Origin of the sequence: Paenibacillus sp. USHLN196, assembly GCF_037144955.1 — a bacterium.
GTDB lineage: Bacteria > Bacillota > Bacilli > Paenibacillales > Paenibacillaceae > Paenibacillus > Paenibacillus xylanexedens_C.
In genome coordinates this window covers 1-115,343 of the sequence record NZ_JBBCYH010000007.1, presented here as the reverse complement: position 1 = coordinate 115,343, position 115,343 = coordinate 1, and the positions used below count along the sequence as shown (strand labels likewise).

93 protein-coding genes and 5 pseudogenes (1 of these 98 running past the window's edge) are annotated in these 115,343 nt (G+C 48.0%); 63 read left to right on the top strand and 35 right to left on the bottom strand.

Features of this window, described 5'->3' with window-relative positions; all coding sequences use genetic code 11:
• The 7 genes and pseudogenes from WFI24_RS18325 to WFI24_RS18295 form a co-directional block, all read left to right on the top strand.
• Positions 1–618, top strand: partial view of a 2,3-dihydro-2,3-dihydroxybenzoate dehydrogenase gene (locus tag WFI24_RS18325; RefSeq protein ID WP_336763070.1) — the 3' portion only. The gene continues 168 nt to the left of window position 1, outside the view; 618 of the gene's 786 nt are visible here — the last part of the coding sequence; the start codon falls outside the window, past its left edge; it ends in the stop codon at positions 616–618.
• A 26-nt stretch (positions 619–644) separates the two neighbouring features.
• Positions 645–1,985 (top strand): isochorismate synthase DhbC, encoded by a 1,341-nt coding sequence (gene dhbC, locus WFI24_RS18320; protein ID WP_336763068.1) that lies wholly within the window; start codon positions 645–647, stop codon positions 1,983–1,985.
• Between the two features lie 3 nt (positions 1,986–1,988).
• On the top strand, positions 1,989–3,605 hold the full coding sequence (locus WFI24_RS18315; protein ID WP_336763067.1) for a (2,3-dihydroxybenzoyl)adenylate synthase: 1,617 nt from the start codon (positions 1,989–1,991) through the stop codon (positions 3,603–3,605).
• A gap of 37 nt (positions 3,606–3,642) precedes the next feature.
• Entirely contained in the window at positions 3,643–4,641 is a 999-nt protein-coding gene (locus tag WFI24_RS18310; protein WP_336763065.1) for an isochorismatase family protein, read from the top strand.
• A gap of 14 nt (positions 4,642–4,655) precedes the next feature.
• Positions 4,656–11,879 (top strand): amino acid adenylation domain-containing protein, encoded by a 7,224-nt coding sequence (locus tag WFI24_RS18305; protein ID WP_336763443.1) that lies wholly within the window; start codon positions 4,656–4,658, stop codon positions 11,877–11,879.
• Between the two features lie 16 nt (positions 11,880–11,895).
• Entirely contained in the window at positions 11,896–12,132 is a 237-nt protein-coding gene (locus tag WFI24_RS18300; RefSeq protein ID WP_282435675.1) for an MbtH family protein, read from the top strand.
• Positions 12,129–13,479: pseudogene (locus tag WFI24_RS18295) on the top strand (MDR family MFS transporter); the annotation flags it as partial. The gene WFI24_RS18300 and the pseudogene WFI24_RS18295, both read left to right, overlap by 4 nt.
• A 139-nt stretch (positions 13,480–13,618) precedes the next feature.
• Here WFI24_RS18295 and WFI24_RS18290 read toward each other — a convergent pair.
• The 3 genes from WFI24_RS18290 to WFI24_RS18280 form a co-directional block, all read right to left on the bottom strand.
• Positions 13,619–13,933, bottom strand: coding sequence for a DUF2628 domain-containing protein (locus WFI24_RS18290; protein ID WP_336763062.1), 315 nt, complete (start codon positions 13,931–13,933; stop codon positions 13,619–13,621).
• Between the two features lie 240 nt (positions 13,934–14,173).
• On the bottom strand, positions 14,174–14,857 hold the full coding sequence (locus WFI24_RS18285; protein ID WP_336763060.1) for a 4'-phosphopantetheinyl transferase family protein: 684 nt from the start codon (positions 14,855–14,857) through the stop codon (positions 14,174–14,176).
• Between the two features lie 143 nt (positions 14,858–15,000).
• Positions 15,001–15,873 (bottom strand): arylamine N-acetyltransferase family protein, encoded by an 873-nt coding sequence (locus WFI24_RS18280; protein ID WP_336763059.1) that lies wholly within the window; start codon positions 15,871–15,873, stop codon positions 15,001–15,003.
• 287 nt (positions 15,874–16,160) lie between these two features.
• On the opposite strand from WFI24_RS18280, the gene greA reads away from it, so the two are divergent.
• The 3 genes from greA (at position 16,161) to rlmN (ending at position 19,547) form a co-directional block, all read left to right on the top strand.
• Positions 16,161–16,637, top strand: a complete 477-nt coding sequence (greA, locus tag WFI24_RS18275) for a transcription elongation factor GreA (RefSeq protein WP_062836673.1) — start codon at positions 16,161–16,163, stop codon at positions 16,635–16,637.
• A gap of 282 nt (positions 16,638–16,919) precedes the next feature.
• The gene (locus WFI24_RS18270; RefSeq protein WP_336763056.1) at positions 16,920–18,275 is read left to right on the top strand and encodes a sodium-dependent transporter; all 1,356 of its coding nucleotides are present in this window, start codon (positions 16,920–16,922) and stop codon (positions 18,273–18,275) included.
• A 177-nt stretch (positions 18,276–18,452) separates the two neighbouring features.
• The gene (rlmN, locus tag WFI24_RS18265) at positions 18,453–19,547 is read left to right on the top strand and encodes a 23S rRNA (adenine(2503)-C(2))-methyltransferase RlmN (protein WP_336763054.1); all 1,095 of its coding nucleotides are present in this window, start codon (positions 18,453–18,455) and stop codon (positions 19,545–19,547) included.
• Between the two features lie 162 nt (positions 19,548–19,709).
• Here rlmN and WFI24_RS18260 read toward each other — a convergent pair whose 3' ends face one another.
• Entirely contained in the window at positions 19,710–20,150 is a 441-nt protein-coding gene (locus WFI24_RS18260; RefSeq protein WP_145324836.1) for a GNAT family N-acetyltransferase, read from the bottom strand.
• A gap of 222 nt (positions 20,151–20,372) precedes the next feature.
• On the opposite strand from WFI24_RS18260, the gene WFI24_RS18255 reads away from it, so the two are divergent.
• From WFI24_RS18255 to WFI24_RS18235, 5 genes are all read left to right on the top strand, one after another.
• Entirely contained in the window at positions 20,373–20,813 is a 441-nt protein-coding gene (locus WFI24_RS18255; protein WP_336763441.1) for a MarR family winged helix-turn-helix transcriptional regulator, read from the top strand.
• 78 nt (positions 20,814–20,891) lie between these two features.
• Positions 20,892–22,019 carry a glycosyl hydrolase family 8 gene (locus WFI24_RS18250; RefSeq protein ID WP_336763052.1) on the top strand — a complete coding sequence of 376 codons (1,128 nt, stop codon included), beginning with the start codon at positions 20,892–20,894 and terminating at the stop codon, positions 22,017–22,019.
• A gap of 51 nt (positions 22,020–22,070) precedes the next feature.
• Complete coding sequence (locus WFI24_RS18245; RefSeq protein ID WP_336763050.1) at positions 22,071–22,946, top strand: diguanylate cyclase domain-containing protein; 876 nt, start codon at positions 22,071–22,073, stop codon at positions 22,944–22,946.
• 155 nt (positions 22,947–23,101) lie between these two features.
• Positions 23,102–24,397 (top strand): glycosyltransferase family 2 protein, encoded by a 1,296-nt coding sequence (locus WFI24_RS18240; RefSeq protein WP_336763048.1) that lies wholly within the window; start codon positions 23,102–23,104, stop codon positions 24,395–24,397.
• Positions 24,398–24,551: 154 nt separating this feature from the next.
• Positions 24,552–25,280 carry a class I SAM-dependent methyltransferase gene (locus WFI24_RS18235; RefSeq protein ID WP_336763047.1) on the top strand — a complete coding sequence of 243 codons (729 nt, stop codon included), beginning with the start codon at positions 24,552–24,554 and terminating at the stop codon, positions 25,278–25,280.
• A 198-nt stretch (positions 25,281–25,478) separates the two neighbouring features.
• On the opposite strand, the gene WFI24_RS18230 is transcribed toward WFI24_RS18235, so the two are convergent.
• Both WFI24_RS18230 and WFI24_RS18225 read right to left on the bottom strand, forming a co-directional pair.
• Positions 25,479–26,261: an ABC transporter ATP-binding protein gene (locus WFI24_RS18230; RefSeq protein WP_336763046.1), complete on the bottom strand. Its 783-nt coding sequence runs from the start codon at positions 26,259–26,261 to the stop codon at positions 25,479–25,481.
• A gap of 78 nt (positions 26,262–26,339) precedes the next feature.
• Positions 26,340–27,564, bottom strand: a pseudogene (locus tag WFI24_RS18225) (MFS transporter).
• A gap of 117 nt (positions 27,565–27,681) precedes the next feature.
• Here WFI24_RS18225 and WFI24_RS18220 point away from each other — a divergent pair.
• From WFI24_RS18220 to WFI24_RS18180, 10 genes are all read left to right on the top strand, one after another.
• Positions 27,682–28,326 carry a cupin domain-containing protein gene (locus WFI24_RS18220; protein ID WP_336763045.1) on the top strand — a complete coding sequence of 215 codons (645 nt, stop codon included), beginning with the start codon at positions 27,682–27,684 and terminating at the stop codon, positions 28,324–28,326.
• Positions 28,320–28,484, top strand: a complete 165-nt coding sequence (locus WFI24_RS34525; protein WP_442956239.1) for a helix-turn-helix domain-containing protein — start codon at positions 28,320–28,322, stop codon at positions 28,482–28,484. Before WFI24_RS18220 ends, WFI24_RS34525 begins: the two co-directional genes overlap by 7 nt.
• A gap of 342 nt (positions 28,485–28,826) precedes the next feature.
• Positions 28,827–29,732, top strand: a complete 906-nt coding sequence (locus tag WFI24_RS18215; protein WP_076332232.1) for an ABC transporter permease — start codon at positions 28,827–28,829, stop codon at positions 29,730–29,732.
• 30 nt (positions 29,733–29,762) lie between these two features.
• Positions 29,763–30,644: a carbohydrate ABC transporter permease gene (locus WFI24_RS18210; protein WP_062836682.1), complete on the top strand. Its 882-nt coding sequence runs from the start codon at positions 29,763–29,765 to the stop codon at positions 30,642–30,644.
• A gap of 70 nt (positions 30,645–30,714) precedes the next feature.
• A complete protein-coding gene (locus WFI24_RS18205; RefSeq protein ID WP_336763041.1) occupies positions 30,715–32,310 on the top strand; it encodes an extracellular solute-binding protein in 1,596 nt (531 codons plus the stop codon).
• A gap of 32 nt (positions 32,311–32,342) precedes the next feature.
• On the top strand, positions 32,343–33,308 hold the full coding sequence (locus tag WFI24_RS18200) for a LacI family DNA-binding transcriptional regulator (protein ID WP_336763040.1): 966 nt from the start codon (positions 32,343–32,345) through the stop codon (positions 33,306–33,308).
• A 70-nt stretch (positions 33,309–33,378) separates the two neighbouring features.
• Positions 33,379–34,491, top strand: a complete 1,113-nt coding sequence (locus tag WFI24_RS18195; protein ID WP_336763038.1) for a glycoside hydrolase family 88/105 protein — start codon at positions 33,379–33,381, stop codon at positions 34,489–34,491.
• Entirely contained in the window at positions 34,488–35,543 is a 1,056-nt protein-coding gene (locus WFI24_RS18190) for a pectinesterase family protein (protein ID WP_336763036.1), read from the top strand. The genes WFI24_RS18195 and WFI24_RS18190 overlap by 4 nt, the downstream gene beginning before the upstream one ends.
• A 380-nt stretch (positions 35,544–35,923) precedes the next feature.
• Complete coding sequence (locus WFI24_RS18185) at positions 35,924–37,501, top strand: chitinase (protein WP_442956238.1); 1,578 nt, start codon at positions 35,924–35,926, stop codon at positions 37,499–37,501.
• A complete protein-coding gene (locus WFI24_RS18180) occupies positions 37,502–39,601 on the top strand; it encodes a glycosyl hydrolase family 18 protein (protein ID WP_336763034.1) in 2,100 nt (699 codons plus the stop codon).
• Positions 39,602–39,733: 132 nt separating this feature from the next.
• Here the strand turns inward: WFI24_RS18180 and WFI24_RS18175 are convergent, their stop codons facing one another.
• Complete coding sequence (locus WFI24_RS18175) at positions 39,734–40,591, bottom strand: aldo/keto reductase (protein ID WP_336763032.1); 858 nt, start codon at positions 40,589–40,591, stop codon at positions 39,734–39,736.
• A gap of 194 nt (positions 40,592–40,785) precedes the next feature.
• On the bottom strand, positions 40,786–42,000 hold the full coding sequence (locus WFI24_RS18170) for an MFS transporter (RefSeq protein WP_336763030.1): 1,215 nt from the start codon (positions 41,998–42,000) through the stop codon (positions 40,786–40,788).
• Positions 42,001–42,164: 164 nt separating this feature from the next.
• On the opposite strand from WFI24_RS18170, the gene WFI24_RS18165 reads away from it, so the two are divergent.
• The 3 genes from WFI24_RS18165 (at position 42,165) to WFI24_RS18155 (ending at position 43,827) form a co-directional block, all read left to right on the top strand.
• Positions 42,165–42,560, top strand: coding sequence for a winged helix-turn-helix transcriptional regulator (locus tag WFI24_RS18165; RefSeq protein ID WP_062836690.1), 396 nt, complete (start codon positions 42,165–42,167; stop codon positions 42,558–42,560).
• On the top strand, positions 42,557–43,234 hold the full coding sequence (locus WFI24_RS18160; RefSeq protein ID WP_336763027.1) for a TIGR00266 family protein: 678 nt from the start codon (positions 42,557–42,559) through the stop codon (positions 43,232–43,234). Before WFI24_RS18165 ends, WFI24_RS18160 begins: the two co-directional genes overlap by 4 nt.
• A gap of 131 nt (positions 43,235–43,365) precedes the next feature.
• Positions 43,366–43,827 carry a MarR family winged helix-turn-helix transcriptional regulator gene (locus WFI24_RS18155; RefSeq protein ID WP_336763025.1) on the top strand — a complete coding sequence of 154 codons (462 nt, stop codon included), beginning with the start codon at positions 43,366–43,368 and terminating at the stop codon, positions 43,825–43,827.
• 147 nt (positions 43,828–43,974) lie between these two features.
• Here WFI24_RS18155 and WFI24_RS18150 read toward each other — a convergent pair whose 3' ends face one another.
• Positions 43,975–44,949 (bottom strand): aldo/keto reductase, encoded by a 975-nt coding sequence (locus WFI24_RS18150; protein WP_336763437.1) that lies wholly within the window; start codon positions 44,947–44,949, stop codon positions 43,975–43,977.
• A gap of 112 nt (positions 44,950–45,061) precedes the next feature.
• On the opposite strand from WFI24_RS18150, the gene WFI24_RS18145 reads away from it, so the two are divergent.
• Complete coding sequence (locus WFI24_RS18145; RefSeq protein ID WP_336763023.1) at positions 45,062–46,105, top strand: LCP family protein; 1,044 nt, start codon at positions 45,062–45,064, stop codon at positions 46,103–46,105.
• Between the two features lie 189 nt (positions 46,106–46,294).
• Positions 46,295–48,883 carry a DUF2339 domain-containing protein gene (locus WFI24_RS18140; protein WP_336763021.1) on the top strand — a complete coding sequence of 863 codons (2,589 nt, stop codon included), beginning with the start codon at positions 46,295–46,297 and terminating at the stop codon, positions 48,881–48,883.
• A 408-nt stretch (positions 48,884–49,291) separates the two neighbouring features.
• Here WFI24_RS18140 and WFI24_RS18135 read toward each other — a convergent pair whose 3' ends face one another.
• Positions 49,292–49,444 carry a hypothetical protein gene (locus WFI24_RS18135; protein ID WP_336763019.1) on the bottom strand — a complete coding sequence of 51 codons (153 nt, stop codon included), beginning with the start codon at positions 49,442–49,444 and terminating at the stop codon, positions 49,292–49,294.
• A gap of 414 nt (positions 49,445–49,858) precedes the next feature.
• Between WFI24_RS18135 and WFI24_RS18130 the strand changes: the two genes are divergently transcribed.
• Entirely contained in the window at positions 49,859–50,530 is a 672-nt protein-coding gene (locus WFI24_RS18130; RefSeq protein ID WP_145324818.1) for an FHA domain-containing protein, read from the top strand.
• Between the two features lie 26 nt (positions 50,531–50,556).
• Complete coding sequence (locus WFI24_RS18125; RefSeq protein WP_336763016.1) at positions 50,557–51,135, top strand: class I SAM-dependent methyltransferase; 579 nt, start codon at positions 50,557–50,559, stop codon at positions 51,133–51,135.
• Between the two features lie 159 nt (positions 51,136–51,294).
• Here the strand turns inward: WFI24_RS18125 and WFI24_RS18120 are convergent, their stop codons facing one another.
• Genes WFI24_RS18120 through WFI24_RS18110 form a run of 3 tightly spaced genes read right to left on the bottom strand, consistent with a single transcriptional unit; the run spans position 51,295 to position 55,129 of the window.
• Positions 51,295–53,610, bottom strand: coding sequence for a carbohydrate-binding domain-containing protein (locus WFI24_RS18120; RefSeq protein WP_336763014.1), 2,316 nt, complete (start codon positions 53,608–53,610; stop codon positions 51,295–51,297).
• Positions 53,611–53,637: 27 nt separating this feature from the next.
• Positions 53,638–54,318: a DUF4956 domain-containing protein gene (locus WFI24_RS18115; RefSeq protein WP_336763012.1), complete on the bottom strand. Its 681-nt coding sequence runs from the start codon at positions 54,316–54,318 to the stop codon at positions 53,638–53,640.
• Positions 54,311–55,129: a polyphosphate polymerase domain-containing protein gene (locus WFI24_RS18110; protein ID WP_100528190.1), complete on the bottom strand. Its 819-nt coding sequence runs from the start codon at positions 55,127–55,129 to the stop codon at positions 54,311–54,313. Before WFI24_RS18110 ends, WFI24_RS18115 begins: the two co-directional genes overlap by 8 nt.
• A gap of 254 nt (positions 55,130–55,383) precedes the next feature.
• On the opposite strand from WFI24_RS18110, the gene WFI24_RS18105 reads away from it, so the two are divergent.
• From WFI24_RS18105 to WFI24_RS18095, 3 genes are all read left to right on the top strand, one after another.
• On the top strand, positions 55,384–56,061 hold the full coding sequence (locus tag WFI24_RS18105) for a response regulator transcription factor (protein ID WP_336763435.1): 678 nt from the start codon (positions 55,384–55,386) through the stop codon (positions 56,059–56,061).
• The gene (locus WFI24_RS18100) at positions 56,061–57,374 is read left to right on the top strand and encodes a sensor histidine kinase (protein ID WP_336763010.1); all 1,314 of its coding nucleotides are present in this window, start codon (positions 56,061–56,063) and stop codon (positions 57,372–57,374) included. Before WFI24_RS18105 ends, WFI24_RS18100 begins: the two co-directional genes overlap by 1 nt.
• A 157-nt stretch (positions 57,375–57,531) precedes the next feature.
• Complete coding sequence (locus WFI24_RS18095) at positions 57,532–57,786, top strand: hypothetical protein (RefSeq protein ID WP_124116914.1); 255 nt, start codon at positions 57,532–57,534, stop codon at positions 57,784–57,786.
• A gap of 430 nt (positions 57,787–58,216) precedes the next feature.
• Here WFI24_RS18095 and WFI24_RS18090 read toward each other — a convergent pair whose 3' ends face one another.
• Positions 58,217–58,984, bottom strand: a complete 768-nt coding sequence (locus WFI24_RS18090; RefSeq protein WP_336763008.1) for an SDR family NAD(P)-dependent oxidoreductase — start codon at positions 58,982–58,984, stop codon at positions 58,217–58,219.
• Between the two features lie 194 nt (positions 58,985–59,178).
• Here WFI24_RS18090 and WFI24_RS18085 point away from each other — a divergent pair, with 194 nt between their 5' ends.
• Positions 59,179–59,817: a TetR/AcrR family transcriptional regulator gene (locus WFI24_RS18085; RefSeq protein ID WP_336763007.1), complete on the top strand. Its 639-nt coding sequence runs from the start codon at positions 59,179–59,181 to the stop codon at positions 59,815–59,817.
• Between the two features lie 6 nt (positions 59,818–59,823).
• Here WFI24_RS18085 and cobA read toward each other — a convergent pair whose 3' ends face one another.
• Genes cobA through nirB form a run of 4 tightly spaced genes read right to left on the bottom strand, consistent with a single transcriptional unit; the run spans position 59,824 to position 64,285 of the window.
• A complete protein-coding gene (cobA, locus tag WFI24_RS18080) occupies positions 59,824–60,594 on the bottom strand; it encodes a uroporphyrinogen-III C-methyltransferase (RefSeq protein ID WP_336763005.1) in 771 nt (256 codons plus the stop codon).
• The gene (locus WFI24_RS18075; protein WP_336763003.1) at positions 60,591–61,472 is read right to left on the bottom strand and encodes a formate/nitrite transporter family protein; all 882 of its coding nucleotides are present in this window, start codon (positions 61,470–61,472) and stop codon (positions 60,591–60,593) included. Before WFI24_RS18075 ends, cobA begins: the two co-directional genes overlap by 4 nt.
• A gap of 37 nt (positions 61,473–61,509) precedes the next feature.
• The gene (gene nirD, locus WFI24_RS18070; protein WP_074092734.1) at positions 61,510–61,827 is read right to left on the bottom strand and encodes a nitrite reductase small subunit NirD; all 318 of its coding nucleotides are present in this window, start codon (positions 61,825–61,827) and stop codon (positions 61,510–61,512) included.
• Between the two features lie 16 nt (positions 61,828–61,843).
• Entirely contained in the window at positions 61,844–64,285 is a 2,442-nt protein-coding gene (gene nirB / locus WFI24_RS18065; RefSeq protein ID WP_336763001.1) for a nitrite reductase large subunit NirB, read from the bottom strand.
• A 591-nt stretch (positions 64,286–64,876) separates the two neighbouring features.
• Here nirB and WFI24_RS18060 point away from each other — a divergent pair.
• Both WFI24_RS18060 and WFI24_RS18055 read left to right on the top strand, forming a co-directional pair.
• Complete coding sequence (locus WFI24_RS18060; RefSeq protein ID WP_336762998.1) at positions 64,877–65,470, top strand: ANTAR domain-containing response regulator; 594 nt, start codon at positions 64,877–64,879, stop codon at positions 65,468–65,470.
• Between the two features lie 18 nt (positions 65,471–65,488).
• Positions 65,489–66,565, top strand: coding sequence for an anthranilate phosphoribosyltransferase (locus WFI24_RS18055; RefSeq protein ID WP_336762997.1), 1,077 nt, complete (start codon positions 65,489–65,491; stop codon positions 66,563–66,565).
• A gap of 41 nt (positions 66,566–66,606) precedes the next feature.
• Here the strand turns inward: WFI24_RS18055 and WFI24_RS18050 are convergent, their stop codons facing one another.
• Both WFI24_RS18050 and WFI24_RS18045 read right to left on the bottom strand, forming a co-directional pair.
• Complete coding sequence (locus tag WFI24_RS18050; RefSeq protein ID WP_026081401.1) at positions 66,607–67,119, bottom strand: acyl-CoA thioesterase; 513 nt, start codon at positions 67,117–67,119, stop codon at positions 66,607–66,609.
• A gap of 205 nt (positions 67,120–67,324) precedes the next feature.
• Positions 67,325–67,948 (bottom strand): acetate uptake transporter, encoded by a 624-nt coding sequence (locus WFI24_RS18045; protein WP_336762995.1) that lies wholly within the window; start codon positions 67,946–67,948, stop codon positions 67,325–67,327.
• Positions 67,949–68,495: 547 nt separating this feature from the next.
• On the opposite strand from WFI24_RS18045, the gene WFI24_RS18040 reads away from it, so the two are divergent.
• Positions 68,496–68,672 carry an aspartyl-phosphate phosphatase Spo0E family protein gene (locus tag WFI24_RS18040; RefSeq protein WP_336762993.1) on the top strand — a complete coding sequence of 59 codons (177 nt, stop codon included), beginning with the start codon at positions 68,496–68,498 and terminating at the stop codon, positions 68,670–68,672.
• A 174-nt stretch (positions 68,673–68,846) separates the two neighbouring features.
• Here WFI24_RS18040 and WFI24_RS18035 read toward each other — a convergent pair whose 3' ends face one another.
• The gene (locus tag WFI24_RS18035; RefSeq protein ID WP_336762991.1) at positions 68,847–69,776 is read right to left on the bottom strand and encodes a response regulator; all 930 of its coding nucleotides are present in this window, start codon (positions 69,774–69,776) and stop codon (positions 68,847–68,849) included.
• 330 nt (positions 69,777–70,106) lie between these two features.
• Between WFI24_RS18035 and WFI24_RS18030 the strand changes: the two genes are divergently transcribed.
• Positions 70,107–71,543 carry an alanine/glycine:cation symporter family protein gene (locus WFI24_RS18030; RefSeq protein WP_336762989.1) on the top strand — a complete coding sequence of 479 codons (1,437 nt, stop codon included), beginning with the start codon at positions 70,107–70,109 and terminating at the stop codon, positions 71,541–71,543.
• A gap of 149 nt (positions 71,544–71,692) precedes the next feature.
• On the opposite strand, the gene WFI24_RS18025 is transcribed toward WFI24_RS18030, so the two are convergent.
• On the bottom strand, positions 71,693–72,532 hold the full coding sequence (locus tag WFI24_RS18025) for a methyl-accepting chemotaxis protein (protein WP_336762988.1): 840 nt from the start codon (positions 72,530–72,532) through the stop codon (positions 71,693–71,695).
• 281 nt (positions 72,533–72,813) lie between these two features.
• Here WFI24_RS18025 and WFI24_RS18020 point away from each other — a divergent pair, with 281 nt between their 5' ends.
• A complete protein-coding gene (locus WFI24_RS18020; RefSeq protein WP_336762986.1) occupies positions 72,814–73,506 on the top strand; it encodes a Crp/Fnr family transcriptional regulator in 693 nt (230 codons plus the stop codon).
• Between the two features lie 133 nt (positions 73,507–73,639).
• On the opposite strand, the gene pepT is transcribed toward WFI24_RS18020, so the two are convergent.
• Positions 73,640–74,878, bottom strand: a complete 1,239-nt coding sequence (gene pepT, locus WFI24_RS18015) for a peptidase T (RefSeq protein ID WP_336762984.1) — start codon at positions 74,876–74,878, stop codon at positions 73,640–73,642.
• Positions 74,879–75,101: 223 nt separating this feature from the next.
• Between pepT and WFI24_RS18010 the strand changes: the two genes are divergently transcribed.
• Entirely contained in the window at positions 75,102–75,293 is a 192-nt protein-coding gene (locus WFI24_RS18010) for a tautomerase family protein (RefSeq protein ID WP_336762983.1), read from the top strand.
• A 48-nt stretch (positions 75,294–75,341) separates the two neighbouring features.
• Positions 75,342–76,376, top strand: a complete 1,035-nt coding sequence (locus WFI24_RS18005) for an NADH:flavin oxidoreductase/NADH oxidase (protein ID WP_336762982.1) — start codon at positions 75,342–75,344, stop codon at positions 76,374–76,376.
• Between the two features lie 310 nt (positions 76,377–76,686).
• On the opposite strand, the pseudogene WFI24_RS18000 reads toward WFI24_RS18005, so the two are convergent.
• Positions 76,687–77,454: pseudogene (locus tag WFI24_RS18000) on the bottom strand (class I SAM-dependent methyltransferase).
• A 228-nt stretch (positions 77,455–77,682) separates the two neighbouring features.
• On the opposite strand from WFI24_RS18000, the gene WFI24_RS17995 reads away from it, so the two are divergent.
• The 8 genes and pseudogenes from WFI24_RS17995 (at position 77,683) to WFI24_RS17960 (ending at position 89,665) form a co-directional block, all read left to right on the top strand.
• Positions 77,683–78,102: an SRPBCC family protein gene (locus WFI24_RS17995; protein WP_336762980.1), complete on the top strand. Its 420-nt coding sequence runs from the start codon at positions 77,683–77,685 to the stop codon at positions 78,100–78,102.
• 258 nt (positions 78,103–78,360) lie between these two features.
• Positions 78,361–81,456: a hybrid sensor histidine kinase/response regulator gene (locus WFI24_RS17990; protein ID WP_336762978.1), complete on the top strand. Its 3,096-nt coding sequence runs from the start codon at positions 78,361–78,363 to the stop codon at positions 81,454–81,456.
• A gap of 101 nt (positions 81,457–81,557) precedes the next feature.
• A complete protein-coding gene (locus tag WFI24_RS17985) occupies positions 81,558–82,721 on the top strand; it encodes a response regulator (RefSeq protein WP_336762976.1) in 1,164 nt (387 codons plus the stop codon).
• A gap of 27 nt (positions 82,722–82,748) precedes the next feature.
• Positions 82,749–84,095, top strand: coding sequence for a cryptochrome/photolyase family protein (locus WFI24_RS17980; RefSeq protein WP_336762975.1), 1,347 nt, complete (start codon positions 82,749–82,751; stop codon positions 84,093–84,095).
• Between the two features lie 279 nt (positions 84,096–84,374).
• Positions 84,375–85,550 carry an acyltransferase gene (locus WFI24_RS17975; RefSeq protein WP_336762973.1) on the top strand — a complete coding sequence of 392 codons (1,176 nt, stop codon included), beginning with the start codon at positions 84,375–84,377 and terminating at the stop codon, positions 85,548–85,550.
• A 1,580-nt stretch (positions 85,551–87,130) separates the two neighbouring features.
• Positions 87,131–87,568, top strand: a pseudogene (locus tag WFI24_RS17970) (HNH endonuclease); the annotation flags it as partial.
• A gap of 271 nt (positions 87,569–87,839) precedes the next feature.
• Entirely contained in the window at positions 87,840–88,499 is a 660-nt protein-coding gene (locus WFI24_RS17965; protein ID WP_336762972.1) for a TVP38/TMEM64 family protein, read from the top strand.
• An 80-nt stretch (positions 88,500–88,579) separates the two neighbouring features.
• Positions 88,580–89,665 (top strand): DUF1835 domain-containing protein, encoded by a 1,086-nt coding sequence (locus tag WFI24_RS17960; RefSeq protein WP_336762969.1) that lies wholly within the window; start codon positions 88,580–88,582, stop codon positions 89,663–89,665.
• A 157-nt stretch (positions 89,666–89,822) separates the two neighbouring features.
• Here WFI24_RS17960 and WFI24_RS17955 read toward each other — a convergent pair whose 3' ends face one another.
• Both WFI24_RS17955 and WFI24_RS17950 read right to left on the bottom strand, forming a co-directional pair.
• Entirely contained in the window at positions 89,823–90,341 is a 519-nt protein-coding gene (locus WFI24_RS17955; protein WP_336762967.1) for a cupin domain-containing protein, read from the bottom strand.
• A gap of 320 nt (positions 90,342–90,661) precedes the next feature.
• Positions 90,662–90,835 carry a CsbD family protein gene (locus tag WFI24_RS17950; RefSeq protein WP_076332039.1) on the bottom strand — a complete coding sequence of 58 codons (174 nt, stop codon included), beginning with the start codon at positions 90,833–90,835 and terminating at the stop codon, positions 90,662–90,664.
• 685 nt (positions 90,836–91,520) lie between these two features.
• On the opposite strand from WFI24_RS17950, the gene WFI24_RS17945 reads away from it, so the two are divergent.
• The 8 genes from WFI24_RS17945 (at position 91,521) to WFI24_RS17910 (ending at position 100,202) form a co-directional block, all read left to right on the top strand.
• The gene (locus WFI24_RS17945) at positions 91,521–91,967 is read left to right on the top strand and encodes a DUF1641 domain-containing protein (protein WP_017691658.1); all 447 of its coding nucleotides are present in this window, start codon (positions 91,521–91,523) and stop codon (positions 91,965–91,967) included.
• A 24-nt stretch (positions 91,968–91,991) separates the two neighbouring features.
• Positions 91,992–93,173, top strand: a complete 1,182-nt coding sequence (locus tag WFI24_RS17940) for an NAD(P)/FAD-dependent oxidoreductase (protein ID WP_036606574.1) — start codon at positions 91,992–91,994, stop codon at positions 93,171–93,173.
• A 295-nt stretch (positions 93,174–93,468) separates the two neighbouring features.
• Complete coding sequence (locus WFI24_RS17935; protein ID WP_336762961.1) at positions 93,469–94,113, top strand: SDR family oxidoreductase; 645 nt, start codon at positions 93,469–93,471, stop codon at positions 94,111–94,113.
• A gap of 54 nt (positions 94,114–94,167) precedes the next feature.
• Positions 94,168–94,917 (top strand): response regulator transcription factor, encoded by a 750-nt coding sequence (locus WFI24_RS17930; RefSeq protein WP_336762960.1) that lies wholly within the window; start codon positions 94,168–94,170, stop codon positions 94,915–94,917.
• The gene (locus WFI24_RS17925; protein ID WP_336762958.1) at positions 94,914–96,290 is read left to right on the top strand and encodes a sensor histidine kinase; all 1,377 of its coding nucleotides are present in this window, start codon (positions 94,914–94,916) and stop codon (positions 96,288–96,290) included. The genes WFI24_RS17930 and WFI24_RS17925 overlap by 4 nt, the downstream gene beginning before the upstream one ends.
• A gap of 373 nt (positions 96,291–96,663) precedes the next feature.
• A complete protein-coding gene (locus WFI24_RS17920; RefSeq protein WP_336762957.1) occupies positions 96,664–97,464 on the top strand; it encodes a PepSY domain-containing protein in 801 nt (266 codons plus the stop codon).
• Positions 97,465–97,695: 231 nt separating this feature from the next.
• Positions 97,696–98,331, top strand: a complete 636-nt coding sequence (locus WFI24_RS17915; RefSeq protein WP_336762956.1) for a PepSY domain-containing protein — start codon at positions 97,696–97,698, stop codon at positions 98,329–98,331.
• A 362-nt stretch (positions 98,332–98,693) separates the two neighbouring features.
• On the top strand, positions 98,694–100,202 hold the full coding sequence (locus WFI24_RS17910; RefSeq protein ID WP_336762955.1) for an RICIN domain-containing protein: 1,509 nt from the start codon (positions 98,694–98,696) through the stop codon (positions 100,200–100,202).
• A gap of 94 nt (positions 100,203–100,296) precedes the next feature.
• Here WFI24_RS17910 and WFI24_RS17905 read toward each other — a convergent pair whose 3' ends face one another.
• Genes WFI24_RS17905 through WFI24_RS17885 form a run of 5 tightly spaced genes read right to left on the bottom strand, consistent with a single transcriptional unit; the run spans position 100,297 to position 104,978 of the window.
• Entirely contained in the window at positions 100,297–101,013 is a 717-nt protein-coding gene (locus WFI24_RS17905; protein ID WP_336762954.1) for a GntR family transcriptional regulator, read from the bottom strand.
• 46 nt (positions 101,014–101,059) lie between these two features.
• Entirely contained in the window at positions 101,060–101,977 is a 918-nt protein-coding gene (locus WFI24_RS17900) for a ComEC/Rec2 family competence protein (RefSeq protein ID WP_336762952.1), read from the bottom strand.
• Complete coding sequence (locus tag WFI24_RS17895; protein ID WP_336762950.1) at positions 101,974–102,840, bottom strand: carbohydrate ABC transporter permease; 867 nt, start codon at positions 102,838–102,840, stop codon at positions 101,974–101,976. Before WFI24_RS17895 ends, WFI24_RS17900 begins: the two co-directional genes overlap by 4 nt.
• A gap of 33 nt (positions 102,841–102,873) precedes the next feature.
• Positions 102,874–104,121 carry an extracellular solute-binding protein gene (locus WFI24_RS17890; RefSeq protein WP_336762948.1) on the bottom strand — a complete coding sequence of 416 codons (1,248 nt, stop codon included), beginning with the start codon at positions 104,119–104,121 and terminating at the stop codon, positions 102,874–102,876.
• Positions 104,122–104,138: 17 nt separating this feature from the next.
• Positions 104,139–104,978, bottom strand: a complete 840-nt coding sequence (locus WFI24_RS17885) for a carbohydrate ABC transporter permease (RefSeq protein WP_336762946.1) — start codon at positions 104,976–104,978, stop codon at positions 104,139–104,141.
• A 183-nt stretch (positions 104,979–105,161) separates the two neighbouring features.
• On the opposite strand from WFI24_RS17885, the gene WFI24_RS17880 reads away from it, so the two are divergent.
• Complete coding sequence (locus WFI24_RS17880; RefSeq protein ID WP_336762944.1) at positions 105,162–105,947, top strand: ABC transporter ATP-binding protein; 786 nt, start codon at positions 105,162–105,164, stop codon at positions 105,945–105,947.
• Position 105,948: 1 nt separating this feature from the next.
• Entirely contained in the window at positions 105,949–107,616 is a 1,668-nt protein-coding gene (locus tag WFI24_RS17875; RefSeq protein WP_336762942.1) for a hypothetical protein, read from the top strand.
• A gap of 627 nt (positions 107,617–108,243) precedes the next feature.
• On the opposite strand, the gene WFI24_RS17870 is transcribed toward WFI24_RS17875, so the two are convergent.
• On the bottom strand, positions 108,244–109,404 hold the full coding sequence (locus WFI24_RS17870; RefSeq protein WP_336762941.1) for a Leu/Phe/Val dehydrogenase: 1,161 nt from the start codon (positions 109,402–109,404) through the stop codon (positions 108,244–108,246).
• Positions 109,405–109,749: 345 nt separating this feature from the next.
• Between WFI24_RS17870 and WFI24_RS17865 the strand changes: the two genes are divergently transcribed.
• Positions 109,750–110,265: a DUF2179 domain-containing protein gene (locus tag WFI24_RS17865; protein ID WP_091012544.1), complete on the top strand. Its 516-nt coding sequence runs from the start codon at positions 109,750–109,752 to the stop codon at positions 110,263–110,265.
• A 290-nt stretch (positions 110,266–110,555) separates the two neighbouring features.
• Positions 110,556–111,983, top strand: a complete 1,428-nt coding sequence (locus WFI24_RS17860; RefSeq protein WP_336762938.1) for a pectate lyase family protein — start codon at positions 110,556–110,558, stop codon at positions 111,981–111,983.
• 392 nt (positions 111,984–112,375) lie between these two features.
• Here the strand turns inward: WFI24_RS17860 and WFI24_RS17855 are convergent, their stop codons facing one another.
• The 3 genes and pseudogenes from WFI24_RS17855 to WFI24_RS17845 form a co-directional block, all read right to left on the bottom strand.
• Positions 112,376–113,998: an ABC transporter ATP-binding protein gene (locus tag WFI24_RS17855; RefSeq protein ID WP_336762936.1), complete on the bottom strand. Its 1,623-nt coding sequence runs from the start codon at positions 113,996–113,998 to the stop codon at positions 112,376–112,378.
• On the bottom strand, positions 113,995–115,176 hold the full coding sequence (locus WFI24_RS17850) for an ABC transporter ATP-binding protein (RefSeq protein WP_336762935.1): 1,182 nt from the start codon (positions 115,174–115,176) through the stop codon (positions 113,995–113,997). Before WFI24_RS17850 ends, WFI24_RS17855 begins: the two co-directional genes overlap by 4 nt.
• A 67-nt stretch (positions 115,177–115,243) precedes the next feature.
• Positions 115,244–115,343 (bottom strand): annotated as a pseudogene (locus WFI24_RS17845) (IS30 family transposase); the annotation flags it as partial.

The following is a 115,343-nucleotide window of genomic DNA, read 5'->3' as shown; positions in this document are numbered from 1 at the left end:
CATCAGGCAACAGCCTGCGTTGCTGATATATCGGATCGTCAAGCTGTTGAGGATACTGTTCGACGGATTGAAGAGACCGTTGGCCCCATTGGCATTCTGGTGAATGCAGCGGGTGTGCTGCACACAGGGGCAGTGAGTGAGCTGACGGATGAAGAATGGACGAGGACGTTTGACGTGAATACACACGGTGTATTTTACATGTCGCGTGCGGTAGTGAGATATATGGCTGAACGCCAAACGGGCGCGGTAGTTACCGTGGGTTCGAATGCTGCGAGTGTTCCGCGAATGCACATGTCAGCCTACGCGGCCTCCAAAGCCGCCTCAACCATCTTCACCAAATGTCTGGCTCTTGAATACGCCGATCAGCATATTCGTTGCAACATTGTCTCTCCAGGCTCAACAGATACGCCAATGCAGCGCGCCATGTGGCAGGACGAGCATGGCGCACAGGCAGTTATTGCAGGCTCACCGCAAACCTTCCGTTTGGGCATACCGCTAAACAGGATGGCATTGCCAGAGGATATCGCGGACGCGGTGGTCTTTCTGGTATCGGATCAAGCCAGGCATATTACAATGCACAATCTGTGTGTAGATGGAGGCGCCACGCTCGGTGCCTGAATCAAGAGATAAGGAGATGATGAATCATGTCAAAAGCGGGTACGGTTACTGCAACTTCCGCCATACACCTTCTGGAGCAATATCGGGATGGGACGTCCTTTTTCTGGTCTTCACCGCAACATACCTTGCTCGCACAAGGAGAACGGATTCATTGGTCTCCGCTACATGCGGAGGACGCAATTCAATCAGATCCCAGCGATTATGCGGATGTTACTGAACATCAACATAAGGAACAGATACATCTATTCATCCAGCGAATTCAACAGCTTATGGACAAGGCCATACAAACGGGTCAACCGAACCCGATGGTGGTTGGTGCCATCCCGTTTGATCCGCTGGACGCTGCTGCAGAGCTATATGTACCAGAGACGGTGCAGTGGGCTGAACCGTTACCCTTGGAACCACGAGCATTGATTCAGAAGCTTCCAGCAGCCGTAGGCTGTGAAGTCGTTGAGGCTCCTGCAGGGGCAGTGTATGAGCAAAGTGTAGACAACGTATTGGTCGACCTGAACCAGGGTGATCTCCACAAAGTCGTGTTATCCCGTACACTTGAGGTAACTTCACAGACCAGCGTAGACACGCACCAATTGTTGCGTAATTTGTTCAGGGACAACACGCATGGATATACATTTGCTGTTCCAATGAGGAGTATAACTCAACCTAAAAGTACTCTAACAACGAATAAACAACATAAAATAAATCAACAATTTGAAAATAAAACGAGTCGTACCTTCATCGGGGCAAGCCCGGAACTGTTAGTTACCCGCAAAGGGTTAAAAGTACGCGCCAACCCACTGGCAGGCTCTGCTGCCCGGAGTGAAGATCCTGCGGAAGATCGCCGCCGCGCAGAGGCACTGCTGGCTTCAGCCAAGGATCTGCATGAACATGCCGTAGTCATTGAGGCAGTTGCGGAGGCATTGCGCCCGTTATGCCGCCATCTATCTGTTCCAGCAGAACCTTCGCTGGTTCAGACGCGCACGATGTGGCATTTGTCCACGGAAATACACGGGGAGCTGGCGGACGCGGCCACAACGTCACTGGAGCTGGCTTTGGCTCTTCATCCCACACCCGCCATTTGTGGAACGCCTGTACAGGCTGCCCGGGCAGCGATTAAGCAACAAGAGCCGTTCGACCGGGGATTGTTTACGGGAATGGTGGGTTGGTGCGACAGTGAGGGCGATGGCGAGTGGGCCGTAACGATCCGATGTGCCGAAGTGGAAGGTACAGCTGTGAAATTGTTCGCTGGAGCGGGCATTGTAGCAGGTTCTACGGCAGAAGCAGAGCTGGCAGAGACTGCTGCCAAGTTCAGAACGATGCTGCTCGCGATGGGTTTGGATTCGAATGTGTCCAGTAAGAAGGAGGAATGAGCAATGCTGTCAGGATATCAGGCTTGGCCTGAGGAAGTTGCAGAGCGTTATCGGCAGGAGGGTTGCTGGGAAGGGATTACGTTTGGAGAGATGCTCCGCCAGCGTGCAGATATATATGGCAATCGGATAGCCGTTATTAGCGGTGAACAACAGCTCACTTATGCAGAATTGGATGAGCGGGTAGATCGATTGGCTTCCGGTTTATATGCCAAAGGCATACGACAGCATGACCGGGTTATTATTCAGCTGCCTAATATTACGGCGTTTGTTGAAGCATGCTTTGCTTTATTCCGCATCGGTGCGCTGCCTGTATTCGCTCTTCCCTTGCATCGAAAGAGCGAAATCACCTATTTCGCTCGTTTCTCTGAGGCCGTAGCCTACCTGATTCCAGATCAGGATGGCGGATTTGATTATCGCAATCTGGCAGAGGAGGTACAGGCAGAGGTGCCGGGACTTCGGCATATTTTTGTGGCGGGAGAAGCCGGGCCCTTTACAGCGTTAGAAGATGTCTATGCAGAACCTATCACGCTGCCGAATGAACCGACGTCTTCTGATGTTGCTTTTCTACAGTTGTCGGGTGGAAGTACCGGGTTATCCAAGATGATCCCACGCACTCATGATGACTACATCTACAGCTTGCGAAGAAGTGTCGAGGTATGTGGCCTCAGTCCGGAGAGTGTTTATCTGGCTGCACTACCTGTGGCACATAACTATCCAATGAGCTCCCCCGGTATTCTGGGCACGTTGTACGCAGGTGGCACGATTGTGCTGTCACGAGGATCAAGCCCGGATGAAGCCTTTCCGCTGATTATGCGCCATCAGGTAACGATCACGGCTCTGGTGCCGCCACTGGCTCTCGTCTGGCTCAATGCAGCGGCTGCCCGAGGAACCAAGCTTCCGTCGCTCCAGGTGCTTCAAGTGGGAGGAGCGAAATTCAGTGCAGAGGTAGCGGTACGTGTCAAACCGGTTCTTGGCTGCACGCTGCAGCAAGTATTTGGCATGGCGGAAGGGCTGGTGAACTACACCCGTCTCGACGATTCCGAGTATATCATTACCCACACACAAGGGAAACCGATGTCTCCCTATGACGAGGTGCGGATTGTGGATGACGAAGACGTTGAGGTGGAGCAGGGACAAGCCGGACACCTGCTGACACGCGGGCCCTATACCATTCGTGGTTATTACAAAGCGGAGGAGCATAATGCCAAATCGTTTACTACGGACGGTTTCTATCGCACAGGCGATATTGCGAGTCTGACGGCTGACGGATATCTCGTTGTCGAAGGGCGGGCGAAGGACCAGATTAACCGTGGCGGGGATAAAGTATCTGCCGAGGAAGTGGAAAATCATCTGCTGGCCCATCCCGGTGTGCATGATGCAGCCTTGGTATCCATGCCGGATGAGTATCTGGGCGAACGATCTTGCGCCTATATCGTGCCAAGCGGCGAAGCTCTGGCGGTAGCGGAGATCAAATCTTTTCTGCGCAATCGGGGTCTGGCCAGTTATAAAATCCCGGACCGGATTGAGTTGGTGGACGCTTTTCCGAAGACACAAGTGGGCAAAGTTAGTAAAAAAGCATTACGGGAAATGTTGACTACCAAGCAACCTGTATCTAAATAGGAATTTTCGATAAATAAAGCTGAAAAGAGGGATATTCATGGCACTTCCAGTGATTCAACCATATGCAATGCCTATAGCGTCGGAGCTTCCGGTCAATAAGGTAGCCTGGACACCGGATGCGAAGCGTGCAGTACTCTTGATCCACGATATGCAGAACTATTTTATGAATGCATTTACGGCGGGAGCATCCCCGGTGGTGGAACTGATTGATCATATTGCAAAGCTTCGTTCAACGTGTCATGAGCTTGGGATTCCCGTCGTCTACTCGGCACAACCGGGTGGACAGACACCGGAACAGCGCGGATTACAACTGGACTTCTGGGGTGCGGGAATCGATGGCGGGCCTGTGCAAAAAGAAATTGTTGAATCGCTCTCACCCGCTCCACAGGACACCTTCATGACCAAGTGGCGCTACAGCGCCTTTCAGAAGACGGAACTGCTTGAATTAATGGAGCAGCAGGGCCGGGATCAATTGATTGTCTGCGGCATATATGCGCATATCGGATGCCTGATGACGTCAAGTGAGGCATTTATGCGAGACATTCAGGCGTTTTTGGTTGCCGATGCGGTTGCTGATTTTTCGGAGGAAAAACATCGCATGGCGCTGACGTACGCAGCAGAACGGTGCGCGGTAACACTGACGACCGAACGTTCGATTGCGTTGCTGAATGCGTCAGCCGCAGCCAGAACTGGAGGGGCAGTTACATCCGAGGCGCAGCAGCAAGCAGCATCCACCGAAGAGATTGGGAATGTCGTGGAAGGACGAGAAGACGTTGATCATGCAAGGCTGGGAGCATTGCGGGCTCAGATTGCCGAACTGTTGCAGGAGCAGCCTGAGTTGATCGGGGAGCATGATGATCTGATTCAGAACTGGGGAATGGATTCCATTCGCATGATGAGTCTGGCTGAGCGTTTTCGCGCGGAAGGAGCAGAGGTCACCTTTGTCGATCTGGCGGAACAGCCTACATTGGCAGCATGGGCAGGGCTCCTGGATAATGCCCAAACGAAAGTACTGCCGAACGGAGACTACTTTTGAGCGGGGCGATGCAGATGTCGCATAGTCGGAACACCGCTTGGCCTTTGTCTTCTGCACAGTCTGGCATCTGGTATGCCCAACAGTTGAATCCAGACAACCCGATGTACAACACGGCCGAGTATGTGGTTGTTGACGGTCAGATCCATACCGGACGATTCGAAGAAAGTGTACGCCAGACCGTGATGGAAGCCGAATCGCTCAATATGGTGTTTGGCGAAAATGAACAAGGTCCGTGGCAATCTCTGCGCACCAACATGAATGATTGGACATTCCATGTCATGGATGTACGGGATCAGGCTGATCCTCATGCGGCTGCACTGGACTGGATGAAGCAGGATCTGGCACGACCTGTTGATCTAATGATTGGACCACTCTTCACAGAGGCTCTGTTCCGGGTGAGTGAGGATCGGTATTACTGGTACCAACGCATTCATCATATTGCGATTGATGGGTACGGCGTATCCCTGATTACGCGCAGGGTCGCCAGCTTGTACTCTGCAAGCATTCAGGGAGAAGGGGCAGCACAGGCACAGGGTACGGCAGCGTTTGGATCACTGACTTCCGTTCTCGAAGAAGATGAAGCTTATTCATCCTCCACCAACCGAGCGCAGGATCAACAGTTCTGGGTCGACCGATTCGCGGATGCTCCGGATGTAGTCAGTCTGGGTGAACGGGCTCCGCGTACATCAACCGAGTTCCTGCGGCAGAGTATGGTGCTCACACCGTCACAGCGGGAGCAAATGCAAGCAGCAGCGGGAAGGTTCGGTGCGACTTGGCCGGATCTCTGTATTGCAGCAACAGCTATCTATGTACACCGAATGACAGGGTCAACTGATGTTGTACTGGCCTTGCCCGTGATGTGCCGATTGGGTTCAGCATCGCTGCGTGTTCCAGGCATGGTCATGAATGTGCTTCCGCTCCGCCTGTACCTGGACTCGCAGATGAATCTGTCTGATTTGATGGGACAGATCGTGAAGGAGATTCGGGCCGTACGCAAACACCAGCGATATCGCCATCAGGATCTGCGGCGTGATCTCAAGCTTCTGGGAGAAAATCGGCGTCTGTTTGGACCGATGATCAATGTGATGCCCTTCCATCATGAGTTGAATTTTGCGGGCGCACGCGGCATGATCCATAATCTGTCCACGGGTCCAGTGGATGATCTTTCGATTCATATTGTAGACCAGGGACATGGTCATGGACTGAGTATTGCTTTTGATGCGAACCCTTCGATCTATGTGGACTCGGAATTGCGTGATCATCAGCTTCGCTATGTACAGATTCTGCAATCCATGATGTCAGAAGGGACACAAGACATATCGGTTGGACAGATGGACATCCTGCTTCCTGCCGAACGGGAACAAGTGCTGGAAGGATGGAATCAGACGCAGCATGAAATCGCTGAGTGGAATTCGGCAGCGTTATTTGAACAGCAGGTTCGGCGCACACCGCTTGCAACCGCAGTAACATTTGAAGGAGAAGCATTAACCTATGCAGAGCTGAACGAACGTGCGAATCAACTGGCACATGAACTGATACAGACTTACGGGGCAGGACCGGAACAGGTGGTTGGCATTGCGATGCCTCGTTCACTGGAAGTGGTCATCGCGATCTTAGCTGTTCACAAAACAGGAGCAGCCTATCTGCCACTTGACCCGGACTATCCCGAAGAGCGCCTGATCTACATGTTGGAGGATGCCAAGCCTGCTTGTGTCGTGACGGTGATGAACAACTTCTCTCACATTCCGCAGACGTACAGTGTACCGGTTCTGGTCATGGATGAACCGGATAGGATACAGGCAGTGAGCTGTCAGTCTGGAAGCAACCCCGAAGGTGATGATCTGCCAGCCACGGCTTCTCTGCTGAATCCTGCATATCTGATCTATACTTCGGGTTCTACTGGTAAACCCAAGGGTGTAGCTGTAACCCATCTCGGATTAGCCAATCTGCTTGAAGATATGAAGACGAGACTGCAGGTCGGTCCGCAGGATCGCTGGCTGTCGGTGACCACGATTGCTTTTGACATCTCCGTACTGGAAATCTTCCTGCCACTGACGACTGGAGCCAGACTGGATATCGCGCAAAAGGAAACGATTCTTGATCCGGTAGCACTGGCTGGGAAGATGAGAGAGCAAGAGACGACGATCATGCAGGCTACGCCAACGTTATGGCAGTCTCTTGTGGCGAGCCGCCCGGGAAGGTTTGGTGGGCTAACGGTGATTACCGGAGGAGAGGCCTTGTCGGATGAACTGAAGCTCTCGCTGGAGGCGTTGGGCTGTCAGGTCAATAATCAGTACGGGCCAACCGAGACAACCATCTATTCTACGGCTGCTTCACTGGGGAATGGGCAGTCAGGCAAACCATCCATTGGTGGTCCGGTACGTAACACACAACTTTATGTGCTGGATCAGAGCATGCAACCTGTACCTCCAGGTGTAGCAGGGGAATTGTATATCGCAGGAGAGGGACTTGCACGGGGATATTTGGGCAGGCCTGATCTAACCGCAGAACGTTTTGTCGCGAGTCCCTTCGGACAGCCGGGCAGTCGAATGTACCGGACAGGAGATTTGGCCAAATGGTTGCCGGACGGTTCCATCGATTATTTGGGACGGGCAGATCATCAGATCAAAATTAGGGGCTTCCGTATTGAACTGGGGGAGATTGAGTCAGTGATCTCCAGATATCCGGGTGTAACACAGGTTACGGTTATGGCACGTGAAGACCAGCCTGGGAATCAGCGATTAGCGGCATATATCGTGGCTGATGCTGAAGAGCATCAAGCTGACATCAATCTGTCAGATATAAGAGCACACGTAGCTGATACGTTACCGGATTATATGGTGCCTTCTGCCTTCATGCTGCTGACCGAGATGCCGCTGACACCGAACAAAAAAATCGATCGTAAACAGCTTCCTGTGCCTGCATTGACATCTAATGCAAACGGGAGGGGGGCACGTACACCGCAGGAGGAGATTTTGTGTAGCCTGTTTGCCGAAATTCTGGGTGTGGCTCGGGTAGGCATTGATGATGATTTCTTCGACTTGGGTGGACATTCTTTGTTGGCCGGGCGAATTATAGCCAGAGTGCGTGATGTATTTGGTGCAGATCTGAACATCGGCAGTGTGTTTGAATCTCCGACAGCCGCAGGGCTTGCCCGGAAGCTGGATCAGGCGAAGTCCGTCAGACCCGTTATTCAGCCTGTTCCGCGTGCGGGGGAGATTCCGCTTTCCTTTGCCCAGCGACGGTTATGGTTCCTCTATTGCCTGGAGGGGGCTAATCCCACCTACAATATACCATTGGTTGCTCGATTGACCGGGAAGCTGGATGTGAATGCTCTCCGAAATGCCCTGCAGGATATTGTTGACCGTCATGAGACGCTTCGTACATTGTATCCGCCAGATCTGGGTTCGGCGAGCCAGCATATCCTCCGTGCATCAGAGGTGAAGGTGAATATGAGGTTCACCCGGGCTGCGACTGAGGAACTGCCCAACCTGCTGGCAGAAGCGTCACGTTACAGCTTCGAGCTTAGTACCGAGCCGGGCATACGTGCGGAATTGTTCCATACGGATGTGGATGAACATGCATTGCTGCTGCTGATTCATCACATTGCAGGGGATGGTTGGTCCTTGTCACGCCTCATCCGGGACTTGTCGGAGGCTTATGCGGCTCGTCTACGTGGAATTGCTCCAGCTTGGGAGCCGCTACACATTCAGTATGCAGACTATGCGGTATGGCAGGAGAGCCTGCTTGGGGATGAGAAGCGACAGGAAAGCCTGATCGCGAGGCAGTTGGCGTTCTGGACTGATCGGCTCGTAGGCTTGCCAGAACAAGTCACGTTCCCGGTAGACTATGCTCGTCCAGTTGTGTCCAGTTACCGAGGTGGGACGGTGCCATTTGCGATCAGTCAACGTCTGCATGAACAGCTGACGGCAGTTGCCCGTGAACATAAGGTCAGTCTGTTCATGCTTCTTCACTCAGCGTTATCGGTGTTGCTTACTCGAATGGGTGCAGGGACGGATATTGCGATAGGTACACCCATTGCCGGACGGAGTGACGATGCGCTGGATGATGTCGTGGGGATGTTCATCAATACGCTTGTCCTGCGTACAGACACTTCGGGGGATCCGACCTTCCGAGAGTTATTGGCCCGCGTGCGTGAAGCAGACCTCGCTGCTTATGAACATCAGGATTTACCGTTTGAACGGCTGGTCGAAGTGCTGAATCCGCCCCGATCTCGTTCTAAACATCCGCTCTTTCAGGTGATGCTGGTGCTGCAAAATACGCCGGATATTCGTCTTGAGCTGCCAGGTGTTGAAGCAGAGACTCGCATTCACGGTGTAGGTTCATCCAAATTCGACCTTACGCTTGAACTGACGGAGAAACGGGAGCAGAACGGACTTCCAGCCGGAATTGAAGGTGTACTGGAGTATAGTGCAGACCTCTACCGTGAATCGACTGCCGGAGAACTGGTCGTTCGGTTGATGCAGGTGCTTGAGGATGCTTTACAGCAGATGGATGAACCCATCAGCAGATTTGACCTGGTTACACCATTAGAACATGCTCAGTTTGAAAAGGAGTGGACTGCTACACAAGATGAAGGTACACAGCTGACCATAGCCGAGCGTTTTGAAGTGCAGGCAGCCGCTCACGCCAGTTCGGTAGCCCTCCATTGTGAGGATATCTGTATGACTTACAGGGAGCTGAATGCACGGGCTAATCGACTGGCGAGACTGTTGATCGCAGAAGGTGCTGGGCCGGAACAGATGGTGGCACTGGCCTTACCTCGTTCGGTAGAAATGGTTGTAGCCATTCTTGCTGTGCTCAAAACGGGTGCCGCCTATCTGCCACTGGATCCGAACTATCCGGCAGACCGTTTAACACATATGCTGACGGACGCATCACCGAAAGTGATGATTACAAGTACAGAGGTATATGCCCTGCTGCCGCAAATGGCGAACATTGAATGTATTAACATGGACGATCTGCACACCTTGCGGCAATTGGAATCCAAGGATGAGCGAAACCCGGCAGACCATGAACGGAACGGACGGGTAACTCCGCTGAGCCCGGCTTACATGATCTATACCTCAGGTTCAACAGGGAAACCCAAAGGTGTTGTGATTCCGCATGCGAATGTCATCCGGTTATTGGATGCAACGCAGCACTGGTTCCATTTTGACGAGAGCGATGTGTGGACGTTGTTCCATTCCTATGCGTTTGACTTCTCCGTGTGGGAGATCTGGGGCCCCCTGCTATATGGAGGAAGCTTGGTAGTTGTTCCCGTTGAGATTAGCCGATCACCTGGAGCATTCCTGCAACTGCTCGCCGAGCAAAAAGTAACCGTTTTGAACCAGACGCCATCTGCGTTCTACCAACTGATGCAGGCTGACAGGGAAAATCCGGTCTGGGGGCAACAGCTTGCACTCCGCTATGTGATCTTTGGAGGCGAGGCACTGGAGCTGGGACGTTTGGACGACTGGTATGAACGCCATGCGGATGACGCCCCAAGACTCATCAATATGTATGGTATTACGGAGACAACGGTCCATGTCAGCTACAAGGAACTTCACGCAGGCAGCTCGGCAGAAGGTGCAAGCAGCTGGATTGGATGCGCTATTCCAGACCTGCGCGTCTATGTACTGGATGATCATCTGAAGCCTGTGCCGACAGGAGTAACTGGAGAGATGTATGTGGCGGGGGCGGGTCTTGCACGTGGATATTGGGGACGGCCCGATCTCACGGCAGAGCGATTCGTCGCTGATCCATATGGTCCACCGGGTACACGTATGTACCGTACAGGAGATTTGGCTAAACGGCTGCATGATGGTTCACTCGATTATCTGGGACGAGCCGATCAACAGGTGAAAATCCGCGGGTTCCGCATTGAGCTTGGCGAGATTGAGGCTGTACTGGCCAAACATCCGGGCGTGGCTCAGGCTGCTGTTATCGTTCGTGAAGACCAGCCCGGCGATAAGCGTCTTGTGGCATACGTGGTTCCTGCACCGGATAGTGAAGAAGAACTGAAAACGGCTGCGTTACGCCGACATGCGGGATCGAGCCTTCCGGATTATATGGCACCATCTGCCGTTGTAGTGATGGAGATCCTGCCACTTACGCCGAATGGCAAGCTGGATCGCAAAGCATTGCCTGCACCGGAGATGCAATTATCGTCTGATGGCCGAGCTCCACGCAATCCGCAGGAGCAGATTCTCTGTGATCTTTTTGCCGAAGTATTGGGAGTGCGAAGTGTGAGTATCGATGACAGCTTCTTCGAACTGGGGGGTCATTCACTACTTGCGGTGCGCCTGATGAGTCGAATTCGTGAAGCGATGGGCAAGGAGCCGGGCATCGGCATTTTATTCGAAACCGCTACGGTGGCTGGGCTGGCAGAGCGATTGGAGATGGGCGCAGATTCGGGGAAAAGCTCGCTGCAAGTGTTGTTGCCGCTCCGGACGCATGGGCAGCATCTGCCTCTATTCTGTGTGCATCCGGCAGGAGGACTCAGTTGGTGTTACGCGGGGTTGATGAAACATCTGGGCATGGCGTATCCACTGTACGGATTGCAGGCAAGGGGGATTGCCGAGTATGAAGTGCTTCCACCGACACTGGAGGATATGACGGCGGATTACATCCGTCACATCCGGTCTGTGCAGCCTGAAGGTCCGTATCGTTTGCTCGGCTGGTCACTGGGCGGCAATGTGGCTCAGGCGATGGCCGTACAGCTTCAGTCCGAAGGAGAAGAAGTAGAGTTTCTTGCCATGCTGGACGCGTATCCGAGTCATTATCTGCCCATTCGCGGGGAACCGGATGAGGAAGAAGCGTTAACGGCATTGCTTGCACTCGGTGGATATGATCCGGACAGTATTGGGGATGGGCCGCTGGATATGGCGACAGCGATGCGCATCCTTCGTAGCGAAGGAAGTGCACTGGCAAGTTTGGATGAAGAGACGATTATGAAGCTGCGGAAAACCTATGAAAATTCCGTCCGAATCTTGGGGGCATACACGCCATCCCGATTCGAAGGTGACCTGATCTTCTTCCGATCCACCATTATTCCGGACTGGTTCGATCCAATCGAACCGGAGATGTGGAATGCATACATTGGAGGACAACTGGAACGTCATGATATTGCCTGTCGTCACAAAGACCTCTGTCAGCCGGGTCCATTGGAGGAAATCTGTCGTACCCTTTCCGTTCGGCTGGAGATGCTGAACAAGAAGCGTAACATTCAAACATAAATAGGAGGATAAGCTGATGAGCAACCCTTTTGAATATGAAGACAGCAATTATCTGGTGTTAATGAATGATGAAGGACAGTATTCGCTGTGGCCTGCATCCATTCCGGTACCGGCAGGTTGGACCCTGATGCTGGGGAAGGCCAAACGACGTGTATGTCTGGATTATATTGCCGAGCAATGGACGGACCTGAAGCCGCTGAGTCTCTGTGATGAAACGGGGATGCCGGGCATGATTCATGAGGTTGGCAGATGAGGTTTCGCCTGAATCCAAAGGCAATTGTGAGCATTGTCTATGTTCTGGCGATGTTTATGGTTGCCATGGATGCAACGGTCTTAAACGTGGCGCTGCGTACCATCAGTGAGGAACTTGGTATTCCTCCAGCTGCTGCGGGTACCTTGAATGTGGGTTATTTGGTGAGTTTGGCTGTATTTCTACCCGTTGCCGGGTGGCTTGGTGACCGATGGGGTACGAAACGGGTTTTCCTGTCGGCGCTGACCCTGTTTACAGTGTCCTCTGCGCTTTGTGCCACGGCTGATCAACTAGGCACGTTGACATTTTTCCGCATTTTGCAGGGAGCAGGGGGTGGTCTGCTTACACCTGTAGGGATGGCGATGTTATTTCGGACCTTTCCTTCGCAGGAACGGGCCAGGGTATCTCGCATGTTGGTGTTACCCATTGCCCTTGCTCCAGCCCTCGGGCCGATTGTGAGCGGATTGATTGTGGATCAGCTGTCGTGGCGATGGATCTTCTATGTGAATCTGCCCGTCGGGATTCCAGCGGTGATCTTCGGCATTATGTATCTGAAGGAGCATAAAGAGCAGGGAGCTGGTCGACTGGATCTACCGGGTTGGTTATTATCTGCGCCAGGACTCGCACTGACGATGTATGCGCTCAGTCAGGGACCACTGCGGGGCTGGACGTCACCGCTTATTATGGGAGCGGGCGTGGCGGGAATTCTGCTTCTGACGTTGCTCGTCGTGGTGGAACTGCGCGCGAAGCAGCCGTTGCTCGATCTGCATTTGCTGAAGCACCGACTGTTCCGTTATACAGGCTTGGTATCCGTATGTGGGGCAGCCGGGCTGCTGGGCATGTTGTATGTGTTTCACGTTAATGTATCAAAATGTGCTACAGGCTTCTGCCTTGGAAACCGGGTTAACTACATTCCCGGAAGCGTTGGGACTGATGATTGCTTCTCAGCTTGTCCCGTGGACTTATCCGCGGCTGGGCCCTCGAAAGCTGATCTCGATGGGTCTGATCTGTACGGCAGTTATTTTCATTACGCTTAGTCAGATCACAGTGGATACGAATCCATGGTTCATCCGTTCATTATTATTCGGCATAGGAATTTTCCTGGGACAGACGGTAGGGGCTGTGCAGATTGCTGCTTTTGCCCAGATTCCACCTGCATCCATGGGACGAGCTTCCACCTGGTTCACGGTGCAAAATCGCTTGGGATCAGCCATCGGCATGGCTTTACTCTCGGCTGTACTGGCAGGTGCGGGTACAACAACGGTGACGGGGGCAGGCACGATGGAGCCGAATATGCTGGCGTATCGGATGGCTTTACTAGGGGCAGCTGCATTTCTGCTCATAGGGTTGTGGTTAAAAACTCAAAAATCCCTGACGGATTCGTCAGGGATTTTTGGTGTTTATTTCAACATGATTGCTAGTTGGTAAATCTACAAGGTAAATCTAGAATCTTATAAATGGCTATGTTCATCCGTATATTGCTATGACTTTATGCTGCTCGAGCAATAATTTGATTGTTTTCCAGAACCGCTTGAGCTTCAGCATTTGAAGGGCGGTAGCCTTTTTCGAGCAACTCTTTAATGTAGATTTTGTTGTAAACGAAAGAGAATACGATCCCACTAATCCATGCTCCGAATCCTACAGTGAAAATACCAACGGCCACGGAGATTAAGAACATGATGGCAGCCCATTTCAAATCACCACGGAACAACGCAGGGAAAAATCCGAAAAATAATGTTGTCCAGCTGAAACCTACCTTCACGTTCTTGGTTACACCTGCACTGTTTTGCAAAAAGATATGCATCTGTCCACTTCCTTCTAAAGTAATGAATCGGAGAGAGAATCGAGTATTAACAAGTATGTAGTATAAAACTAGTCATAAATACCTGATCATTATTACCTATTCTTCTTCCTTTTGGTCCTATAGTACCATTATCTGGACAGGATGTTAATCTTTTTTTTTGAAAATTATGGTTTCCTATGAGATATATGCTCTTTTTGATAAAAAGCAAAAAATGAAGGAGGGTCAATGACCTCTCCTTCATCATAATGCCAGATACATATCTTCAACTGTGATTCGTTTGGGCTGGCTCGGCAGCTCTCCCCCAGCCGAACAGGCTGCCAGCATATGCCCATCGTCCAGTCGCTGACTGTGGAAGCGATATTCCACGGCCTGCTCGCAATGCCAATCTTTCCGCTCATTGGGAAGGATGGCGAAGGAATCCAGTGGTATGGACAGGCCCATACCGACTGCCTTGATATAGCTTTCCTTCAGCGTCCATAGACGGTAGAAGGTCTCCCGCTGCATTTCGGTAGGCTTCGCAGCGAGGAACTGGCTTTCGGATGCAGAGAAGAAACGCTCTGCAATCTGCATGTCAATCGGTGCTATTTTCTCCACATCCACGCCCAGTTCAACTGTACCGCCAGAGATCAGAGCAATCCAATCACCAGAATGAGAGACATTGAATTGCACATTGGAATGGTGGCTAAGCGAAGGTTTGCCATAGGAGTTACGGGCAAAAGAAAGCTCAGCAGGTCTCAAACCGGTTAACTTGCTTAGAGTCACACGAGTCAATATCTCCCCCAGCACGGAGCGATACGCGTCAGCCTGACGCACAAAACGCGAAGCCTGAGCACGTCGCTCGGCAGAGACTTGCGACAGAAAGTGGTTCCAGTACGCCTCGGGCAATACTTCTGGAACTTGGAGTACACGGATAGTTATCATCATTTATCACCTGAGGACATAATTCGGCGTGGATCAATAACTTTCCTTTATATGGAACGTTCTCTCAATAGATCTCTCTAATGAGGCTCCGATTAAGCTGGCTATCCCGTTTAGTATGTTAAGGTTTCAGGGTATCATCTGCATCTTCACGCCTCTTGCGCTTGCTTCCATTCCGTATGGGCAGCCTGTACGCGATTCCACATGTCTTGGCATTCCAGTTCACTGTAATTCACCAATGGCTCATGGAATAGTCCAGTTAACACTTCACGCCACTCTGTGTAGGTCTGAATCTCCTTTTTTCGAATCCCTTCCATATCATGTGTTCGGAGCATACATCCACGTAGTTCATGACTACAGTTCTCGTCCCGTTGACGAAGCAAAAATACATTATGCCAAGGTGATTCGGCCGCTCGACTGTAGAATTCATGCTTCGGAATGAACTCTTCCAGGCTGGTGATTGCTGTAGGAGCATAGTCCACACCCTTGCTTGGTCCATTCGGTTCATATTCGAGTCGCCACCCGCCAGCAACAACAGGTGATGGCATCAATTGATACGTGAATGGTGCCGAACCATAGGTTCCATAACGAAATGGCAGAGGTTCGAAGGGCATTCCGCCCAAGCCCACATCCACAATCCAGCGCTCAACTGTCGGGTCAGCATCCGGCATAAGGACAGATAGACCGAGATGGAACGAGTTCACTCGTGGTTGTTCTCCATGGGGCTGTACTCCGCCGCGATGCCAATCAACCTTGTAACCCAGAGAGCGGAGAAGAACACTAAATGCACCATTTAGATGAAAACAGTATCCGCTGCGCCCCTGCAATATAAGTTGGATCGACTCTGGAAGACTGATTCCCCCAGGACGACCCGCAAAAATATCGACCGTCTGCCAGGATAGATATTGCACATGTGCTCGTTGGAGTTCAAATAAGAATTCCAGTGTGGGTTTCTTTATATCATCCATGCCGATCCGTTTCAGATAGGCCCGTATTTCAGCTGCATTTAGTGTAACGTTCATCCAGATCACCTCATGTTATATAGTGGGCTGCAGGTCGAATTATAAACTTCTGCTGCCCTGAGTTCATTGTAAAAGTGAACGTTTGAAATATACACAATCAGTTGAGCAGATTGTAACGGTACAATTAATGAGTATTAGTCTTAAAAATGATCTCAAGAGATTAACATGTTTTGATGCAATCAAAATACAATATATGGATGGGCTATTTCTTTTTCTGGGGTATGTTAACCCTTTGGAGTGGATATAGGTTAGAATATAGATAGATAGCAGGATTAGGAGATGGAAAAATGGCTAATGATGAAGTGATTTTGACACAGGAAGGCTTGGAAAAGCTGGAGGACGAACTGAGGGATTTGAAGACGGTGAAGCGTAAGGAACTGGCTGAGCGTCTGAAACTCGCGATCAGTTACGGTGACCTGAAGGAAAATAGTGAGTATCATTCAGCCAAAGATGATCAGGCCTTTATGGAGACTCGGATTTTGATTCTGGAGAAGATGCTGACGAAAGCAAGAGTCATCTCTTCAGATAATATAGACTCCAACAAAGTGAGCATTGGATCGACGGTGCTGCTTAATGATATTGAGTTCGCCGAGAAGATTGAATATAAAGTGGTTGGCCCTGCCGAGGCTGACGTTGCGGATAATAAAATTTCGTACGAGAGCCCGTTGGGTAAAGAATTGATGGGCAAAGAAGTGGGCAGCGTCATTCATGTAAATGCTCCGATGGGCGTTATCAAATATGAGTTGCTTCAGATTAAAGTGTAATACGGGAACAAGGTGCTTCGCAGTCATGAACGTGGCTGAGGGGACACCTTTTTTTATTGTATTGAGCTTGGATGAAAGGGTGATTTACTTCATTTTAACTTCATATGGTTGGGCCGACAGACTTTATCACATACTGTTTCTAGGGAAACGAATGAGATGAAGATTTCCCTGTGTATTTATATGTAAAAAAATAACATTTCGACAAATTTCGAATTTCGAATGACCTGACAAGGTGAGTAGTATATAATTACGGGAAAACTTTAAAGTGATGGAGTAGATACGATGAATTTTAGTAAGCCTAATCTCGATCAAGACAACGCTGGCAAAGGTGAGCGCTTCTCACGTGCCGGATTCATTCTGGCAGCCATTGGTAGTTCGGTTGGTCTGGGTAACATGTGGAAATTCCCGTACATTACGGGTGAGAACGGAGGAGCTGCGTTTTTCCTGCTCTTCATCGTCTGTTTGCTGCTGATCGGTCTGCCCGTGCTACTGGCGGAACTTGCGATTGGTCGTAGCGGCAGAGGAAGTGCTGCAACTGCTTTTATCAAAGCAGGCGGTCATAAAGGCTGGCTCGCAGCCGGTTTGCTGCAAGTACTGACGCCTTTTATTATCCTTTCTTTTTATGTCATTATTGCAGGCTGGACCTTGCACTATGCAATTACGTCATTCAGTGGAACATTGTTTAACAATCCGGATTATGCGGGACAATTCAATTCCTTCGTAGGCGGTTATATGCCGATCGTGTGGCAACTGCTTTCGGTTCTGATTACAGGCTGGATTGTTGCTAAAGGAGTATCCAACGGAATCGAGAAGTTTAACAAGGTACTGATTCCTGCGATGTTGGTGCTGCTTATTATCCTGATGGTTCGGGCAGTTACGTTGCCGGGCGCAGGTGCGGGGGTTTCCTTCTTCCTGAATCCGGATTTCTCGCAGCTTACAACTGAATCCGCACTGGTAGCCCTTGGACATGCCTTCTTCTCCCTGTCACTCGGGATGGGTATTCTCGTAACCTATGGTTCGTATGTGGATAAAAATCAGTCCCTTGGTGGGGCTACCATCGCAGTCGGTGCGGGTGACCTGCTCTATGCATTCATTGCTGGTCTGATCATCTTCCCAACGACATTTTCGTTTGGTATTGCACCAGACCAAGGACCGTCATTGATCTTTATTGCACTTCCGGCGGCTTTCTCGGCGATGCCACTGGGCTTCTTGTTTGGCGGACTGTTCTTCATCTTGCTGGCTATTGCTGCTTTGACATCAGCAGTATCTTTGCTGGAAGTTCCGGTGAAATATTTCATGGAACGTCTGTCCTGGAGCCGGAATCGTGCGGTATGGGTGATATCACTTGCAGTTTTCATCGTAGGACTTCCTTCGGTATTGTCGCTCGGCTTGCTGCCTGAATGGACGATTGGATCGAAGAGTGTGTTCGACTGGATGGACTTTGTAGCGTCCAACATCCTGCTTCCTGTCGGTGGATTGCTTGTAACGATTTTTGCCGGATACTTTTGGAAAACGGCTGCGGAGGCTTCTGGCCTGCGTTCCGGATGGTTCCGGGTGTGGTTGTTCATGCTTCGTTATGTGGCACCGATCCTGGTTCTGCTGGTTCTACTGCACACATCCGGTATCATTCACTTCTAAATTGAAGACCAGATAGGCATAAATGTGGTCTGTTGTGCAGATTTGCCATAGATAAAACCTCTTGGAAGAAATGCGAAAGCCCTTGTTTTCCCGCTTCAATTTTGGGACAATACGGAGTAGAGGTTTTTTGGGTAGGACCGATAAGCCATAGCTTTTTTGCGAAAAGAGGATTATACAATGAACAAATCATCCATATATGGATTAACATTAGAGCAATTACGTTCCTGGCTGCCGGAGCATGGGCAGAAGAAATCCCGTGCATCCCGGATCTGGGAATGGTTATATCAAGAGCGTGTACATGATTTTCCCGCGATGACCGATGTACGTCAGGAGTGTCTGGATGTACTCTCTGAACATTTCACAATGAATTCGCTGAGCGAGCATGTGAAGCAGGAATCGGCAGATGGTACCGTGAAATTTTTGCTTCGGATGCAGGACGGCAACTTGATCGAGACGGTTCTGATGCGGCAAAAATACGGGCTTACCGTTTGTGTGACCACACAAGTCGGCTGTAATATTGGTTGTAGCTTCTGTGCGAGCGGCCTGATTAAGAAAAGCCGTGACCTGACCGCCGGAGAGATTGTGGAACAGATCATGCATGTACAGCGACATCTGGATGCAGCGGGTCAAGACGAGCGGGTAACGAACGTGGTTGTGATGGGTATTGGCGAACCGTTCGATAACTTCCAGCACATGAGTGATTTCATCGAAGTCATCAAAGATCGCAAAGGACTGGCGCTGGCCGCCAAACGGATTACTGTATCCACGAGTGGCCTTCCGGACAAGATCAAAGAATTTGCAGATAGCAGTCTGCAGGTTAATCTGGCGATCTCTCTGCATGCACCAAATAATGAACTGCGCACACACATCATGAAGATCAACCGGGCTTTCCCGATTGAGCAATTGATGGATGCGGTGGATTATTATCTGGCTAAGACGAACAAACGTATCATGTTTGAGTACATCCTGCTGCGTGATGTTAACGATCAGCGTGAGCATGCTGCGGAACTGGCTGAGCTGTTGTCCAGCCACAAGAGTATGGTCAGTGTGAATCTGATTCCTTACAACCCGGTAGATGAGCACAGTCAGTATCAACGGAGTACTGAAGAATCGATTCTGGGCTTCTATGATACACTCAAAAAGAACAACATCAACTCGACTGTACGTATGGAACACGGTACCGATATCGATGCCGCCTGCGGACAGTTGCGTAGTAAACAAATGAAGAACAACGCTGCTGAATCCGAGCCAGACCGTCTGGCAATGGGATAAGAATAAGACACAGCACGGAGCTGGCAGATAAGTCAGAATGTGTGGTTGCTATGATCCGTGCCCTTACGTGTCATAACCGTTCGATCACGAATGCGTTGCCTGAATACAAAACGCCTCTGTATATCACTGAGAAGTGATGACAGAGGCGTTTTTGGGGTGTCATTATTTCAGTTTTTTGGTCATCAGCAGATGGGGGATGCCATCTTCCATAAATACTTCCGACGCCGGTGCATATCCGAGACGTTCGTAGAACCCGGAAGCCTGTACCTGTGCGTGCAGTTTGGCTTTCTCAAGTCCTTCGGCAACAGCCATCTGCTCCAGCTTGTCGATCAGTACACGACCCAGGCCGTGTTTGCGGTAATCGAGCATGACGCAGATCCGTTCCAACTTGGCGACCTGTTCCACCACGCGCAGCCTGGAGGAAGCAGCAGGTACACCGTCTACGTAGAGCAGAATGTGGCGTGCCTCCGCGTCTAATGTATCATAAGCATCGAATTCATCCGCTGCGGGCACGCCTTGTTCTTCGACGAAAATAGCTGTGCGAATGGCGAAGCAGGCATCGAGCAATTCCTGATTATTAACTTCAACAATCGTTGTATTCATGAATGTTTCTCCTTTGGGTGATCGTAATGTTATCCTGACGTGATAAACTGGTACATAACAGGAAAGTAAACGAGTCTCGTTCTTTTACACGATTCAAGCGATATGCTTCAAATTGAAACCAATTCAACTGTAGTTATACCATCAATTATGTTGCGAATGCAACAATTTTATAGGGGCGTGAGTGTGTTGACTGAAAAAAAAGAAGTGCTGCGTGAAATTGGTATGATTGCCCGTTGTCTGGATTCAATCAGTAATGTCGAGTTTCAGCATTTGAACCTCTCCCGGGGGCAGTATCTGTATCTGTATCGAATCTGTGAGAATCCCGGGATTATCCCGAATCAGCTTGCCGAACTGATCAAAGTAGATCGCACGACTGCAGCAAGGGCTATTAGCAAACTCGAATCGGATGGATTCATTATTAAACAGCCAGCAATGGGTAATAGGAAGAATAAAGTGTTATATCCCACTGAAGCTGGGCTTGAAGCTTGGGAATTTATTCGTAAAGAGGGTGTGCATTCAGATCAGGTGACGCTGGACGGTCTAACGGAGGAAGAGATCGAGACAGCGATTCATCTTCTCAGGCGCATGCGTCATAACATTGAAGTGGACTGGAAATTTGTTAAAAAGGGTGGACGACGACCCTACATGGATAATCTCGAATAAGTGCGAACTTTAGATGTGCCGCACACATTGACCCGAAGGACTAGGGGTTCACAGCCGTATACATGCAGGAGGAATGGCGTGAAGATCATATTTCGAAAAAAACAAACATGGCTGGTCCTAATGCTGATCATTATTACTACAGCCAGTGTGATGTTGATGAGGGAGCGGTTCCTGATGAACGAAGAATCCCCAACGGTAGCTTTTATCAAGAATCATATGACCAACCCGAATGGAACACTGGCCACCTACTTACAGGATGCAGTTTCGGAGGAAGCAGATATCGTAGCGGGTAGAGGGGCTCTATCGGAGTCACTCGGTCTGTGGATGCAGTATGCGGTAGCGAGAGATGATCAGGCTTTGTTTGAGCAGAGCTACCAGCAATTGACGACCTACTTTCTCACGCCGCCAGACCCGTATATCGCCTGGAAGCTGGATTCCAAGGGTGAATCTCATGTAACGACAAATGCACTCGGTGATGATCTTCGTATTATTGGTGCCTTATTGCAGGCAGCAGATCAGTGGGAGCAAGGAAGAGAGGCCTATTTGGCGACCGCAGCAGCCATTTCCCGCGCCTTAACACAGTCGACTCAGCAGCATGGATACTTGGTGGATTTCCACGATTTTGCGGGTGGACATTCAACGGATACATTAAGTCTGGTCTATGTAGATCTGCCTGCACTGCAAGCGATGGAAAGGCATCAAATGGTGGAACCGGGAACCTATGCGAGGTACGAAGCGTTGCTGAAGAAAATGCCTGACGATGGCCTGTTCTATCCGAAGACCTTCAATGTGGTCCGTAAAGAATATACGTATGATGACACGGTGAATCTGATCGACCAGTTGATTGTGGCGAATCATCTTACGGTGACCGACCGCAAACCGGACAAGCTCATTGCTTTTTTGAAAAAGGAGTTCAACTCCCGGCACCAGCTGCCCGGACAGTATAAGCGAAAATCCCAGACACCTGCGGTATCTTATGAATCCTCATCGGTCTATGGACTCGCCATTTTGCTTGCTGTTCGTTCAGGTGATCCAAAATGGGCTAAACAGCTGTATAACCATATGATAACGTTGCGTAGTCAGGATGAGCGTTATCCAGGTGGATATGTATTTGACGGCAACACACATCTGTTTGATAATCTTTTTCCTTTATTAGGAGAGAATATTTTACAGAAAACATTAAAAAGTAATGGTTTTGTCATCTAATGAAAGATTCATTATGTTAGAGCTTTATCAATTCAACGGAGAGAAGGAACTATGAGAAATAAAGCACCTACCCGCCGTATTGCTTGGGGATATGGCCTTTTGATTGCACTTGCCGTGATTCAACTACTATTGATTTATCTTAAAATTCATATGAATCAGAGCTACACGACAGGGGATGTTATTTTAAGTATAGTTTCGCTGAGTGTATTGGTCTTTGGTCTTTTGCTGCCGGTTGGCGTATCTGTCGTCGTGGGATTTGTATATCTGGTCTCTTATTTTGTGTGGCTTGTTACATACGCTGATGCGAATGTGCTCGTGTTCTCCTGGTGGCTACTCATCCCGGCGAACCTTGCAGTGGCTGCGTTTATTAAGGCAAGCCTGCTGCGCAGTGCACGTGTAGTGGAGCGTCTGCAAGACATGCAGGATCGTAACCCGGAGATCGATCTGGATACAAACCTTGGTAATAAGGGAGCTCTGGCAGATACGTTAATCAAACATAGTAACCTTGCTCGTCGATATTCCGAAAAGTATGGATTCAGCATTGCCATGTTCAAGCTTGAATTTTTGCCATTGGTGATGGAATCTCTCGGTTCTGTCCGGTACGCACAGTTCCTGCTTGAAATCTCGGGTACGATTCAGAAGCAGATTCGATATGAGGATTATAAATTTTTCGTGGATCGGGGGCGATTTGTCATCTTATGTCCGATGGCGAATGTGGAATACCTTCCAGTTCTTACGCAAAGAATCAAAAAAGCTATAATGGATCTTCATATGATTGATAAAAAGGGAAATGAGCTGCAGACGGTGATCAGATCCGGCGCTTTGGTATTTCAGAAAGAGCAATTCAGCAAGTATGAAGATATAGACGCAGTAATTGCTGCCCTTGAACGAAACACAGAGACCGATCTCATCGGTGAGTATATATAACGGGAAGGAGAGAGGCACTGTGGACTATATGTCCTGGTTCATCCCGATCTGTATCGCCGTCAGTTGTTTATTCGCGGTATTTACGATTTGGTTAACGATTGCAACCCTTCGTTTTCGATCGAAAGTTATTCGCAAGTATGATCGGAGGAAGGTAAGTGGCTGATTTTATTTTAGTATTATCCATATTTAGTATCTGGATTGCCGTATTCGAATCGATTGTTATTATGGCGGGTGCGATTCGTTTTATTAATAAACAGGACAAAAAAGGGATTCAGATTCCTGAGAATATGGACCATTATCCGACAGTCACTGTCATGGTTCCTGCACACAACGAGGGTCTGGTCATTGTGGCGACGGTAGAGCACATCTTGCGCTTGAATTATCCGGAGGACAAAGTTCAGGTCATCGTGATCGCGGATAACTGCACAGATGATACAGCAGTGAAGCTGGATTCATTCCTTAGCCACACCAGTTACGCTCATCGGAATGTAACCGTCATGGAACGTAAAGGAACGGGCGGTAAGTCGGGTGCGTTAAATGATGGATTGGAGCTAGCGACGGGCGAATGGATCTGTATTTTCGATGCAGATGCCGCACCTGAGCGCAATTCACTCATGTTTTTGGCGCAAAAATCGCTTGAGAATCCTGAACAATACGGTGTTGTTTTTGGCAGAAACAAAGCACGCAACAGAGGTCAGAATTTCCTCTCCAAATGCATCAATCTGGAGATTATCACTTCACAACGCGTGTATCACACAGGCCTGTGGGAATTGTTCAAGCTCGGTTCCATTCCAGGAACGAATTATATTATCAAAACCGAGTTGATTCGGGAGATTGGTGGTTGGGATGTTACAGCCATCACGGAAGATACCGCGCTGTCATTCGAGATATTGAATCGCGGACAGTTTGTGGCGCTTGCACCGCAAGCGGAAGCCTATCAGCAGGAACCGGAACAGCTGAGTGTATACATGAAGCAGCGCGAACGCTGGGCCAAGGGGAACTATCAGGTGGTTTTGGATAACATTCATAACTTGTTTAACCGCTCCAGTTGGCGTAACAAGTTGCTGGTCATCTATTATGCGGTCAGTTATTTCTGGTTCATGCTTGCAATCATTGTGTCGGACATTATATTTCTCGTGAATCTGGTATATCGGGTCATTGCCATATTTAAACCGGAGGTAAGTTCACCATTCCAATTTGCCGGCGATGCATATGTGTTCCTCGTCATAGGTTGGGCACTCATGTACTTTATTTACGTGCTCCAGATTAATCTGGCGCTTGCCGCAGATATTGGACAGAGCAATACCCGTAATTTCATATATGCCTGCGTATCCTATTTCACGTATGCACAACTCTTTATTCTGATCTCGATCAAGGCATTCTACTCTTTGATTATGGACAAGATCCGGAAACGCGAGAGCAAGTGGTACAAGACGCAACGTTTTGGCTAAGCGACGAAGGTACAGGTGTAAGGCAGAAAGGCTGTTTGCTGGTTAACTCCAGAAAACAGCCTTTTTTGGTATAGCCAGGCACATCCACATTTTGTATACTCTTACAAGCTGTAAGTATGAAGCATGCTTATCCGAAATAATGGAGGGTCACGGAATGCAGGGCAGAGGATCAGACTTTTACGATAATGAGGCGAATTTCGAAAAGTACATGGAACGTCGCAAGTGGCAAGAGAACGCCAATGATACATTGGAGAAGCCGGTGATGCTGGAGTTGATCGGGGACGTTGCTGGCAAGAGTATTCTGGACCTTGGTTGTGGAGATGCAAGGTTCGCGGCAGAATTGCTGAGTATGGAGCGCGAAGGTACAACATATACGGGGATTGAAGGTTCTGTGAATATGATTCAGGCAGCCAACGAGTCGGTAAACGGATTGAATGCCCGGATTGAGCAAGCGTTCATGGAAGATTGGACCTACCCGGCCGGCGTGTACGATCTGGTTATATCGAGACTGGCTATTCACTATATTGAGGATGTGGACAGCCTGTTCCGCAACATATACGATACATTGAAAGAGAAGGGTACATTTGTATTCTCGGTAGAACATCCTGTGATCACGTCCACGCTGCAACCTTCAGGGACTCGAACCGATTGGGTGATTGATCAATATTTTGTGGAAGGATATCGTGAGCAGCAGTGGCTTGGCGGTTCTGTGAAAAAGATGCATCGGTCCATTGAATCGTACTATATGGCGTTGCAACGTGCAGGGTTCCATGTGGAGCATTTGCGCGAGTCAGCACCACAGCGTGCCCATTTTGTAAACGAGGAAACCTATCTGCGGAGGCAACGCATTCCGCTGTTTCTGTTTTTAGGTGCCCGGAAGTAGATAGTGATAAAGCGTATAGATAAATAGATGAAACCGTAAAGTTATACTCATAAAGTAGAAAGTTCTACACAGAAAACGGTGGATAACACTAGATATAGGAGTAAAAAGCCCAAAATCTATCCACATGTGGATAAGATATTGGGCTTTTACTGTTCTGTTTCTACACCTATGTTATGTTTGCTGTGCATAACCCCGCGATTATGAATCCGCCGCAGCTCTGACATAGACACGCTCCCCATGCCGATCGACTTCAACAGGTGCCTCGAAGAAGTTGCTCAGCACTTCCGTGTTCATCAGATCGCCGGTTAATCCGCTACGGACAACTTCACCTCGGCGCAGCAAAAGGCTGTGACTAAAGACGGGCAATATTTCCTCCGTGTGATGGGTGACATAGATGAGTGAAGGGGTATCCGGTCGCTGGGACAATTCACGGATACTCTCCAGCAGTCGTTCTCGTGAGAACAGATCCAGTCCATTGCAAGGCTCGTCCAGAATAAGTACGCGCGGATTGGCCATCAGTGCTCGGGCAATGAGCAGTTTCTGTTTTTCCCCTTGAGAACAGGTGCGATATTCGCGATCCCACAGGTGCTGACAGCCCAGCGTGTGCATCAATTCTTGTGCCTGATCCAGATCATCATCGGACAGCTTGTCATACAGGCCAATGGTGGCGTGTTTACCGCTGATCACCACATACTGCGTGCGGTCTGTACCGTGCAATTTCTCTTGCAGAGATGAACTGACCCAGCCGATGGATTTGCGAAGTTGTCTCAGATCCACATCACCATATTCATGGCCTAACACGGATATCTTGCCTTCGGTCGGCCAGAGATACCCGGTGATCATGTTCAGGAGTGTTGTTTTGCCGGAGCCATTCAGGCCAAGCAGCGCCCAGTGTTCACCGTCATTGACCTGCCAATTGACATCGTTCAGCAGGGTGTGAGGGCCCCTTTTCCAAGTGACATGCTGCACATCAATAATCATGCGTTATTCCTTCCTTCTGTTATCCTCAATTGTCCTAGGTGTATTGTAGTCACAAAACGAAAGAGGTTTCAACGGTCATCACGCTGTTCTTGGTCGATCCCTGCGCAGAAATACAGCACACACACCAAGCAGTGGCAAAAACGAACATAACTTGATAACAAACGCAATGCTGGTTACATCAATTAAAGAACCTAACACAACCGAGCCAAGTCCAGCCATGCCGAATGACAGGCCGAAAAATAATCCGGATACCGTTCCAATATGACGAGGAAGCAATTCCTGTGCATAGACAATGATAACGCTGAAGCCGGACATCAGGATGAGTCCAATCATTCCGCACAAGACCATGGATAAGACGGGTCCTGCATAAGGTAGCAAGAGTGAGAACGGTGCAGTGCCTGCTATGGAGAACCAGATCATCGGTTTGCGTCCATAACGGTCAGCGAGCGGGCCGCCGAGCAAGGTTCCGACCATGCCTGCAAATTGCAAAATAAACAGACAGATTTGTGCCTGGGAGAGAGGCAGGTCATATGCATCGGCATAATAGAAGGCGTAATACCCGGTCATGCCAGCAATATATACGAATTTGGAGAACAGCAGCAGGATGAGAATGCCCATTGTAAAAGCGATGAATCCCCTGCTCACAGGCTGAGCTGCCGGCTCTGCGCCGCTTGATTTTAGAGGCTGCTGCTGACGAATGCGAGTCTCGCTAAGCTTGTCTCTGTACCAACGACTGACCAAAGACTGAATGAAGATACCGATCAAGGCAAAGCCCATCAGCCATAGAAAACTACGCTGACCATGGGGTAGCAGGATAAAGGCAACCAGTAATGGAGCAAGTGCCTGCCCCGTGTTCCCCCCCTACTTGGAAGATCGACTGTGCCATTCCGCGTCCACGACCAGCTGCCATATGGGCCACGCGTGAGGATTCGGGATGGAGGATAGATGAGCCTATACCAATCAGTGCTGCCGAGACAAGCAGCATCCATAACTCGGAAGACAAGGCTAAGCCGAGAATACCGATTAGGGAGAATAACATGCCTCCGGGAAGCAGAATCGGCATTGGCTTGCGGTCTGACATATAACCCACCAGTGGCTGAAGAACGGATGCGGTAATATTCAGGGTGAAGGCAATCCAGCCCATCTGGGCGAAGCTGAGCTGCATGGTTTGCTGGAACAGCGGGAAGGCAGACGGAACAACCGTCTGCATCGCATCATTCAGCAGATGGGCGAAGCTGACTCCGGCGAGTGCCCAATTGGCAGAGGAGTTGATTTGCATTTTGCTTAAAGCGGCCTGAGCCATGGGAGATCACCTCGAATTATTTTTTTCAATGATAAAAGATGGGGGTAGATCATGTCTTTGTGAAAAGTGCTTGGAAAGTGAGCACGATTTGCTATAATGTCAGCAGGTGAGGAAACGATGGAATTAAACATGACGCTAAATGGGTTGGAATTATGGAAAGCTACCGGAGGATTCGCGAATGAGCCACATGTACATGACGACTGGTACCAGCTAACGTTGCCGGTCAGAGGTCAATGTCATCTGGTACAGGAACGGCACGCATACCCGCTAAAAGCAGGCATAGGCATTATTGCTCATCCCCAGACTGAGCATTATTTTGAAATAGGATCCGATTCGGCTGTCATTGTGATCAAGTTCCGCAAACCGCCATCAGGCAGTTTCGAAGATGTAGAGTCAAGTGGGGGACGAGCAGAGTTTCGGCCTACTCAGACTTTTGATCCGGCGGAGATCAGCAGTCTGTTTCGAGGCTGGAATTCCATTTTGTTAGATGACATGCCAGATTTGCTGCAAGTACAGGAAACAGAGCTGGCGGTCGAGACGTATCTAAGACGTATGTTGACGGGGCAGGAAAATGGAAAAGGAATTATAGATAACGGTACAGTTATTGATCCTCATCTCCGCCGAGTGCTGGAGTACATTCACAGTGCCTACACGAGCCCAATGGATATTGATTCAATGGCGATGGTTGCTCATCAGAGTCGGTATCATTTCATGCGTTCTTTCAAGGCTCTTACGGGATCACACCGTATCAATATATGCTGAGTTTGCGCGTAGAAGAGGCGTCCAGGAGGCTTCGTCTTACGACTGATTCAGTGACGACAATCAGTTATGAGCTGGGATTTTCCAGTGTCAGTCAGTTTTACAGGGCCTTTCAGCGAGTGTATGTGATGACCCCGATGGAATATCGGAATCACGTGTAGATTTCAATAGCCAGTCTCGCGTATGCGAGACTGCATTCAGAACATTACAGCGTGACACTGATTTTTTTGTTGCCAAACGATGGAGACTTTGCTAAGATGGGAAAAAGTTAATGTAAGCGTATACATTTAGGTTAAAATTACAACGTTGTAATTAAGATTAACCATCAGAATACTTGAAGCAGTTTTAGCACGGTTGATGATAAAATAGCAATTCATCAATGGTAATAGAATTGATATACGGATAACTATAATCCATATACCAATTATGAATAATATGATCGTCTAAAAATTCAAACGTTGTAATTATGAAACGAAGGGAAGCGATTTAAGGTGAAGAGACGTATGTCCACGTTGTTTAGCTTGATCAGACGGGATAAATATTTGCTGCTGATGTTCTCGCCAATCTTTCTGTATTATCTCATTTTTATGTACCTTCCGATGCCTGGCGTGTTACTCGCATTTCGTAATTTCTTGCCGGGGCAGGGTATGTTCAGTGGGGAATGGGTAGGCCTACGCTGGTTTGAGCAGTTCGTGAACTCCATCTATTTTTGGCGGCTGCTGCGCAATACGTTTTTGCTTGCCTTTCTGCCGCTCCTGTTTGGCTTCTCCATCCCCATTCTGTTCGCGGTCTGCATCGTAGAGATCAAGAACCGGACATTCAAGCGATTTGCCCAGACCGTTACGTATCTTCCCCACTTCATCTCCACCGTCGTTGTAGCCGGCATGATAATCAACTTCCTGTCACCAACAGACGGTATCGTGAACACGCTAATCGCCAAGCTCGGCATGGACAAAGTGAACTTCATGATGGAGGCTGGCTGGTTCCGGACCATCTTCACCAGTTCAGACATCTGGCAGAGTTTCGGCTTCAGCTCCATCATCTACATTGCAGCCATTATGGGCATTGATCCCGAGATGTACGATTCCGGCAAAATTGACGGGGTCAACAAGTTTCAGGAGCTCTGGCACCTGACCCTTCCCAGCATCAAACCAACGATCGTCATCCTCCTGCTCCTGTCGCTTGGCGGCATTATGAGCGTAGGCTTCGAGAAAGTATATCTGCTCTACAACGGAGCCACCTATGAAACTGCCGATGTATTGTCTACCTACGTCTACCGGATGGGGATTGAGGGACAGAACTACGGTTTTGCCACGGCAGTGGGTTTGTTCAACTCCATTATCACATTTGTGCTTGTCTTTGCAGCCAATTCCATGACCCGGCGCCTGACCAAGATGTCACTCTGGTAACACCATAACCGAACCCAAAGGAGATCCTGTATGCAAAAATCGAGTAGTGATCGGTTGTTCTACGGATGCGTTTACCTGCTGACCATACTGGCGGTCGTGATTACGTTATATCCCTTCCTGTACGTGATCAGTATTTCATTCAGCTCGGTGGATGCCATCGACAAACAAAAAGTCGTGTTGTGGCCTGTCGGGTTTACCCTATCAGGTTACCAAATGGTCCTGCAATACAAGGAGTTATGGGTTTCATTCTACAACACCGTCTGGTACACCGTGGTTGGCACGCTGTTGAATATCGTGGCGACTTGCCTCGCCGCCTTCCCGTTATCGAGACAGCAATTTTTTCTGCGTAGAAAACTGAATTTTTTTATCGCCTTCACCATGTATTTCTCGGGTGGACTCATTCCGGTTTACATGCTCATAACATCACTTGGGCTATACAATACCCGCTGGGTGATGGTGCTGCCTGTACTGGTCATTACGTTTAACGTCATGATCTGCCGCTCGGCTTTTGAAGGCATTCCGAATGAGATCTTCGAGAGTGCCAGTATAGACGGGGCCAACGAGCTGACGATGCTGTATCGTCTGGCGGTTCCGATCATCAAGCCAACACTGGCTGTCCTTACCCTGTACTATGCGGTATTCCACTGGAACAACTTCTTCTCGGCCCTATTATATCTGGGCAAACAGGATATGCAGCCCTTACAGATGTTCCTGCGAAGGGTGTTGATCATGGCTTCTCCGGAAGTGATGCAGAAGATGGGAGGTACGATGACTTCGGGTGCACTGGCGGTCTCCTCCCTTCAGGTTCGTTATGTATCCATTGTGGTCAGCATTCTGCCTATTGTTACGATCTACCCGTTTATCCAACGGTACTTCGTTAAGGGGATCACCCTCGGAGCCGTGAAAGGATAGCCTTTTCTACCCGAGCATCAGGATTGACCAAGGTTGTTCAGGACTGTTCATACCTAAGGAGGAATGATGGATGAGATTTAAAGGGGCAGGAAGAAAAAGTGTAATGGCAGCGATACTGGCAATCAGCCTTGCGGGTTGTAGCGGAGGAACAGGGGCGGGGACTGATGCGGGAAGTACCCCAACTAGCTCGGAACCTGCATTTAATTACACTGGCGCAGGACCGGTAACGGATCAGCCAGATGCCAAATTATCTGTTCTTGGAACCAACGCATGGACGACCAATGTGGATCTGTCTACCGCCGCCATTGTGAAGAAAATCGAGAGCAATGCCGGTGTTGAGGTCGATTGGGATCTGATTCCACCACAGAATTACGCGGATGCTGTGAATCCGAGGCTGGCTGCGGGTACGGGATTGCCGGATATCGTTTATCTGCCGGATCAGGATCAGCTCATGAAATACATCAATAGTGGCCTGTTTATCCCGATTAACGAACTGGTGGATAAGTACGGCGTGAATCTCAAAAAAATATATGAAAAGTCCCCTTCGGTTAAAGCCAGTTTAACGACGCCAGATGGTAAAATGTATTATATCCCGCAGCAGACGCTCACCCGAAACTATATGCCTGTGTTTATGATCAATCAGCGCTGGCTGAAGAAGCTGGGATTGAACGAACCGACTACACTGGATGAGTTCACAGCGATGCTGCGCAAATTCAAGACGGATGATCCGAATGGCAACGGGCAGGCTGATGAGATTCCGCTGTCCATGGAATCCAAATTTGTGTCGATGGCATTTGGTCCTGTTTTTGGTCTGGATCTGTCCAATCAATTCTATGCGGACGATCAGGGCAAGGTGCATTTTAGCTATTATGAGCCTGCCTATAAGGAATATCTGGCTTACTTGAACGGATTGTACAAGGAAGGTCTGCTTGGGGTGGATTATGCCAGTACCACAAGTGATCAGGTGACCTCGCGTATCTCTCAGGATGTGACGGGAGCGACGTTTAATTTTAGCTGGTACATGTCGATGGTCTATAGCCCGCTCTTCAAGGATTATGATCCGGCAGAGCCCATCTTCCAAGGCATTTTGCCACTGAAAGGACCATATGGGGACCAATTCTATGTAGGACGTACACCGGTAAGTGGTATCTTTGGCATTACGCGTGATAGCAAAAATCCGGAGCTGGCTTTCCGTTTCCTGGACTATGCCGTAAGTGAGGAAGCGCAGACGTATTATACATGGGGCATCAAGGATGATACGTATACGGAAGAGAATGGCGTGAAGACATTCACGGACAAAGGCAAAGACAATGAATACATTCAGAAGCTCGGGATCGGACCCGTCAATCTGCCTAACATTCAATCCACCGACTCTGCCGATTCTGTCGTAGCCGAATGGCATGCCAAGCTCGACAAGGAACTGGAGCCGTACATCCGTGAACCGTTCCCGTTTGTCTACGCGCTGCCGGATGAGGCAAGTGTAGAGAGCATGGCGATGCCTGATATCACGACATATGTGGAAGAGATGAACTTCAAATTCATTAGCGGAGATGCCAGTCTGGATCAGTTCGACAGTTATATTGAAACATTGAAAAAGATGAATATTGAGCAGGTTATTGCTGGCAGACAGGCGCAGTATGATCGGTATAAAGCTGCACAGCAATAAGTTTCCCAAGGTATGAAGGGTGTTGATTGATTTTGATAACCATTAAAGATATTGCCAAACTGGCGGGGGTGAGCTATAGCACGGTATCCAAGGCGCTTAACGATGATCCTCGAATCAAACCTGCGACGAAGCAGAAGGTGCTCGCCGTTGCGGAGAAACACCAGTATCGGAAAAATATGTTGGCTCGGCAGCTCTCCACGGGCAGAAGCAATATCATCGGTTTTGTGCTGGATGAGCTGAGTAATCCATTGTTCTCGAACATATCCGGCAGTCTGCACGCGGAGCTGAAGAAACGGGGATACCAGATGATTCTGGTCGTCGCCGATGACGGGGTAGATATTTTCAGCCAGCTGCGTGTGGATGGTTGTATCCTGTGGGACTATGCCTTGGACAATCGGGATGTATTCTGGAAAAAGTTCGCAACACTCAACATGCCATGTTTCGTGCTGGGTACAGATGAGACGCCCAACTCTCCATACATCAAGATTGATCGCAAAGAAGGCATATTCAAAGCAGTCGAGCACCTGCAATCGCTCGGTCATACCCGAATCGGTTTTATCGGCAACTCGCAAAATATCAAACTGGAAGGATACAGGGAAGCCATGCAGCGCACAGGTTTAATGTTCAACGAGGACCATGTACTGCCAGCACATTCCTCTTGGGAAGACGGATATTTTGCCATACGTAATCATACATTTGGCCCGGAGTCACCCACGGCTTTTATCGGATTGAACAACCTGGTGACCCGGGGGGCGCTGCGGTCCTTGCTCGAAGCGGGTTACAGTGTCCCACGGGATATCTCATTAATCGGTTACGATGATCTGCCAGATATGCAATATGCCGAGGTTGCACTGACAACCATTGGACCACCTCTGGATGAACTGGCTGCGCAGGCCGCAGAGCTGATTGTATCGTTGATCCGTGATGAACAGGTGGACTATCCGGTGGTAATTCAGCCGAAGTTGAATCATCGCAATTCCACGGCAATATGCCAGTAACGAAGAACAGGAATGATTAGACGCACATGTGCACGTTAAGGATGGTACAACATTCAAGGAGGGGTCCGTTATGCAGGTACAGACGCAATTATCCTGGTCTGAGCGAATAGCAGAGACAATTATCCAGCAATGTGACGGGGACGGCTATCATGCGTTTCCTTCTGAACGATGGGCTTATGTTCAGGGTATGACACTAATGGCAATGGCGCGAACGGGTAAACAGTACGGCAAGGATGAGTATATTGCTTTTATGAAGAGACATATGGATATGTATGTGCAGCAAGATGGTTCCATTGCGACGTATTCCCTTGAAGAATACAACCTGGATCAGATCAATCAGGGCAAAAACCTGTTCGGATTGATGGATACTACCGAAGATCAGCGATACACGGAAGCAGCACATCTACTGGCGGCGCAACTTGTAGGGCAGCCTCGAACATCCGAAGGCGGCTTTTGGCACAAGAAGATCTATCCATTCCAGATGTGGCTGGATGGATTGTATATGTCGTCTCCTTTCCTTGCTCAGTATGCGAAGCAGTTCAATCGTCCGGAATTATGGGATGAGGTAGCTCATCAGATCTTGCTGATTGAACACAAGACGCGTGATCCACGCACCGGGCTGCTCTATCATGGCTGGGATGAATCCAAAGAACAGGTCTGGGCCGATGCGTTGACTGGATGCTCCGCACATTTCTGGAGTCGTGCAATGGGCTGGTATGCGATGGCTATTGTAGACAGTGTGGAGCATTTCCCTGTGCATCATCCGAAGCGTGGAACGATTATTGGTATCTTCGAACGGATGTGTCATGCATTGGTTCGCGTGCAGGAGCAGGAGAGTGGGTTGTGGTTCCAAGTACTCGATCAGGGTTTCCGCAAGGGCAATTATCTGGAAGCTTCCGGCTCAAGCATGTTCGTGTATGCACTCGCAAAGGGTGTACGGTTGCGTTATCTGGAGCCACATTTCAGAGAAGCAGCAGAAAAAGGCTGGAACGGACTGACCTCCAGATTGGTGGATGAAACGGCCGACGGAGTGAGGCTGAATGGAATCTGCCACGGGGCAGGACTCAGTCTGGACCGGGACGGCTCTTACAGCTACTATGTGAGCGAAGCGATTGTAAGCGATTCCTTTATGGGTCTGGCTCCGTTATTGCTGGCTGCACAGGAAATGGAGCGATTGTCATGAGTAAGCAGGTGTCACCGTATACGGATCAGGATCAAAAAAACCAACATTATAACGTTGCTTCGGATGGGACGGGTGATTATGCTACCATACAAGCCGCCATTGATGCCGTTCCGGATCATGCAACAGAGTGCTTCGAGATCCGAATTAAGTCAGGTGTATATTATGAGAAGCTGCATATTGAGAAGCCCATGATTCATCTGGTAGGCGAGGGAGCGGAGCAGACCGTCATTACGTATGATGATCATGCACTCAAGAAGTTTCCGGACGGGTCACAATATCACACGTTTCATTCGTATACTGCCTTCATCGGAGCTGACGATTTTACAGCCGAGCGTCTTTCATTTGTTAATTCTGCTGGGCCAGGTAAGGTAGTAGGTCAGGCGTTGGCTATTTATGTGGACGGAGATCGGGCTGCATTCCGTGATTGTCGCTTTATCGGCCATCAGGATACGATCTTTACCGGGCCATTGCCGGAGCAACCGCTGGATCGCAGCTACTTTGGCGGGCCACGAGATGGTGCGGAGCGGCGAAAGCTGCGTCAATATTATGAGGACTGTTACATTGAGGGCGACATCGATTTTATTTTCGGCTCGGCTACGGCTGTATTCAAGGGTTGCGAGATCTTTGCGAAGAACCGTTTGTCTGATGCGGCGGCTACGAACGGAGAAGTGAACGGCTGGATTACCGCGGCTTCTACACCCGAGGATGTACGTTATGGGTATGTATTTATCGATTGTGATCTGACCAGTAACGCACCTCCCCAGTCGGTATACCTTGGTAGACCCTGGCGTAATCATGCCAAAGTCTGTTTCTTGAACTGTTGGATCGGTGCCCATGTGAAGCAGGAGGGCTGGCATAACTGGAACAAAGCCGATGCGGAAGCGACGGTTGTGTACGCCGAATATCACAGTGCCGGACCTGGGGCCGGAAATGCGACGGTGCGGGTCCCATGGGCGAGAACACTCAGTGAGCAGGAAGCAGCTGAATACGCGATACCTCTTGTTCTGTCCGGTGTGGACGGGTGGCAACCTTTCGGTGAGGAGAAGGGCTAAATCAGTGGCAATTCAACTTTCTACTACTGCAAATTAAAAGATAAAGGCTGTCTTTCAAGTCTCTTAAAGACTTGGTAGAGAGCCTTTTTTGTGCGGCATCTTACATTTTTCGCCCCCCATAGAAATAATTTATCCCTTATCTGATTTGCATTTTACTGATTAAATACAGGGTGAGGATCTGTAAATTCCCTGTAAAATTTGGATGGTGTCTGTTAAAAAAAGAACGAGAGGGAAGGTCCATTTTGGTAAGGGAAGGGAGTGAGGAGGCACTTAGCGTCAGACGGTTTGATGAGGCTCGAATTGATCGCGGATTACATGTGAGTGCACCAGTGAAGCTCTGTCTGCAAGGTGAGAATAACCTAGTACAGGAGGGATTTTGCTTGAATAAAGCTGTTCGATTCCGCCCGGTCATTACATTCGCTTTGGCATTTCTTCTGATTATTTCGTGGTTTGCACCAAGAGCTGACGCCGCTGCCCTATGGCAGGCAGGCACCGCATACAAGAAAGGAGATCTCGTAACATATCAAAATAAAGATTATGAGTGTATTCAGCCCCATACAGCGTTGACTGGTTGGGAGCCTTCCAATGTTCCTGCATTGTGGAAATACGTCGGTGAAGATACCGGCGGAGGAGGAGAGACTCCGGGTCCTGATACGGCAGCTCCTTCTGTGCCGACTGGTCTGACCACATCCTCCATCCCGGACACCTCAGTCAATCTGGTTTGGGGTGCATCCACGGATAACGTGGGCGTAACGGGATATGAGGTGTATCGAAACGGTGTTCTCGTGACAAGCACCTCAGCTACAACGTCTGTCGTAACGGGACTGACAGCTGGCACGACTTATGTTTTTACGGTAAAAGCAAAAGATGCCGCAGGCAATACATCTGCTGCGAGCACATCCCTCAGTGTAACGACTTCTAACGGATCTTCTCATCCTGGGCCAACCGGCAGCAAATGGCTGATCGGCTACTGGCACAACTTCGACAATGGTTCTACCAATATCAGACTTCGTAACGTATCAACAGCCTATGACGTCATTAATGTCTCCTTTGCCGAACCAATCTCACATGGCAGCGGAACGCTTGCTTTTACTCCATATAATGCGACGGTAGCCGAATTCAAATCCGATATTGCCTACCTTCAAAGCCAAGGAAAAAAAGTGCTGCTTTCCATGGGGGGAGCCAATGGCACCATTGAACTCACTGATGCGACCAAGAGACAGCAGTTTGAAGAATCGTTAAAATCAATTATTTCCACCTATGGTTTCAATGGTCTGGATATCGATCTGGAAGGAAGCTCCCTGTCTCTTAATGCAGGGGATACCGATTTCCGTAGTCCGACGACACCGAAGATCGTTCATCTCATCAATGGCGTAAAGGCGGTTAAATCTCATTTTGGCGCCAATTTCATCCTGACGGCAGCGCCGGAGACGGCCTATGTACAGGGCGGATATCTGAGCTATGGCGGCCCTTGGGGAGCATACCTGCCAGTCATCCATGCCTTGCGCAATGACCTGACCCTGCTTCATGTACAGCACTATAATACGGGCTCCATGGTGGGGCTGGATGGGCGCTCCTACGCCCAAGGAACAGCTGACTTCCATGTAGCCATGGCTGAAATGCTGCTTCAAGGTTTTAATGTAGGCGGAAGCTCAGGACCATTCTTTAGTCCCTTGCGACCGGACCAGATTGCAATCGGTGTACCGGCTTCCCAGCAAGCTGCCGGAGGCGGTTATACGACGCCAGCTGAGCTGCAAAAGGCACTGAATTATTTGATCAAAGGTGTGTCATACGGTGGCTCCTACACCCTTCGCCAACCTGCTGGTTATGCAGGCCTTAAGGGGATTATGACCTGGTCGATTAATTGGGATGCGTATACGAACAACCAGTTCTCAAACGCACATCGCTTATTCCTGAATGGTTTTAGCACGCAAACAACAAAGGAGGCTGTGTACTAAATGCCAAATGTAAATAAACACACGGTTTGGAAGAAAACCGCAACGTTTTTCCTGGGTCTGTCCCTGCTCTTATCTGTTATTATCCCTTCATTTACACTCCAACCTGCTACGGCAGAAGCAGCGGATACTTATAAAATTGTTGGTTATTACCCGTCCTGGGCTGCGTACGGGAGAAACTATAATGTAACCGATATTGATCCGAATAAAGTGACGCATATCAACTATGCTTTTGCTGATATTTGCTGGAACGGCGTTCATGGAAACCCGGACCCTTCAGGGCCAAATCCTGTGACCTGGACCTGTCAGAATGAAAAAAGCCAGACGATCAATGTGCCCAACGGAACGATCGTACTTGGCGATCCTTGGATCGATACGGGTAAGACATTTGCAGGAGATATGTGGGATCAACCCATTGCAGGCAATATCAATCAGCTGAATAAGTTGAAACAGATTAATCCTAATCTGAAGACAATCATCTCCGTTGGAGGATGGACGTGGTCCAACCGCTTCTCTGATGTAGCTGCGACTGCGGCAACCCGAGAGGTATTTGCGAACTCTGCCGTGGACTTTCTGCGGAAGTACAATTTTGACGGGGTGGATCTGGACTGGGAGTACCCGGTATCTGGCGGGCTCGATGGTAACAGCAAACGTCCTGAAGATAAGCAGAATTATACCCTGCTCTTGAGCAAAATCCGTGAAAAGCTGGATGCAGCGGGGGCTGTAGACGGCAAGAAGTATCTGCTTACGATTGCCAGCGGTGCATCTGCGACCTACGCCGCGAATACAGAGCTTGCAAAAATTGCTGCCATCGTCGACTGGATTAACATCATGACATACGATTTTAACGGGGCTTGGCAAAAGATCAGCGCACATAATGCACCATTGAACTATGATCCTGCGGCTTCAGCCGCTGGCGTGCCAGATGCCAATACATTTAATGTAGCTGCCGGAGCACAAGGGCATCTGAATGCAGGTGTGCCTGCTGCTAAACTTGTGCTTGGTGTTCCATTCTATGGACGTGGCTGGGATGGATGTGCACAGGCAAATAGCGGCCAGTATCAGACGTGCACGGGTGGTTCTTCCGTTGGAACATGGGAGGCAGGCTCCTTTGATTTCTATGATCTGGAGGCCAATTACATCAACAAAAACGGGTATACCCGTTACTGGAATGACACGGCCAAAGTGCCATATCTCTATAATGCATCCAACAAGCGCTTTATCAGCTATGACGATGCGGAGTCTGTTGGGTATAAAACGGCTTATATCAAGAGCAAAGGACTCGGTGGTGCGATGTTCTGGGAGCTGAGCGGTGACCGTAACAAAACGCTCCAAAACAAGCTGCAATCGGATCTGTCCAATGGAGGCACCTTGCCGCCAGTAGATACGACAGCACCGAGCGTACCCGGAAATGCCCGTTCGACAGGCGTGACGGCAAATTCGGTGTCGCTGGACTGGAATGCTTCAACAGATAATGTAGGTGTGACCGGTTATAACGTCTACAACGGTGCTAATCTTGCGACCTCCGTCAACGGGATGACGGCAACGATCAGCGGACTTACAGCGGGTACATCATATAGCTTTACGGTAAAAGCAAAAGATGCGGCAGGTAATCTGTCTGCAGCCAGTAATGCTGTAACCGTAAGCACAACGGCTCAGCCGGGAGGTGATACGCAGGCTCCAACTACACCAACGAACCTCGTTTCGACGGGTCAAACATCCTCCAGCATTACACTTAGCTGGACGGCATCGACAGACAACGTTAGTGTAACGGGTTACGATGTGTACAACGGAACGGTACTGGCAACAACGGTGACCGGAACGACGGCAACGATCAGCGGGCTTGCAGCGGATACCTCGTACACATTTACGGTGAAAGCAAAGGATGCGGCGGGCAATCTGTCTGCTGCGAGTGGTGCTGTGACTGTAAAAACGGCAACAGGAACGACGAACCCGGGAGTTTCCGCTTGGCAGGCAAACACAGCTTACACTACAGGACAGGTGGTCACGTATAGCGGCAAGACGTACAAATGCTTGCAATCCCACACATCCTTACCCGGGTGGGAGCCATCCAACGTTCCTGCATTGTGGCAGGTTCAATAGTTAAAATATGGATTACACCATTTTTAATTAAAGCGTGCAGTATAAAAATAGAAGACCAAAAACCACCGGCTCTTGATTGATCCGGTGGTTTTCGCTGTGTTATATCAAAGTAGCCTCCCAAAAGGCTATCTATTAGAAATCGAAGTTGTCTGGATCAGGTCCAACGCGTACATCTTCGTTCAGGGCACTGATCTGATCCATCTCTTCATTTGAAAGTTCGAAGTCGAAGATGGAGGAGTTCTCGATAATCCGCTGTTCCTTAGTGGACTTCGGAATAGTAATGACCCCATTTTGCAGATCCCAACGCAGGATTACTTGTGCAACCGATTTGCCTTTGGCTGAAGCAATCGCTGTGAGCACTGGGTTGTCCAACAGCTGGCCTTGCATCAGAGGCGACCAAGCTTCAAGCTGAATACCATTTTTTTCACAGAAAGCCTTAAGCTCAACCTGAGTCAGGCGAGGGTGGTATTCCACCTGATTGATCATCGGTTTCACTTTGGCATCCTGCATCAGGTCTTCGAGATGATGAATCTGGAAGTTGCTTACGCCAATAGCCTTAATGCGGCCGGCTGCGTAAAGCTCCTCGATTGCTTTCCAGGCTGCTTTGTACTTGCCTGCTTTTGGCCAGTGAATCAGATACAGATCCAGATATTCCAGTCCAAGTTTGTTCAAGGTGGTATCAAAAGCGGCAAGTGTCTCTTCATATCCGAGGTCTGCATTCCATACTTTGGATGTCACGAACAGGTCTTCCCGCTTCAGGTTGTTCTCTTGCAAAGCTTCTGCAATCGCTTGGCCCACACCGGCTTCGTTACCGTATATTGCGGCAGTATCGATGCTGCGGTAGCCATGTTTAATCGCATTTTTCACGGCTGCAATCAACTCAGATCCTTCTTCTACCTTAAATACGCCAAGTCCGAACCAAGGCATATGAACACCATTGTGCAGCGTTACTTTGGAGTGTAAATGTTGTGCGGTTTGTATTGTTGTCATGAGAGTTCCTCCTTCAATTGTGTAAAAATCAGTCCTTTGAAGCTGAATTTCCGTTATTTCATCATACAAAATCAAATCATAGTAGATCAAATTGGGTTCAACGTATATAGTATAGTAAAATACGATGTGAAACCGGTTCCCTCCTAAATTTGGAACCAATATTCCCAGGCTGAGCCCAATGGGCGGGATGCAACTTAGAACGAAGCCTTCTCCATTTCGGCGGATATATGTTGATCCTTGCTTTCTAGCATTTTAGCCCATGCCGTCAGGATTACAGCTACGAGAACCATCAAGGCTCCGACCCATGTCGTGTGAATCAAACCGATGGAGTCATTGATCACTCCACCCAAATAGGCACCTATAGCGATCCCTGCATTAAATGCGGCGATGTTAAAGGCTGAGGCTACATCCTTGGCCTGTGGTGCATATCGTTCAGCCAAGGTTACTACATACATCTGAAGACCAGGCACATTCATGAAGGCGAGCAGGCCCATACCCATAATGGTGAGCAGTGCTGCCAGCTTGAACGGGACGGTAAAGTACATGATGCCCAGAATGATGGTCTGAATGATGAACATGTAGAAGAGCGCCTTAAGCGGGTTGCGGTTGGCTGCTCTACCGCCGATGATATTGCCCGCTGCAATGGCAATTCCGTACAACAACAGAATGAACGCTACAGTTTTCTCGGAATAGCCGCTGATATCATGCAACAACGGGGACAGATACGTAAAGACAACAAATGTTCCTCCGTACCCAACGGCAGTGATGGCGAAAGCCAGCAGTAAGCGTCCACCTGTAACCAGCTTCAGCTGATCCCGAAATGCTGTTCGTGTTCCGTGTTTCAACGTGGATGGCACGAGTATCAGGTTCCCAATCATCGCAACGATGCCAACTACAACAATCAGGATAAATGCAGCACGCCAGCCCCAATGTTGACCGATGAGTGTACCGAGAGGTACGCCCGTTACCGTGGCTATTGTAAGGCCGGAGAACATAATGGCAATGGCACTTGCTCTGCGGTTGGCAGGTACCAGATCCGCTGCAATAGTGGAGCCGATGGACATGAATACTCCGTGTGCCAGAGCAGATACCACGCGTGCAATGAGTAACATGGTGATACCGGTCGATAGCGCAGCCATCGTGTTACCCGCAATGAAGACAACCATAATGGCAAGCAGTAGCGTTTTGCGTGATACGGTAGACGTCAGTGAGGTCAGGACAGGAGCCCCAAAGGTAACGCCTAAGGCATATAAGGTAACGGTCAGTCCCGCTGTAGTTACGGAAATGCCCAGGTCATCTGCAATGAGGGGCAGTAGCCCAACACTGATAAACTCAGTGGTACCGATAGCAAATGCACTAATGGCCAGCGCCAGCAGCGCCCATGTGCTGCGTTTTGAATCTTGTAACATTTCTTGCTCAACTCCCCAGAATGTAGATTTACGTACCGGCAAATGCTATTATGAGTTATTCAGTATAGATTGAATAGTACGTACTTTTTAGTACCCTACGTACTTTTTGGTGCCTATACAGCATGCATCGGATGTAATTCCATTCATCAGGGAGGAAACAAGTAATGGTTCGAAAAAAATATAACATCTCGGTTGAAGCAACGTTGGAGGTGATCGGTGGCAAGTGGAAATGCGTCATTCTATGTCATCTGACACATGGGAAAAAGCGAACCAGTGATCTTAAGCGTATTATGCCCGCTATTACACAGAAAATGTTAACACAGCAACTGAGAGAGCTTGAAAACGACGGAATCGTGAACCGGATTGTATATAATCAGGTCCCGCCCAAGGTAGAGTACGAATTGAGTGATTATGGGCGGAGTCTTGAACCGATTCTTAATGCGCTCTGTAATTGGGGAGATCAGCATATTGTGAAGGAATACGGAGACAAATCAGCAGTGTTGGAAGATAACGGGCTAAATGATTTTAACTCGGACAATAGGGAGCTGGTGCAACCGTGAACTATGAGATTTTATATGATGGTGCTTTTGCGATGCTTAAAGTACATTTGCAGCGGGGAGAGCGTTTCAAGGCCGAAAGCGGTGCGATGGTCTCCATGACTCCGACGGTTGAACTGAAGGGTTCAGCGGAAGGTGGAATGTTTGCCGGGTTCGGTCGAATGCTGAGCGGGGAGAAGTTCTTCTTTCAGGAACTGACGGCTGCGGGCGGATCGGCAGAGATTCTACTCTCACCTTCAAGCATGGGCGATGTGGAAGCCGTTGAATTGGACGGTTCCTATTCACTCTATGTGCAGAAAGACGGATTTCTGGCAGGTACCGAGGGCATTCAGGTAAATACCAAAATGCAAAACCTGAAGAAGGGTCTTTTCTCGGGAGAAGGTTTCTTTATTATTGAGATCAGCGGACGTGGAACTGTATTTCTGTCTTCCTATGGTGCAATCCATGCGATCAATCTGGCTGCGGGTGAAGAAATGATCGTGGATAACGCCCATTTGGTGGCATGGCCCCATTATGTAGAGTACCGTATTGAGAAAGCTTCACAAGGCTGGTTATCAAGTGTGACAAGTGGAGAAGGGTTGGTATGCCGGTTCCGTGGAGAAGGAACCATTCTTATACAGAGCCGCAATCCGCAAGGATTCGGACAATGGGTGAAGCAGTTTATCCCTGCGCGCTAAATATTATTGCAGAAGAACACACAGAGTTGCAACGGATGTGTCTCCATCATCGTTATAGGAATAACGGACTTGCTTGAATGTCTGATGGGTACACATTCTGCTGCATAAGTCACACATCATGGAGGTATGAAATGACAAGCTCACGGTATAAAAATGCACAGGAAAGCCCGGGATATCTGCTCTGGCAGGTTACAGCGATGTGGCAAAAGGAAGTACGCAGAGTGCTGGAGCCCCTCGAACTGACACAACCGCAATTTGTATTGTTGCACGCCTGTCTATGGCTCAATGAACACGATGAGGAAGGCAAAGGCGTTACGCAAGTTCAGATTGCCCAATTTGCCAAAGTGGACGTTAACGTGACTTCTCAGGTGCTGCGTGCGCTTGAAAAGAGAGGGTTGATTACCCGTGCTCGTCATCAGACGGATACACGTGCCAATATTATTACAACGACGGAAGAAGGAACCCGTCTGGCTGTAGAGGGGATCCACCTGGTAGAGGAGTCTGACAAGGCATTCTTTGATATTGTGGGTGACCGCAAGGAAGAGTATTTGGAGATTATGCAGAAGTTCTTTCAACATAAGACAGAGGGATAATCTTTAATATACATTTTTTTATTTTATTAAACTACAGATTGTAGTGAAACTGGAAATTTTTCTAATTAATTATTTTATGATATATATATGCCAGATATGAAACAAACCTCCCCAACGCAAGCATAGGGAGGTTTATTCCGGTTTGCTTCAATCGATTCGGTAAGACGCAAACGGCTCGCGGCGGCGGAAAGAGTCACTGATCTGATCTAGATCAGACAACAGCTCATCTGGCAGTGACAAGTCCAGACTAGCGAGATTGTGTTTCAGCTGTTCAGTGCGTGTAGCGCCGACAATCACTGTGGAGACAGCGGGGCGTGCCAGCAGCCATGCGAGTGACAGCACGCTCGGGGAGCAGCCATATGAAGCAGCTTTAGCACTCACTTGTTCACTTAGCTGGATGTTATGCTCCAGCAGGAAACGGTTGAAGGACGGATCGGTGTCTGCTCTGGACCCGGAAGGCACACTTGCCTGTCCGTTATATTTACCTGTGAGAATGCCACCTGCCAGTGGGAAATACGGGATAATGCCTACACCCTGATCCAGACACATGGGTATCAATTCTAGCTCGGGTGTACGGTCAGCCAGAGAGTAACTGGTTTGGGTGGAGATGTAGCGTACATAACCTTTCTGTTCACTGATCCCCAGTGCTTTCATCAGCTCCCAAGCTGCATAGTTGGAGGCTCCGATGTAACGGACTTTACCGGAAGTGACCATATCGTCCAGTGTGCGCAGTGTCTCATCCAGCGGTGTATGCGGATCAAAAGTATGGATCTGGTACAGATCCACATAATCCGTTTGCAGACGCCGCAGGCTATGTTCCAGCTCTTGTTGCAGATGGTAGCGGGACGAACCCCGCCCATGGGGACCATCATGCCGGGGTAATCCGGCTTTGGTAGCAAGCACCGCGTTTTCCCGTCGACCTGCGAGGGCCTGTCCGATGATGCGTTCTGATTCTGTACCTGCATAGATATTGGCGGTATCGATAAAGTTGATGCCCTGATCCATCGCTGCATGAATAATGCGGGTAGAAGCTGCTTCATCCGCGCGTTTGCCGAACGCATTGGTGCCGAGCCCCAGTGCCGACACACGCAGACCACTATTGCCCAAATGTCGATATTCCATCATTCATCGCTCCTTCTCTATTCATTTATGTATAGCAGATTATAACGTAATCTATTGAAAACGTGTTATTAATATAGTTAAATGATTCTAAGAACCCGTTATTAAAGGAGATATGATGGAAAACAGTGCTGCACATTTAACAAGGCGGAAGCCGAAGAAAACGAAGAAGAGATGGAAGAAGCCGTTGATCATCATCCTGAGTGTGCTGCTGGTGTTGGGAGGACTCGGATTTATCTATCAAAAGCAACTCGTCGTGTTTGCATTTAACCTGTTTGCTTCGGATACCGTAAAGGAAACGCTCGATGAATCCTTCAAGCCGGTTGGTGATAAGGATGCACCCGTTGTGGAACATACCGATCCTTTCTCGCTGTTGCTGCTAGGGATTGACCAGCGGGATAATGAACCAAGCCGTTCGGATACTATCATCTATTCCGTCGTGCGTCCAGAAGACAATAAAGTGCTGTTACTATCTATTCCGCGTGATTCCTATACCGAGATTGTCGGTCGGGATGTGAAGTCGAAGATCAATTCAGCTTATGCCCACGGTGAAGCCAAGATGGCGATGGATACGGTGGAGAATCTGCTAGGGAACAAAGTGGATTTCTATGCCGCGATTAATTTTAACGGGCTCAAGGATATTGTCGATGCGGTGGGCGGTGTTGAACTGCCGATCAAAAAGAATATTGAGAACAAATCAAAAGCGCATGAAAAGCTGTTTGTCGAAGCCAACAAACCAATCTATAGCGGTGAAGAAGCGCTTGGATATGTGCGTTATCGGGAAGATTCCGATTTCAATCGGACGATGCGTCATCGGATTTTCTTAAGTGCCTTCATGAATCGTGCGCTGGAGGTCAAAAATCTGACCAAGATTCCGGATGTAATCCAGATTGCCGGATCGAATTTCACAACCAACATGACCTCGGACTTTATCGTGAAATTTGCCGAGTCCTTATATATGAAAGACAGCATCCCAACGATCAGCAATTATATGCTGAAGGGTGAGGGTGCAACGCGCAGTGGTGTATGGTTCTACGATCTGTCGGACGACGATCTGCAATATGTGCGTGGCATGATCGCCAGTTGGCTGGACCCGGATGCGACCGAGATAATTGAGCCCGAATCAGCTGACCAATCGGAGACGAGTGATGCGGCATAAGCCTCGATTCTTGTGCAAAGCTCATATGAATATAAGTCGGGAGAAGCGTATGCTTCCCGGCTTTTTTTGCGTTTGAGATCCTTTGGATGAAATATTGCACGGATATATCTAATGTTTAAACCTCTTTTTATGGCATACATATAGTAAAATATAGGGAAAAGATTAAACATCAACCAACGGAGGAAGCTCATGAAGGAGTTTAAGGAACGGCTTCAACAGGTTCAGGAGCAGCAGAAGCAACTGGCGAAGGAGTATCACGCCCTGCTCCAGGAATACCAGTCCGATGACCTGATCGTTCAGAATGAACAGCTGCAAGAACAGTACGAAGCCCACAAGCTCAAGCTGCAACAGCTCGAACTTCGCTCGCGCAAGATGGAAGAAGAGAATGCACGTCTTCGCATGGCGTTATCCGAACAGATGCTGGATGAGAAGCTGAATCTGATCCGGGTATCCCGGGAGAAGATGGAGACCTATTTTCAAGGGAAAACAGCGGTACATAATGATCGAATTGCATCTCATGAACATCGAACCAAATCCAATCTAAACGCCCTGTACAACCGGGCAGCACAGGAGTTGCAAGAAGATTCTCACGAAGTGAAGGAGAGGATTGCTTACCTTGCGGCAGAGGTGAATGAGCGGATTGAAATGCACAGACAGGCCGTACGGGAGAGAGAAGAGGCTTTACGTGGGAACATGGGTCGTGGGTATGAGCAGATGGCGGAGGAGGGATTGAGCGAAGAGACTATTCAACGCCGGATCAAGCAGAATCGTATGGAGATGAAAATCGGACTCAGCTGGATCAACAAAGTAGCCATCCTGCTTCTCATTCTGGGTGTTGGAGCAGCATTCCAATACTCGTACTCGACCTGGTTTAATGACGAGATGAAGAGCGGAGCCTTTTTCCTGCTCGGTGCACTGATGCTAGCGGGAGGAGAGTGGCTGTTCCGTCGCAAAAGGCAGACGTTCGCGATGGGGCTGCTCGGCGGCGGGATCTCCGTGTTGTTCGGATCCATCTTCTATAGTTACTTTTTACTGCATATTATCGGGTTATATACGGGACTTGGCTTGTCTGTATTGGTATCGGCAATCTCTGTATTGCTGTCCTTGAGATACCAGTCGAAGACCATCTGTTCATTGGGTCTAGTAGGTGGATATCTTCCGCTATTCTCCTACATGTTCTCGTTCGGGCTTGAGGGCCCTGCTGTCTATGTAGCCATGATCTATCTGCTGCTCTTAAACGGCATTATTGTATTCATCTCATTCGGCAAACGTTGGCCTGTGGTACACTATATCAGTTTTCTGTTCAACACACCGTCCATGCTCATCCTCTTATGGCTGTCGCCAAGTGAGAAGATTGGCATGCTGTATTCCATTGTAACCTTTGCATTATATCTGGGCATTACGCTGGCATATCCTTTCAAACATCGAATGAAGTTAACCTGGTGGGATTTCGCTCTACTCGCCATGAATACGAGCATTAGTTGTCTGATGTTATACGTGTTATTTGATGTGGCGGGTTGGAATGATGCTCAGGGCTTGCTGGCGTTAATCTTCTGCGTGGTGTATCTGGGCCTCGCACGATTCGTTCAGCGCAATATGGCTCAGGAGAAACAGACGATTCTACTCTTTTATGCCACTTCCCTAACCTTCGCCATTCTGATTATTCCGTTCCAGTTCGGGGCCAAGTGGTTATCGATGGGTTGGTTAATTGAAGGCGTTCTGCTAGTAACGCTCGGACATCTGAAACGGCTCAAATCGGTGGAACGTGCCGGATGGGGCATCGTGCTTCTATGTCTAATCACTTTTGTGTACTATGACCTTCTGGCGCTATTCTTCATCGGGGAACGTTCTTACTTTATGTTAAAATACACCAGCATCACGCTGGGAACCTTACTTATTACACTGTATTATGCCTGGGCAGTTCACAGCAACTCATCTTCCAGAGAGAGATTCAATTACAGCGCGCTGGAGCTGGGTTTCCTGAACGGATTCAAGTATGTAGCACTTGCGAATCTGTGGTTATACGCACTGTATGAGTCGAATGAATTGTATACCAGAGCTGTCGATGGGACGTTCCTGTTATACATGTTCTACAAGTTGTTGATGTTCGCAGCACTCACCATTGCATTGGCCTATGGACTGAGCAAAGTGACGTTGTTACGTGATCGCTTCGTGCAAGTGTACACCACCTTCCTTCATGCCGTTGGCTGCTGTATTGCACTGGCCGTAACCTTAACTATGCCAGCGCTTCAGCCCGAAGTTCAGCAGCATACCGCGGCTGAGATTGTTGGTTTACTGGTGCTGATCATCTTTAACGTAGGGGTATTCTTTGCAGGAAGGGATCTACTGATTGCAGGCATCCGAGGGCAGTTCAAGAGCATTGAATGGTACCCGGTTATCGCAGGGGTATATCTGCTGGGTGTCATCACCGTATTTCTGACGATTCAGTTCCAGTGGGGCGATGTGGGGCTGATGTTCAGTCTGATCTATCTGCTGCTGGCGATTCTCTATATTGCGTATGGATTCCGTAGAAAATATGTCATGATTCGGCGTCTGGGTCTGGGACTAACGTTGTTCGCAACGGGTAAGATGGTGTTCTATGATGTGGGTATGCTGACATCGGGCAGCAAAATCTTTGCCTATTTCAGCTTTGGCGTACTATTGCTGGGGATTTCCTACCTGTATCAGAAGGTGTCCAGCCGGATGGAGGAAATACAGTCCAGAGAGACAGCAAAGCCTGACGACGAACCGACTGTACCTGAGGAAGACCAAGATTAATTTTGATTTTGAACGACTGTAGTGACCTTTGCGATCATATGGGGAGGGATTCTTGAAATGGGATTCGACCTGAAAATTATGCTTTGGCAGTTGTTATGGATTGCTGGCCCTGTAGCTCTTGTCGTGTATGGCTGGAGGAAATTCGGTGCGAGAAAGAAGCGGCGTTGATGTGAGTGCGGATGATGGGAGAGTCCGCTCTCCACTTCACTTCGCTTTGGGAAATCAGGCGTTATCTCTGTTATGCAACTCATAGACGATCTTTCGTGTAATATAGATTCTTTGGATTGAAATGAGGCTCCGGGCTGCTGTTACCAGCAATCTGGGGCCTTATTGATGTGAGTTCTATGGCTCAGTAATATGACATTCGTGAAACGTTTTGCGCGGAGATCACGTTATAATAGAGTAGACTTAGGGTTGGATCTTCATTTGTAACCATGAGGTTTCGGAAGCCGTGCCTTTCAGTGATTCTCCGCCATCGTCATGCATACGGGAGAGCACGGTTAATGTTATGGACAAGGCGAAGGCGAGCAGCACGTATATGAAAATGTTTTTTTTGTTCATAGGGAGGTACCTCTCTTGTTGAATGAGCTAAAGTAGACATCCGGCCGTTATGAGAAAAAAAGCACAACGTCTGGTATAGTAGAGTTAGCAGAACCAAACATAAATCGTTCCTGTATATCACTATATGGATGTATAGCGGTGCAAACAATGGAACAAATCTGATGATCTTATCATTATTGTTAACGAAATTTGTATAGTACGTGTTCAAAAAGACCGGTTTTCAGTACCGAGAAGATGGGGTGAAGCTAGAAATGGAGTAGCGGAGCGTAGGGAAACCTACGTGAGCAACGGACATTTCGGCTGAATTCCATATTCGATGCTGATGATGCCGTTAGGCATCCGTAGTAATCAAAAGCGGGCTTTTTGAACAACCTCTTATAGAGATCGAGTGATCGTTGAAGGTGGGAGAATAATATGCGGGAGACGGCAAAAATCGTCATTCGTACGCCAGGACAGGAAAGTGACGGCTCATTCGCTTATGTAAGCCAGGGTCGCTCCATTACCGTGGGACGTTACACAGGCGGCAGCGAGTTGGACTTGTCTGTCTATAATCAGATGATATCGAAGCGGCATTGCCGCATTCATTATGATGCACAACAGCAGTTATGGATTGAGGATCTGGATAGCAAAAATGGAACCGAACTGAACGGGCAGCGCCTCGTTCCGTATGAGAAATATCCGTTTGGCGAGGGAGACAGCCTGACGTTGGTCAACGGACTGATCCAGCTTCGCACGGAAGGCGATCTTGGGGAGACCAGGGAATATCGTGTGTCGGATCTGCTGGGTGAGGGCGTACGTTTACAGGATCACCTGCAAACGGTGCAGATTGGAGAAGTGGAAATTCCACTATCCAAGAAGGAATATCAGCTGTTCAAGTTGCTGTACAGTGAGCTGGACCACTTTGTGACAAGGGAACAGATTGTGGCTCAGGTGTGGCCGGAGCGGAGTATGCTGGAGAGTGAAGCGGTGGGAATCGACGAGATTAACTCGCTGATCTATCGGACGAATCGCAAGCTGGGTGTACACTTTACCATTAAGTCTGTATACAAAAAAGGTGTATATATGAAGTCTCATGTGCCGGAATGAATGAGTGATAACAAAGGGATGTGATCATGTTCAGCATTTACCTGATTCCATGGCTGATTGCCGTGGTGACATTGATCGGTGTCGTATCGATCGTACTCATCAGTTGGAAGAATGGAATTTCACCGATGCCCACATCCAGCCGCGTCAGGCAGGTGGTCATTCAAGAGGTGAACCGGATTCCCGGGTACGGTGATGTGCTTGAAGCGGGCTCCGGATGGGGCACACTGGGACTGGATGTTGTAAGGCATTGTCCTGGTAAAAGGCTGACTGGGATTGAGAATTCTATCATTCCCTTGTGGTCTTCCCAACTGATTGCCTATCTGAGTGTTCGCTTAAGGCGAGCGAAGGGAAAAGGACATTCTCTTCAGGGCAGGCTGCGCTTCATGCGCGGGGATATCTACACCAGTTCCTACGAACATGCAGACTGCGTAATCTGTTATCTGTTCCCAGGTGCCATGACTAAACTTCTGGACAAGTTCAGTCGGGAGCTTCCGCCCGGGGCCAAGGTGATTAGCGTCTGTTTTGCCTTGCCGGGAAAAGAACCACTACGTACCATTACATGCCGGGATGCCTTACGCACCAAGGTGTATGTCTACACCTTCTGAAAAAAGGAGTACATCCACTTTCCCTTAAACAGGGCGGTGTAATCCTGTTTCTAGAGAGATAACGTAAAAAGGCTCCGAACTCACTGTGAACGTGAATTCGGAGCCTTTTTTGTTTAGTCTGAGCTAGCGAGGTAACCTTTATCCGCTCAGCATCATGTCTTATTTTGCAGAACCCGTAGTAGTGCCTGTGCTCTCAGAGGTTGTACCGGATTGCGTCCGATTTCTACCGCCTCCGAAGCCGCCTTGGCCACGGCCTCCTCCTGGACCACCCATACCTGAATTAGCTGTAGTTACACCAGATTCATTGACCCAAGTTACATTACTGGTCGATTGGAAGGCAACCACTTGAGTTCCACCACTATACGTACCGTCTGTGTAGAGTCCATCTACCGCTTTACCTGTCGACGTACCACCGGAGTAGATCACGTAGGAACCATCTTTTGCAAGATCCGGGGAGCTGACAACCACGGTTTGATAATCTTTTGCCGGAGCGAATGTCAGAATGTTGTTGCCTTCGCTATCTTGTACATGTACAAGTGTTCCAGCTTTTTGTGTTGCAGGGAATGTCATCACAATGGTATTTTGCGTAGATGCATCGGATGTTCCTTGTGCCATGCCAGAGCTTCCAGCAGCCACGAGGTACCCACCGCTGATTTCAAATGTGCCGTCATAATCCAATGCTCCGTTGCCGCTATCCGTCGGTCCGTTCACAATAACCGTTCCGCCAGTCATGTTAATGGAACCATTGGAATCCAGTCCATCACCACCTGCGTTCACCGTGAGGGAACCGCCGTTAATGTGAAACTCGTTATTGCTCGCTGTTGCACTTGGCATACCGCCGGGTGCGCGGCCTTGACCTGCATCTGTACCTTGGGATGCCTGATCGGTAGTCGATGTTGTGCCCGTCGTTTCGGTTACAGAGATGTTGGAAGTCGTTGCGGCATCGGTTGCTGTAGTAGCGCTAGCTGTACTTGCCGCTGTATTCGCAGCTGTTTCCGTCTCGCCACCTGCAGCATTTACGCCATCATCGGATGCTGTTACATCCACATCCCCATCGTTCAGGGTGATAACTGCCCCCTCAAGTCCTTCGTAGCTCTTCGCAATGGTGATGGTTCCACCGTTAATCGTTAGCTCCTGATCGGCATGAATGCCGTCATCACCGGATTCAATATTGAATGTTCCGTCATTGACGGTTACGTTATTGTTGCTGTGCAGGGAATCATCCATGGAATCAATGGTATACGTACCGCCATTAACCGTAAGGTCTGTACCTGCTTTGAGCGCTTTGGCACTTGTGGACTCGGTTGCTGTTGTTGCTGTATCCGCATCGGCATTGGAATCCGTCGCTGGTGCTGCACTAGCAGAGTTGGATGCTGCTGCGTCATTCGTATTAGCACCTGCATTCGTACTGCTGGTACCGCTGTTATTAGGCATCTCCGGCATATCTGCAGGAGGTTCGCCATCTGGTGGTGTACCCATATCGGTTGGAGGTGTGCCGCCACCCCATCCACCGCCACCGCCGCCAAATGGACCTTCTTCTACTTTGGCTGGTGCATTGGCGCTACCGCCGGCGGTCACAATGTTGTATGTGCCGCCATCCGCAACGAGAGCGGTTTCGGCTTGAATACCATCGTTGCCACTCTGAATATCGAAGGTGCCTCCTGCGATAGCAACGTAGCCTTTGGTGGTATCCGTGTCATTGGTCGATTTAATACCGTCGCCTTCGGCTTGAATGGTAATCGTACCTGCTTGGATGGCAATCATATCTTTACCTTTGATGCCGTCATCGGCTGCTTTGACGCTGATGGTCCCGCTAATGATTTTCAGGTCATCCTTGCTTGTAATACCTTCATTATAGTTACCTGTGACGGTCAATTGCCCTGCACCGTTGAACGTAAGATCCGCTTTACTGAAGATCGCAGCATCCGGCTCATCTGTCGTAGCGTCGGCGTACACATATGTTTTACCATCGGAAACGGTATTCTTGGTTCCTTTTTCGAGCGTAATCACCGCTTTACCGGCTTTCTGAATGTAGATCGCTGCACTGTCGTTATCATGAATGGTTGCTCCGTTTAATACGAGATGTACGGTGCCCTTATCGGCAACGTTAACCACGATCTGGCCGTCGGTTAGCTCACCGCTAAGTACATAAGTGCCTGCCTCGGAGATGGTTACTGAGCCATTCGCTGCTTTGGCACCCGAACCGGTTACTGTTGCCGTTGTTCCGTTCAGCTTAATCGCTGTGGAATCCGCCTCACTCCAGCTAATATTGGTATCGTCCGCATCCAGAGAGACCAGATCTGCGTATTTTACAGAAGTTTGCTCGCTGACGGATACCGTTTTGGTTGTTCCTGTCGTTGACGTTGCGGCATTGGCCGTTGTGCTTGTGGTTGCTGGTGCACTGCATGCTGCGAGTAGGCTGGTAATCATAGCGATGGACCATAGTTTGCTGCCTGTTATCATGTTCTTCTTCATATTGGATCGTTCCCTTCGAATTAAAAATTAATATTCCGTTGTTGGACTCATGGTTAAGGAGATATCCAGGTTGCCGTTCCGTGTACGGATGGCGTCGAGGAATTCCTTTTGGCTAACACTTTCGTGAATGGTTACACTGTAGACCAGCTCATACAGACTGCCGAGTTCGGTCGTTCTGATTTTTTTTAGATCAAAAGGTACATTGAATGTATGGAACACTTCATTGAGTGCTTCTTCATAGCTCAAGTTCTCGGGAATGGTGACTTTCAGCGTCTTCAGCTGACTTTTCTTGCCGCCGAAGTTGAAGCGACTCAGGACAAACATCAGTACACACAGGATAATGGTGAACAACACCGCGTATCCAAAAGCGCCTACACCGCAGGCAAGACCGGAAGCCATCGTGAACAATACATAAGCAATGTCTTTTGGATCACCAGGGGCACTGCGGAAACGAATGATGGAGAAGGCACCTGCCAAGCTGAATGCTCGAGCGATGTTGCTGCCGATGAGCAGGATGATGATGGCGACAATGACGGGCAGGACGACCATCGTTAAGGTAAAGCTCTGGGAGTATGTGCTTTGGTTGGTCTTCATGTAGGTGAGGCTGATAATTAACCCCAGAATGATGGCAAGACCAATGGTGATGATGGCGTTGTTAAACGTCAGGTTAGTATCGGTTAGGGCGGAACTGAACAGTGAATCAAGCATATAGGACACGCTCTCTTTCTATGATCGTTTTATCTTGTTCTATGGATGGGTTGAAATCGGTACCTGGCACAAGAATGCGTTCCGTCTGGTAATTCAGGTTCGTTGTTCTCGCCAGATGTCTGTACTCGTTGCCGTATTTGGAGAATCCGGTACGATACAGCCCATGTTCAGACAGCAGTTGTGACAGCCACATCGGAACGGTTTTCTCGGCTTTCACTTCCATCAGCCATCGACCGTCCTTCACCAGCGGTTCTCCGTAATCTCCCTGTTCCAGCTTCAGATCGTATCTGCGACTGCGGATGTTGGTGTCAAAGGTAATGCGGAGATCCCGGCTGTTCTTGTCGAAGAGTGCTTTGCGTTCATACGCCAGATATACTTTCGGTTCCAGATCGTATACCCGAAGGAAATATTTGATCTCTTCGACAACCTGCTTGTTCATGTAATCCGCCAGCTCCGGCGCCTGTCCTGAACGGACGAATTCGTAAGCTTCATCCAGCTTCAAGGCGGTTCTGCGCTTGTTCACCAGGCCAAAGACTTTCTTTTTGATCTCCAGATACACTTTGGCATTCTCTTCAGGTATTCCATAAGCCCGCAGTCTCAGCTTCTCCTTGTATTTTGGTTTGGAGAGACTGGCGCGGATCAGTGAATCCTGCGGAGTGTCGAAGTACAGGTTGCTGATGGAGTAATACTCATGTTTCTTGTTGTAGGCATCCAGCTCCATGTATTTCAGCAGGTCATTGTAGAAATGTGCGTACTGCTCATCCGTCAGAAGATACTTGCTCTCATATCGGTTGAATACTTCAATCGCCATGTGGGACTCATTCCTTTCGTTTGCGAGTTGTATGTTTTGTTCCATCGTGTATTGCTTCCATGTCTGTATCTTAGAGCCCCAACCTTGAATGAATCTTAAATGGTTTTACATTGCGTTAACATTTTTTTACCTTCCTATAATAGTGCGCATGCACAAAATGAATTAAGATTGATTCAAGGTTTGATTGATAGAATAGGCGATATCATACAAGGGTTAATGAAGACGAATAATTCAAGCAGAGGAATGAATAGATGATGAGAATATTAATTGCGGAAGATGAGGTTCATTTGGCAGAGGCTGTATCGCAGATTTTGAAAAAAAACAATTACTCTGTGGACATGGTCCACGACGGCAGATCAGGATTGGATTATGCGCAGAGCGGCATATACGACCTGTTACTGCTCGACATCATGATGCCGGAGATGGACGGGATCACCGTCCTGAAGAAACTTCGCAGTGAAGGGAATCATACGCCTGTCATTCTGCTTACTGCGAAAGGTGAACTATCGGACAAAGTCACAGGTCTCGATTATGGTGCCGATGATTATATCGCCAAGCCCTTTGCCACAGAAGAATTGCTGGCCCGGATTCGTGCAGCCTTACGGCGGAAGGGTGAAGTGGTTCCCGAAGATGGGCTGAAGTTTGGCGATATTGAGCTGAATACAACTCAGTTGAAGCTGAGCGTTCAAAGTAAGGAGATCAAGCTGAATCTGAAGGAGAATGAACTGCTGGAGCTGTTGATTGCCCGCAAACAGGCGATTACCTCCAAAGAGCAGATTATTGAAAAGTTATGGGGATTCGATTCGGAAGTGGAGTATAACAATGTGGAGGTATATATCTCGTTTTTACGTAAAAAATTAACCTTCCTGAACTCTGCTGTCCGCATTAACACGATTCGGGGTGTGGGGTATGTACTTGAGGTGACGTCCTGATGTTCAAGAAACTCCGAAATCGATTCTTAATCGTGAATCTGGTGTCCATCTCCATTATGATGCTGGTGGCATTTGCGACGATCTATACGATTACTTATCAGAATGTGCAACGTGAGACGAATATGGAGTTGTACAAAGTATCTGATTTCTACCACAGTCCTTATAATTCATCCAAGATGCCGCACGGGGAAGGGCAGGGTTCCGGTTCAGATTCGTTTCCCTCCGATGCCGTGGGTGGCGATAATGGAGGACCGGGAGGGGATCCCAACTCACCTCCAGCACGTTCCGTGTCGTTCATGATCAAGACGGATGACCAGTGGAAGATTACGGATACGCATTCCCGCTTTGATATGGAAGATACGTTCTACACCGAGGCACTGCAAAAAGTTGACCAAGATAAAGTTGATGATTCGGGACGGCAGACTGGACAATTTGCGCTGGATGGAACGGACTGGGCCTATGTGGTTGATCCGAGCGGTGATGGGCACATGATTGTCTTCATTGATGTGACGGCACAACAAGGTATTCTTACGAATCTGATCTATACATTTGCAGTTGTCGGACTGGTTATGCTGATTGTGATCTACTTCTTGAGCCGTTATTTTGCGAATCGTTCCATTGCACCAGTGAGGGAAGCGTTTGAGAAGCAAAAACAATTCATCGGTGATGCTTCGCATGAGTTGAAGACGCCGCTGGCGATCATCAATACCAATGCCGACGTGTTGCTCGCGAATCAAGAGGATACCATAGCGAACCAGGGGAAATGGCTTCACTATATCAAGTCGGAGACCGAGCGCATGACCGGACTTACGAATGATCTGCTCTATCTGACACAGATGGACGACTCGCGCTCAACGATGATTCATGCGAAGTTCAATATGAGCGATGCGGTGGAAAGTATTATTTTGCCGATGGAGGCCGTCATATTTGAGAAAAACATCTCCCTCGATTACAACATTGAGCCGAACCTTATGGTTCATGGGAACAGTGAGCAGATCAAACAGGTCATTCTGATCCTGCTCGATAATGCTGTGAAGTATTCCGGTCCCAAAGGGTCTGTGAATGTCACCCTCCAGAAACAGAATAATGATGTCATGCTGGCTGTGTCCAACACAGGGGAAGGCATTGCACCGGAACATCTGGATCGGATCTTCGATCGATTCTATCGTACGGATTCTTCAAGAGCACGCAAACATGGTGGGCATGGTCTGGGTCTGGCGATTGCCCGTTCCATTGTGGATCAGCACAAAGGAGAGTTGTATGCTCGAAGCGTGGTCGGAGAAGGCGCTGCATTTTACGTGCGGTTGTCGTAGGGTTGGAGAGATGCGCTCCTTTGCTCCCACTTTATAATCGTTGGTCAGGCATAAGTTCTGCCTGTATTGGGTTAACCTATGCTACAATGGCAACAGTATGTATGAATCAAGGAGATGAACTGACGTGGCAGAAGCAAACGCAATTAATGAACAAGAAATGATGCAATATATTGCAGATAAAACGAAGGCAAGCCAGGCGAATATCGCTCTTGTGCTGAAGCATGAGCAAGCGTACATCAACAAGGCGCATGAGAATGCCAAAGGCAACGATGTTGATATTGACGGCGATGATCTGGCTGACTATATTCTTAGCCGCAAAGATGTGAAGTTGGACGAGTTGACCGTGGAAAGCATTCTGGATGCTGAAATGGACTATCTGATGGACAAGGGTCACGCAGGGTACGTAGATTAAGTTCGGCATAGGCAAAATCTAACGAACCTGACAGGCGCTATTAGGTATTTCTCTCTCGTTTGGGAATTTAACGAATCTCAGAGATGTTATTCTCTGGATATATGTTAATTTCCGATGCAGTTGCAGCATTTCTGCGGAATTAGCGTGTCTGAGATTCGTTAGAGTGATCACAGAGTGTAACGAGGCGTTAATGGTTATTCCAAAAGTAATGGCTGTTTCAAAAGTACATTTTCACATATGCAGCCTTATGCATGGCAAGTGTTGTACTGTAAAAAAGACCTCAACTCCACGTTACTGTGGTGTTGAGGCCTTTTTTAGATTGTAGCGACTAGGCGTTCCTTCGGGAATACCTGTCGGTTGAACTTTTCTAAGGATGGACTTGAATTTCTATCGACCCAATCTATCGAGCAATCCTACCGTTTGCAGCTTCTTATTGACCCAACATGCCACCATCTACGGTGTAGAGGGAAGCTGTTACATAGGATGCTTCTTCGGACAACAGGAAGTTCATTACCGCAGCGACTTCTTCTGGTTCACCGTAACGGCCCATTGGAATGCTGGACACGGTTGCTGATTGATAATCTTCCACGTTACCGGAATTAGCTTCGATCTGGCGCATCATACGTGTGTTGATTGTGCCTGGCAATACAGCGTTAACCCGAATATTATAAGGTGCGAGTTCATTCGCAGCGGTACGCGTGAGACCAACTACGGCATGTTTGGACATAATATATGGAGACACAGCAGGTGCACCCATCAGACCCGCGAGGGAAGAGGTATTGAGAATCGCACCGGATTTTTGTTTTTTCATAACTGGAATGACATTTTGCAGACCCAGGAATACCCCACGAATGTTGACGTTATAGACCATATCCAGTGCTTCAACACTCAGGTCTTCGATCAGCCCTGTTGGACCTTCGATCCCAGCATTGTTGGCAAAATAATCGATTCGGCCAAACGCATCAAGTGCTTTTTGCACATAGTTTTTCACGTCTGCTTCCTGGGATACGTTCGCTTTTACTGCGATTACGTGCTCTTTGTCGAGGTTTAGATCGGTAATTGTCTGCTGGATGGCTTCTTCATTCAGGTCCACCAGAACCAAGTTGATTTTGCGCTCAGCGAGGCGGCGTGCCAATTCTTTACCAATGCCTCCGGCTGCTCCTGTAATAACGGCTGTATGTGTATAAGATGTACTCATGATATATCCGCTCCTTATCATTATTGGCAGGTATTTTTCAAAAAAAGTTTCAACCTGTCGTCTATCTTTCCTGTCTCAATGTTAAGATATACATAGCAATGTGACAATAATCATTGACAGCGCATATGTCAGCTATCGGACAGGGATGTAAGCGGTGTTCATTTATATTACAATAATGAACAAAGGAGGCGAGAATGTTGATCATAGAACATCCTCAGGACCGGAGAGCACGAAGAACGCAGGATGCCATCATCGCTGCGGCAGTTTCTTTGATATTAGAGAAAGGAGCGGATGCTTTAACCATTCGAGATATCACGGAGCGGGCGGATTACAACCGAGGAACCTTCTATTTACATTTTCCCGGCAAACCGGAGTTGTTGCAGTTCATACTGGATGATTTCATGCAGGGAGTGGGGCGAGCTTATGCAGAACCATACGCACAGCTCAAAGAAGTGGACATGACTGCATTGCTGCCATCCACGATGCCTGTATTCGAATATATTGAAGCCCATCAGGATATCTTTCGTGCATTAATAACGATGCATTCGGATATGGGTTCCCGGCTCTGCAATATGTTTAGAACGTATCTAACCGAAGATTTTGTATTGGTGACCGAGGATAGTGAGTGGACGATTAATTACGACATCATGTTAAGTTATCTGGTATCTGCTACAGTAGGCGTGATCATGCATTGGGCAGAGATTGGATTCAAATATTCTGCGCATTATATGGGAGAGCAGCTTACGGCACTGATTAACATCAAACCGACCCGTCTGCTGATTGAACCAGGGCAGAAGGGTCGGACTATTCACGAGCGTATGCTGTTGGATTAAGTCAGATTATCCGGTCATGGGTGCGTTCGTGGCCTGTTGCATCTGAAGCAGCTGTTCGCGGATCAGGACAGACTCGCCGACCATAATTAATGCGGGATTATTCACTTTATGCGACTTGGCGAGGGAGTGGAGTTCTGCAAGTGTGCCGGTAATAATGCGTTCCTCCGAAGTGGTTCCCCGTTCGATTAAAGCTGCGGGGGTGGTTCCACTTTTGCCATGGTGAAGCAATTCATGTTGGATTTGGGGCAGTTGGCTAATACCCATGTAGACGACCAATGTATCTACACTATGGGCGAGCAGGTCCCAACGGACCGAAGATACACTTCCATCACTGCCGGTTCCCGTGACACATGCGAAGGATGAAGCAACCCCGCGATGGGTTAACGGAATAAGGGATGAAGCGGATGTACCTACAGCTGAAGTAATACCGGGAATGATTTCAAATGCAATCCCTGCTTCCGCCAGCACAAGCGCTTCTTCACCACCACGACCAAAGATAAACGGATCGCCACCCTTGAGACGTACAACTTGTTTGCCTTCCGCTGCATGTGCAGCAAGCATCCGTCCAATCATCTCCTGACTTATGGAGTGAAGGCCTGGCGCCTTGCCGCAGTAGATGCGGAGTGCTCCTTCACGAGCCTCAGCGAGCAATTGATCATTCACAAGCCGATCATACATAATGACATCTGCAGACTGAATACGTTTCAGGGCTTTTACCGTAATCAGATCCGGATCTCCAGGACCAGCACCAACAATACTAACCAGGCCCCGGCTCATGATCGTGTCCCCAATTTCGGTGCAGCATCGGAACTTGCCAATCCTGAACGGCCACCCTGAATGGTTGCCAGTTTGGTCGATAGCTTCACCGGATTTCCCCAGTGGTGTGCAGCATACAAACCGAGGCCTGTGAATATAGCTCCACCAATGAGGTTACCCACCAACACCGGGATCTGGTTCCACAGCCACCAGTCAGCGACACTCACCTGTGCGCCGAGCATCATGCCTGCCGGAATGACGAACATATTTACCACAGCGTGCTCAAATCCCTGAGCGAAAAATATCGTAATGGGCAGCCACATCGCTACAATTTTGCCCATTGTGGAAGTGGAGGTCATCGCCATCACTGCCCCGAGTGTAACCATCCAGTTACATAGAATGGCTTTGATGGTGACCAGAACAATGCCAGCTCCACCCAAGTGCTGATACCCCAGTGTCTTGGCTTCACTGGTCTGGATCAGCGTTTGAATTAGAGGGTTGCTCATATCCGTACCCATCTTGGTAATGGTCAAGCCGTATAACAGAGCATAGAATGCACATCCGAGCAGATGTCCTGTGATCACCCAGAAATAATTTCGGAGCATATCCATCCATGTAATTTTACGTTTCAACACCGCGAGTGGAAGCATCGCAAAGTTTCCTGTCGCCAATTCGAGACCCAGCAGAATAATGATGACAAATCCCGCCGGGAATATCAGTGCACCTGCCAAACCAACGGAAGTTTGAGATACAGCGGTATATGCCAGTGTGGTTGCAAAGGCAAGGATAGCCCCCGCCAGAAAACCGCGGATCAGCATCTGTACCCGATTCATTCTGGCTTTGCTCTCACCAGCTTCGACCATCGATTGCAGCACTTCTGCAGGTTTAACAAAATCCATAGCGCACGCCTCCTTGATGTCAGGGTATCTCTAGCCTTTAACCCGCAATTGTGATGTAGATTTCTCCGCTGTTGCCGTCCACTTCTGTTTTGTAGGTATTCAAGCAGCCTTCATCCGGCTCATGTACCTTACCGTTACGCAGATCAATCTTCCAATCATGCAAAGGACAATGAACTGCTGTCCCGCATACCATGCCTTCCGACAGCTTGCCGCCCTTGTGAGGGCAGCGATTCTCGACGGCGTGCAGACTTCCGTCGCTCAGTTTGAAGACTGCAATTTCGGTATCCTGTATCAGGAATGTCCGTGCTCCCTTTTCATCAATATCTGCAAGGTGTCCAATCCGGAATTTGTTCATCGCTGTTCCTCCTCTTCTAGTGGGTTACCGGCTCGGCACCGGACAGTGGGGTGAAGTTTTTACGCAATTTCTCGTCTTGAATGATTTCTTTCCAAGGATCAACCGTGTGACCCAGTGTTACTTCCAGACGTTCAACCAGAGCGAGACGTACATCCCGATCCGCCAATGCTTCCTTCACATGATCCAGACCAACCCGTTCAATCCAAGCCGCTGTTCTCTCATTCCATTTTGCGTTCTCTCTATAATATTGCAGGTAAGAGTAAGTCCACTCTTCCACTTCCGCATCGGTCTTCACCGTACAGAGCAACTCGGCTGCACGAACCTTGACTCCCGCGTTACCGCCAACATGAATCTCCCAAGCGCCATCAATGGCGACAACACCCAGATCTTTGATGGTCGCTTCAGCACAGTTCCGCGGACATCCCGAGACAGCGAGTTTCACTTTGGCTGGAGCTACCATCTTGTCGAGTTTTTTCTCCAGACGAATACCCATCTCAATGGAATCCTGTGTGCCGAATCGGCAGAACGTATTACCTACACAAGTCTTCACCGTACGAAGCGCTTTGCCATAACCAAAACCGGAAGGCATATCGAGTTCCTCCCAGATCTTCGGCAGGTTCTCCTTCTGTACACCGAGCAGATCGAGTCGTTGTCCACCCGTGAATTTCACCAAAGGCACATCGTATTTCTCTGCGACAGTTGCAATCTTGATCAATTCCGCCGGGGAAGTGACACCACCATAGATCCGTGGAATAACGGAGTAGGTACCGTCCTTCTGGATGTTGGCGTGATAACGTTCATTGGTGAATTTGGATACACGCTCATCCGTGTATTCAGCCGGCCAGATCATCCCGAGATAATAGTTGAGGGAAGGACGGCACTTGGAGCAACCTTCCGGTTCATTCCAACCGAGAACGTTCATAACTTCCTTGACGCTTTTGAGTCCCATCTCCTTGATCTGTGCAACAATCTCATCCCGATCATAGGATGTACAGCCACAGATGCCTTCTTTGGTCTGTTCACCTACATTATCGCCGGCATAATACGTGAGCAGGTTTTCGATAATAGGTTTGCACCCACCGCAAGAAGCCGAGGCTTTGGTACAGGATTTGATTGCACCGAGTGTATTACAGCCTTTATTCAGAACGGCGTCCCCGATGGAAGATTTGGTAACACCGTTACAACCACAGACGATCTCGTCATCCGGCATACTTGCCATGCGTTCTGCGACAGATGGACCCGAGCCTGAACCACCGGAAGGTACACCGAGCAAAATTTCTTTCTCTCGACCACTGATGTTCTCACCACTCTTAATGAGGGAAAATAGAGAAGCGCCGTCTGTGGTATCTCCGAACAATACAGCTCCAATGAGCTGCCCGTCTTTCATCACCATCTTTTTGTACACACCATCAACGTCATCCTGAATACGAATGCTGCGAGTGTCCGCAGCGTCTTTGAATTGTCCTGCAGAGAATACGTCAACACCGGATACTTTCAGCTTGGTAGAAGTGACTGAACCTTCGTATCCATCGGTTGCCGCACCAGCCAGGCGTTTTGCGAGCACCATACCTTGTTCATATAATGGAGCAACCAGTCCGTAGGCAATACCGCGGTGTTCTGCACATTCGCCAACGGCAGAGATGCCAGGGATGCTGGTATGCATATAATCATCTACAATGACTCCGCGATTCACATCGAGGCCGGTATTGCGAGCCAGTTCAATCTGCGGGCGAATCCCGACAGCCATGACAACCAGATCCGCTTCAAGCACCGTTTGATCGGTGAAACGTATGGCTTTTACCCGTTGTTTGCCTGTGATTTCTTCGGTATGTTTGTTCAAAAGGAACTTCATGCCCTGATCTTCAAGCTCACGCTGGAGCATCAGGCCTGCCGGCAAATCCAGGTTCCGGTCCATCAGATGGCCGTTAATATGGATGACAGTGACGTCCATGCCCAGATTAAGCAGTCCCCGCGCTGCTTCCAGTCCAAGCAATCCGCCTCCAATGACGGCAGCTTTGCGATACTTTTGTGATGCTGCCATCATGGTCTCGCAGTCTTTAATATCTCGGAATCCGATCACGCCTTCCTTGTTAGCTCCGGGAAGAGGGAGGATGAACGCCTGTGAGCCAGTTGCCATAATCAGCTCATCATAGGCTGCGCGTACACCATTCTGAGATACAACTTCCTTGCGCTTGGTATCGATCTGAACGACGGGGTCACCCGGGTACACCCGAATGCCGTTATCTTCGTACCAGCTCCACTCATTGATTACGATATCTTCGATGGATGTTCCGCCAGCCAGTACAGAAGATAACATGATCCGGTTGTAGTTGGGATGCGGCTCTGCGCCGAAGACTGTAATTTCATAAGCGTGTGGAGCAAGCTTAAGGATATGTTCGATTGTGCGGATTCCCGCCATGCCATTACCGACCAGCACCAGTTTTTTCGTTGTACTCATTATGATTAGCCCCCTTAGGTCCATTCTGCAAACTGCCTCAAAACCTTGTCTCTAAAATCGAAAAAGCCTGTTATGCCTCGGAGGACTTGCGCATATACATACGCATCCCTTGCTCCGAGATTGCAAAACAGGCTTCATTGCCGTTTCAACCAGCTACGCCGTTGTAACTGTGATCGATTCAAATATGGAGTTGTTATGGCTTAACTATAAAAGATCGATCTAACCATGTCAAGATAGTTAACATAAAAAAGTATTTGAAATTTAAAGTTAATTATGTTTACATGAGTTTATTGGAATATCAATGGGAAGACGACGTTTTACAGACATACCTTCATAAGAATGAAGAATTTAGATAAAATTAGTATACCGGTTATGAATAAAACTGTAGAAAAGGTGCCATGGTCGCTGTTTCACCCTTTATTAGTGCAGGATGGCGAGGCATGAAATGCTTATCAACATGTTGAATTCAGAACGTATAATCGTGACTATTTGGTTTTTGTCAGGTAACATGACACATTTATTGCTTTCATGTATTAACGCCTTAAATGTTATGGACTCTGACTATACGTAATAGGGAGGGATTGATCCATCATGCGATCTTTATTGGTCATCCGTGTACAACCAACGATAGCTGCCTCATCCGATGCAATCCCTCTGACACCGGAGAGGCTGCTGGGAGCAAACGGGTACCATGTACAAGTGGCAGGCAGTGAAACGGAAGTGCTGAAGCTGGCTCGTGAGGCGGAAGCATCCATTTTACACCTATCCCTGACTGATGTGGAATACTGGGGGAACTGCCTGGGAAAGGGCAAGTCGGATACCCCGCTGCTCTGGTGGTGCGCGCCAGATACGGCCTCTTCTTCCGCAGAATCTTGCGAGGTGGAGACCTCACTTGATGGAATACTTACACCATCGATGTCCGGACCAGAGATCCACTGGACCCTTCACTTTGCAGCCCGACGTTATATGGAACGCAAGCAGTGGGAGCAGGAACGGAAGCAATTGCAATCCAGGCTGGAAGATCGGAAGTGGATTGATATGGCGAAGGCTATCCTCAGTGATCTGAAGCAGATTTCGGAGGCCGAAGCCTATGATCTGTTACGCAAGAAAGCGATGGATGAACGCAAACGGATGGTCGATGTAGCTACAGCAATTGTGAAGGCACATCAACTGCTCCAGTCTTAATCGGAAGGAGGGTTCTGCATGGATATGTCTCAAATACTCCGAGAGGTCGGACGTGGGAAACGAGGCTCGCGTGATCTGAATTATACAGAGGCACTGACCGTAGCAGAGAAAATCCTGAAACAGGAGGTTTCCCCTGCCCAGACGGCTGCGTTTCTTATGGCTGAACGTATGAAAATGGAAAACGTCGAGGAACTGGAAGCTTTTGTTCATGCTTGTCGTAACAGTGCGGAACGTTTCTCCGTATTTCAGGACGGTTTGGACTGTGCCGGTCCTTATGATGGACGGACAAAGTCATTCATGGCCACGTTTCCGGTTGCATTTGTACTCGCAGCGGCAGGGTTGCCGGTGACTTTACACGGGAGTGATCCTTTACCACCCAAGTGGGGCGTTACGTTGTCGGTACTGTTGAAGGAAGCAGGAATAGATACCGGTAAGATGGATCGTGAAGATGCCCGGAGTGCTGCACTGCGTTCGGGTGTCATGTACGTGTCTTCCGAGGATTGGTGCGCGCCTCTTCGTAAGCTTCGTCCGTTACGGGAAGAGTTGGGCTTCCGCACGGTGTTTAATACGGCAGAGAAACTGATAGATTATAACCGTTCACCATACCTGGTGTTTGGTGTATTTCATAATACTTTTCTGGATCGGATTGCGAAGCTGCTTACCCGCTTTACCTACCGCCGTGCTTATGTGGTACAGGGAATGGAAGGTTCTGAAGATCTGTACATCGATCGGCCAACCCGCGTATACGCAGTAGAAGACGGAGATATGAAGCTGGAACTCATTGACCCCGCTGCTTATGAACTGGATATGCCTGTGCCGGAACTGGTATGGACGGCTGCCAAGCAGCTCGAAGTGGCAGAAAGTGTGTTAAGCGGGGAGGGTCATATTGCTTTTGTGAATCAGGTCTTGTTAAATGGGGGCTTCCGTTTGTACGCGGCGGGACGTGTCAATTCCATCGAAGAGGGCATATACACCTGTCAGGGGTTACTGGAGAGTGGTTCGGCGTATCGCCTCTACCAACAGTGGTGTGTCTCCATGGGTGGCGAACTGCCGGATAGCAGACCCATGTCCATCTATCCGGCATCGTCCAGATAATGTAATGCTTGTGCTCAATCTTGTTATTGTTTAGCGTGTTTTTATTCCCATGGATATGTGACGGTCAGGAAGTCAGCGAATTTCTTGCTCTCTTCCCGCCGTTGTTTCCGCATGGCCGCCCGATCCGGAGCGGTCTCGTATAGTTTCTTCTCTTCTTCCGTCTCCGGGATAATGCGGGGTACGATCAGTTTGCGATTATTTTCGTCCAGGGCCACAAAGGTCAGAAAAGCCGTCGCCGCAATTTTCTTCTCACCGGTCTTCAGATCCTCACGAATCACCTTCACAAAAATCTCCATGGAACTTCGTCCTGTCCAGGACGCGAACGATTCCAGCGTAACGGAATCTGTCGGGTTAATTGGGTACAGGAAATCGACCGAGTCGGTTGAAGCCGTTACGGTATTGACCCGACACAGCTTCGATGCAGCGATGGACGCAATATCATCGATGTAGGACATCAGCTTGCCGCCGAACAGCGTATTATGATTGTTGACATCGGTTGGAAACACCCGTGCCGTCTTAAAACAACGCGTTTCGCGTACATACTTTTTCTCCACCTGATCCATCTCCGTAGGTTTCGGTATCTCTCTCATGCTTTTTCCTCCTTACAGTATGGCTGCTGTGGCATTTGTTGTGTTGCAGGGTCTATTTATGATCTATTATCCCTAGTATAGGTGTCGGACAGATACATATTCAAATGAAGTCAGGGTGCAAAAAAACCGCCAGGCGCGGACCGGCGCGCTGGCGGTTTACTGCTGTATATTAAGCCTTGGGTTTGAAAATGCCGGACGGTTTGCCGATCGGCAAGAACGTATAGCCAAAGTGAGCATTCAGTACCGAAGCACCTGTACCGTACAGGGACACAATTCCGATCGCCAGTTCAGCGTATGCTGCAATGGTATGGAAAATGTGAGGAGCTATACCGAAAGCGTCAAAGGTCAAACCAAGGAACAGGAAGTCAATCAGAATGAAGATGATAAGCAATACTTTATTTGCTTCAATAGCACCGATCGTCATGAATAGGGTGAATACTAGATATCCGGCAAAAGCAAATCCGAGTTGCTTGCCATCGGCCTGTTCAGCAAGCGTGGAGCCGAATACACCCATTTTGATCATCCAGTTGGCAGCCATGGCGAACCAGAAGAATGCGTACGCGCCAAAAGCCGTTGTGCCAAAGGTGTTGTTGCGTTTGGAATCTTGAATGCAAGCGAATAACTGGGCAAAAGCACCCAGGAAGATCGCCCAAGGAATAGCGTAGCTAAGTCCTTCTGTAATGCCAAGCTTCTGTGAAGAAGCGACCAGGGTTACAATGGCCAACCCAAATAATCCCATTGCGCTGGGATCGGCATTAACAATTTTGACTTTAGTCTGTGAATCAGTCTGCATGGTGATGATAAGCCTCCAATAATATCAAATCAGGATCAATGGCCGTCGTTGGCCGTCCTCTAAATTACATCATTTGTATCCGCCGGGTCCGGACACACACATCGCCCTATTGTACCTGAATGGCCTCGTTATGGAAAGGGATTTTATTACCTTTTGCACCAATGGACGAACCATTGAAAGACTTGTGTCAGGATTAGGTAACGATGAAATCGGTTTAATAATGGGGAAATACGGAAAATCATATGTTCCTGTCTGTGTGTAGACGGTGAGGTGTTTTTTTTGGTTTACATTTAAATATACACAATTACGACACATTCGATTCTGAAAGTAGGCAGTGAAGTCGAGCCATAGAATCCAGCTATTTAGATAACGGGTAAAAGGCGTTGCATCAGTCTTTCACGGATACACTCTTGTATGATAGAATAGTATTTATCAAAATTTGGAGAAGAATACAAAACATCCTTGTCCCCTATGCCATATGTTAATCCAACTATAGATTGACAGGAAAAACTAAAATGGTTCACAGAATAAGGAGGTATCAGGGGTCATGGTTATGAGTTTGGATTTGAAAAATAAAATAGAGAAGGCCAGACATAGCCTTCATATGCTGGTAGAGCATAACAAGGGTGGTCTCGGGCATCCCGATGTAATTCGGCAGTCTATGGCATTGGACGAATTGATCAATGAGTACAACCGAATTAACCGGAATCATTCACGGAATTGAACCCAAAGGAACTTTGATTTTATATACAGGACGAATCATATAGATGAGCAACGCTTGATCGTACAAACGGGCATGAATATCGCCGAAATGGACAGCCTCAGTTGAGATAGAGGTACCATCCGGCGTAATATTCATGCCCGTTTGTTTTTTGCCTCGTATCCATCATCAATCTGCTTAATGCAGCAACCGTTTAGCTTCCAAATATAATACCTGTACGAACTTTTTCGTATTAATGCGGGTCTGGGACAGGGAAGGCTCCACATTGTTTTGCAGCTCCAGCATTTTCTTGCGGATCTCGGTAAAATCGAAAAATTTGGATGCATAGTTCTCGAACTTGGGATGGGTATAATCCGTTAACCCCAGGGAGACCACATGGCTCAGGGTCTGGAAGATGGCTCTGCGGACACGTTGTTCCGACGCCTTAATCTCCTTGTTGACCTCGGCGAGTGGGGCATCGAATCCCAGCTTGCGAATGGCTACATTCTGGAAGATGTCTTTGAGGGAAGGGAACGTATAGGGCGATAATTTGTGTTCCTCAGTCTCCACCTGCTGCAGATATTCCAGCATGTCCAGCAGATCCCTGCTGCCAGCTTCTCCAATCATGCCCATCTCGGACAGCAGGAAATGTCCTGTTGTAGTAATCGTTTTATCTGGAACAGGAGCAGCCATGCGCTCAGCGGGACGCAATCCAGACAATCCCTGCAATGTCCGCTGAATATCTGCGATGGATTGCTGCATACGCAACCTCTCGCCTACCAGCCGCAGAACAGACAGAATCTCCAGTCGATTAATCGGCTTCGTAATATAATATTCAATCCCTAGTGAATAGGCTTCTCCGATCATGTTTTTCGACTCAATCTGGGAGATCATGACGATCTTGCCCTCGAACCTTCCTTCAAGCGCCCGCACAGTCTGAATCCCGTCCCGTTGTGGCATCAACAGATCAATTAGCAGTACATCCACCTTATGCAGTTCCAATATCTCCGCATGAATATGTGCTCCGTCCTCGGCTTCTCCGGCAATATCGCCAAGTCCTTCATCCTCAATAATATCCATTAGCATGGAACGAACGCCAGGATCGTCATCCACAATAAAATAACGCATATCCGTCATCTCCTTTGTCTGCGAATGGTGTGATCGATAAATCTATGGTCAAGACGGTTAACTCCGCCGCGAACTCTCGTTCCAGTGTAATCGTTCCTTTCCTTCTTGCATTTAACCTGATATGTCAGGTTAAATGACAACCATTAGGTGAGTAATGCTCATTTTTAAAATAAATGTAGAGATTGCATGTAGGTATTTGTCGATTTTCGTAGATGTACTTGTAGTATAAGTAACATCCCTTAGTTTGGGACAAGAGTTGTGCAGAATGGTACAAACTTTTCATGTGATCCCATCTCTGTACGTGAAATACACCTATAAAGGGGCATACCGATGGAGCAAACAATACAAGATATTGTCGTCATTTTCAATGATTTTCTATGGTCCAAAGTGTTAATTATACTTTTGGTAGTATGTGGTATATACTTCACCAGCAAGACCCGATTCATGCAATTTCGCATGCTTGGAGATATGGTGAAGGTGCTTCGAGAGCCGAAAAGCAAGGAACCAGGCAAAATTACACCTTTTCAGGCATTCTGTATCAGCATGGCAGCGCGCGTAGGTACCGGAAATATCACAGGTATTGCACTGGCCATCGCCTTGGGGGGACCTGGTGCTATATTCTGGATGTGGATTATTGCAATTATCGGATCAGCCTCCAGTTTTGTGGAAAGTACGTTGGCTCAGATCTATAAAGTGAAGGATAAGGGCGGATTCCGTGGGGGTCCTGCTTATTATATGGAACGTGGGTTGGGTAAACGCTGGATGGGGATTTTATTTGCCATTCTCATTACGCTATCATTCGGTTTGGTCTTTAATGCGGTGCAGTCCAATACGATTACTGTCGCATTCGAAAACTCATTCGGTACAGATCGGTTAACGGTGGGTATCATTATGGCCGTGATATTTGCAGGCATTATTATAGGCGGTGTCAAACGGATTGCGAAAGCATCGGAGTATATCGTCGTGGTGCTGGCCGTATTGTACATTGGAGTAGCAGCTTTTGTGGTGCTGGCGAACATTACCCAACTTCCGGCCATGATTGCATTAATCGTCAAAAGTGCCTTGGGCATAGAACAGGTTGCTGGCGGAACGTTGGGTGCTGCGCTGATGAACGGAGTGAAACGCGGATTGTTCTCCAATGAGGCAGGCATGGGTAGTGCCCCGAATGCCGCTGCAACAGCGGATACAACACATCCGGTGAAACAAGGACTTATCCAGGCTTTTGGCGTGCTAATAGATACGCTTGTTATATGTACAAGCACAGCCATGATTATTTTGCTATCCGGGGTGTACAAAGGTTCCAATCTGGGCGGCATTGAATTGACTCAGGCTGCATTGAGTGTACACATAGGCTCATGGGCATCGGGATTCTTGGCGGTCATGGTATTCCTGTTTGCTTTCAGTACGCTAATCGGAAACTATTACTATGGTGAAACCAACATTGAGTTTATCAAGTCCAACAAAATTTGGCTGTGGGTATACCGCATTTGCGTTATCGCCATGGTGATCTTCGGTGCGGTTGCCAAGGTGCAGCTGGTATGGGATTTGGCAGACTTGTTCATGGGACTCATGGTTGTTGTGAACCTGATTGCTATTCTAATGCTGTCAAAGGTGACTTTTGAAGCACTGAAGGATTACAAGAAACAGAAAGCTGAAGGCCGTGACCCGATCTTTACGCGGGACCGCATTCATATTCCGGGTGAGGTGGAGTGCTGGGAATCCGAAGCAGAGGTTATTGGGGATAAATCATTCCATGTGATGAAGTAAGATTGCAGCTGATTTGGGTTGAATTATAGAAATGGACTTAATTAAACAGGACTTGGATTATCCATTATTGGGCAACCCGAGTCCTGTTTGTTACATATATTAGGTGGTTCCTCGGACTAGCCGAAGTTCATCTAAAGATACATTGTGATTTAGTTTTTAATCGAGTAGCTAATCAGTTGTTCAGATAGAACCTTCATTCGCTCGCCTGTGTCATTGAGCTTCTCAATGACATCTGTGAAGGAGGATACAAGCGTCGCTTGTTCCTGTGAAGAGGCAGCGATCTGGGACACTTCAACTTCCATCTGTTTGATCGCCTGTTGTACATCTCGCAGACTGGTATCGATATCACTTGTGGCTTGTTTGGCATCCACAGAAAGCTTCCGTACTTCGGATGCAACCACACCGAAGCCGGCACCTGCTTCACCAACACGGGCAGCTTCAATGGCGGCATTCAGGCCAAGCAAGTTCGTTTGTTCGGAGATTTCGCGAATGAATCCGGCTACCTTGTTGATTTGGGAAGAATTCTGAACAGCAAGTCGTGTGTTTTCCAGAATCTGCTCACTGGTGGCTTGCAACTCTTCGGCATGACCGGCAACGTGCTGCACCATTTCAACCAGGTTCCCATTGATGGTTTGATTTTCTTGCATAATCTCTTCAAGTTGATTCTGATTGGATTGGTCGTAAGATACACAGAAAACAGCAACAACTTTCTGGTTATCATCAAAGATCGGAATGTTCAAAATATCCAGTTCGATACCATAAACTTCCTTGGAGAGAGTAGCGAGAGTAGCTTCTCTTCCATTTTTTAAGATGGCAAAGTTTTGATACGATTCCAAGAGTGGCATTCCTTTTTCAAAACCAAGATCAAACTTGTCTGTGGTAATGACTTCCAATACTTTCTCGTGATCATATACCGTTAAGCTTGCGGGTTCTCTAAGAATCTGAGTGATATAAGGCATGACTTTAAGCAGTGCATCTACAACGTTCATGGAATAGGACCATCCTTTCAATATATGAATAAATTATTTTAACGGTCTATGGAATGACTCTATCTATCATCGGATAGAAATGGCTTTTCGTGAACGGCTTTCTGTTAAAAGAATGAACATTTTATGATTAAATTTTAAAATATTTCCCATCTAAAATGATTTATTGGATATAAGTGTTAGTTGTAACTATTTTTATATCAAGATATTTGTACGGATGTATATCAAATATAGGACATGTGTCCTTTTGTTTGCATTAAATAGAGCAACGGAGGGAAGTCGAAATGAAAGAAATCATGGACTTTGGACTTGTGCGTCAGCTCGCACGTGAGAATGGGTTGGACCAGGTGTTGGACGAGCCTGCACTCGCAGAATTAAGACTGCTGGAGGCTGCTAAAGGCGAATTGATCTGTGCCAAAGGTGAGCGGCCTGAACGATTGTATTTTCTTGTACAGGGAAAGCTCAAGATCTATACCACACTGTCTAACGGCAAGTCTCTGTTGCTCCGTTTCAGTACGCCATTAGCGCTCGTCGGTGATCTGGAGCTGGTTAATGGCAAGGAGGCCAAGAATACGGTAGAGTCTGTGAGCAACAGTCTGCTGCTTGGTATTAGCTATCGCTCTCTCCAGAATACGTATGCGGAAAACCCTAAATTCCTCCACTTCATGCTCAGTCAAGTTACGCACAAGTTGTACACCTTCTCCAACCTGTCCAGTCTGAATATGCTGTATCCGGTAGAGAGCAGATTTGCAAGCTACCTGTTGTCTACAATGGACCCAAACGAGTCCTCCTCGGAAGAGATTCAGACCTCCAAACTGACAGAACTGGCGGATATGCTGGGTACCAGCTACAGACATCTCAACAGAGTCATTTACGAGCTATGTAATCGAAATATTATTCGTAAAGTGCAGCGGAAGCTTGTGATCTGTGATCTGGAGCAGCTGCGCGCCATCGCGGGAGGCAATATATATGAGTGATGGTTATAAAATAAAGGCCAATTTGGCGTATCTATACGACATGACACGACATAATAAAATACAATAAAACACAACCAAGAGCACCCTCCGGGGAAAAAAGAGGGTGCTCTTGGTTCACCGCGCTTTAAGCGAATTAGATATCTCCGCGTTGCTCAAACAATTGAGCGATCTCTACAATGACACGAGTTGCCTTAACCATATTGTCTACCGATACATATTCGAATTTGCCATGGTAGTTCTCTCCGCCAGTAAAGATATTCGGTGTTGGCATGCCCATATAGGAAAGCTGGGAACCGTCTGTGCCTCCCCGGATGGGGCGAATTACCGGTTCGATGTCCAGTCGGGTCATGGCTTCATGGGCAATGTCTACGATTTGGCGTACCGGTTCGATTTTCTCACGCATGTTATAGTACTGGTCATTCAACTCTACAGTGATGCTTTTCTCTCCGTATTTGATCTTCAGTTCGTTTGCGATATTCAGCAGATTCGTTTTGCGAGCTTCAAACTTCTCCCGGTCAAAATCACGAATAATGTAGCTCATTTTCGTCAGCTCAACATCACCCTCCATGGACAACAGATGGTAGAACCCATCATAACCTTCCGTGAATTCAGGAGCTTCCTCTGCAGGCAGACGTCGATTCAATTCCATCGCAATTTTCAGAGAGTTCACCATTTTATCCTTCGCTGTTCCGGGATGCACATTGGTGCCTCGTACTGTAATTTTGGCGGCAGCTGCGTTAAAGCTCTCGTATTCCAGTTCGCCAAGGGGTCCGCCGTCGACCGTGTAAGCATATTTGGCTCCAAAAGCAGCTACGTCAAACTTGTGCGGTCCACGGCCAATCTCTTCATCCGGGGTAAAAGCAACCCGAATCTTACCGTGTTTCACTTCCGGGTGCTCAATCAGATAGGCCATTGCCGTCATAATCTCGGCAATGCCAGCTTTATTGTCTGCCCCAAGCAGCGTTGTGCCGTCCGTTGTAATCAAGGTGTGGCCTTTATATTCGTGGAGTTCCGGGAAATCCTTGTTGGACAGCACAACGTCCAGTTCCGAATTCAGAACAATGTCACCACCGTCATAGTTATCGATAACCTGTGGATTAACATCTTTACCTGTAAAGTCAGTCGCTGTATCAAGGTGAGCCAGGAACCCAATCACGGGAACATCCTTGTCGGTATTGGACGGCAATGTAGCCATAACATAACCGTTCTCATCCATTGTTACTTCCTGCAGACCAATAGATTTACATTCTTCCACGAGTAGTTTGCCCAATTTCAGCTGGCCGGATGTGGAAGGGCATGTCTCACTATTTTCATCGGATTGGGTGTCCATCTGAACATAAGTACTCAATCTTTGAATTAATATATCTTTCATCTATAATCTCTCCTTAGCTTGGTTTTACTTCTTTTGGGGTATAGTATTCTTGCGAATCTCTATGGTTATCATATCATGTTTTGCAGTCATTTCCAGAATGGAGCAGAACCGATATGTGAGGATGACTAGGTATCAAAAAGGGCTCTAGGCACCAAAATGTACGTACTTGCATTTCCATACGTCAGGTTCATAATAATCAGTGAAGAAAGGATGTGTTCAAGACATGCCATTTATCACCGTTAAAGTACTGGAAGGCAAGACGACGGAGCAGAAACGTCAGTTGATTGAACGTATGACCCAAGTGGCTTGTGAGACACTGGATGTTGATCCGAGCAAGGTCTTTATTTTCATTGAGGACCTGGAGAAGGACAATTACGGCAAGAATGGGAAGATGTTTTCGGACTTGGACCAATAAGCAAGGCTTTATATATATCATGATCAAGGAACAGGAGATGTAGCATAAATGACTGAGCAATTATTTTCCCCCTATCAATTTAAGAATTTGCAATTAAATAACCGTGTCGTCATGGCACCCATGTGCCAATATTCCGTGACGGCAAAGGATGGCATTCCGAACGATTGGCATCAGGTTCACTATGTGAGCCGTGCGGTTGGAGGCACAGGACTGATTGTGATCGAGATGACGGATGTGGACCCAGATGGACGCATTACGGACAATGACTTGGGAATATGGTCAGATGAGCACATACCTGCCTTCACCAAACTGGTCGATGGAATGCATGCTTACGGCTCCAAAGTAGCTATTCAAATTGCACATGCGGGACGGAAAGCAGAAGATGCAGAGCAACCCGTTGCCCCATCCGTGGTCACATTCCCGGGAGAAAAGTACAAGGAGCCTCGTGCTTTGAGTACAGAAGAGGTAGAAGCCATGGTGCAGAAATTCGCAGACGGTGTTCGCCGCGCAGTACAGGCGGGAGTGGATGCCATTGAGCTGCATGGTGCACACGGTTACCTTATTCACCAGTTCCATTCTCCACTGATGAACCAGCGCGAGGATGTATATGGGCAGGATCTGTCCCGTTTTGGAGTTGAAGTCATTCGTGCTGTGAAAAAGGAAATGCCGGAAGGCATGCCGCTCGTTTTGCGGATTTCAGCTGTAGAATACGCAGATGATGGATATGACATCGAGCATGGAATTCATATCTCCCGTGCCTACCAGGACGCAGGTGTGGACATGTTCCATATCAGTTCAGGCGGTGAAGGTCCTTCCGGACAACGGAAACCTGGCAACTATCCAGGTTATCAATTGCCATTTGCCCGCCGTTTCCGTGAAGAACTGAACGTTCCTGTCATCGCAGTGGGAATGCTGGAGGATGCAGCTCTGGCTCAAGCGGTTATTGGCAACGGGGATGCGGATCTGGTTGCGGTTGGTAGAGGCATGCTGCGCGATCCATACTGGGCGAACCATGCGGCTCTGGAGCTGGGTGTCAGCAAGGATCAAGCCGCCATTGCGGAGCAATATTCTCGTGGATACTAATTTGCTCTAAATTATATTTACACTTGCCACTCCGATGACAGAATAACCTTCCGATCGCTGTTATCCCCAGATTTTTCGATTCACTTTTTCAAAGGTGAAAATCTGAGGATAAAGGCGAAGTGTATGCTTTCGATGTAGCTTTCTTGCAGAAAGCTTGTAGCTCCGCTTCTTCAAGATATTTCTGTCCTCTGCGTTTTCGTGTAAATGTTAGTGCAAATTTTATATAGTAAAAAAGGCCGCAGCATGGGTTAAACCTTATGCTGTGGCCTGATTTGTATAGAGAGAAGTATATACGTCCAATTATGGATGACTAGGCTCTTCGAGTTGCCTCATAGACGAATTTTTGATTCGACTGTGTAGGTGGCTGATCCGGGGTGAAGTCGGCGTACACTTTGATATCGGAGAATCCAATGTGTTCGAGAATCAGGCGTAACTCTTCTATGCCGTACCAACGCAGGGTAAGTTGTTGCATCTCGGTCGCAACAAGAGCGCCCTGATGCCATTGTTCATAGCGAATTAAACTCACTTTGTACTGGTAAAGAAGGTTCACTTCAATGGTTTTCACTTCTACAGTGATCGTATCACCATCGGGTAATGAAACGGTTGATGTTTCTACCATAGAGGGCTGTGTCACATCGGGCAGAAACACATCAAATACGAGCTTGCCTCCAGGCTCCAGATGTCGAAATAGATTACGCAATGCGTTAATCGATGCCTGTCTGCCTTGGATGAGGAGCAGAGAACCTCCGGGAGTGATAATTGTTTCGTATCGATACGGAAGATCAAGCTTCTCCAGATCGGCAACGAACAACTCAGGCATGGGCAATGCCCGCTCCTTGCAACGAGAACGGCAGGAGTCAATCATATCTGCTGAGTAATCAATGCCATCTACTTTCAGCCCGGCTTCAAGCAACGGGATGAGCACTCGGCCAGAACCAGACATGGCTTCAAGGATACGTCCTTTGCCGCCTTGAAGGTAATGGCGATAGAATTCAATGTCTCCTCCCAAGGAGTGTCACACGGGTTTCGTTAGATCATAAACGGCGGTGCATAATGGACCGTAATAACGGAATGACATGGTATAGGTATCCCCCACATGTAAATGTATTAAAATGAAAACGTGGAAGGGAAGTCATTAAGATTATCCCTTCCGGCAACGGTTGGAATTGGATTTTTCAGAGCAGACTATCATAGGAATCACGCACCTTTTATGTAATATGTTCCAACTATATATTATACGAACCAATTTGACATCTATCTTCAAAACTCAAACAATGAATGATATATATCCAAGGAGGCGATACGAGTGGAATCATCATCAAGTGCATTACCGGATATCCGGCAGGAACTTTTGCTTCATGCACCTGCAGAGAAAGTGTGGGAGATGGTCTCGACAGCGCAAGGACTGGGAACCTGGTTCATGCCAGGGAATCTGGAAGCCGTAGAAGGTCATGAATTTATATTGGAAGCAGGACCCTTTGGTCAATCGCCTTGTCAAGTGACGGAGGTCCTTCCGCTACAGAAGTTATCATTTCGATGGGGGAAAGACTGGACTTTGACGTTCCAATTGCTTGAACAGCCGGGGGGAACGGATTTCACACTAATTCACAGCGGTTGGGATGCGGATGAACTCACTGAGTTTGGACAGGCTCACGCGATGGTCCGCGAACGTATGGAACAGGGATGGGCAGGGATTGTTCAAAAGCTTGCCCAAGTTGTTAAATAAAAGATTTCCATATAAGCTTCTTCATTCAATCAACCCCAAGCCATTTTGCCCGTTCATTTGGGTGGAAATCGGTCTGGGGTTCTTTGGTGTACCATGATCTGGTAGAACGAGACAGAAAACCTTCAAATTATAATGAAGTTTGACCGATTATGATACGGAAACTATTTCCGAGCGTACCAGAAACGTGTAACATGAATTATAGGGATAAATCGACAAAATTAGACGTCTCCCGCCATTGTGGATGGAAGGAATACATAGATGAGAAAACACTGGATTATGCTAACGATCAGTTTCATATGCATTGTCATTATTCCACTGGGCTGGATTGCCCAGACGTTAATTAGTGAGCGGAGTAACCCCCAAGCTGCGGATGGAAGCATTAATCTGACTCAATGGGACTTTGATCGGAAGGGTGCTGCGTCTCTAAGCGGTGTCTGGGATTTCTACCCTGGGCAGTTGCTGAGTCCTGCAGATATTGAAGCAAGTGTATCCGGTCGCAAGCCATTGCCAGTTTCGTCTGGCACTTATGTTCCGGCCCGATGGAACAAATCTCTGGGGCAAGCCCATGGGTATGGAACCTATCATTTGCAAGTGCAGCTTACACCCCGGACGATGAAAAACGATTATGGTATACGCACGCAGAATATACGTATGGCCCACAGGGTATTTATCGATGGCAAAGAGATCGGTGGCAAAGGCCAGCCAGGAATCACCCGTGATACGGATGTGCAACTAAATCTGCCCTTTACGGGATTCACGTCCATTGAGGGCGACAAGGCTGATATTATCATTCAGGTATCGAACTATAGTTACTCGTCTGGAGGCATTGTAGCGCCTATTTTGTTTGGAGACGAGCATAGCATCCTGAAGAGCCAGCAACAGGATTGGCTCAAGGATCTCATGGCCTTGTTCGGCTTTATCTTGCCAGCTGCCTTTTTCTTGCTTCTATTCAGGCTGAGGCGTACGGAGAAGGAGCTCCGTTTTCTTGGATTGTTCAGCCTTTCCGGTGCGTTGTACGCCCTGACACATGGGGAGAAGTTACTGGGAACGTTTGTACCATTCCTGACCAATAATGAGATTCTGAGGCTTCAGCTTCTCAGTGCAGCGTTTGCCTATTATTTTTTACTTCGGTATATGGATGCTCGTGTACCGGGAGCGGTTCATCAGTGGTTTGTTCGTTTGGCTGTAGTGCTGATCATTGCACAGACCATTGTGGGCCTAACGCTTCCTCCGACGCTTTTCTCGTCACTTGAGATTCCTATGCTGCTGATCTCGCTTGTTGTCATGTTCTACGCACTGCGAGCCATGTTCTATTGGTTAAAAGGACGACCAAATGATAGCCACTTTGCACTGGTGAGCATGATGAGCATACTCATGGTTGTTGTGTTACACACACTTGGTGCGTTCACTACCATAGAGACAGCATTCTTCGCGCTGATTGAACTTTTATTATTTGTATTTGCCCAGATGATTGTGACCGCAATTCGCTTTGCCCAATCCTTCCGTGACGTGGAAGCCCTGTCGGAACGTTTGCTTGCCATTGACAGTCTCAAGGATGAATTCATGGCGAATACGTCTCATGAGCTGCGAACTCCCCTGCACGGCATCATTAATATTGCGCAATCGATGCTGGAAGGGGCGGCTGGAGCGGTCACACCCAAGCAAGCCAAAAATCTGTCCATGATTACTTCAACCGGAAAGCGGCTGTCGCTGCTGGTTAACGATATTTTGGATTTTTCCAAACTGAAAAATAGTGAGATCGAGTTGAAACGAGTAGCTGTCGATCTGGAATCGGTTGCCCGTACTGTAGTGGAAGTTTCGGGTTTTACATTTGAGGACAAGCCGGTATTACTGATTCAGCAATGGCCCCAGTCGTTGCCGCTCGTTGAGGCAGATGAAGATCGCCTCCGGCAGATTCTGTATAACCTGCTGGGTAACGCCTATAAGTATACCGAACAAGGTGAGATTCGTTTGTATGCCAGTGTCGATGGGGATTGGGTAAAGGTATCAGTTGCTGATACGGGGGTAGGCATTGCCCTGGACAAACAAGAAAATATCTTTCAGGCATATGAGCAGAGTAACGGAACCGTGGAGCGAGTGAATGATGGTACCGGACTCGGTCTGAGTATCACACGAAAGCTCGTTGAGCTTGGCGGAGGTGAGATCTGGGTTGAATCGCAGCCGGGACAAGGCTCGACCTTCCATTTCACCCTGCCCGTTATGAAGTTGCCCCTGCTGGAGGCCCATTCGAAACCAGCTGCCGCCCGATATGTTGATGCACAGGGTGCAGGGGCGAAGGAACTTGTGACAAGAGAATCCGATGAGCCGGATGATCTTCCGGAAGGGGAGCACACGATTCTAATTGTAGACGATGACCCCGTGAATCGACAGGTATTACTTAACCTGTTGTCAACAGAACGTTATCGTGTGATCGCAGCGGACAGTGGATCCACCGCATTGAAACTACGCGAAGAATTCCCTTCGATTGACCTTGTCATAACAGACTGGATGATGCCCAAAATGTCCGGACTTGAGTTATGCCGCAAGCTGCGCGAGCACAGTTCCTTGTCAGAGTTACCGATTCTGATGCTGACCGCTCGCGGGTTGCCTGAGGATATCAAACACGGATTCCAGGCGGGAGCCAATGACTTCCTGAGCAAACCGGTGGATGCCGGAGAATTGCGTGCCAGGGTTCGGACGTTAATTGAGATGCGGAGTTCCGTGCAGGAGGCTATTCGGACTGAGATGGCCTTTTTGCAGGCCCAGATCAAGCCACACTTCCTATACAATGCACTCAATGTCATTATTGCGACCTGTGCAGTGAATCCGGACAAGGCAACCGATCTGCTGATTGAATTGAGTCATTACCTGCGTGGAAGCTTTGACTTCCAGAACAGGGAACAGCTTGTTCCTTTGACCAAAGAGCTGGAATTGGTGGAATCTTACGTGCATCTGGAACAGGCCAGATTTGAGGAAAGACTCGTGGTCGAGTATGAGGTGGAACCAGGCATACAGCTCTATCTGCCACCTCTCAGTATTCAACCGCTTGTGGAGAATGCCATTCGCCATGGCGTGATGGAGCGGGCAGCTGGCGGGACAGTTCATCTTCGCATCTTCAAAGAGAGTGAACACGTGGTCATTCAAGTTCAGGATGATGGCGTGGGTATCCCTCCTGAGCGTATGGCTCAGGTGAAGGCTGGACGAACTGAAGGCCCGGGAGGTGTCGGTCTGCAAAATATAAATCGTCGACTGATGTCTATCTATGGTCAGGGGCTGGAGATTCATAGCCATGTGGGTAAAGGTACGCAGATACGATTCCGTATCCCTGTACAACAGGTAGATTATTCCAAATAATGTGCCGAGTGAAGCAATTATGGTTAACAGACTAATAAGCGGATGCCGACGAAAAATCGGTATTCCTATTGAATCTTTCATGGCAGGAGGCAAAAAGAACGGTGAGAGCCATTGTGATTGATGATGAGAAGCCGGCGCAACTTCATCTGGAGCGCCTACTACGAACGGACGGGCGGATTACACCCGTGCAATGTTTTTCAACAGCCCGTGATGGTCTTCATTTTCTGGCAAACGAACGTGTGGATGTTGTATTTTTGGACATCGGAATGCCGGAAATGAATGGCCTGGAGGCGGCTGAATATATACAGCAACTGGATCAGAGTATTCGTATTATCTTTGTTACGGCTTACGCGGATCATGCGGTCGAGGCATTCGAGCTGCATGCACTGGATTATGTACTTAAACCGGTAAGCTCCTTACGATTGGCCAAAACCATTGATCGGGTGGCTGGCATGATGTCGCACACTTCCCAGGTTGCTGCCACCGCTGAGGTACAGGAATCGGAACCTGTGTCAGTAGAACTGGATACAGAAGTTCCGGGCCTGCTTACGTTCAAACATCTGGATATCTACAGAAGTCTGGATCAGGGTGCCGAGAAACACAAATGGCGCACCACCAAATCGCAGGAATTGTTTGCTTTTTTGTTTCATCACAGGGATGAGTGGGTAAGCAAGGAGATTCTACTGGATAAGCTGTGGGGCGATGTTCCCCAGGAAAAGGGATTAACTCATCTACATACGTCCGTGTACCAGATTCGAAAGCTGCTTAGGGAATGGAACATGACAGGCAAGCTGGAGTACAATATGAACCGCTATCGTCTGTTATCAGGCAATCTGGTGAGTGATGTGGAACAATTCGAGAAGGCTATGGCCTACAACGTCATCACATCAGATAATGTCGATGACCTGAGGCATATGATTCCCCTCTATCGTGCCGATTATCTGGAAGAGCATGACTATCACTGGGCGCAGGGGAAAGCAAGGGAACTCAGACGAAAGTACACCGGGCTGGTTATGAATATCGCGAGATGGGACATGGAGCATGGTCGTGGCAAAGAAGCAATCGAGCAATTAACGGAATTGCTGGAACGGGAACCGTATTCTGAAGAGATCTGCCGACTCATGATGGAAGTGTATGCATCCATGGATGATCAGCAAGGCATACTTCGTTTATATCATTCATTCACATTGACACTGAATGAGGATCTGGGACATCAGCCGGAGCAGGAAACGAGCAGGTTATATCAGAACCTGACGAAGAAATAAACGTGAGTTCAGGTAGGAGGGTGAGGCATGAAGCTATTCATACACCGTAAAGACTTGCGTACAGATGATCTGGCCGCATTCGATTATTTACGGGAACACGAAGAAGAGAGCGTACATGTACTCATCTACGATCCATTTCTCCTGCGGCAAGGGCGAGAGAAGGAACACAGCGGTGTGAATTTTAGGCAGCATGCGGCGAAACTAAGCAGGCAGTATCTTGAAGCCAAACGAAAACTGCATGTTGCTTATGGCAAACCGGCTGAAGTGGTTGATTTCATCTTAAATGAATTCAAAGGTGATATCGATGAGATTGTGGTCCACCGGGACATGACGCCATATGCAATGGAGCGGGACAGAGCCATACGCAAGGTAAGTGAGGCGCACGATGTTCTGTTCACGCAACTGACGGATCATCTACTGATGGATCTGAATGGATTTGCACATTTTACAGGCAAGTCGGAGCCGTATAAAGTATTTGCGGCTTTCCATCGGCGGTGGGTGGAATTCATGAATGAACATCCCAACCCTCCTTCGGCAACAACGGTTGCAGAGTTGAAGGTGAGTGATCGCCAGATTGAATGGCCGGATGCGATGAGTGTACCTTCAGAGTTGCTGGAGTTCAGTGGTTCGGATGATGAGGACCCGCATCTGCTGCTGGACCAATTTTTGTCGGATCGAATGGCTGAATACGGTGATCATCGGGATGAATATGAGGCCTACGAACCAAGCCATCTCAGTTCTTACGTGGCAGTGGGGGCGGTATCCATTCGCAAGATGTATGATGCAGCGAGCCGGACGGCAGAGGCGGGGGAATGGATCAGGCAGCTGTGCTTTCGCGACTTCTACCTGTATCGGGCAGTCTATGAGAGTCACTATTTTACATATGAAAAGGTGTACGATCTCTCGGCCCTCCATGACGGTCACTTCGAACGTTGGTGCAGGGCCGAGACAGGCATTCCGATTATTGATGCAGCGATGACGGAGCTGAATGAGACTGGACATATGCCGAACCGTTTGCGCATTCTAACGGCGATGTTCCTTACCAAAAACCTTCAATGCCCGTTCACTTTGGGTGAAGCCTATTTCAGACGCAAGCTGCGTGATTATGACAATATTCAGAACCGCGGTAACTGGTTGTGGTGTGCCTCGCTTGGTGAGAATGCAGCACCGTATTTCCGGGTGAACAATCCAGTAACACAATCCGAGAAATATGATCCGCAAGGCGATTATATTCGCAGATGGTTGCCTGAACTGAAGGATCTTCACAGCAAGGACATCCATCAGCCGCGCAAGGAGGCCATTGTCGATCTGAAGGCATCAAGGCAGGCAGCTATTGACGTGTACAAACAGATTCTGGCGAGTCGTCAGAAGTAGGTTCAGTTTAGGACGGATTCATGCTAAACCCAAATTTACCATTCTCAACCGGTTGAACCAAAAATCATTGGTTGGAAGCAGGATGTTGCACAGACCGCGTACTCGCGGTCTTTTTTACATATATAGACATGAAAATACTGTGAAATATGATGAAAATTTAGGAATTGTTAAGAAAATGGACTACCCATCTTAAGCATTATGGCTTTTAATAGATAGAGAGCTTTATCGTATTAAGTCATATCTGACATATTGACGAACACATGAAGGAGAAACGTTAACATGAGTGAAACACTGAAAAGAGAGCGAATTCCGGAGCTGAATCTGGTACGTGCCATGGCGATTATCGGCGTACTGAGTGTGCATTCCACTTCTTACGCGACGGTGGACATGACCGGTTCGGGCTATTATTGGCTGTACAACTTTATTAATATCTTTATGAAATATGGTACGCCAACCTTTATTTTTATGAGCAGTTTCGTACTGTTCTATAACTATTATTCCCGTCCGCTGGACAAGAAACTTGTAAGTAACTTTTACAAAAAAAGATTTGTGTATATTTTGCTTCCGTATTTCCTGTTCTCATTGATGTATTTTGTTATCCTGCATTTCACGCATTATCAGGGCCGACCGTTCGGCGAATCTGCTGTAAGTTTCATTACGAAATTGTTTACGGGTAAGGCCTATACGCATCTGTACTTTGTGTTTATTAACATGCAATTCTATCTGTTATTCCCATTGGTGTTGTGGCTACTCAAGAAGTATCCTTCCGTGGTGAAATGGTCTGTACCGATTGGATTATTGATTCAATGGGCATTCATCGTAAGTAATAAATATGGGTTCCAGGTACCCAATAAGGGAAGCTGGGCGTTCTCTTACTTTTCCTATTTTATGCTTGGGGCATTTATCGGGGTGTACTTTCCTAAAATTAAGCAATGGTTCGTTATCAGTCGGGCCAATGCAACCAAAGGGCGCGTAGCTTCATGGATTCTGCTCTGGGCGGTGTGGATCATTGCCGGACTGGGCCATGTGTACATCTATTATCAGCTGCGTCTGAAGATCGCAACGTATAACACACTGTGGTATGAATTTTTCTGGAATGTGCATACCTTCGCTTGTGCGCTGGTACTCATCCAGATCTCTTATCTGCTCTACCGTAAAGGGCCGTCGCTGATCGTGAAGCCGCTGAACCGGCTTGGGGCACTATCCTTTGGAATCTATCTGATCCATCCATTCTTCCTGTTGGTGTATCGGAATTATCCACCGCAAACAGGAGTGTCTTGGTTAGTGCATCTGTGGTATGCCGGAGGATTCGGTGTAGCTCTGATCGCTTCGTGGATCGTTGTTGGATTGACAGCAAGGTTCGTTCCATATGCATGGGTGATCTTTGGCAATCTGCCAAAACCGAAACCACGTCTCGCGCCACAACAGAACTCGGGACAATTGGACGTACGTTAAGATACATTTCCAATTAGAGGAATAATAAACCGTTTCTTGGTCGACCTTAGGGGAGAGCAGGAAGCGGTTTTTTTGGTCTATTCATATGAGTGTAATGTCGGGAACGGGTGTTTCTTTATCATGTACGAGGGGTAATCATAAGGCGGAACGAAACTTTCTAAGAACAGGATTAAGGTGAGTATAATGACAACATGTGATAAATGCGGGAGACCGATGCAAGATATATTGGAATATGTGGAACACATTCTTCACGAATGCAGTGAACAGGCACGGGAGTACAATTCGAAAGATTATCAGGCTTATGGCCATGAGGGTGTTCACGAGCAGATGTGATACAATAGAAAGAAACCGGATTCATTCGGAACCGAGGTGACAACATGGAGACGGGGCCAGCCCCTTTCCGGCAAGGAAAGACGGAACAAGAAGCGCGATTGACCAAGACATGTATGTATTGCGGACAACAGCGGCCTATGTCCGAATTCCGGCGCAGAACCGGGAAGCGGGCAGGCCCCGGAGCCAGACGGGGAGCCTGTCGCAGCTGTCGCCAGCTCGGTGGACAGGCTGATCACGATGCCGGTTCAAGCGTGAGCGGGCAAACGAATGAACGGATCGGGCGTCCACGGGATGGCTTGGAGACCCGTGTGGTTACTGACAGGCCGTCTGCCTCAGCGAAGAATGAACGAGAGCGGGCTGCTCATGTGAAGCAGGGATCTGCTTCCACGACTGAGACGGAGAGACGTATGGATTCATTGCCATTGGCAGAGTCATCTTCAGTTAAGGATGGACATCCCGAACATGCTGACTTGATGACTTCTTCAGGTACTTCTTCCTCGGGCAACCGGAAGAAGAGGAGAAGACGCCGGAAGAGCAAACGTGCAGAGATTCTCACCGGCAATGAGCAACCGGAGACGAGCTTAGAGCGTGATGGCTCGGCAGATGAGGTCTTGGTTAATCCACAGCCACGTGAGCGCTGGCGTGGGGAAGAAGGGCATTCGCAGGGCCATACTGCTGCGAATGAAAAGGGCACTGCACAGCGGGCAAGCGCGCGAGCTGCCGCTGCAGTGCAGGCCGCCGAGCAGACCGCGGCGGCCCAAGCTCTGCTGCCGGCTGAGCCGCAAGGCCCGGCAGCAGAGCCCATGGCTGCGGATCAACAGACCGCAGCCAAACGCAAGCGCAAGCGGCGCCGCAAGCGTGCTGCCGCGCTCGCGCCCGGCGCAGGGCAGGCCCGCAGCGTAGCTGCTGAGGCCCATGCGCCGGCTCTGAGCGACCGTGGCGATGCCACCACGGTCGCTGCACCTACGGCGGCTGAGGCACAGCCTGCCGCCACCGCGTGCGAGCCTAGGCAAGCGCCGGAAGCTGCTGCGGAGGCAGGGCCTCCTGCGCCCGTGCGCCAGCCTGGCTCGCCAGGGTCCAAGCCGCGCCAAGCGCGCAAGGAGCGTGCGCCCAAGGCGAACGCCGAAGATGCTGCCCGTGGTACAACCGGGCAGCGCCCCGCGCATTCCAGCCGCAGTCACGCAGCTGGAATGGACGGCCGTCCCCGCCGCCAGACACCAGCGGCCCCGGTGGCCATCGACCCGGAAGATCCGGCTTCGCTCCGGACCAACCGGCAAGGTATGGTACGGATGCGAGGTAAGACGGATAAGGGCAGACGATGGCATCAGGAAGTGGACATGGAGCTTGCGGTCACGCTGGTCAAGGAAAAAGCTGCTGTGGTGGTCAATCGGTACACGATTCGCCGATTGTTCAGCAATAAGGATTTCAAGCGGTATATTCTGACCCGGGATCACTACACCTGTTACTTCTGTGGTTCGTATGGAGATACGATTGACCATCTGCTGCCGCGTGCCAAAGGTGGACATACCACCCCGCTCAACTGTGTCTGTGCCTGTAATCTGTGCAACCAGTCCAAAGCAGCCATGGATGCCGAAGAGTTCATGCGTTCAGGCATTCCGGAATGGAATGCTGCACATCAGGCAGAATTAATTGAACTCGCAATGCAGGAAGCACAGCTGGAATAAATGAATACGATACCCCAACAAAGTGTGAGTAGGGGTTCTTATAATAAGAGCACACCAAGACCGAAAAAGGTCGCGGTGTGCTTTTTTGGTTTTGGTGGGAAGTAAGTTTGCAGTGCAATAATTTCTTCAAATTGACAACGGTGTTCATCGAAGATGTACGTTATACTGGGAGGACGTTAGTTAGGATGTGTCTCAGCATTAGTTTGAATGATCAAGTTTCGTGTGGAATAACCAAACTGGAAAGTAGACTTTATAGATTGGATGGATGCAGATGACCCCGGTAGCATTGGACATTATGTCATATATCACGGAAGAAAATATTCGTTTCTGGCTGGAGAAGTTTCGCTCTTTGGGCCCGTTACCGGGAATTTTGCTTACGTTTATGAAATCATTTGTGCCGCCACTGCCAACGCTATTAATTGTGGGCGTGAACGGTGCAGTATACGGTCTGTGGGCAGGTTTTTTATATTCATGGATCGGCATGGTTCTCGGTTGTACCGTTACGTTTCTGATTGTAAGGGAGATCGGGAAATCCGCTTTTGTGGAACGATGGGCACGCAAACCCCGTGTGCAGCGCAGCATGGTATGGATTCGGAGGAACGCGTTCGGTTATGTCTTTCTGCTGAGCATCTTCCCGGTAGGTCCATTCGTCATTATTAATGTGGCGGCAGGTATCGCGCGAATGCGGTTGTTATCCTTCCTGCTGGCAGTGGGCTGTGGTAAAGCGATCATGATCTTCTCTGTTACGTATATTGGTTCCAATGTGGAACAATTTCTAGAGCACCCTGTACGCTGGGTAGGCGTATTGCTGTTCATTGCAGTATCCCTGTGGGCAAGCCGCAAACTGGAGCGACACTTTACCCGTTCATCGTCAGATGGTGAAGATCTACATGATTTGAATCAACCCTCTGGAAAATCGATTTCCTCCTAGTTTTGGGGTAAAGTGGTACATTTGTTGTTGTGGTGTTTATGAATTACGCGGAGATAAAACCTTTTAAAGGGGGATCCAGTATGATTGAAAATGTCTTTGATTTTGATAAAGAATTATATCGCATGAATGAAGAAGAGCTTCGTTCATTATTGCGTATGCTCTATCTTAGGGCGGACATGGCAGTCAGTCATCAGACAGAAGAAGAACTTTCAGTTCATTTTGCAGTGAGTGTACAGCGGATTTTTGAGGGGTTAGACGAAGAAAGGAAGAGGAAGCAAGCTGAGCAGCAATTACTTGATACACAGAAGCCGCGTGAAATTCATATAGCGATTGGTGAATCGCCGTTGGGTAGCATTAAGGTTGCCATGGGTAGCATTCCTGGACGCTTGGAGCGGCGTTTTTATTCTATGAATGACTACTATGCGATTGGCCCATTGGGAGATCTTACTGATAAGATAGTTCTACAACGTAGACACCTCTGGTTGCTGGAGCGGCTTTATTTGAGTGAACACGGAAGTTACGCTATCAAAGGCGTAGATGAACTGATTCAATTAAATACCGTGATGAGTTCCATCGATGAAGAGACCAGAATAACCATCTGGTATGCTAATAACGCTCATGAGAAAACAGGTCTTCTGCATGCTATGCATTTGCTGCGTAACAGGAAGAGTTCAATTTACTTGATCGAGACAAGTGGACTGTATCAGGAGTTATTCCATAACCCTGATATCGAGTATGATGTTTGGAGAACAGGAGAGATTGTATCTGAGAAGTTGTTAGCCATGTGGAATCACTGTGCAAATGCAGAGCCGGTGTCTTCAGAAGAACGTAAGCAGATGGAGCAAGAGTGGGATCATCTCTCTAAACAACCAGGCCATCTGCGAATAATGAAGGATAGTAAGATTCATAGCGTGTCCGAGGATGGAATTGATGATTTCATTATGCAAAAGGTGAGAGATCTTACGTTAACCAGACAATCTGATGAATTTATAATATGTGCCCGTGTTGTAGGTGAAGTACTTGGATATTTAGAACAAACTGTGGGAGACGCATTTATTGAATATCGAATACGTCAACTTGTACTGCAGGGACGACTGGAGATGGAAGGCAGGCCACATGCGATGAGGTACTACAGTATCCGACTTGCGAGTACGGAGCGGAACTAAAAGTTGCTGGCGTGCGATAGATTAAAGACATATAGACTGTACTCCGGCATGATTCTCCTACTTGTCCGGTGAACAGTCTATTTTACATGCTTGATTACTGGAACGACTTCTCCTGTGCAATGTTCAATAATATGCTTCTTGATTATCTCCATATCTATTATGATTTCTTCCCATTCCAGAATTCCATTAGTGGCCCATCTTGTCCATAGACCGGATCAGTATGCGGGATTGGAACCTCTTGAATCTCCTGAAGCGCCTTGTGTCGCTCGCCTTCCTCACCTGTTCGTGTGTTGTAACTCATGCCGCCCGGATAGGCACCGGCAATACGAAAGTCGGCGCTAGACTCCAGACGTTTATGCCCTGTTCCAGCGGGAAGTACAACAACGTCACCTGTTTGAAGATATACCTTCTGTCCGTTTTCCCCGCCTAGAATCAGCTTCACGAATCCACTCACCACAGCAAGAGCCTCATGAGCATTACTATGATAATGATGATAATTGAACACACCATTCAACCAGCTATTTCCCCATCCATTACGGTTCAGCAATGATTCTGCATGAAGAGCCTCTTCAGCCCATACATTCTTATACAAAAGCACGGGCAGGGTCGGATGATTGGGAATTACACCATTATCCTGAAGGAATAACGTCTCTATGTCCTTTTTTCGTTCATTCATCTCATATCACCTCATTATAAATTACCCGATAACCTCAAGGACGAACAAAAAATAAACATGTATCATCGAAAGATCGCACTCAGCTCATAAGTTCTACGAAAAGAGAGAGACGCAGTTTCATTATCGATATGGCAAGGTACGCAGTTCCAGCTGTATAAATTGCACAAAAAAAGCCAGGGAAGGGTGTATTGAGTAACACCTTCCTTGGCTTTTTTGCGCCTCCGTCACATATACGGATTCATCTGAACACGGACGGTTAGGCTAATTGACATCTATCTATTGCACGAATGATCGTGCTGTGTGACCTTACATCCAAAAGATCAGTGATCTTTTTTGACGTCGGCAATTTTATCCTGTACGGCACCTTTGGCTTTGTCTTTCTTACCCTCAGCCTGAAGGGATCTGTTGTTGGTTGCATTACCGATCTGATCCTTCACTTCGCCTTTGGCCTTGTTTACGCCTGCTTTGATTTTATCGCTAGTTGAATTACTCATATCGAACATCTCCTTCGTTGTCTGGTGTAGTCCTAATTAACCGGGATGCCCGCATTCTAAACAAAGAGGTTTGATTCAAATTTTGCATTCGCGGCGCAAGAGGTTCATACTTGAAATAGAAAAGATGTCTCAATAATGGAATAAGGCTGTGCTCATCGCTGCATAATAACGACAGTGACCAATTTCGTTGCGCGAGATGATTGAATTTGGAAAACAATTCCTGCGGATATCGATAAACCAATCCTTCCTTGTGTACATATCGCACATCTGGTCATATGTGATCTTGTCTTAATACCACATGTGGTAGGAATACGGATCTTGGACAGGAAGATCGGCAGGGTTAGCTTGCCTGCTTGGGTTGACAAAAAAATCGATTTTGTTACAATGTTCACAATATCTTCACAAGTGTAAAAAATTTCTTTTTCATGTTCATGTGTAAGAGGTGTAATATAAGGGTATAGAGTTCGGTTTCGGCCTGCTTGTCGTTTTGTGCGTCAACACATGTTGTCCGCAATAGATCCAAGATACAATGCATGATACGGGAGTGGCCCTGAGCTACGCTCATCCTATTGTGTGAAATTTGGTACATTTAGATGTATTCGATGTATTTTGTGGTTCGGCTCTGCTTGACAGGCATCATGAAAGTCGCGGACTTCTATCCCAAAGTAAAGGAGGACTTTCTCTTATGTCACAATCGCCTACTCAACAAGAGGTGCCAGTTACAGAAGGTGCCAACGTTTCCGAGCGCCAGTCCTTGGACGTTCTGGATCAACTGATGAAGCCTGAGGTACAGGAGTCTTTAACCGTTCTGGTGGAGAACCTGCCTAAATTGGCTGAAATGGTTACTGCTATGACGAAAGCTTATGACTTTGCACAAAGTGTAGCAACAGACAAAGTTCTGATCAGCGACACAATGAGCGCAATGGGCGAGTTCGCTAAGCCTGTTGTAGACAAAGCTAAAGGTGTAGCTTCTGCTGCCATCGAAGCCAATGATCGTGCGCAAACAGAGCAAACTTCAGTTGGCTTGTTCGCTATGCTGAAAATGCTCAAAGATCCAAACGTACAACAATCGCTTCGTTTTGCTCAATCTTTCCTGAGCATCCTGAACGAGCGTCAACAACCGAAACGTTAAGACTTAGAAGAACGGAGGATGGATATGTCGAAGCAAATTTTGATCTTGGGTGGAGGATACGGCGGTCTGTTGACTGCATTGACTGCGCGTCAATACTTGTCTCCGGAAGAAGCGACAATTACTGTCGTGAACCGTTACCCTACACACCAAATTATCACGGAACTGCACCGTCTTGCAGCGGGAAGCATTGCTGAACAAGCAGTTGCTCTTCCACTCGAAAAATTGCTGCGTGGCAAAAACGTGAACTTGAAAATCGATACGGTGGATACAATCAAGCCGGACGAGAAGAAAGTTCTGATGACCAGCGGCTCCACATACTCTTACGATGCACTCGTCGTTGCCCTGGGCAGCGAAACGGCATTCTTCGGAATTCCGGGATTGCAAGAGTACAGCTTCACGCTCAAATCGGTTAGCGATGCAAACCGTATTCGTGCACATGTTGAAGCGCGTCTTGATGCGTACAAACAGTCCGGCAACAAAGCAGACGCTACGTTTGTTATTGGTGGCGGCGGCTTGACAGGTATTGAGCTTGTTGGCGAATTCGCTGACCTGCTTCCTGCAGTATGTCAAGAAAAAGGGATCGACTTCAAAGAAGTATCCCTGTACACGGTTGAAGCAGGTCCATCCATTCTGGCAGGATTCCCGCCAGAGCTGGTTGAGCGTGCAAAATCGAGTCTTGAAAAACGTGGCGTTAACTTCATCGTTGGCGTAGCGATCACTGAGATGAAAGAAAACGAAGTTCTGCTGAAAGACGGCAGCTCCATCCCTACGAACACACTCGTATGGACAGGTGGCGTACAAGGCAACGCGGTTGTTGCTAACAGCGGAATTGAAGTGGATCGTGGCCGTGCGAAAGTTACGGAAGTTCTGCAATCTACTTCTCACAAAGACGTGTTTGTTGCTGGTGACAGCGCAGTGGTCTTCCCTAGCGAAGGCGCTCGCCCTTACCCTCCAACAGCACAATTGGCTTGGCAAATGGGTGAAACCATTGGTCACAACCTGGGCGTAATGTTCAAAGGTGGCGCAATGGAATCCTTCACACCAGTATTCTCCGGTACGCTGGGAAGTCTGGGTCGTAAAGATGCTGTCGGCATGATCGGTGGCAACCAGACTCGTCTGAAAGGTCTGCCTGCAACCATGATGAAAGAAGCAAGTAACATCCGTTACCTGGCTCACATTCACGGTTTGTTCGCACTGGCTTACTAATCTTCATGCCATTCAAGGGCGCCCTTTTGGGCGTCTTTTTTTGTTGTGACCGTTAAAATAATTATAGGTATGCAGATGTGAAAAGGGACCAGCAGAAGTGGTCCATGTGAGGTCGCGTATAAACCACATAGGGTATATGGTATATTAATGGGACAAGGGAATATGGAACGACACGACCTGGAGGCCGGCGCTTAGAAGCGCCGGCTTTCGTTTAAGTTATAGGATGAGCAGCTATAAATAAGAGGAACGGGGAGCAACAACAAGCAGCCTGTTCAACCGAGAGGAGAAATGACGTATGAACGTATTTGTTATAGGAGCAAATGGACAAATCGGCAAGCTTGTGGTGGAACAGCTTGTACAGGAAGGCAAACATAAAGTAACGGCCATGATCCGCAAACCGGAGCAGGCGGATGCACTGAAGGAACTGGGTGCCAATGTTGTAATCGGTGACCTGGAGGGTAGTGTAGAGGACTTGGCTGAGACAATGAAGGATCATAATGCCATTGTGTTTACGGCGGGTTCTGGCGGATCTACCGGTCAGGACAAAACGCTGCTTATTGATCTCGACGGTGCGGTGAAGACGATGGAAGCCGCAGAGAAGCAAGGAATCTCCAGATATATTCTGGTCAGTGCGTATGGCGCAGATCAACGGGAGAAATGGTCAGAGTCCATCAAACCATATTACGTGGCCAAACATTATGCGGATCGTGCACTGTTTGCAAGTGATCTGAATTACACCATTATTCGTCCTGGTGGTCTGGAGAATGAACCGGGCACGGGTAAGATTGCAGTTGGTACGGATCTGGAGCCGGGAAGCATCCCACGTGAAGATGTAGCCCGCGTCATTGTGGCTTCTTTGCAGGAAGAGAAGACGTACCGGATGGCCTTTGATCTGATTGCCGGGAATCATCCTGTAGAAGATGCTTTGGGCAAACTGTAGATAGTGTTGTAAGATAACGGGAGAATGAAATGATGGTATGAGGGGGAGCGCTGCATGAACGAAGCCGTGCTGGTCATAGAGGATGAGCCCAAAATAGCACGTCTGCTTGAACTGGAATTACAGTATGAGGGATATCAGGTGGGCAAGGCAGGTAGTGGAACAGAAGGGTTGGAGAAGTATGCGGAAGGACAGTGGGATCTGATTCTGCTTGACGTGATGCTACCTGGTTTGAGTGGAATTGAGGTGTTGCGCCGAGTTCGGGCCAAAGATGCTACAGTTCCGATCATTATGCTCACCGCCAAAGATTCCGTGGAAGATAAGGTATCTGGTCTTGATCTCGGAGCCAATGACTACATCACCAAGCCGTTTCAGATTGAAGAATTACTAGCCAGAGTTCGGGCCGCATTACGGCTTAGTGCAGTCGCGTCCGTTGCTTCTTCTGCTTCATCTTCTACATCTAGTGCAGGGAATGACTCGTCTGGGTATAAGGATGAAGCTGAGGGCTGGTTAACGGCTGCCGGATTGAAACTGCATGAAGGAACGCGAGAGGTATATCGAGATGGCGTGCCTATTGAGCTTACTCCGCGTGAGTTCGACCTGCTGGTGTACCTGCTTCAGAATCAACGTCAGGTGCTCAGTCGTGACCAGATTGTGCAGGCTGTGTGGGGATATGATTATTATGGAGATACCAATGTGGTGGATGTGTATATCCGTTATGTGCGCAAAAAGGTGGATAACGGATTCACACCGCCTTTAATACATACCGTACGTGGCGTAGGATACGTCCTGAAGGAACAGCTATGAGCCTGCGCAGTAAAATCTACGGATATTCGTCTGTATTATTTGCTGTGCTGTTAATCGCGGTGAACCTGTCCGTCTATATCGTGTTTGAGCGGATGTCGATTGATAACGAGGTTAATCGGGTGGAGGCGGAAGCGGAGTCCATTGTCAAAGGAGTGCGTCAGTCTGCCGGCTCCATTCCGCCGGACGACTTGCTGCGGGCCTACGCGCCTGTGAACGGCATGCTTCGGATCGTCAATGAAGACGGCACCAGTTCCCCGGTGACGACAACAGCAGCTTCTGAGCAGCTCAGCAAGCTGCCTTATAAGTACGAAAGTGAGAAGAAGTCAGAGTATACCCAAGTAGAACAGATTGGGTATGTATGGGTTTCAGTCCCGGTCATCTGGCCAGATGGCGAGGTGGTGAATGTGCAGGTCACCGAGAGCGTTGCAGAGACAGAGAATCGCCTGTCTGTACTGCGAACCGTGCTTGTGGCGGTCACGATTATTGCTCTCATCCCAGCCATTATCTCCAGCCGGATTCTGGCGAACCGGATGACCAGACCGATTCAGCAGATGACACGCACGATGAGTGACATTCAGTCCAGCGGCCAATTCAAGCGTCTTCCACTGGAGGAAGGATCGAAGGATGAACTGAAAACGATGGGGCAGACGTTCAACCGGATGATGGACCTGCTCGAATCCAACTTTGAACGACAGGAACGATTCGTATCCGATGCATCTCATGAGCTCAAAACACCGCTGACCATTATTGAGAGTTATGCCAGTCTGCTACAGCGGCGAGGAAAAGAGCGGCCCGAGGTATTTGATGAAGCGGTGGAAGCGATTCTGTCCGAATCTGTTCGCATGCGAGAGATGACTGAGCAACTGCTACTGCTCGCGAAGCAGCCAGAGCAGTGGAATGTGCAGTTGGCGCGTGTGGATATCACAAGACTGGCAGTAGACTCCACACGTGCGTTTCGCGAAGCCTATCACCGCGAAGTCCGGTGTGAAGATTCGGGTCCAATCTGGGCGATCAGCGATGAGAGCAAGCTGAAGCAGTTGTTGTTTATTTTGCTGGATAATGCCCGTAAGTATAGTGAAGATGCGATTGAAGTCAGGCTGGAAGCCCAGGGACAAGAATGCCGAATCCGGATCGTGGATACCGGGATTGGTATGCGGGAGGAAGAGTTGGGGAAGGTATTTGACCGATTCTACCGGGTTGATCCGGCCAGAACGCGCAGCGGAGGTGCAAGCGGTTCAGGTCTGGGGTTATCTCTTGCCAAAGAACTTGCAGGTGCAGTGGGAGCCCGAATTGAACTGACCAGCACCGAGGGTAAAGGGACCGAAGCTTCGATTATTTTGCCCCTATCGGTTCAGAACGGACCGCTCTCATGAAATTCTCATTCTTCTCTTATATACTATATAAACTGAACTAAAGATTGTTCACACTGACACTACGATGACAGAACAACCTTCCAATCGCTGTTATCCCCTGATTTTTTGATTCCCTTTTCTCAAGGGAAAATCCAGGGATAGCGTATGCTTCCGATGTAGCTTTCTTTCAGAAAGCTTTTAGGCGAAGTGTATGCTTTCGAAGTAGCTTTCTTGCAGAAAGCTTGTAGCTTCGCTTTTTCAGGTTATTTCTGTCCTCTCCGTTACTGTGTAAAAAATTAGTTCATTTTATGTAGTAGCCATTGGAAACTGAACTCAGACCGAATATATAGCAGATGAACTCGGGCTATGGGGAGAGCTATAAGGGGGAAACGTGATGACAGAGCATGAGCAGCGACCACCGGAAATGAAACGGGAAGAACAAGGGATCAGCGGATGGGCTAAATCGCGAAGATCACTCTGGTGGAGTGCAGGAATTCTGGTTGTGCTGATTGTGGCGGCTGTTGCTTGGTGGAAGCCGTGGCAATCGACTGGGGCGGTGCTTACGGCAGATGCAGCAGCTCAATCCGTACTGGATCAATATCCGGGGGAGATTGTGAATTCTACGTTGAAGGACGGGACGTACATGATGCAGCTTCGCTCGGAGACCGGACTGTATGATGTGCAAGTGGATGCCGTTACAGCCACTGTGAATTCCATCAAACGACTGGAGTCCAATCCGCAAGCGGAAGAGAAGACGTTATGGAGCCGCGAGCAGATCAAGACGGCGCTGTTAAAACAACAAACGGATGACCAACTGGTCTCCCTTGAACTTGTGGAGCAAGAAGGTAGTCCGGTATACACCGCGGTAGTGAAAGCAAAGGATAACAGCCGTGAAGAACTCACGATTGATCCATATACCGGAGAGACGATATCCTCCAAAACAATAGCAGCACCGACAACTGAACCGACCAAGGAAGATCCCAAGCCTCAGTTTCTGAGTGAAAAGCAAGCGAAGCAGAAGGCACTTGCAGAGGTCCCGGGAGAAGTGGACGACATCGAACTGCGTGGAACCAATAGTGGGAATCCATATTACCTTGTTGAAATTGATCTGGAGGATGGCCGGGAGGCCATTGTGCAAGTGAATGCCATCTCGGGAGTGATTCGTTCCGTGACTTGGGATGAGGACGAGGATTAAAACTTGTACAGGAGTCCATTGAATATAGAGTTTCACCTTGTTGAACAGATGATTCCTAATTTAGGGGTCATCTTTTTCATTTAGTTTAGATTACATGCATAATGAACACTTGTTAAATGAGTACTCTCCTCATTTTCTCATCAAATTCTAATCTAACTCTCGCTGATCTCTCATTCCTGCAGGTTATTCTATAAATGTAGACGAGAACGAAAACAACAAACGAGGAGATGAATGATGATGATGAACAAACATAAACTTTGGATTGGTAGCTTGTCAGCAGCCGTATTACTTGGTGGATCAGCCGTAGCGGCCAGCGGGAATGTGAACGGACAATCGGTGCAAACTACACCAACATCAACAACGCAATCTGTCACACAGAATCAGAACAGCACAGGCAAAATGCTGAATGCATCACAAGCGAAAGCACTGGCGTTGAAAGCAGCCGATGGTAAAGTGGATGACGTGGATCTGGAGCGCAGAAACGGCCAAACGTTCTATGAAATTGAGATCGACAGAAAAGGAACCAATGATGTTGTCGTTCGTCTGGATGCCTACACAGGTAAAATCCTTGCAATCGTGGATGATGAAGACAACGATGATGACGATGATTATCAAGGTACTGTAACAGGCAACACATCGAACACCTCTGCTTCCAAGCAGGTCAAATTGACGGCATCCCAAGCTTCAAACATTGCATTGAAACAGGTGACAGGTGGTAAAGTAACCAAAGTCGAGCTGGATCATGATGATGGTCGCTATGTGTATGAGATCGAGCTGAGAACCGCTCAAGGTGAAGCGGATGTAGATATCGATGCCAACACAGGTAAAGTGTTATCGTTCGACCAGGATTTTGACGACGAAGATTAAGCAATAAGGGCGAGTACACGCCGATAAAACATCATATCATGCACCTGCCCACGAACAGCCACACACAGCCAGAGACAGTTACATCATGGAGGGTAGGGCAGGTATGGCAGAGGACGCTTCGGGGGAAGCGTCTTTTTGCTGTCTATGGAGAGAGCAGAGTATGAAATTGTACATGTTCAGCCGGATTGTTCACTATGCGAGCAGGGACATGGCGCATACAATCAGAGTCAGGGAGGTGAATGCTAGCCAGTCTTGCCAAGAATTCTAATGCTATAATGCATCATCGATCGGAGGCAGATGAGACATATCGATTTTATTTTTTATGAAAGCGCTTCACTAAAAACATGGAGGTGCATTACGATATGGCTATGAACGATGGATGGTTGAAAAAGAATACACATTCACGTCGCTTTACCCGTCGCTTGAGTTATCTGCTTGCTTTACTGTTGGCGCTTCAATCCATAGGCATGCTGGTCGCACCCGGACCGAATGCGTCAGCTGCTCCGCTCAGTGTAACGAACGGGGTACAGTTCAAGGATACCAATGGCAATGTTGTTCATGCCCATGGGGGCGGGATGATCAAGGCAAACGGGTATTATTACTGGTTTGGGGAGAACCGCAATACGAATGGAACGTTCAAGGCGGTGTCCGTGTATCGCTCATCGGATCTGAAGAACTGGGATTATCGCAATGATGTGCTCACCAGCAGCTCGGCAGCCGAGCTAAATATCTCCAACATCGAACGCCCGAAGGTCATCTACAACAGTGCTACCGGCAAATATGTGCTTTGGATGCACAAGGAGAATGGTCTGGATTATGGCGAGGCCAGAGTGGCTGTAGCTACTTCGAATACGGTTGATGGCAATTACACATATGTGGGCAGTTACCGTCCGCTTGGCTATGACTCCAGAGATATGACGGTATACAACGATAATGGAACTGCTTATCTAATCTCTGCGACCCGAGTGAATGCCGATCTGAATATATATAAGCTGACCCCGGATTTCCTGGGAGTGGAATCCCTTGTCACAACACTGTGGCCCGGACAATATCGTGAAGCGCCTGCTATGTTCAAAAAAGACGGTGTTTACTTCCTGATCACCTCGGGTGCGACTGGCTGGAATCCGAATCAGGCCAAATATGCCACAGCCTCCAGCATTACAGGTACATGGAGCGGTCTTAGCAATTTTGGAGACAGCACAACGTATGGTTCTCAATCCACCTATGTCGTTCCTGTAGAGGGATCACAGATCACATCCTATCTCTACATGGGTGATCGCTGGGCGGGTGCCTGGAGCGGGCCCGTGCAGGATTCCAAGTATGTCTGGCTGCCCCTTTCGTTCCCGAGCGCAACCAGTCTGGCGATGAACTGGGCCGGCAGTATTACAATAGATACAGCAACAGGGACTGTGACTGGAGCGAGTACACCGGATGTATGGGACCCGAATGCTTCATATCAGCTGATTAGCCGTAAGAGTAACAAATTGCTAAATGTCATTGGTGGTTCCGCCGCTAATGGTGCGGATCTGGAGCAGCGATCAGATGGGGGGACGACAAGTCAGCAATGGCAGATTACCGATGCGGGTGGCGGCTATGTCAAAATCATCAACCGTTCCAGTGGTAAACTGATTGGGGTGGAGAATGGTGCCACAACCGATGGGGCTGTCATTGAACAATGGAACGATGGTGGTTGGGCCAGCCAACAATGGCAGCTCGTCCATGTAGGCGGAGGGTATTATAAATTGAAGAACCGCAGTACCGGCAAAGTATTGGACATCTCCAGTCAATCCTTGGCAGATGGAGCAGCAGCCATCCAGTGGACCGATAATGGCGGCACGAATCAGCACTTCCAGATTGTTAAGGTGCAATAATCAAACCATTAATTAAGACATGGATAAGATATGGATAAGACCCTCATCCCATTCATATGCGGATAAGGGTCTTATCGATGATGACCGCATCCAGTCACTTGCGTTCTCGGCGGACCCAGAACTGGAATACATCACTTCTCAAATAATCATAGGAATACAGTACTTCCCGGTTCTGCTGGTCGTAATGCAATTGTTTCATAAGAAGAACCGGAGTCTCTTCCTGATGATTCTTCAATCTCTCAACATACTTGTCCTTGTTAGGAGGAACAACCAGTTCCGTGTCTGCTTTGGCAATATGAATACTGCATTCTTTCTCCAGAAAATTGAACAAGGAACCCGAGAAGTCTGCACGTTCAAAAGCATCTCCTACCAAGTCCTTAGGCATGATATTAACGGAGTAGGTTACGGCTTCTCCATCTGCGTATCGAATTCGCTCCACCTTCACAACCTGGGAACCCTCTTCGATGTTCAGCGTCTTCGCCCATTCCTCGGTGCAATCTACCTCACCGATCATTTCCTTGCTATCCGTTTCGGTCAATCCCGCCAACTTGATCATGGTTCCGATGCTCTGAAGAAACTCCAGCCGACTAGGGATACCGGGCAGTGGTTTGATCACAAAGGTGCCTATCCCATGCTTGACGAGCAGCTTGCCATCCTGCTCCAATAGCTTGATCGCTGAGCGCAGTGTCTCTCTGCTGACACTGAAGTGTTTGGCTAGTTCATATTCGGAGGGCAGTTTCTCGCCTACATTCCATATTTTGTTTTCGATCATCGTTTCCAATTCCTGCTTGATGTGCTGGTAACCACTCAATTATTCAGACCTCAATTCCTGTAATTTATATCATTTCATGATTGTTTTATTCAACCAGTTGTAGCGTCCCTTCCACTGCATCTACCCGGATAATCCGATGCGTGCTGTACGCTGCCTCCGTGTAATAGAGTTTTGCTTCGGAATGCTCGTGAACCAATGACTCCATTCCCGGATGTGGAAGCTGATAGGTCCCTTGATCATCTGCGCTGATAATAACCACTTGTGGCGCCCAATGACGAAGGCAAGCTTCGGATAGATGGCTAGTATCACCATGGTGTGGTGCTTGCAGGGTGTGAATTTGCCCAATCTCGTCATCGTAGGGCTTCCAAAAATCAACGCCTACATCCGAGGTGAGCAGTGCTTTTGAGTTTTCTTTATTCTTAATTAATACAGCTAAGGATGTGTGATTCAGCATGCGGTCGATAGCGGTCAATCTCTCCTCCTGAAGATCCAGATTGGTTACGTCCAGCAGCTCCAATTCTTCTGCCAACTGCTTCAATCTGTGATGGCTTGGCATGAGGATTCGGAACGTCATATCACCCTCCATAATTGTAAAAGGCTCATGGATCTGAGTTACTGTAATGCTTAGTTGCTCCAGCAGGTTGAGAATGGAGGCATATAGCGAGAGCGAACCCAGGATTGGCGTGGAAAAATCATTTAATCCGCTTTTCTGGACATGTTCCGGTAATGGGATATGCAGGATGACCTCTTCAACAGGGACATGACCCAGAATGGGAAGCACACCACCGATATGATCTTTGTGAAAATGGGTCAGGACCAGCACGTCGACCTTCTCAATCTCGTACTCCCGAAGGTACTGATCGAGGCTACACCGGCGAGGATTGGTCATTGGGTCCACATCCCCGCCGTCTACCACGAGACAGTAGGTGCAGTTCTCCTCCATCCGCCGAATGACCGTTGCCTCACCAAAACCTACATTAAGAAAATCGATAAACCACTTCATTCCGTTCCTCCCATCGAACGTTTAATGTAGAACACGGAGAACACCAGAACCAGCAGTACCATAATGACTGATGCTGCAGCTCCGTACCCAATTTGAAGGTTGTACACACCTTGCTTGTATATATACTGTGTAATCGTCGTCGTGGAATTCGCTGGTCCGCCGCCAGTCAGGATATTCACTTTATCAAATAACCGGAACGTGTCGATGGTCCGAAGTAAAATGACCATGAACAGGGTCGGCAACATATTCGGTAATGTAATGTGAAGAAAAATACGCATTTTGCCTGCTCCGTCTACTCTTGCGGCCTCATATTGTGAGCGTGGAACTGATTGTAACCCGGCATATAGCAACAGGAAAGCGAATGGTGTCCATTGCCAAATATCAATGAACAATATGGCATTGAAGGCAATGTTAATGTCCATCAGGAAGTTGAACGGTCCTACGCCGAACCAATGAAGCAGATGATTAATAATCCCGTTATGGTTGCTGAGCATCATTTGCCAGATTAACGCCACTGTGACTGGTGGCAATAAAGACGGAATGAGCATCGTGATCCGCAGCACCTTTTGTCCGCGTCTCATGCTCTCAATAAGCACGGCAATTCCAAGTCCCAGAGCCGTTTCAATAGAAACGGCCAGAAGCATGAATTTAATCGTATTCCAGACGGCTTGAAGAAACTGTTCATCCTGAATAATCTTCATATAATTGCTAAACCCGATGAACTGCTTCGCATCACTCGCCAAGTAATAATAATCGGTGAAGCTGTTCGTAATCGTGTAGATCAACGGGAAAACGGTGACGCAGATCAATAACAAGGTTACTGGTGCCAGCATCGCCCATTGAAAGCCTCGTTTACTAGCCAAGTTCAGTCCACTCCTTTAGATTGAATGAACCTCTTATTGCATGATGTCATTCATTGCCTTGTTTGCATCGGATAGAGCTTTATCCACGGTTTTGGTTCCTGCAATTGCTGCGGACAGTTCAGCACCGAGGGCTTCTTCTACTTGTGACCATTTTGCTGTTCGTGGTCTGGCTACGGAGTTCTGTAATGCCTCCAGCATGACGGGGAAATGTTTATACTTTGCAGCAAGTTCAGCGTCCTGATAGACACTTTTCCGAGTAGGCACACCACCGTGCTCCACCATTTGTTTCTGCGTCTCACTGCTGGTGATGAATGACAGGAACTCAGCGGCAAGTTCCGGGTTGTGAGAGTTGGCAGCTACACCCATCATCCAGTTGCCGATCATGCCTGTAGGAACGGATTGAGCGTCAGATGAAGACTTGGACGGGATTACAGCATAATTCGCACTGGCTGTTTCGCCTTTGATGAACCAGGATGGCCAGCCGAGAGCCATCGCTGCACGGCCTTCCGACACGGATCCGACAATGTCGGTGTTCTCATAGTTTTCTCCAACAGCGAGCAGACCGATATAGGTATCTAACGCTTGCCGACCAGCGTCAGAGTCAATCTGTGCTTTCCAATTATCGTCGAAGATCTGTCCACCTTGTGCCCAGAACAGCGGTAGGAAGTCGGATACGATCGGGTTACCCTGCTGACCGCGAATGACGTAGCCAGCAGTTCCATCCTTCGCATGAATGGCTTTGGCCATATCAAGCACGTCTGCCCAGTTTTCCGGCACATCATAATTATTGCTCTTCAGCAGCTCTTGATTGTAGAAGAACAGCTGCACGTTGCCAGAGAAAGGAAGTGCATACAGATCTCCTGTAGCATAGGGGGACTTCCCAAGAGCGAGGGAGGACTCTTCGAAGTCTGTGTCTTCCTTGATTCCAAGGTCAGACAGTTTGGCAAAAATGTTTGCTTCACTGAATTGTGGCATCCACGGATCATCCGCCATAATCAGATCATATGCGCCATTTTTATTCTTCGCATCGAGGGATACCTTTTGCTTCAAATCAGCAGATTCTAACCCGATAATATCGATCTTCACATTGTGTTCTGTCTCGAAAGATGCCTTAACTGCATTCATCGCATCAACATGGGAACCACCTCTTGCCGCAATGACCAGCTTATCTGTTCCTTGACTTGAACCTTGTCCAGCAGCCTTTTCCTGAGATTGACATCCAGTGAATAGTACCGCCGTTGTTAACAACATACTCAGCATATACGACATCTTTTTTCTCATTGTTCACTCACATCTCCCTATTCTTTAACTGCACCGGCGGTTAGGCCGCTAATTAGATGTTTCTGCAAGAAGATGGCTGTCAGCAGTACTGGCAGCACGGATACCAGACCGCCGCCTGCTACCTTACCCCACTCCGTCAGTTCCTGCTCGCTGTTCAGTGTGGCGAGTTTGAGTGGAATGGTGAAACTGTCAGGGCTTTGGATGAAGATTACACTGTACAGGTATTCATTCCATGATGCCATGAAGGACAAGATCGTCACGGCAGCAATCCCCGGCAACACCAGCGGCAGCATCACTTTGTAAAAAATCATAAATTCAGATGCACCATCGATCCGCGCACTTTCCTCGATTTCACCTGGAACACCGTAGAAGAATGCCATCATAAACCAAATGACGAGTGGTATATTCATCAGGACATGCGCGATGATAATCGGAATTTTTGTATTCAGCAGTCCTGCGTCGTTCATCATGATGTACAGTGGCAGTGCAAACGTAATCGGCGGCAAGACACGAACCAGCAAAATCCAGATCATGAGCGAGTTTTTGAAGATTCTGAAATGGCTTCGGAAAGTTCGGCGTCCAAGCACATAGGCAGAGGTCAATCCCAAAGCCAGTACGATCAACATCGAGCTGATTGTGATCACGAAGCTATTGAACATGGGCTGGATGTAGTTGTCTTCCGTAAAAATACGGAATATATGTTCCAGCGTTATGGATTGCGGAAATATGGATACTTTAGCAAACAAATCAGATGATTTCTGGGTAGCAATGACGAGCATCCAATAGATCGGAAACAGCGTCCATAGGAGTAAAACCATGAAAGTTCCGTATTTTAGACTTACATTTAATCTGTTCAATCTGTTCTCCTTCCCCTCATCTGTCTAGACGTCTATACGACTACTATAGATTTGATTTATTAGCTGAATATCATCGAAATATTAAGTAGTGTTAATTAAGAGGACGATCTCTGTCCCGAAATCCAAACTGTGGTAAACTAGTATAATTGTAGAAATACATAGAGATAGGAGCTGGATAACGAAGTGAGTGGAGAACAAGTACTGTCAATTGAAGGCTTGCGTATGCGGTACAACGGCCGTTATGTGTTGAATGGCATTGATCTGGAAGTGAATCGCGGTGAGATGATTGGTTATATTGGTCCGAATGGGGCTGGCAAGAGTACGACGGTCAAGATTTTACTCGGGCTGGTTGAAGGATATGTAGGCACGGTTCGAATCTTTGGCAAGGATATCGCGAACGGTGATGTGGAATATAAACGCAGAATCGGGTATGTCCCGGAGGTTGCGGAATTGTACGAACAATTAACACCTGCGGAGTATCTGACATTCACGGGAGAATTGTATGGCTTGTCCTATGAAGATGCGGATTACAAAGCCAAGCTGTTAATGGATTGTTTTGGATTGGAAAAATCATATCATTCCCGCATTGCATCCTTCTCCAAAGGCATGCGTCAGAAAGTGCTGTTGATCTCAGCGCTGCTGCATGACCCGGATCTGCTGTTCCTGGATGAACCGCTCAGCGGATTGGATGCCAATAGTGTAATGGTGGTCAAGGAAATTTTGTCACAGTTGTCAGCCAAAGGTACGACCATCTTCTATTCGTCCCACATCATGGATGTGGTGGAGAAGATCAGCAGTCGAATCGTATTGATCGCTGAAGGGCAAGTGGTAGCAGATGGTACATTCAAGCAGCTCCAGCAACAGTCCATGGAAGGTACACTGGAGGAAGTATTCAATCAATTGACGGGCTTCAATGAGCACAAAGTCATTGCTGAGCGCTTTGTATCGATTGTGCAGGAGGTGTACTGATATGGAGGAATCCTCCGATTTTCGCACGCTGAAGATCCTGGATCGCTTTCGGCCAATCATTGCCCGAACGGGGGCGGATTATGATGTGCTGCGCTTGATTTTGCGAGTGAAATTCCAGATGGATCAGCGCAGAGTGCCTACCATTTTGTCATCCAACTCAGCGAAAAAGGAGAACAAGGACGGAAATCAGTTCCTTCGTTCCCTGTGGTTGTATGGATTAATGGGACTGTTGATGGTTCCCTTTGTTGTGTGGGATACGGGGCATTTCATGCTTCAGATGGGTCTGGTGTTCGGCATATTAATGTTTATGATCATGACGTCCATGATTTCGGACTTTTCCTCTGTGCTTTTAGACATCCGGGATCGCAATATTATCATGACAAAGCCTGTTAATGGGCGAACGGTGGGGATGGCCCGAGCCATACATGCAGGTGTCTATCTATTACTGCTGACGGGTTCATTAACAGGCATACCGCTCATTGCCGGGTTAATTACGCATGGGATCGGATTCTTTCTGATCTTCCTCGTGGAATTAATTCTGATCAACATGCTGATTCTGGTGACAACGTCTCTAAACTATCTGTTTATGATGAAATTTCTGGATGGCGAGAAGCTGAAGGATATGATCAACATGGTGCAGATTCTGCTATCGGTTGGAATCGCGATTGGTTATCAGCTAGTGATTCGTTCGTTCAGTATTATTGACTTTGATATGGTATTCACCCCGGCTTGGTGGCAATTACTGTTGCCTCCGTTATGGTATGCGGCTGTATTTGAATGGTTGTTCACCGGAGAGGGGAACGTCTGGATATACACCTTCTCTGCAATGGCTGTGGTTGTTCCGATTGTAAGCATGGTCATCTATGTGAAGCTTATGCCTTCCTTCGAGTTGTATTTAGAGAAAATGGCACACTCGGGTCAGTCTTCCGGACGCAGACGCGGAAGATGGGATCGCTGGATCTCCAAGCTGGTCAGTCGTTCCAGAGAGGAGCAGGCTTGCTTCCGTCTGTCGGCCAGCATGATGCGCAATGAACGGGAATTCAAGCTGAAGGTGTATCCATCGCTTGGTCTATCATTCGTGTTGCCTTATGTATTCTGGTTCACCGAGTTGCAATCGTCCACCTGGGCGGAGTTTAGGCAAACTTCGTTTGTATACACTTTTTACATTGTTCTGATGCTGGTCGTAACGGTTGTGGTCATGCTGAAATATTCGGGACAATACAAGGCATTCTGGACCTTTCGCGCTGCACCGATGGCCAATGATAGCGCGTTATATAAAGGTGCGCTGAAGGCGTTCTTGTGCAATATGTTTCTGCCTATATTTGTGGTGAATGCCCTTGTGTTCACCTGGACATTTGGGCTACGGATTCTGCCGGATATTGCAATAATTCTGCTGACTGCTATGGCGCTTATCCCGTTAGCAGGCAAGTTATTGTTGCGTAAGCCGCCATTCTCTCAATCTTTCAGTGTGGCGCAGCAAAGTGATAGCTGGTATGTATTCGCCGCCCTCCCTGTGCTCGCCATGCTATGGGGAGTCCATGTCTTTTTCCGCTCGGTGTCAGGGGGCATCTGGATCTATGGCGCGATACTGATTGTGGTCAATGTGCTCATGTGGACCTTATTGTATCGGGTGAAGAAGACCGCGGAGAAGTGGTCGGTTGCAGTTTAAGAATAGCGTAAGAGTAAGAGTAGGAGAAGGCACGAACGAGAGGGCTTACTCAATAAGAGGAACAGTTACATGAAAACTAATGCAGTTTCTATAAAGAGCGATGGAACAAATGAGCCAAAAAGCGAGGGTATCAGAAAATAAGAGATTAAAGTACCGGGAATCAGAGAAGCTGAATCAAGCAGCGAAGAACCAAGAACCAAGAATCAGAGTGATAAGAACTTAGAAGGGCACAAAGTGATAAGAATCTAGAGGAGCTAACCTTGACGTTGATGTCGAGGTTAGCTCTTTTTTAGGTGATCTACTCAGGAAAACCTTTGCCGCAGCACTAACGAACCTGAGGCGCCTTATTCGGGGTAAAGATCTGAAAAGTAAATTCTAACGAATCTCAGGAACGCTATCCTTCCGAAAAGTAGCTATTTAGCTCGAAAAAGGACCAAACTAGGCAAAATAGCGTCTCTGTGATTCGTTAAATATTAGATCCATGCTAAAAGGGGCAAATAGCGTGTATCCGATTCGTTAAAATGGAGAACCGATGGAGGCTCTCTTCTACCAATAGAGTGGTGGAGTATATGTTGGAGGTGTGAATCTAATTTGGTGGCGTGTAGGGATCTATTTCTGATGGCCTGATCAAAGGATGGATTCCGCCAGCCGATCGGCTGCATCGGCTGTGGAGATCGCAGATTGCGCAGCTTCTGCGTATACCTTGCTCAGCGTGCCTGCAATCCCCGCCACGTTCTGGCGGATCAGGTCAGGCCCGGCGCCTTCCAGCTCGTAGGCGGTGGAGATGATTCCGCCTGCATTGAGCACATAATCAGGCGCGTACAGAATGCCGCGCGCCTGCATGCGGCCTGCAACCAGCTGTCGTTCACTCAGCTGGTTGTTGGCCGCCCCGGCAACAATGGAGCAGCGAAGCTCCTCCACCGTTGCCGGGGTCAGTACGCCCCCCAGGGCACAGGGGGCGAACACCTTGCAGTCAGCGGCGTGGATATGGGCCGGATCGGCCGAGATGGCGCCGCTGAACTGCACAAGGGCACGTTGTACACGCTCCGGTACAACGTCTGCCACAATGAGCCGTGCCCCGGCTGCATGCAGGTAACGGCACAGGGCATACCCGACCTTGCCCAGTCCCTGAACGGCAACGGGAATGCTCTGCAAAGATGCAATGCCTTGCTGGCGCAGCGAGGTCACAATGCCGATGTATACGCCGTAGGCGGTCATCTCGGCAGTGAAGTCATCCTGCGCCCCAAGTGAACCGGTGGTGTCCGTCACATATGCGGTCTCCATTCGGATCTGGTCCATGTCTATCGCCGTGGTACCCAGATCAAGACCGGTCACGTAACGCCCGTTCAGCCGCTCCAGACAACGTCCCAGTGCACGAAAGCGCTGCGCCCGCCTGGATACGTCCGTATCCAGGCTTTTATCTTGTGGATGCGTCACCTGATCGGCAGCGACTTTCTGTTCAGAGGCAACCCGCTCAACGCTCTGAGACCCGTGACTACCCTGATCCTGTTTTACATTCTTCGCAAAAGGTACATCCCATATGACCACTTTTCCACCGCCGTAGGGTAGTCCAGAGATTGCATTTTTGTACGTCATGCCTTTGGCAAGCTTTACGGCATCCCGAACAGCTTCTTCTTCGGACGCATATGTCCAGTAGCGGCATCCACCCAGCGCAGGTCCAAGGGCCGTGCTATGAATGGCAATGACTGCCCTCAATCCACTATCGGCATCATGGCAAAAAATGAGTTCCTCCATGCCTTCCCGCTCCATCTCCTGCCATAACTGCATGACGGTACCCCCTTTTGTTTTGACCCATCCAACCTGTTTCTAACCTGCTATCTTGCGCGATCGTGCTCGGCCATATGATGATATAGCATATTCACAGGCATCAGTTTTCGACCCTGGGACCTCCGCCGGGTTGATAATCGGTACAAACGGTTCTATAATGGCAGTTCCGGCATGCCGGAGAGCGGAAAATGCCTATGGATTTACATTCAACCGTTTAGAATGAGGGCATAACGTCCAATGATGGAGATAGAGCGAACGTACAGGAAGCATGGAAGAAACGAAATCGTTGAGGATATGCAGCAGAGGGCCGAGTTAGCTGTGAAGGCCAGGAAAGAGGGATTGTGATTGTTTAAAATATTGGTATTTATCTTTTTGATCCAGATTGTATACGTATCGGCTTATACATTACGGATGATTCTGACACTCAAAGGCCAGAAATATATCGCCGCACTGATCAGCATGGGTGAGATTGTGATCTATGTGCTCGGTCTGAATCTGGTGCTCAAGTATCTAACCCAACCTTCTGCCCTGATCGTCTACGCAGTAGGTTATGGGCTCGGTGTGTTACTCGGGGCCTGGATCGAAGAGAAGATTGCCCTCGGTTACGTTACCGTTAAAGTAATCTGTAACCAGATGGGAAGCAACGTTGCGAATGCCCTGCGGGACAAAGGGTACGGCGTTACGGCCTGGGTGGGTAGTGGACGTGACGGAGATCGGCTCGTGATGGAGATTCTGGCGAAACGAAAGAACCAGAAACTGCTCTATCAGACGATTCTCAGTCTGGACCCCAAAGCATTTGTCATCACCGTAGAGCCCAAACAGTTCCATGGCGGCTTCTGGACACGTTCCATTAAAAAGTAAAATCGAGCAGGTCTGCAGCAGATGCAGTCCTGCTTTTTTGGTTTCATCCCATCCGACACTTTCTAGTTGCCACGAGTTATCCCTGAAACCTCACTTCCCAAGTTAACTCCGTACGATTCAAGGTTGCTTATAGTACAATCCCTTGCTGTACCAGCCATTCCCGTCTACATGTGAGATAGGGATTATTGTTGTAATCGCTTTCAAAATGTACATTGAGAACATGTCCTTCGTAACACGGCATGGCAGCGATGGGCGAATGCAATCATTATATTTCGGGAGGAATGGAATCGATGAAAATCAAATTTCGAAGTTTATGCAGCACAGCCTTGGCTCTAACGTTGGGGTTAACTTTATTGTCCGGACCGGCAAGCGTGCAGGCAGCGGGCAACGCAGACTACAATCTCACAGGCTTCTCCCAAGGAAACGCAGGTGGTGGGATCATCAGTGAAACGAACACATCCACATATAAGAAAGTGTATAATGCGACCGATCTGGCGTTGGCTCTGAAAAAGAACTCCGGTGTCAAAGTCGTCGAGATTATGAACGATCTGAATCTGGGTTGGAATGAAATTCCGAGTGCAGCGAAGACATCTCCATTTGCCAAGCATAATGATGCGTTGACGCATCCGGTATTGAAACAGACAGGTGTCAGCAAGCTCACCATTGATGGTTTCAACGGACTCACGATTTTCTCCGCCAATGGTTCCAAAATCAAACACGTTGCGATCAGCGTGAAACGAAGCTCGAATGTCATTATCCGCAACCTGGAATTCGATGAGTTATGGGAATGGGATGAATCCACCAAAGGCGACTATGACAAGAACGATTGGGATTATATTACCCTGGAAGAGAGCAGCAACGTATGGATTGACCACTGCACATTCAATAAAGCTTATGACGGACTCGTCGATTCGAAAAAAGGAACCAGCGGCGTGACCATCTCCTGGTCCCTCTTCAAAGGGGATGACGGCAGCTCGAATAGCTGGGTTACCCAGCAGATCAATGAATTGGAAGCGAACAAGGCTTCCTATCCCATGTACAACTACCTGCGCAGTAGTGCTGTAGGTCTCAGCAAAGCAGATATTATCGCCATCTCTGGACCGCAAAAGAAAGGACATCTGGTCGGTTCCACCAGCCTGGAGTCGGCTAATACCAATCTGTCCATGACGTTACACCATAACTTGTACAAAGATATTCAGGACCGGATGCCACGTCTCCGCGGAGGTAACGCACATGCTTATAATATTGTGATGGATGCAACCGGAGCACGTGCCGCCAAAGCCAAAATCACCACCGCAATGTCAACAGCGATTGCGTCCAAAGGTTATAAGTTCGATATCATTGGCAATGGGGCAATCTCCACAGAGAGCGGAGCTGTATTGGTCGAGAAATCAGTCATTAAGGACGTTCTATATCCTGTTCGCAACAATCAGACTGATCCCGCCGATGCCAACTATACTGGCAAAATCAGAGTGACCGATACCATGTACTCCCTCGATGGAAGCTCATTCCGTGGCAGCAGTGATACATCCGGAAGTCCGCTTGCGCCGATCCCGGCTGTGGTAAAACCATTCTCCTGGAACGGCTTCACGTCACTTCCATATAGCTACACCACGAATGACCCATCCACGCTGGATGCACGTCTAACCGCTTCCAATGGCGCAGGTTCCGGTAAATTGACCTGGTCCAAGGATAATTGGTTGAAGCCAAGTTATTAAGTATGAGGATTGTTTATTGATCGGGAAAGCGGAATCCAGCCTGTAGGATTCAAATAGCAAACAAGCTACCTCGCAGTGTGATCGCGAGGTAGCTTGTTTTTCAACATATGAACATGAACTCTGTGGCCAGCTAGCTAGTGCACAGCGATCCTCTGTAGGATACATTAATCCGGTTAGTAGGTCCTATATGAGATTATCGTTTTACATATGAGTCGCAGGAGTAGGGCTATAATCTGAATGAATTATTGTCGCAAATGATTATTTAGTTAGTCCCCATTGCTTGTTCGATGAACGTGTTGTCAACGACTTTGGACACATCCAGTCTCTCTTTCAGTTCTCCAAAACATACAGGATGTCTATCACTTCCTGTTGATTTTGGTGGATAGCCTAATTCAGGTATTCACCAATACAATATTCCTTTCATGTATGTCCAGTAGAAAATCTGCTTTGCTCATGATACTTATGTCATTAGAAACAATAAACTTTGTAGCTGTAGTACTTCTTATCTTTTCAAAAATTTCATGTCTATTCTTTTTATCGAGATAACTAAATGCATCGTCCAATAGTAGAAAATCCTTACCATGAAAAACAGCTCTGCCGATCGCAACCCTCTGTCTTTGACCTTCAGAAATCAAGTTTCCTGAAACTCCCAGATATTGTCCATCTGAAATATTGAAGATGCTGTCTGTTTTTATGTTTGCAATACGAAGTGCTTGTTGAGCTTGATGATCCGTATTTTTTAAGAAAGTAATATTATCTAACAAGGATTGATTAAACAAGTTGTATCTCTGTGATACAACCCCTGTTTGATATTTTGATAAATCATCGACATTTGTTTCATCCACTATGATTTGACCACTGTAGTTTGAAAAACCCAAAAGGCTATTTATAAAAGTGGATTTACCCATCCCTGTTTCTCCAGAGATCACTACTAAAGATCCCTTGGGAATAGTCAAGTTTAAGAGGGATTCATTATTTGGAGTTAATGCAAAGTCTTTAAGTGTTAAAATTGAATGGTGTTCTATTGCATCCTCTTGATAACCGATGTTTAGTTTGCTAAACGAGCCTAACTCTCTATTTTCAATCAGGTTATCAATTTTATTAACAATATGCTCTGTTTGTTTATGTGAATTTAATACCGCTGCAAATAAGTCTAAATAAGCAAAACCGAAGCTAATATAACTAATAAAGAGTGTTAGGTCACCAATGGATAGCTCACCACTTTTTAAATAACTGATGGACTGCATCAAAACGACAAAAATACTTAGGTAATTCACAAAGGTAACACCAGTAGTAATGGAGAAGGAGAACAAGGTTTGTTTTAACTGGGTCGATAAGCTATCCTTCCCGAGTACTTTCAATCTATTATTTAACAAATTCTCTTGATCCAGATACTTATACGTGTGCATATTGGACATTACATCATGCACAAATTGTTGATAGCTCAGTGTGGCAGCGCGGTTATCTGCAAACTTATCCTTCCATCTGTTTCTGACAAAATAAATGCCAATGTTAAATAGGGCAAGCGGAAGGATCGAATACAGCGTCAATCTCCAATTAATAGTCCACATAATTATTAATGCAACTATAAAAAATATAATCTTATTTACCAATTCCAGTATGCTGCATATTTTGTACTCAACCAATTTGAAATCACTATTAATCATTGTTAATGCAGTTGGAGCGGTTACATCGACTTTTTTTTCGTTGAGTAAAATTCTATTTATTAGAGAGACCACCATAGTTTTACTTGCTTTAAAACGAACCCTGGTTTCAAGCATTCCTAGTATATAGAACAAGAGATTTTGAAGCACAATTAATAACAAAATGACTAACAATATTACTGATATTGATTTGAATTGATTATTATTCAAGTTATCAAACACAACTTTAATTACCCAACCTAATAACAAGGGGATCAGACTACTAACTAGTCCCAAAATAAAAGTAACAGTGTATTGTTTAGGTGTGACTAAAAGAAGCGATTTATTAATGTTATCCTTTATACTGCTCATGCCTCTCCCCCCGACAAATGCAGACCAAATTGTTGTCTATCAATTTTTTCCAATATAGTAGTTGCCTTATCCTTTGCAGTGACTCTTCCCTTTTCCATAATAATGATATTATCGCAATTTTTTAAACGCTCGACATTATGTGAAATCATAATTAAAGTAGTATGTTCACTGATTTCCTTGAGAATATCAAAATAATAATATTCGATCTGTTCATCAATATTAGATAATGCTTCATCGAAGATAATTAGTTTCTTAGGTCTAAAAACCAACCTGAAAAGATAAATCAACTGTTTCTCTCCTACGGATAATTCTTGTATTTCGATTTGTTTGTGTAATAAATCATATTGCTTAAACTGCTTAAAATAAGGGCTCAAGTGCTTGAATCTATATTTCTCTAAAAAATGTATCACTTCATGATCCGGTATCGTATCATCAAATAAAGTTAGATTGTCCTTTAATGATCCTTCAAATAACTTATCGTTAACGGTCATAAGACATATATGTCTTTGGACCTCAGCCAAACTCAAATCATTGATATCAACACCTGAGATATACAAACTATTATATGGACACGGCAGTTGCTTCGTTAATAATAAACTTAACGTGCTTTTCCCGCTCCCTGAGACACCTATAATGCCCAAAGATTCACCTGCCTCAAGAGTAAAGCTAATATCTTCTAACACTGACTTGTTCTCTTCGTAGGAAAAGTGTAACTGCTTTACAGTTACACTTACTAAGCCATTAGGTAAATATTGGCTTCCTTGAGGCACGCTACTTTGATATTCCAAAATATCAGTTAACCTACTCATAGCTTGCTTTACTAACAGGTAATTATTTACATGGTATTGCATTGTCTCCAGAGGTTGCTTAAGTTGTTGGCTGTAATTGTAAACTAAATATACGGTACCTAACGAAACAACCCCAAAAAAGTAAAGGGTTCCTCCTAAACCTAAAGACAATACATTTGTGAATGAAATAAAAAACAAAGAAATAATCCAAATAGTATAAATGTACTTTTGTGAAGCTAATTTGTAAGGAAATAACCCATGCATAGAAGACTCAAGCTTCGTAGTAAAAGCATTAACGCCATTCATGGATTTGATTTCTTTTCTTGCTAATACAATTTCATTGATCAGGCTTGAAATTTCAGTTTCAACCGTTCGTTCTTGTCCTAGCACATTGCTTTTCTTATTTTGTGTTTTATAAATAATAAATGCTGCAAAACTAAAATAGAAAGACGGATTGTCAAGCCAAGTGCGACAGTTCCTGTGTGAAAGATTCGTGAGCGGTCTTCCAGCCCAGACATTTTCGGGGGCGATGGTTGATTAAATGAAGCGAACGCTCC

What these genes read in the sequence shown, in the direction of transcription:
- dhbC (WP_336763068.1), top strand. Translation starts at nt 645, where the DNA reads ATGTCAAAAGCGGGTACGGTTACTGCAACTTCCGCCATACACCTTCTG.
- WFI24_RS18315 (WP_336763067.1), top strand. Translation starts at nt 1,989, where the DNA reads ATGCTGTCAGGATATCAGGCTTGGCCTGAGGAAGTTGCAGAGCGTTAT.
- WFI24_RS18310 (WP_336763065.1), top strand. Translation starts at nt 3,643, where the DNA reads ATGGCACTTCCAGTGATTCAACCATATGCAATGCCTATAGCGTCGGAG.
- WFI24_RS18305 (WP_336763443.1), top strand. Translation starts at nt 4,656, where the DNA reads ATGTCGCATAGTCGGAACACCGCTTGGCCTTTGTCTTCTGCACAGTCT.
- WFI24_RS18300 (WP_282435675.1), top strand. Translation starts at nt 11,896, where the DNA reads ATGAGCAACCCTTTTGAATATGAAGACAGCAATTATCTGGTGTTAATG.
- WFI24_RS18290 (WP_336763062.1), bottom strand. Translation starts at nt 13,933, where the DNA reads ATGCATATCTTTTTGCAAAACAGTGCAGGTGTAACCAAGAACGTGAAG.
- WFI24_RS18285 (WP_336763060.1), bottom strand. Translation starts at nt 14,857, where the DNA reads ATGATGATAACTATCCGTGTACTCCAAGTTCCAGAAGTATTGCCCGAG.
- WFI24_RS18280 (WP_336763059.1), bottom strand. Translation starts at nt 15,873, where the DNA reads ATGAACGTTACACTAAATGCAGCTGAAATACGGGCCTATCTGAAACGG.
- greA (WP_062836673.1), top strand. Translation starts at nt 16,161, where the DNA reads ATGGCTAATGATGAAGTGATTTTGACACAGGAAGGCTTGGAAAAGCTG.
- WFI24_RS18270 (WP_336763056.1), top strand. Translation starts at nt 16,920, where the DNA reads ATGAATTTTAGTAAGCCTAATCTCGATCAAGACAACGCTGGCAAAGGT.
- rlmN (WP_336763054.1), top strand. Translation starts at nt 18,453, where the DNA reads ATGAACAAATCATCCATATATGGATTAACATTAGAGCAATTACGTTCC.
- WFI24_RS18260 (WP_145324836.1), bottom strand. Translation starts at nt 20,150, where the DNA reads ATGAATACAACGATTGTTGAAGTTAATAATCAGGAATTGCTCGATGCC.
- WFI24_RS18255 (WP_336763441.1), top strand. Translation starts at nt 20,373, where the DNA reads ATGATTGCCCGTTGTCTGGATTCAATCAGTAATGTCGAGTTTCAGCAT.
- WFI24_RS18245 (WP_336763050.1), top strand. Translation starts at nt 22,071, where the DNA reads ATGAGAAATAAAGCACCTACCCGCCGTATTGCTTGGGGATATGGCCTT.
- WFI24_RS18235 (WP_336763047.1), top strand. Translation starts at nt 24,552, where the DNA reads ATGCAGGGCAGAGGATCAGACTTTTACGATAATGAGGCGAATTTCGAA.
- WFI24_RS18230 (WP_336763046.1), bottom strand. Translation starts at nt 26,261, where the DNA reads ATGATTATTGATGTGCAGCATGTCACTTGGAAAAGGGGCCCTCACACC.
- WFI24_RS18220 (WP_336763045.1), top strand. Translation starts at nt 27,682, where the DNA reads ATGGAATTAAACATGACGCTAAATGGGTTGGAATTATGGAAAGCTACC.
- WFI24_RS34525 (WP_442956239.1), top strand. Translation starts at nt 28,320, where the DNA reads ATGCTGAGTTTGCGCGTAGAAGAGGCGTCCAGGAGGCTTCGTCTTACG.
- WFI24_RS18215 (WP_076332232.1), top strand. Translation starts at nt 28,827, where the DNA reads ATGTCCACGTTGTTTAGCTTGATCAGACGGGATAAATATTTGCTGCTG.
- WFI24_RS18210 (WP_062836682.1), top strand. Translation starts at nt 29,763, where the DNA reads ATGCAAAAATCGAGTAGTGATCGGTTGTTCTACGGATGCGTTTACCTG.
- WFI24_RS18205 (WP_336763041.1), top strand. Translation starts at nt 30,715, where the DNA reads ATGAGATTTAAAGGGGCAGGAAGAAAAAGTGTAATGGCAGCGATACTG.
- WFI24_RS18195 (WP_336763038.1), top strand. Translation starts at nt 33,379, where the DNA reads ATGCAGGTACAGACGCAATTATCCTGGTCTGAGCGAATAGCAGAGACA.
- WFI24_RS18190 (WP_336763036.1), top strand. Translation starts at nt 34,488, where the DNA reads ATGAGTAAGCAGGTGTCACCGTATACGGATCAGGATCAAAAAAACCAA.
- WFI24_RS18180 (WP_336763034.1), top strand. Translation starts at nt 37,502, where the DNA reads ATGCCAAATGTAAATAAACACACGGTTTGGAAGAAAACCGCAACGTTT.
- WFI24_RS18175 (WP_336763032.1), bottom strand. Translation starts at nt 40,591, where the DNA reads ATGACAACAATACAAACCGCACAACATTTACACTCCAAAGTAACGCTG.
- WFI24_RS18170 (WP_336763030.1), bottom strand. Translation starts at nt 42,000, where the DNA reads ATGTTACAAGATTCAAAACGCAGCACATGGGCGCTGCTGGCGCTGGCC.
- WFI24_RS18165 (WP_062836690.1), top strand. Translation starts at nt 42,165, where the DNA reads ATGGTTCGAAAAAAATATAACATCTCGGTTGAAGCAACGTTGGAGGTG.
- WFI24_RS18155 (WP_336763025.1), top strand. Translation starts at nt 43,366, where the DNA reads ATGACAAGCTCACGGTATAAAAATGCACAGGAAAGCCCGGGATATCTG.
- WFI24_RS18150 (WP_336763437.1), bottom strand. Translation starts at nt 44,949, where the DNA reads ATGGAATATCGACATTTGGGCAATAGTGGTCTGCGTGTGTCGGCACTG.
- WFI24_RS18145 (WP_336763023.1), top strand. Translation starts at nt 45,062, where the DNA reads ATGATGGAAAACAGTGCTGCACATTTAACAAGGCGGAAGCCGAAGAAA.
- WFI24_RS18140 (WP_336763021.1), top strand. Translation starts at nt 46,295, where the DNA reads ATGAAGGAGTTTAAGGAACGGCTTCAACAGGTTCAGGAGCAGCAGAAG.
- WFI24_RS18135 (WP_336763019.1), bottom strand. Translation starts at nt 49,444, where the DNA reads ATGAACAAAAAAAACATTTTCATATACGTGCTGCTCGCCTTCGCCTTG.
- WFI24_RS18130 (WP_145324818.1), top strand. Translation starts at nt 49,859, where the DNA reads ATGCGGGAGACGGCAAAAATCGTCATTCGTACGCCAGGACAGGAAAGT.
- WFI24_RS18125 (WP_336763016.1), top strand. Translation starts at nt 50,557, where the DNA reads ATGTTCAGCATTTACCTGATTCCATGGCTGATTGCCGTGGTGACATTG.
- WFI24_RS18120 (WP_336763014.1), bottom strand. Translation starts at nt 53,610, where the DNA reads ATGAAGAAGAACATGATAACAGGCAGCAAACTATGGTCCATCGCTATG.
- WFI24_RS18115 (WP_336763012.1), bottom strand. Translation starts at nt 54,318, where the DNA reads ATGCTTGATTCACTGTTCAGTTCCGCCCTAACCGATACTAACCTGACG.
- WFI24_RS18110 (WP_100528190.1), bottom strand. Translation starts at nt 55,129, where the DNA reads ATGGCGATTGAAGTATTCAACCGATATGAGAGCAAGTATCTTCTGACG.
- WFI24_RS18105 (WP_336763435.1), top strand. Translation starts at nt 55,384, where the DNA reads ATGAGAATATTAATTGCGGAAGATGAGGTTCATTTGGCAGAGGCTGTA.
- WFI24_RS18100 (WP_336763010.1), top strand. Translation starts at nt 56,061, where the DNA reads ATGTTCAAGAAACTCCGAAATCGATTCTTAATCGTGAATCTGGTGTCC.
- WFI24_RS18095 (WP_124116914.1), top strand. Translation starts at nt 57,532, where the DNA reads ATGATGCAATATATTGCAGATAAAACGAAGGCAAGCCAGGCGAATATC.
- WFI24_RS18090 (WP_336763008.1), bottom strand. Translation starts at nt 58,984, where the DNA reads ATGAGTACATCTTATACACATACAGCCGTTATTACAGGAGCAGCCGGA.
- WFI24_RS18085 (WP_336763007.1), top strand. Translation starts at nt 59,179, where the DNA reads ATGTTGATCATAGAACATCCTCAGGACCGGAGAGCACGAAGAACGCAG.
- cobA (WP_336763005.1), bottom strand. Translation starts at nt 60,594, where the DNA reads ATGAGCCGGGGCCTGGTTAGTATTGTTGGTGCTGGTCCTGGAGATCCG.
- WFI24_RS18075 (WP_336763003.1), bottom strand. Translation starts at nt 61,472, where the DNA reads ATGGATTTTGTTAAACCTGCAGAAGTGCTGCAATCGATGGTCGAAGCT.
- nirD (WP_074092734.1), bottom strand. Translation starts at nt 61,827, where the DNA reads ATGAACAAATTCCGGATTGGACACCTTGCAGATATTGATGAAAAGGGA.
- nirB (WP_336763001.1), bottom strand. Translation starts at nt 64,285, where the DNA reads ATGAGTACAACGAAAAAACTGGTGCTGGTCGGTAATGGCATGGCGGGA.
- WFI24_RS18060 (WP_336762998.1), top strand. Translation starts at nt 64,877, where the DNA reads ATGCGATCTTTATTGGTCATCCGTGTACAACCAACGATAGCTGCCTCA.
- WFI24_RS18055 (WP_336762997.1), top strand. Translation starts at nt 65,489, where the DNA reads ATGGATATGTCTCAAATACTCCGAGAGGTCGGACGTGGGAAACGAGGC.
- WFI24_RS18045 (WP_336762995.1), bottom strand. Translation starts at nt 67,948, where the DNA reads ATGCAGACTGATTCACAGACTAAAGTCAAAATTGTTAATGCCGATCCC.
- WFI24_RS18040 (WP_336762993.1), top strand. Translation starts at nt 68,496, where the DNA reads ATGGTTATGAGTTTGGATTTGAAAAATAAAATAGAGAAGGCCAGACAT.
- WFI24_RS18035 (WP_336762991.1), bottom strand. Translation starts at nt 69,776, where the DNA reads ATGCGTTATTTTATTGTGGATGACGATCCTGGCGTTCGTTCCATGCTA.
- WFI24_RS18030 (WP_336762989.1), top strand. Translation starts at nt 70,107, where the DNA reads ATGGAGCAAACAATACAAGATATTGTCGTCATTTTCAATGATTTTCTA.
- WFI24_RS18025 (WP_336762988.1), bottom strand. Translation starts at nt 72,532, where the DNA reads ATGAACGTTGTAGATGCACTGCTTAAAGTCATGCCTTATATCACTCAG.
- WFI24_RS18020 (WP_336762986.1), top strand. Translation starts at nt 72,814, where the DNA reads ATGAAAGAAATCATGGACTTTGGACTTGTGCGTCAGCTCGCACGTGAG.
- pepT (WP_336762984.1), bottom strand. Translation starts at nt 74,878, where the DNA reads ATGAAAGATATATTAATTCAAAGATTGAGTACTTATGTTCAGATGGAC.
- WFI24_RS18010 (WP_336762983.1), top strand. Translation starts at nt 75,102, where the DNA reads ATGCCATTTATCACCGTTAAAGTACTGGAAGGCAAGACGACGGAGCAG.
- WFI24_RS18005 (WP_336762982.1), top strand. Translation starts at nt 75,342, where the DNA reads ATGACTGAGCAATTATTTTCCCCCTATCAATTTAAGAATTTGCAATTA.
- WFI24_RS17990 (WP_336762978.1), top strand. Translation starts at nt 78,361, where the DNA reads ATGAGAAAACACTGGATTATGCTAACGATCAGTTTCATATGCATTGTC.
- WFI24_RS17980 (WP_336762975.1), top strand. Translation starts at nt 82,749, where the DNA reads ATGAAGCTATTCATACACCGTAAAGACTTGCGTACAGATGATCTGGCC.
- WFI24_RS17975 (WP_336762973.1), top strand. Translation starts at nt 84,375, where the DNA reads ATGAGTGAAACACTGAAAAGAGAGCGAATTCCGGAGCTGAATCTGGTA.
- WFI24_RS17965 (WP_336762972.1), top strand. Translation starts at nt 87,840, where the DNA reads ATGACCCCGGTAGCATTGGACATTATGTCATATATCACGGAAGAAAAT.
- WFI24_RS17960 (WP_336762969.1), top strand. Translation starts at nt 88,580, where the DNA reads ATGATTGAAAATGTCTTTGATTTTGATAAAGAATTATATCGCATGAAT.
- WFI24_RS17955 (WP_336762967.1), bottom strand. Translation starts at nt 90,341, where the DNA reads ATGAATGAACGAAAAAAGGACATAGAGACGTTATTCCTTCAGGATAAT.
- WFI24_RS17950 (WP_076332039.1), bottom strand. Translation starts at nt 90,835, where the DNA reads ATGAGTAATTCAACTAGCGATAAAATCAAAGCAGGCGTAAACAAGGCC.
- WFI24_RS17945 (WP_017691658.1), top strand. Translation starts at nt 91,521, where the DNA reads ATGTCACAATCGCCTACTCAACAAGAGGTGCCAGTTACAGAAGGTGCC.
- WFI24_RS17940 (WP_036606574.1), top strand. Translation starts at nt 91,992, where the DNA reads ATGTCGAAGCAAATTTTGATCTTGGGTGGAGGATACGGCGGTCTGTTG.
- WFI24_RS17935 (WP_336762961.1), top strand. Translation starts at nt 93,469, where the DNA reads ATGAACGTATTTGTTATAGGAGCAAATGGACAAATCGGCAAGCTTGTG.
- WFI24_RS17930 (WP_336762960.1), top strand. Translation starts at nt 94,168, where the DNA reads ATGAACGAAGCCGTGCTGGTCATAGAGGATGAGCCCAAAATAGCACGT.
- WFI24_RS17925 (WP_336762958.1), top strand. Translation starts at nt 94,914, where the DNA reads ATGAGCCTGCGCAGTAAAATCTACGGATATTCGTCTGTATTATTTGCT.
- WFI24_RS17920 (WP_336762957.1), top strand. Translation starts at nt 96,664, where the DNA reads ATGACAGAGCATGAGCAGCGACCACCGGAAATGAAACGGGAAGAACAA.
- WFI24_RS17915 (WP_336762956.1), top strand. Translation starts at nt 97,696, where the DNA reads ATGATGATGATGAACAAACATAAACTTTGGATTGGTAGCTTGTCAGCA.
- WFI24_RS17910 (WP_336762955.1), top strand. Translation starts at nt 98,694, where the DNA reads ATGGCTATGAACGATGGATGGTTGAAAAAGAATACACATTCACGTCGC.
- WFI24_RS17900 (WP_336762952.1), bottom strand. Translation starts at nt 101,977, where the DNA reads ATGAAGTGGTTTATCGATTTTCTTAATGTAGGTTTTGGTGAGGCAACG.
- WFI24_RS17890 (WP_336762948.1), bottom strand. Translation starts at nt 104,121, where the DNA reads ATGAGAAAAAAGATGTCGTATATGCTGAGTATGTTGTTAACAACGGCG.
- WFI24_RS17875 (WP_336762942.1), top strand. Translation starts at nt 105,949, where the DNA reads ATGGAGGAATCCTCCGATTTTCGCACGCTGAAGATCCTGGATCGCTTT.
- WFI24_RS17870 (WP_336762941.1), bottom strand. Translation starts at nt 109,404, where the DNA reads ATGCAGTTATGGCAGGAGATGGAGCGGGAAGGCATGGAGGAACTCATT.
- WFI24_RS17860 (WP_336762938.1), top strand. Translation starts at nt 110,556, where the DNA reads ATGAAAATCAAATTTCGAAGTTTATGCAGCACAGCCTTGGCTCTAACG.
- WFI24_RS17855 (WP_336762936.1), bottom strand. Translation starts at nt 113,998, where the DNA reads ATGAGCAGTATAAAGGATAACATTAATAAATCGCTTCTTTTAGTCACA.